Below are 108,523 nucleotides of genomic sequence, written 5' to 3'. Positions count from 1 at the left end.
CGCAGGACGCGGTCGGCGAGCAGGTCCTCGAACGGCCGGCCGGTCGCGCGGGCCAGTGCCAGGCCGAGCACGGCGACGCCGAAGTTCGAGTACCGCGCTCGGTCGTCGGGGCGGACGCGGGTGCGGCGCAGCGCCGCCGTCAGGCGCTCTGGTCCGAACGCCCGGTAGGGGTTGGTGCGCCAGGCGGGCAAGGCCGCGCGCAGCAGGCCCGGTGGCAGCCGGGGCAGGCCGGAGGTGTGCGTGGCCAGGCGCTCCAGCGTGACGCCGGGGCCCAGGCCGGTGTCCAGGAAGCGGTCCACCGGGTCGTCGTGCCGCACCTCGCCGCGCGCCACCAGCTCGGCCAGCAGCAGCGCGGTGAACGTCTTGGTCAGCGAGCCGATCTCGAACCGGGTGGCGGCGGTGACCGGGTGCGGGTCGTCCAGCGCGGTGACGCCCGCGACCAGCACGGTCTCCTCGTCGCCCACCCGAGCGGCGACGGCGACACCGGGTGCGGCGGACAGCAGTGCGGTGATCCGGTCCTCGTTCACCCTGCGAGCAGCCGGGACAGCGCGAGCGTGCCCGCCGCGGTCGCGACCACGGCGGTGTGCTGGTGGTCGAGGAACCGGGTGCGCGGGTCGTCGGACACGGGTTCGCCGTCACGGGGCACCAGGCCGTCCTCGTGCTGGGCGGCGGCGAACGGCGCCCACTCGGCGGCCTCGATGCGCGGCTCCGGCAGGCACGCGCCCACGAGGAGCAGTTCGCCCACCAGGTCCCACTGCCGCGCCTCGGTCCACACGTCGATCCACACCGGCAGCCACGCGTCGAGGTAGCGGGCCGTGCCGGCCGGCAGGCCCTCCGGACGCGCGCCCCAGTCGGTGAGGTGGAAGACGGTGTGCGTGGCGCAGTACCCGGTGTACCAGTCGATCACCCACGGCTCGGGCTCGCGGCCGAGCCAGGTCGCGGCGGTCAGGGCGTCCCAGTCGTCGTCGCGCGGGATGCCCACGACGCGGTGCGCGTTGGCCACGGCGAGCCGCCGGTTGGGCACCACCTCGTTCACCGCGTCGGCGGCCGAGCTGTGCGCGGCGACCCGTTCCAGGGCGGCGTGCCGGTACCCGGAGCGGGCGAACGACGCGTAGGTCTCCACCGGGTCGGTGAGCAGGGCGTGCCGGAGCTGGCGCTCGTAGAGCAGGTCGCCGCGGCGCATCTGCTCCCAGGAGAAGTCGAGCAGCTCTCGCGCGTGCCGCAGCTGCGCGGCACCGGCAACGCCCTCGCGCAGCACGAACGCGGACGCCAGGGCCACCTCGCACAGGGGCTTGTAGACGCTGTTGGGGTCGTCGAGGTCGGCGGTCGCCGTGTCGGTGAAAGCACCCAGCTCGTGGTGCGCGTGCAGCCAGGCCATCGCCCGGCTCGCCACGTCGTGCACCACCGCGGTCGGTGCCGAGGGCACCGGAGGCGTCGGGGCCGGGAGCGCCGGTCGCGAGGACACCGGCTCGGCGGCGAGGACGCGTTCAGCGATGGCCAGGTCCAGCAGCAGCCGGGCGTCGGCGCCCGCGTGCAGCCTCAGGTGCTCCACCAGCAGGGCCGCGTCCAGCGGAACCCGGTCGGCGAGCAGGGCCACCCAGCGAACCAGGCGTGCTGCGGTGGCGTAGTCCCGGCGCAGCACGGCCCGGGTGGTACCCCTGGCCAGTGCGAGCGGCGCACCCGCCACCGCCTCGAACACCGGGCCGTCCAAGCCCGGCAGAGCCAGCGGCGAGAGCTGGGCGACGGCCACCGACCAGCGCGCCCACTGCTCGGCCGGGCCCAGCAGGGCGTCGACCGGTGACGTGCCGAGGTGGGCCGAGGCCTCCCGGTTCTCCCACACCTCGACGGTCCCAGGCGGCGCGCACCGCCCGTCGGTGAGCCGCACCAGCAGCTCGGCGGTTGCCTGGTCCCGGTGGGCCAGCACGCACTGCTGGTGCGTCACCGGCTGCTGGACGGGCGGGAACGCCTCGAAAGCGTCGGACACGACAGCGGCGTCCCGGCCCTCCAGGGGGCGGCCCGCCAGCAGGTGCGGCGCGAAGGCGTCGGCGCCCACCAGGCGGACCGCCCACAGGCCGGCCACGCCGTCGGCGCAGGAGTCGAGGAAGTCGGCGAGCCTCGTCGGCACACCTTCCCCGAGTGCGCCGACGAGGTGTCCGGCCAGTGCGGCGACCGCGTCCGCACGAGACGTGCGGTCGATCGCGCCACCTGTGGTCACCGCTTCTCCGGCTCCGTCGGGTTGCCGGGGGAGACGATCAGCAGCAGACCGGCCAGGAGCGCGCCGCCGGCGGTGGGCACGTGCAGCGGCGGGTCGGCCACCGCGGCCTCGGGCTCCGCCACCGCCGTCATCAGTTCGGCCATGTCCTCCGGCGCAACAACCGGACGGGCCAGTGTTCGCATCATCACAACCTCCTCCTTCGCTTCGTTCTTCCGGAGTACCACCTCGAACGCGGGGACACGCGCTGTATCACCCGTTCCAGTGAAGGAATCCACAACGGACAGGTGGTGCTGTGTCGCAGATGGACCGTGTCTTTTCGGTGTGTCGTGTCGTTGGGCATGCAGACGGCACGGCGAAAGGAACGGCATGGTGCGGCTGGAGGACGGGACCGAGCTCAACGTGCTGCGGGCGGGCGATCCCGACGCGCGGACCACGATCGTGCTGGCGCACGGGTACGCGCTCGACCACCGCAGCTGGCACAAGGTCGTCGACCGGCTCAGCGGCGACTTCCAGGTGATCGCCTACGACCACCGCGGCCACGGCGAGTCCTCGAAGGCCGACAAGGAGACCGCGACGATCGAGCAGCTCGGCGACGACCTGGGTGAGCTGATCGAACGCGCGGTGCCCAGCGGTGACGTGGTGATCGCCGGGCACTCGATGGGCGGCATGGCGGCGCTGGCGATGGCCGAACGCAGGCCGCGGCTGTTCCGGCAGCGGGTGCTGGGCATCGTGTTCGTGTCGACGGCGGCGAGCGGGCTGTCGGAGACCTCGCTCGCGTGGCCCAAGTCGCTCGGCAAGCTGGTGCGGGAGCTGGAACGGGCGTTCGGGCCGATCGTGCGGGCGGTCAGGGAGAAGATCGAGCCCACCAAGACCGCGGGCCTGCGGTGGTGGCTCTTCGGTGACGAGCCGTCCGACGACGACGTCGAGCTGACCGCGGACATGGTGTGGGGGGAGTGGCCGGAGACGGTGGCGTTGTTCCGCCCGGCCGTGGACCGCTACGACCGCGAGGCGGGACTGACCGTGGCGCAGGAGAAGGCCGTCGTCGCGGTGGTGGGCGACGAGGACCGGCTGGTGTCCGAGTCGGACGTGGCCAGGTTCGGCGGCACGTCGGTGGTGCTGCCCGACGCGGGGCATATGCTCCCGTTGGAACGTCCCGCGGAGATCGCGAACCTGATCCGCGAGGTGGCCAAGGCCTGATGGTCGGCGGGGGCGCGGTGATGTGCCCCCCACCGACCATCTCGCGGCCGCAACCGGTCGTGGAGCAGGTGAGGAACGCGCGGCCTGCCAGGTGGCGCGTTCTCGACACGCTTTCCGGAATCGTCTACGACGCGGAGGTGCGGCGCCGTCCCGGTGGCCGGCCGAAGAGCCGCACGTGCTCGCCGACGAGCCATTCCTTGAGCGGTGCCCACTCGGGGTGGTGGTTCAGCACCAGCAGGCGGTGCATCCACCAGTTCGGGTCGTCGGCGCGGGGGAACGCGGCCAGCCACGCCGCTCTGTCCTGCGCGGACAGTCCCCACAGGTGTGCCAGCTGGCCCTGGGCGTCGGTGTCGAGCTGGGCGGTGACCTGGCCGTTCTCGGTGTGCCACTCGGCTCTCAGCTCGCGCAGGACGGCGAGAGCGCTCTCATCGTTCTCCGGGGCCGTGACGACCACGGTGTGCAGGCCCTGGGCCGCGGCTTCGGCGAGCAGGGCACGGGTGGACGGTTCGTCGTGCGGCAGTGCGCTGTGCGCGACCCCGACTTGTTGCGGCACGAGCTCCATGACCCAGAATCTGATCACATATTCTACGACTCCGGTCAATTTTATTGCTTCAGTGTTGACTGAAATGAACCGTCACGCGGTGCTCAGCTTCAACGAACGAACAGGGGATCTCAAACGCCGGGACGTGGGCACCTCAGCGTTGTGGGCCGCAGGCGGAGGGGGCGTTTGAGCGGCACTTCGTGTCGTGTGACGCGTTACGTGATGAGTCCGGGCAGGTCGCCCGGGACGCGCTTGCGGCGCAGCCACACCTTGCGGGAGCCGTCGCCGTAGAGCAGCGTGCGGGACAGCTCCCAGCCCGCGAACTCGGCGTGGATGGCCAGCTGCGTGGTCGCGGTGCGGCGGGAGATGCCGGGCGGCAGGCGCAGCGGCCGGTATTCCCAGTCCCCGTCGATCACCCCTTCGGTCATGGCGAGATCACCTGTATCCCTCCGTTGTCGCCGGACGTGACGGTGACGCGTCCGGTCTCCTGGTCGACGCTGACCGTGTTGGGTTGGCGCACGGTGGCGAAGCGGTGCTTCTCGGACGGCTCGCCGGCGGCGACGTCCAGGCCGACGACCTCGTTGCGGTCGGTGAGCGTGATCCACGCGATGTCGCGCTTGGCGTCGTAGGCGATGCCGTAGGGGGTGCCGGGCACGGGGTAGCGCTGGCGCATGATCAGCGGGTCGATCGAGAACGCGATGAACTCGCCGCCGCGGGTGTCGACGACGAGCAGGCGGCCGAAGCGGTCGGGCACGGCGTTGGTGGCACCGTCGCCGGCGCGCAGGCCGGGGCCGCGGGTGGGGGAGCCCTTGTCGTCGGTGGTCATCTCGAAGACGGCGCTGCGGAGCCGGTCGAGCTCGACCTTGCGGCCGTTGACCTCGAACTTCAGGGTGGTGTCGCCCTCGGTGAACGAGCCGCCGGGCGTGATGTCGCCGGGCAGGGCGGTGTTCTGGGCGGGGGAGAGGGCCGGTTTGGCGACCTCGAGCGTCTCGGCGACCTGCAGCGGGTCCTGCGACTTCTCGCTCTGTCCGCACGCCGTCAGCGTCGCGGTGGCCAAGATCAGAGCTGCGAGCCGGTGCAAGGTCGTTCCTCCGTGGATCTGCGTGGTCTTCCAGCATGCCCGCAGTGCTCGCGAAGGTCACGCGAGGGGTGGGGTGAATCTCGTTCAGGGCCTTCTGGTCTGTTATCTCAATAACTTCAGTGTTGACTAAATTCAACACCTTCACGACAGCGACTACCAGCAGAAACTCACGAACGCAGAACAGCCAGGAACTCAGGGCATCGGGCGCTCGGGGTAGGCGAGCTCGATGGCGCTGACGTCGTCGAGTGCGGCGCGGATCGCGGGCGGGAGGGTGAGCTGTTCGACGTCGAGGGACGCGAGGAGCTGGTTGGTGTCGCGGGCGCCGACGACGGGGGCGACGACGCCGGGCCGGTCGCGGACCCAGGCCAGTGCGACGCACAGGGCGGAGGTGCCGAGTCCTTCGGCGGCGGTGCTGACGGCCTGGACGATGCGGGCGGCGCGGTCGGTGCGGTGTTGTTCGACGTAGCCGGCGAAGTGGGCGGAGGCGCCGCGGGAGTCGGGTGGGGTGCCGTTGCGGTACTTGCCGGTGAGGACGCCGCGGCCGAGTGGTGCCCAGGGCAGGAGGCCGAGGCCGTGGTGGGCGGCGGCGGGGGCGACTTCGCGTTCGATGCCGCGTTCGAGCAGGGAGTATTCGTGCTGGGTGGAGATGAGGGGGAAGGTGGTGGGGGTGGTGGCTGCGGTGGCGAGTTGCCAGCCGCTGTAGTTGGAGGTGCCGGCGTAGCGGACTTTTCCTGCGGTGATGGCGGTGTCGAGTGCGGAGAGTGTTTCTTCGACGGGGACGGTGGGGTCCCAGGCGTGGAGTTGCCAGAGGTCGACGTGGTCGACGCCGATGCGGCGCAGGGAGCCGTCGAGTGCGGTGAGGAGGGCGCCGCGGCTGGCGCCGCCGCCGAAGGGGCCGTCGGTGCGGCGTGCGACGGCTTTGGTGGCGATGACGAGGTGGTCGCGGGGGACGACTTCGTCGATGAGGGTGCCGAGGATGCGTTCGGATTCGCCTTCGGTGTAGACGTCGGCGGTGTCGATGAGGGTGCCGCCGGCGTCGGCGAAGGCCATGAGCTGGGTGGCGGCCTCGTCTGCGTCGGTGTCGCGGCCCCACGTCATCGTGCCCAGTGCGAGGCGGGAGACGCGGAGGCCGCTGCGGCCGAGGTGTCGCTGTTCCACGTGCGGGATGCTAAGGGGTGATGATCGTGTCAGCCTGGCAATCGGTGTTACTGACCGGTAGGGTCTCGCTGCGTGAAGCTGGGACTGAACCTCGGGTACTGGGGCGCCGGTAATGACGCGGCGAACCTCGAGCTGGCGAAAGAGGCCGACCGGCTCGGTTTTTCGGTGGTGTGGGCGGCGGAGGCGTATGGCTCCGATGCGCCGACGGTGCTGGCGTGGGTGGCGGCGCAGACGGACCGCATCGACGTGGGCAGTGCGATCTTCCAGATTCCGGCGCGGACGCCTGCGATGGCGGCGATGACGGCGGCGACGCTGGACACGTTGTCGGGTGGCCGGTTCCGGATGGGGCTGGGGGTGTCGGGTCCGCAGGTGTCGGAGGGGTGGCACGGTGTGCGGTTCGACAAGCCGTTGGCGCGGACGCGTGAGTACGTGGAGATCGTGAAGCGTGCGTTGTCGCGGGAGAAGCTGCGGTTCGAGGGTGAGCATTACACGTTGCCGTTGCCGGATGGTCCTGGCAAGGCGTTGCAGTTGACGGTGCACCCGGTTCGGGAGCAGATCCCGGTGTACCTGGCGGCGGTGGGTCCGAAGAACCTGGAGTTGACGGGGGAGATCGCGGACGGGTGGTTGGCGATCTTCTTCTCGCCGGAGTTCTCTGCGGAGTCGCTGGCGTCGGTGCGGGCGGGCCGGGAGAGGGCCGGCAGGTCGATGGAGGGGTTCGACGTCGTTCCGACGGTGCCGTTGGTGGTGGGTGAGGACTGGAAGGCGTGTGCGGATCCGGTGCGGGCGTACACGGCGTTGTACGTGGGCGGCATGGGGTCGCGGAAGCAGAACTTCTACAACAACCTGATGGTGCGGATGGGTTTTCCGGCTGAGGCGGAGGAGATCCAGGAGAGGTACCTGTCGCGGGACTACGCGGGTGCGATGGGGGCGATCCCGTTGGAGTTCTTGGACGCGACGGCGTTGCTGGGGTCGAGGGAGCGCATAGCGGAGAAGATGCAGGCGCTTGCTGCCGCGGGGGTCACCACGCTGTCCGTTTCGCCGATGCTGCAAGATCTGGAGCAGGGGATCGCGGGTCTTCGGATCGCGGCCGAGGCTTTGGATCTGGCAGGAGTGGGTAGTTGAGCTGGTTGCAGGCTCTGGTCCTCGGACTGGTCCAAGGACTGACGGAATTCCTGCCGATTTCCAGCAGTGCGCACCTGCGCATCACGTCGACGTTGTTCTTCGGCAACGATGCGGGTGCGTCGTTCACCGCGGTGATCCAGTTGGGTACCGAGGTGGCGGTGCTGATCTACTTCGCGAAGGACATCGGGCGCTTCATCAGCGCCTGGTTCCGCGGTTTGGTCAACGCGGAGGCGCGCAAGGAGCGGGATTACCGGCTTGCTTGGTACGTGATCATCGGTTCGGTGCCGATCTCGGTGCTCGGGTACCTGTTGAAGGACGAGATCCGGACGTCGGCGCGGAACCTGTGGATCACGGCGACGATGCTGGTGGTGTTCGGTCTGCTGCTGGGTTTGGCTGATCATCTGGCGAAGCAGCAGCGGGATGAGCTGCGGATGAAGGACGCGATCGGGATGGGGTTGGCGCAGGCGCTGGCGTTGATCCCGGGGGTGTCGCGGTCGGGTGGGACGTTGACGGCGGGGTTGTTCCTGGGGCTGACGCGGGAGGCGGCGGCGCGGTACTCGTTCCTGCTGGCGATTCCGGCGGTGTTCGGTGCGGGGTTGTTCTCGATCCCGGACGTGCTGGAGCGCAGTGGTGAGGGTGTGCAGGCGTCGATCCCGCAGATGGTCGTCGCGACCGTCATCTCGTTCGTGGTCGGGTACGCGACGATCGCGTGGTTGTTGAAGTACGTGTCGAAGCATTCGTACTCGGCTTTTGTGTGGTATCGGCTGATGCTGGGCCTGGTGCTGATGGGGCTGCTGTCGATGGGGTTGATCCAGCCGATCTAAGGTGGGTGCCGTGGCCACGGTGATCCTGCTTCGACATGCTCGTTCGACCGCCAACGGTTCCGGTGTGCTCGCCGGGCGGATGTTGGGTGTGGGTTTGGACGAGCGGGGGCAGGCGCAGGCCGCGGCTCTCGTCGCCCGGTTGAGGGACGTCCCGGTGGCTGCGGTGGTGTCGTCGCCGTTGCAGCGGTGTGAGGAGACGTTGGCGCCGTTGCTGGCGGACCGGGAGCTGGAGGCGGTTGCGGAGCCGGACGTGTCCGAGGTGGATTACGGGGCGTGGACCGGCAAGGCGCTCAAGGACTTGTTGAGCGAGCCGTTGTGGACGGTGGTGCAGCAGCACCCGTCGGCGGCGGTGTTCCCGGAGGGTGAGGGGTTGGCGCACGTGCAGGCGCGTGCGGTGGCCGCGGTGCGGGCGCATGATGCGCGGATCGCCGAGGAGCACGGTCCGGGTGCGGTGTGGGTGTTGTGCTCGCACGGTGATGTGATCAAGTCGGTGTTGGCGGATGCGCTGGGTGTGCACTTGGACGGGTTCCAGCGGATTGTGGTGGATCCGTGTTCGGTGTCGGTGGTGCAGTACACGCAGACGCGGCCGTTCGTGTTGCGGGTGAACGACAACGGTGGGGATCTGGCGGGTGTGGTGCCGAAGGCGCCGCCGCAGGAGGAGCCGTCGTCGGACGCTACCGTGGGTGGCGCGACCGGAGCTTGAGGTAGCGCTGTTCCTGGGCGTTCAGCGTGAGTGTGGCGGCTTTGTCGTACTCTTCGCGGGCGTGGTGGTGGTCTCCGCGCAGGTCGAGCAGGTGTGCTTTGACGGCGTGGACGCGGTGGTGGTCGAGGTCCAGTGTGGACAGCTCGGCGAGGGCCCGGTCGGGGCCGTGGACCATGGCGAGGGCGACGATGCGGTTGAGGGCGACCATGGGGCCGGGTGCCAGTGCGGTGAGCAGGTCGTAGAGGCCGAGGATCTCGGGCCAGTCGGTGTCGTCGGCGGTGTTCGCGTCGGCGTGGACGGCGGCGATGGCGGCTTGCAGCTGGTAGGGGCCGATCTGGGTGGTGCGCAGGGCGTGCTGGATGAGCCGGGTGCCTTCGTCGATGGCGTCGGTGTCCCACAGGCCGCGGTTCTGTTCGGCCAGCGGGACGAGGTCGCCGTGTTCGGTGGTGCGGGCGGGTCTGCGGGCGTCGGTGAGCAGCATCAGCGCGAGCAGTCCGGTGAGTTCGCCGTCGTCGGGGCGGGTGTGGTGCAGCCGGCGGGTGAGGCGGAGGGCTTCGGCGGTGAGGTCGACGCGGACGAGGGTGTCGCCGGAGCTGGCGGTGGAGCCTTCGGTGAAGATCAGGTAGAGCACGTGCAGGACGGCGGTGAGGTCGGTGGGCGGCCGGAACGTGGCCCCGGCCTGTTTGATCTTCTGCTTGGCCCGGCTGATGCGCTGTGCCACGGTGGCTTCGGGTACGAGGAACGCCCTGGCGATCTCCGCTGTCGTGAGGCCGCCCACCGCGCGCAGTGTCAGGGCGATCTGCGAGGCCGTGGTGAGGCTTTCGTGGCAGCACATCGCGAGGATCGTGAGCGTGTCGTCGCGGGCCGGCGCCGGGTCCGCGGGCGGTGGGGTCAGGGCGGCGACCTTGTCCTCCCGTGCCCGGCGGGCGAGGTCTGCCCGGTACTGCTCGATCCACCGGCGGCTCGCCGCGGTGATGAGCCAGCCCTTCGGGTTGTCCGGCAGCCCGTCGGCCGGCCATTGCTGCGCGGCTTGCAGCAGGGCTTCCTGCACGGCGTCCTCGCACACGTCGAACTGGCCGTGGCGGCGTACGAGCACGCCGAGGACCTGCGGCGCGAGCTCACGCAGCAGGCCCTCGACCGGGGGTGTGGTCACAGGTCGTCCAGCGTGGACCTGTCCCACACCGGGCGGACCTCGATGCCGTCGTTGTGGGCGTCGGGCAACGTGGCGGCGTGGGCGATGACCTGGTCGATCGTGTCGGCTTCGACCAGGTAGAACCCGGCGAGGTACTCCTTGGCCTCGGCGAAGGGCCCGTCGGTGACGACGACCTCGCCGCCGCGGATGCTGACGCCCTTGCCGGTCTCGGGTCCGGGCAGGCCTTCGCTGACGACCAGCTCACCGGAGGCGCGCAGCGTGTCGGTGAGGTCGTAGTGGGCCTGGCCGAACTGCCTCTGCTGCTCGTCTGTCAGCTTCTCCCAGGCCGCCCGCGACTTCGGGTTGCTGTAGATCAGGATCAGGTACTTCACTTGCGGCCTCCGCTCGGCTGGCTGGCGAGAGATCTTCTCACCGCCATGTCGAATCCGCGGGGCGTGTCTCGACACCGGTGTGTCAGTCGAGAGGGAGGTGTGGGAGATGACCACGACGTCGGTGCGGGAGGAGACCGCGGTTCGCGCGGTGTTCACCGAGCACGAGCAGGGCATGAGGTTGCGGTCCCCGGAACGGATCGTCGCCCGGTACGCGCGGGACGCGGTGACGTGCACGCTGGCGCCGCCGTTGCGCAACACGGGTCTGGACGCGCGTGACCCGGAGGCGCTGGCGGGGTGGATGGCCGGGTTCAGCGGGCCGATCACGCTGGAGCACCGGGATCTGCGGGTCGCGGTGTCGGGTGATGTGGCGTTCGCGCACGGTCTGGCGCGGCTGGCGGCGGTCCCGGTCGGCTACCCGGAGGGGTTCTCGATGTGGATGCGCGTCACCGTGGGCCTGCGCCGGCGGGAGGGGCGGTGGCTGGTGGTCCACGAGCACCAGTCGGTGCCGTTCCACATGGACGGGTCGTTCCTCGCGGCGACCGATCTGGAGCCGCGGGAGACGCCCTAGTGGATGTAGGCCGGGGCCCGGACCGTGCAGGGGGAAGCGGTCCGGGCCCCGGTCTTCTTTCCGGCGGGTTCCTACTTGACGTTCACCGCGGCCCAGGCCCGGTTGACCGCCGCGTACTCCGGCGACGAGGCGCCGTACAGGTCGGCCGCGGCGGCGAGGGTGCCGGTGCGGGCGGCGGCGTACTTGGTGCTGGAGGTGAACTTGGTGGTCAGCGCCCGGTACCAGATCTTCTCGGCCTTGGCGCGGCTGATGCCGGTGACGGGCTGGTTGTCGGCGGTGGGGGAGTCGTAGGCGACACCGTTGATCGTCTTCGCGCCGCTGCCCTCGGACAGCAGGTAGAAGAAGTGGTTGGCGATGCCCGAGGAGTAGTGCACGTCGACGCTGCCCGCCGAGGACGACCAGTAGTCCAGGCTCCTGCCGTCCTTGGAGGGCTTGTCCATGTAGCGCAACGGCTTGCCGTCACCGCGGATGTTGATCTTCTCGCCGATCAGGTAGTCACCGGCGTCGGCGGCGTTGGCCGCGTGGAACTCCGTGGTGGACCCGAAGATGTCGCTGGTGGCCTCGTTGAGGCCGCCGGACTCACCGGAGTACACCAGGCCCGCGGTGGCCGAGGTGACGCCGTGCGACATCTCGTGCGCGGCCACGTCGATCGAGGTCAGCGGGTTGCGGTTCTGGGCGCCGTCGCCGTAGGTCATGCAGAAGCACGAGTCCGTCCAGAACGCGTTGCTGTAGTTGTTGCCGTAGTGGACCTTGCTCAGCGCGCCCACACCGTTGTTCTTGATGCCGCTGCGGCCGTGGACGTTCTTGTAGTAGTCCCACGTCTGGGCGGCGCCGTAGGCGGCGTCGACACCGGCGGTGGCCTTGTCGGTGTAGGTGCCGTTGCCCCACTTGTTGTCGGCGTCGGTGAACAGCGTGCCGGTGCCGGAGGTGTTGTTGAGGTTGTTCACGGACTGGTTGCCGCGCGCCGGGTCCTTGAGCTGGAACGTCGTCCCCGACTGGGTGGTGTTGAGCGCGACGGTGCCGCTGAAGGTCGACTGGCCGGTGCCCTCGACGTCGTGCACGCCGTCGTAGCTGAGCAGCGTCTGCCCGGTGCGGGCGTCGGTGAAGGTGTGCAGCTCACTCGGGGTCTGGTCGTCCTTGACCGAGTGGGTGACCTGCTCCCACGCCAGCACGGGGGCGTGGTCGAGGGCGAACACCACCAGCGTGGCGTCGGAACGTGCGGTGGTGACGGCGGTGGTGTCGAGGCCGGCGAGGGAGGCCTGCGACGCCTTGGTCACCCCGGTGACCTGTCCGGCTTTCTGGGCGACGACCAGGTCGCCGCCGATGACCTTCAGGCCGCCCAGGGTGCGGTCGTAGCGGATGTGGGCGGTGCCGTCGGCGTCGCGCACGACGTCGCGGGGCACGAGCCGTTCACCGCCGGACAGGCCGAGGGCGGAGGAGATCGTCCCCGCCTGCTCGGCTGCCGCGTGCAGTGCTTCGGACTTGGCGAGCAACGGGTTGACCGGCTGTGGTGCCGCGCCGGCTCCCGCGGTGCCGGCGGCGGCGAACGCCACCGCTGATACGAGGGCGGTGGTGATGCCCAGGCTGATGCGCTTCATGGGACTCCTGTTCACACGCAGGGGGAGCCCGTTCCGGCGTTACAGGGGTGCCGGACCGGGCACCGTGGAACAGCCCGACCTTCGTCTCGATGACCGGGCGTGGCGATCGTATTGCGCAGAGTGCAGGGAACCATCCACTCCCAGAATCCGAGATTGCTTCATGAATTGACCTGCGGTGCTGGTCACGAGATCGGGATTTGTCCGAATGCTGGACCAAAACCACAGCTCAACCAATGTGGAAACGCGACGGAAACACCCGGCGCCACTCCTGCCGACGGCGCAGCGCGCTGCGCCGGCCGGTGCAGCCCTACCGGCGGGGATCTTGTTTACAGTTAACGCGATTCACTGAGACCTGGGTCACGAATTCACAGGCCCAGACGGGTGACCGCGTTGTCCTCCAACGGGTTCGCCGTGCGGATGTAGCGGTGCACCGTGCGCGGGTTCGTCCACCGGCCCTGCCGCATGATCTCCCGGTCGCTCGCCCCGCCCAGCGCCGCCTGCGTCGCGAACCCCGCCCGCAGCGAATGCCCCCCGAACAGCTCCGGGTCCAGCCCCGCCCGCACCGCGTACCGCTTCACCAGCTCCGCCACCGCACGCCCCGACATCGCCTTCTCCCCGATGCCGCCGTGCCGGTTGACCACCGGGAACACCGGCCCCGTGCGCGTGGTGCCCCGGTAACCGTGACAGCGGTGCAGCCCCGAGTCCCGCAGCTCGCGGCCCTCCAGCACATCGGCCCAGTCCGCGAACGCGCACACCGGGCACGTCGGCCGCCTGCTGCCACGCGGCAGCACCACCGTCTGCTGGTGCTTGCCGGTCTGGTCGGTCTTCGTCGTCCCCAGCGCGATCAGCAGCAACGGCTCGTGCGTGCGCGGATCCACGTCCACCGCCACGTCCTCGAACTCGATCGCCGCCAGCTCACTGCGCCGCAACGCCCCCGCGAACCCCACCAGCAGCAGCACCGCGTCCCGCGCCCGCGCCGGACCCTGCGCCGGCCGCTCGGCCAGCAACGCCTCCAGCGTGTCCAGCAGCACCGGCCGCTTGCGCCGCGGCTGCGCCTTGCGCGAGCGGCGGATACCGCGCAACGTCAACCGCACCACGTCACTGCGCGTCGGACTGGGCAACCCGTTCGCCGCGTGCACAGCCGAGATCGCCGCCGACTTGCGCTCCAGCGTCGAGGCCCCGAACGCCGGCGACCCGTCCTCGCGCACCGCGTCCGCCGCCGCCGCCAGGTACACCGCCACGTCCAGCGGATCCGCGGGCAACGCCTGCCGGCCCTCCGCCGCGCACCACCCCGCCCACCCCACCCAGTCCGACCGGTACGCGCGCACCGTGTTCGGCGACTGGGCGTTGCGCAGATAGCTCGCCAGCGACGCCGCCTGCTCGTCGTCGAACCGCGCCCGCACCGCCGCCAGCGCCTCACCGTCCACCAGCACCGAGTGCGACACCCGCACCAGCGCGCTCTTCACCGGCTCCGGCAGGCTCACACCCGCGATGGTAGCCCTCTGATCAACTCCGCGACCTCCCGCGGCGACAGCTCCAGCGCCCCGATCCCCACCCCGACCTCGAAGCTGCACCGCCCCGGATCCGGGTTCGACCGCGTGTACAGCAACAGCTTCACCCCCGTCTCCTCCGCCAGGGCCTGCGCCGCGCGTTCGGCGTCGGCCGGGGACATCGGCAGGTGGACGTGGAACATCGGCGTCTGCGGCACCACCGGGTGGGTGCGGGCGAACCCGTCGTCGTTGATCGCCTTCGCCAGCGCCCGCGCGTGGTCGCGGAACTCCGCCATCCGCGGCAGCACCTCATCCAGCCCCAGCAACCCCAGCACCGCCAACGGCCACGCGTCCGCGATCGCCCCGCCCAGCCGCTGCCGCCACACCGCCGCGTGCGCGATCGTCACCTCGTCCCCGGCCAGCACCGCGCCCCGCGCGCCCTCCAGACCCTTGTAGAGCGACACGTACACCGTGTCGAACAGGTCCGCGACCTGCGCCAGCGACGCCTCGTAACCGGTCTGCGCCTCCCACAACCGCGCCCCGTCGCAGTGCGCCGCCGCCCCCTGCTCCCGCACCCACCGCGTCTGCTCCCGCAGGTCCTCCCACGCGGGCAGCACACCGCCCAGGTCCCGCTGCGGCAGCTCGAACACCACCGCCGCCAACGGCTCACCCACCGCCCGCAGCTGCGGCAACCCCATCAGCGCGTTGCGGTCACCGACCGGGTGGAACCGCAACCCGTGCACCGCGCTGTACCCCTGGTTCTCCCACACCTGCAGATGCGTCTGCGGATGCCCCGCGAACGCACGCCGGCCACTGGTCTCCGCGTGCACCCGCAACGCCGTCTGCTGCGCCATCGTCCCCGACGGGAAGAACAACGCCTTCGGCTTGCCCAGCAACCCCGCCACGCGCTCCTCCAGCCGCGCGACCGGCTCCTCCGGTGTGGTGTCCGGGGCGATCAGGCCGCTCTCGGACAGCCGCCGCAACACCTCGAACGGCGAACGGCGCGGACTGGCGTGCATCGACAACGACCGGCGGATCTCCACCACCCGAGCCTAGGTCTCGCCAGTGGCTTGCACAGCGCCCGCACGGCGGTGGTACGGCTGCGGAACGCGGCGCCCGGAAACGGCAGGTACTCGGAAGCAGGACGCACTCGGCAGCGGCAAGCGCACCGCGACGGCGGTCGGGGGATGGCGACGGACAAGGGGCGCGCCGCCGGACAGGCACACGGGACGGTCAGGCACACGGCGAGCGCCGAGTGTCCGGTGAACGCCAGGTGACCGGCCACGGTCGGGTGCCTGGAGGTTCCGGGCACCCGAAGCAGCCACGCGGTCGAGCGCCCGGCGGTCAGGCGGCCGGGCACACCCAGGTGGTGGTCAGGCGCGGCCGGCCAGCGCCGAGAACCGCTCGTCCAGCTCCGCCTCGTCCGCCACGAACCACAGCTGCCGGCCCTGGTTGGACTCGAAGACGAAGTCCCGCAACGCCGTGCTCTGCGCCACGTACCCGCTGATGTCCCCGACGACCGCCACCCCGAACCCGTACTGCTGGAACTTCTGCACCACCGCGCCCGCCACCCGTGTGCGCAACCGGAAGAAGTCCTCCGGCAGGCGCGCCACCGGCAGCGCGATCCACGCCACGTCCTGGCCCCACAACGTGCCGATCAGGTCCACAGCGGACTGCTCGTCACCGATCAGCGGGCCGTCCGGCGAGCACATCAGGACCGTCGCGCCGTGGCGCGTCCCCACAACATCCGACATGCGCAGCAAAGTAGCGGCCGCCCGCGGCCGCCGTCGCGCGCATTTCGCCTGCGGAGGTGAGCTGCGGAAATGGGCAGGCGCCGCACCGGTGCGGCTCTCTAGGGTCACGGCCATGCGTGATCTTGCGACGTTGCCCAAGGCCCACCTGCACGTGCACCTGGAAAGCACCGTCCGCCCCGGCACGCTCGCCGAGCTCGCCGACCGGCACGGGGTGCGGGTGCCCGCCCACACCGGGGTCTTCGACGGGTTCGGGCCGTTCGCCGCGCACAACGGCGCGGTACGGGACTGCCTGCGGGAGCCCGGCGACTTCCACCGGATCGCCTACGAGTTCTGCGCCGAGGAAGCAGCGCAGGGGACCCGCTACGCCGAGGTCACGTTCACCGCGGCAGGCCACGGGGAACGACTCGGTGATCCGGACATGCCGCTCGAGGCGGTGATCGCCGGGCTCGCCGCAGGACAGACCGCCCACGGCATCGAATGCCGTGTGATCGTGGACCACCCGAGAAGGCGGTCGGTACAGCGCTTCGAGGACTCGCTGCGGCTTGCGCGCAGGCACCCGCAGGTCGTCGCGATCGGGGTCGCCGGGGCCGAAGACCACCCGCTCACCCCGTTCACCCCCGTGTTCCGCGCCGCGCGGGAGGCCGGGATCGGGCTCGTGCACCACGCCGGGGAGACGTGCGGAGCACCGAGTGTCGCCGACGCGGTCACCGCCGGGCTGGCCGACCGGATCGGTCACGGCATCCGCGCACTTGACGACCCCGGGGTCGTCTCACTGCTGCGCGACCGCGCCGTCCCGCTCGAAGTGTGTCCCTCGTCCAACGTCGCGCTGGGACTGGTCGACTCGCTCTCCTCTCATCCGCTGCCACACCTGCTCGACGCCGGGCTGACCGTCACGCTCAACACCGACATCCCCGCCTCGACCGGCACCACCCTGACCGAGGAGTACTCACGGGTGCGCGCCGCCTTCGGCTTCACCGACACCCGCATGGCCTCCTTCGCCCTCACCGCCGTCGACGCCTCCTTCGCGCCGCCGCGGGTGAAAGCGCGGCTGCGTCACGACATCGCCGCCTGGCGCGACGGCTCGTAGCACACCAGGCCGTGCTTGGCCGCCAGCAACCCCACCAGCTCCACCACCCGCCGCCACTGCGGCCACACCACGTGCACGATCACCGCGTCCGTGCCCACCGTCAGCGCCTCGTCCCACCGGGCCGGCACCGCCGGGTCCGGTGCGGTCTGGCGCAGCTCCCGCACGAACGCCGCCACCGCCGGGTCGAACGCCCCCAGCAGCGAGGACCGCAGCTCCGCGTACCGGGCCGCCGCCTCCGCGAACGACGCCGGACCCGGCGCCCGCCACACCACCACGTCGAACGGGACGTCCATCACGCCACCTTCCCGAACACCACACCCGACAGCGCACCCAGCGCAGTCCCTCGCGAGATCCTCCGCGGACCGGGTGAGAACCACCGACCGCCGGCGCGTCCCGGCCCCCGCCGGCCGTCCGGCGACGGCCGTGAGCAGCCCGAACCCGGGCTCGGGAGCAGTGCCTGCCGCGCGGCACCCGGCCCGGCCGCGACCGGTTGCCCGTGCGATAACTGCCCCGAACCGGGCGCGACCGACAACGCCACGATCGGGTCCGCTCCCGGCTCCGCGGTCCGCGGTCCACCGAACGGCACCGGCCGCGGGCTCAGCGCGGGAGCCGACGGCGGGCGGGCGGCCTGGCCGGCGGCCAGGGCCCCGAACGGGTTCAGGTCCATGCCGAGCACGCTAGCGAGGGGGTCTGACAATTTTGCGTCACCGCAGGTCAGAAGCCCCGCAAAGCACCCGAAGCGGTGAGGGGGCCCAGGCCGGGGCGGTGCCGGTGAGCCAGCCCACCCGGTTATTGACGCGAGGGATTCGCACCCTCCTGACTATCCTTGAGCCCAAATGGACACCCCGCTCGCTGAACTGCACAAACGCCTGCCCGAGCTCATGCCGCGTGATCAACGCCGGCTCGCCAGGCGCCTCGACGGCGCACGCAAGGTCACAGACCCCCTGGCGCGCCGCAAGATCACCGAGGAGATCGCCGGCCTGATCGACGAGGCCGCCGTCAAGGTCGCGCTGCGCAGGGAGTCCGTCCCCCCGATCAGCTACCCCGACGAGCTGCCGGTCAGCCGGCACAAGGACGAGATCAAGGACCTCATCGCGGCCCACCAGGTCGTGATCGTCGCCGGTGAGACCGGGTCCGGCAAGACCACCCAGCTGCCCAAGATCTGCCTGGAGCTCGGCCGGGGCATCACCGGCCAGATCGGCCACACCCAGCCCCGCCGCATCGCCGCCCGCACCGTCGCCGAACGCGTCGCCGAGGAGCTGGGCACCACGCTCGGCGACACCATCGGCTACAAGGTCCGCTTCACCGACCAGTCCGGCGACGACACGCTGGTCAAGCTCATGACCGACGGCATCCTGCTCGCCGAGATCCAGACCGACCGGACGCTGAGCCGCTACGACACGATCATCATCGACGAGGCCCACGAACGCAGCCTCAACGTCGACTTCCTGCTCGGCTACCTCAAGCAGCTGCTGCCGCGCCGCCCTGACCTCAAGGTCGTCATCACCTCCGCCACCATCGACCCGCAGCGCTTCAGCGCTCACTTCGGCGACGCGCCGATCATCGAGGTCTCCGGCCGCACCTATCCCGTCGAGACCCGCTACCGGCCGCTGGAGGAGGACGACGACCAGACCCAGGGCATCATCAACGCCGTCCACGAGCTGCAGGCGGAAGGCCCCGGCGACGTCCTGGTGTTCCTGTCCGGTGAACGGGAGATCCGCGACACCGCCGACGCCCTCAAAGCAGAGGACCTGCGCAACACCGAGATCCTGCCGCTCTACGCGAGGCTGTCCGTCGGCGAGCAGCACCGGGTGTTCCAGCGTCACACCGGCCGCCGCGTCGTGCTCGCCACCAACGTCGCCGAGACCAGCCTCACCGTGCCGGGCATCAAGTACGTCATCGACCCCGGCACCGCCCGCATCTCCCGCTACAGCCACCGCCTCAAGGTCCAGCGCCTGCCCATCGAACCCGTCAGCCAGGCGTCGGCCAACCAGCGCAAGGGTCGCTGCGGCCGCGTCAGCGAGGGCATCTGCATCCGCCTGTACTCCGAGGAGGACTTCGAGGCCCGCCCCGAGTTCACCGACGCGGAGATCCTGCGCACCAACCTCGCCAGCGTCATCCTGCAGATGACCAACATCGGCCTGGGTGACGTCGCGAAGTTCCCCTTCATCGACCCGCCTGACAGCCGCAACATCAACGACGGCATCGGCCTGCTGCAGGAGCTCGGCGCCATCAGCACCGGGCAGAAGGGGGCGGGGGAGCAGAAGCTCACCCCCACCGGCCGCAAGCTCGCCGCCCTGCCCGTCGACCCCCGCCTGGGCCGCATGGTCCTGGAGGCCGACACCACCGGCTGCCTCAAAGAAGTCATGATCATCGCCGCCGCGCTGTCCATCCAGGACCCCCGCGAACGGCCCGCCGACGCCCAGGAAGCCGCCACCCAGCAGCACGCCCGGTTCGTCGACGCCGACTCCGACTTCGTCAGCTTCCTCAACCTGTGGCGCTACCTCAAGGAGCAGCAGAAGGAACTGTCGGGCAACCAGTTCCGCAAGCGCTGCAAGGCCGAGTTCCTCAACTACCTGCGCGTGCGCGAGTGGCAGGACATCTACCTGCAGCTGCGCCAGGTCGCCAAGCAGATCGGCATGACCCTCAACGACCAGCCCGGCGACCCGCGCAACATCCACATCGCGCTGCTGTCGGGGCTGCTCAGCCACATCGGCGTCAAGGACGTCCTCAAGAAGCAGGCACCCGGTGAGAAACGCCGTCCCCTGACCGAGTTCCTCGGCGCCCGCAACGCCAAGTTCGCGATCTTCCCCGGCAGCGCCCTCGCGAAGAAACCACCCCAGTGGGTGATGGCCGCCGAGCTCGTCGAGACCAGCCGGCTGTGGGGCCGCATCGTCGCCAAGATCGAACCCGAGTGGGCCGAACGCCTCGGCGAGCACGTCGTCAAACGCACCTACTCCGAACCGCACTGGGAAGCCAAACGCGGCTCCGTCGTCGCGTTGGAGAAGGTCACCCTCTACGGGGTGCCGATCGTCGCCGGCCGCAAGGTCAACTACGGGCGCATCGACCCCGGGCTGTCGCGGGAGCTGTTCATCCGCCACGCCCTCGTGCAGGGGGAATGGACCACCCACCACCGGTTCTTCCACACCAACCGCGCCCTGCTGGAGGAGGTCGGGGAGCTGGAGAACCGGGCCCGGCGCCGCGACATCGTCGTGGACGAGGAAACCCTCTACGAGTTCTACGAACACCGCGTCGGCGCCGACGTCGTCTCCGCACGGCACTTCGACACCTGGTGGAAGAAGCAGAAGGACAAGAACCTCCTCACCTTCACCAAGGACATGCTGGTCAACGACCGCGCCGACGTCCGCCCCGACGCCTACCCCGACCAGTGGCGCCAAGGCGAGCTCACCCTGCCGCTGAGCTACCACTTCGAACCCGGCGCCAAGAAGGACGGCGTCACCGTCCAGCTGCCGCTGCCGGCGCTCACGACCCTGGACGACGACGCGTTCTCCTGGCAGATCCCCGGCCTGCGCCACGACCTCGTCGTCGCCCTCATCCGGTCGCTGCCCAAGCAGCTGCGCCGCAACTTCGTGCCCGTCCCCGACGTCGCCACCGCCGTGCTCGCCCGCATCGACCCCGCCGACACCAGCCTGCTGGCCGGGGTCGAACGCGAGCTCAAAGCCCTCACCGGTGTCACCGTGCACCGCGAGGACTGGCAGCTCGACGCCGTCCCCGACCACCTCAAGCTCACCTTCCAGGTCGTCGACGAGCACAACCGCACCCTCGCCGAGGGCAAGGACATCGCCGCGCTGAAGACCCAGCTGCGCGCCGAGGTCCGCGAGTCGCTGTCGCAGGCCGCCGGGCACCTCGAACGCACCGGGCTCACGACCTGGGACTTCGACGCCCTGCCCCGCACCATCGAGCAACGCCAGTCCGGCATCACCGTCACCGCCTACCCGGCGCTGGTCGACCGCGGTGACAGCGTCGCCGTGAAGGTCCTCGACACCCCCGGCCGCCAGGCCCACGCCCACCGCCGCGGGGTGCGCAGGCTGTTGCTGCTGGGCGTCAACTCACCGGTCAAGCACCTGCAGCGCCACCTCGACAACGCCTCCAAGCTCGCGTTGACCCGCAACCCCCACGGCGGCGTCGCGAACCTGCTGTCGGACTGCATCACCGCCGCCGTCGACCGGCTCATGGGCGAGCCGGCCTGGGACGCCAAGGCCTACGCCGCGCAGCTGAAGAAGGTGCAGGCCGCGCTCACCGACACCACTTGGGTCACCGTGCAGGAGGTCCGCAAGGTCCTCGAAGCCGCCCACGAGGCCGAGCTCAAGCTCTCCGGCCTCAAGGGCGCCCCTGACTCGGTCAACGACATCCGCGGGCAGCTCAACTCGTTGGTGTACAAGGGTTTCGTGACCGACACCGGCTACGACCGGTTGCCGGACCTCGTGCGTTACCTCAAGGGCATCAGCCGGCGCGTCGAGAAGCTGCCCGAGAACCCGCGCCGTGACCTCGAATGGACCGAGAAGGTTCACCAGGTCCACGCCGAGTACCGGGAGCTGCGCGCCCAGAGCCCCGCCGACGAACCCGCACCCGAGCTCGACGAGATCCGCTGGATGATCGAGGAACTGCGGCTGTCGTACTTCGCGCAGACCATCGGCACCCGCTACACCGTCAGCGACAAGCGCATCTACAAGGCACTCGACGCCGTACCGCTGTGAGACTTTCGCGGAAGCCGGGGAAGCCCGCGGCTGAACTGCGGGTTCCGGGTCAGCCGCGACCGGACCGGTGTCGAAGCGTTGCCGGTGGACGCGGTAGGCCGTGTCACATCCGCACGCAGTCGGTCCCCCAGTGTTTCGCGTCGGGGCCCCACAGTTCTCCGCAGGTCCACGACCCCGCCGGCGCCTTCCAGGCGCCGGTGAGCTCGAACCAGCCGCCCGGTTTGAGGTTGGCGCGGTATCCGCTGCGCTTGTCGATCCCGGCGGGACCGTTGTACACGTGGGCGTCGACGTTGTAGAGCGTGTAGTTGCAGGCGTTGATCACGTGGACCCAGTACACGGTGCCGGAGTTGGGATGGGGGTCAGTGCGAACGCACCCGTCGACCGCCGCCGCGGTGTTCGTGAGGGTCGCGCTCAACGCTGCGGCCATGAGCACAGCCGTTCCGAAGATGGCTTTGACGGATCTCATCTCGACACCCCCGTGTCACCTTCACGCATCCATGGCTGTGGTGCGTTCACCCGCTCCTGCAACTGACCAATGTGCCAGCCTTGACGCAGCCGGGGTGCGATTTCGAGCCTTCGACCACCCGAAAGAGGTGCTCGGTCGACCGGCGGCGAGCACCGCCGCGAGCACTTGGCCTGCCATCGGGGGTCCGCCCCGGCGATCAGCCCGGACCCCGCCGCAGCGGCAGCCGACCAGGCGATCTCACCGGTCGGCGACGCCCAGCAGCCGTTCACCGGTGCGGTAGAGCTCCAGCAGCAACGGCCGCAGCGCCACACCGGCGTCGGTCAGCGCGTACTCGGTGCGGGCGGGGAAACCGGGGGAGCGGTCGCGGCGCACCAGCCCCTGCGCCACCAGACCGTCCAGCCGCTCGGTCAGCACCTTCGCGCTGAGCTGCGGCAACCCCGCGCGCAACCCGCTGAACGACCGCGGCCCGCCCATCAGGTCGCGCAGCACCAGCGTCGCCCACCGGCCGCTGACCGCCGCCAGCGCCACCTCCACCGGGCACGCCGCCGACGGCGCCACCGTCCGGCCCCGCTCGGTCGGCACCAGCTCCTCGTCCCAGGTCACCGTTTGGTGACCCACGCCGGCGTTCGCCACGCTGAGCCCATGAGCATCCACCCCGCCAGTGTCGCCCACGCGTTCGCCGCCGCGTTCAACTCCCGCGACGCCGGCGCCGTCGACGCGGTCTACGAACCCGGCGCCCTGTTCGTGCCCCGGCCCGGCCACGCCGTCACCGGCCTCGACCGGCGTGCCGCCAACCAGGAGTTCCTCGACACCGGCCTGCCGATCACCGTCACACCGCGCCACGTCTACGCCCACGACGGAATCGCGCTGCTCGTCGTGGACTGGGCCATCGGTGACGTCACCGGCACCGCCACCGACGTCGCCCGCCTCGGTGCCGACGGGCGGTGGCGGTACGTGATCGACAACCCGTTCGGCACTAGCCGCGTGGCGTGACCGACACGACCGCGTCCACCACCTCGCGGCCCGAGAGCAGCACCTCGTCGTTGTGGTCCGCGCCCGCCACCTCGACCAGCCGTGCCCGTGCCGCCGCGGCCACCGCCCGGCTCTGCGCCGGCGGCACCACCGAGTCCGCCGTCCCCAGCAGCACCACCGCCGGCACGTCCAGCCCGGCCACCCGCTCGGCCACCGGGTACTTGTCCTGCAACAACATCTTCACCGGCAGGAACGGGTAGTGGTGCGAGCCCACCTCGGCCAGCGACGCGAACGGTGAGCGCAGCACCAGCCCCGCCGGTGCCCGCCAGGTCGCGAGCTCCACCGCCACCGCCGCCCCCAGCGACTCGCCGAAGTAGACGACCGGCCCGTCGACCAGGTCCAGGGCGGCGCGGGCGTCCATCGCCAGGCCCTCCTCCGAGGGCGTGCCCGGGTTGCCGCCGTAGCCGCGGTAGTCGAACAGCAGCACCGACACCCCCGCGTCGACCAGCGCCCGCGCCAGCGGCACCCGGCCCAGCCGGTTGCCGCCGTTGCCCGGGAACACCACCACCGTCGCCGGGGCGTCACGGGTCTCGAAGTGCCAGCCGTCGAGCAGCAGGCTGTCCGCCGTCACCAGCCGCACGTCCCGCCCACCGGGCAGGACCTCCTCGGCGGACGGCAGCGGACCGGGGGACGGGAAGTAGACCAGCTTGCGCTGGAACGCGAAGACCACGGCGACGATGGTGACAACCACCGCCGCCGAGATCAACACCGCCCCGCGCACCCGCTCATCTCAGCAGCGCCGGTCGGTGTTCGCGACCTGCGCGAACACCGGGGTGGCGAACCCGCGCCACGACGATCACCCCGGTCAGTCGCCGGGCACGAACGGCACCAGCACCACGGTGATGTTGTCGTGCCCGCCCGCGTCCAGCGCCACCTTCACGAAGTCCTCCGGCCCGCACGGCAGCAGCGGTTGCAGGTCCTCCGGCAGCGGCCGGTAGTTGTGCAGGCCGTCCGAGCACAGCAGGAACGTCCCCGGCGTGCTCGGCCGCAACGTCACCACCTGCGGCACCACCGGGCCCGCGTCCGCGCCGATCCACCGCGACAGCACGTGCGCGCGCCGGTCGGTGCGGGCCTGCTCCTCGGTCAGCACCCCCTCGGCCACCAGCTGCGCCGCCCACGTGTCGTCCGCGGTCAGCTGCCGGGAGCCCTCCTGCGCAAGCCAGTAGGCCCGCGAGTCGCCCACCCAGCCGATCGTCACCGCCGAGGGCGTCACCACCGCCGAGACGAACGTGCACGAGGGCGCCACACCGCGGCCACCGGCCTCGACCGGGTCGGTCTCCACCAGCTGCTCCACCGCCAGGCACGCCGCCGCCACCGCGTCCACCATGGCCTGCTCGGCGTCCGCGGCCTCGATCAACGCGTTGAGCAGCACGTCCACCGCCGCGTCGGCCGCGGCCTGCGAGGCCTGCTCCGCGCGTTCGGACGACGCCACCCCGTCGCACACCACCGCGGCCACACCGGCGCCCGCGACCTGGCCGAACGCCATCGAGTCCTCGTTGCGGGCCCGCCGCTTGCCCCGGTCGCTCACCCCCGACACCGCGCCCAGCGCGTACTCCACCCGGTCCCGCGCCGACGGCTGGTGCCGGCCGCACTGGGTGCAGTAGTCCTCGTCGTCGATGTCGGGTGATCCGCACAGGATGCACGAGGCCTGCGCGGGACCGGTCGGTCCGCCGATCGGCGTGCGCCGCACCAGCAGGTTGCGCCCGCACGCCTCGCAGAACCGGTCCTCCGCGGCGATCGGTGCGAAGCAGTCCGGGCACTTCAGGGTGTCCATCAAACCAACGTCCTAGGCCTTACCGCGTTCGCGCGGTCCACCAATGCGATCCGTTCCTCCGGCGTGGCCGCGAACCGGGCCAGCGTGCGGTAGCGCCGCTCGAGACCCAGCCGAAGCTCGTGTTCGGAGAGTGCACAGTCCAGCACCCTGCCCTCGGCGGCGTGATTGCGGGTCACGTAGTCGAACGCCGCCTCCAGCAGCTCGGCCGCGAGCTGCGTGTGCGAGTGGCGGTCGATGTCCAAGGCCCGCAACCGTTCCCCGGCCGCGACGAGGTCTTCCGCGGCGCAGTCGCCGAGCTGCGCGCGCACCGCGAGGATCTGGGCGGCCAGGTGCTGGGAGGAGGTGTCGGGCACCGACAGCAGCACCTGCACCGCTCGCGCGCGGTCACCGCACGCGAGCAGCACCCGCGCCAGTCCGAACGCCGCCGACACGTGTGCGTGGTCGGTGCGCCACACCAGCTCGTACCAGCACGTCGCCGACTCCAGGTCTCCGGTCGCCTCCGCGCACACCCCCAGCGCCAGCTTCGGTGCCGCCTCACCCGGCAGTGCGGAGCACACGGCGTCGAAGAACCCCAGCGCCTCGTCGGCGCGGCCGTCGCGCAAGGCCGCCAGGCCCCGGTACCAGTCCGGCCGCCAGTCCTCGGGGTCCACGTCCGGTTCGTCGAACAGCGGCGGCACCGTCAGCGACTCCAGCTCCCGCAGCGCCGCCGCGGTGTCACCGGACTCGATCAGCACCCGCACGATCCGCAGCCGCACCTCGACGGTGTACTCCGGTGCCTTGCGCAGCCCCGCCGGGTCCGACGTCGCCGCCGTGGCCAGCCACGAGGCCGCCGCGTCCGAGGTGCTCACGCTCGGTGCCGGCAACGCCAGCGCCGCCTCGACCAGGTCCAGGCCGCCCTCCACGCCGAAGCGGCGGCGTTCGGGGGTGAACTGCTTGGACATGCCCGGCCGCGGCACGCCGTCCTCGATCGCCAGCACCTCGCGCAGCACACCGGTCAGCTGCTCGGCCATGTCCTCGGCACTGGCGAAGCGCAGCTCCGGGTTCGGGTGCGTCGCGCGCAGCAGCAGCCGGTGGAACGACGAGAACCGCGCCAGCAGTGGCTGCTCCTGCGGGGTGGGCAGCCGGTCCTTGCACGTGCCGCGGAAGTCGAACGGGAAGCACATCACCGCCAGCGCCCGCCCGACCGTGTAGATGTCGGAGAACACCGACGGGCCGATCGTGCCGATCTCCGGTGCCTGGTAGCCGATCGTGCCGTAGATGGGGGAGTGGTGGTCGTCGATGCGCCGCACCGCGCCCAGGTCGATCAGCTTGAGCTGCTCCTCGGTGTGGATCATGTTGTCCGGTTTGAAGTCGCAGTACAGCAGTCCCACCCCGTGCAGGTAGCCCAGTGCGGGCAGGATCTCCAGCACGTAGGCGATCGCCTGCGCCAGCGGCAGTGCCTCGTCCCCGCGGCCCTCCCGCCGCCGGCTGGTGATCATCTCCTTGATCGACTCGCCGCCGACGTACTCCATCACGATGTAGTCGACCAAACCGCCGGTCTCCCGGTCGGCGTGCCGGATGAAGTTGTGGATCTTCACGATGTTGGGGTGCTCGACCTCGGCGAGGAACCGCCGCTCCGCCAGCGCCGCCGCCATCGCGTCGGCGTCGCCGGAGTCCAGCAGGCCCTTGAGCACCACCCACCGGTCGCTCACCGCGTGGTCCAGCGCCAGGTACAACCAGCCCAGGCCGCCGTGCGCCAGGCACCCCAGCACCTCGTACTGGTCGTGCAGCACCTCACCGGGTGCGAGCTTGGGCGTGAACGAGTAGCGGTGCCCGCACTGCGGGCAGAACCCCTCCACCCGGCCGGGGCTGCCCTCCCGCGTGCGCCCGACCTTCTTGCCGCAGCGGGAGCAGAACCGCTTCGCCTCCGGCACCTCCGGGTCGGCCAGCACCGCGGTCGTGGGGTCGCGGTAGGGCACCCGCGGCACCTCCACCAGGCCCGCGCCCAGCCGGCCCCGGCTCATCGAGCGCACCGAGGTGCGCCGCGCCCGCCCCGACCCCGTCGCCGCCGGCTGCGACACCGACCACGGCGCCGTCCCCGGTGAGGTGGCGGGGGAGGTCGCGGGTCCCGTGCCGCGCTCCGCGGGTGCCGTCGCCGGTCCGGTGACGGGCAGGTCCAGGTCCTCGCTCATCACGGCCCTCCTCAGTCCCGATACCGCGCGACCGGCGGCTGCGGGGCCGGGCCCAGCGTGCTCAGCCACCGCCGGTAGGTCTGCGCCCACGTGCCGTCGGAGCGCATCCGCTCCAGCACGCCGTTGACGAACCGCACCAGGTCCTCCTGCCCCTTGGGCACCCCCACCCCGTACGGCTCCTCGGTGAACCGCGCCCCCACCACCTCGGTGTAGGGGTCCTGCGCGGCCAGGCCGGCCAGGATCGTGTCGTCGGTGGAGATCGCCTCCACCTGCCCCTGCTGCAGCATCACCAGGCAGTCCGTCCAGTTCGGCACCGACACCAGCGTGCGCGCCCTGCCCGCGACGTTGCCCAGCGAGGTCGAGCCCGTGGCCACGCACACCCGCTTGTCGCTCAGGGCGCCGACACCGGAGATGCCCGAGTTGCGCCGCACCAGCACCCGCTGGCCCGCCTGGTAGTACACGGCCGAGAAGTCCACGTCGCGCAGCCGCTCGCAGGTGATCGTCATCGTCCTGGCCACGACGTCGACCTCGCCGCGTTGCAGCACCCCGATCCGTTCCGCTGCCGTGACCACCTTGAACTGGACCTTCGCCGGGTCGCCGAAGATCGCCCGCGCGATCTGGCGCGCCACGTCGACGTCGAAGCCCTCGATCTCGCCGGTGAAGGAGTTGCGGAACCCCATCAGGTACGAGTTCTGGTCCACCCCGGCGATCAACCGGCCGCGCTGGAGGATGCGGTCCATCGCCGAGCCCTGCGGCATCTGCCCCGCGGGCGGCAGCGGTCCCGGGCGCAGGCTCGCCGTCGCGTCGCACTGCGGCGCCGGACCGGGGGAGGACGTCGGGGCGCCCGTCACCGTGCTCGCCCCCGCCGGCAGCGGTGCCGGCACCTCCTCGGGCACCACCTCGCTGGGGACGGGTCCGCCCGTGCAGGCCCCCGCCAGCAGCACCGCCGCGAGCACGAGCCGCCTCATCGGTACTCCTTGAGCCGCTGCCACAGTCCCGTCGTCGACCCGGCCGCGCTGATCAGCGACAGCACCAGCACCCCCACCACCGTGCCCGCCAGCGTCGAGCGCGCCACCGCGACCTCGTCGCTGAAGTCCTGCCGCGCCTGTCCGATCGCCTGCACCAGGGCGAGGTCCAGCGAGTCGAAGTAGGGCAGGCTGATCTGCTTGACCGCCTCGGTGTACTGCCCGGCGTCGTCGGCCTCCCGGATCCGCTGGTGCACCTGCTGCCACTGCTCGAACGCCCGTCCGGCCTGCTCCACCGGCTCACCGCCACCGGGGCGTGCCTGCTCCAGCAGCCCCTTGAGGCGCGCGGAGGTGTCCACGAAGCTCTTCTCGTAGGTCTGACCGGCGCCGCGCGCCACCAGCGTGAGCGTCTCGTCGCCGCGGGCGGTCAGCGTCGCGATCCGGGCCTGGGCGAGCACGTCGGCCTGCTGCGAGGCCGTGCGGCTGTCGCTGACGTCGCGCATGACCAGCAACGACACCGTCGTCACCCACAGCAGTGACACCACCGCCGCGCCGGTCGCGACGAGCAGCCCGATGTTGAGCACGCGGTTGGTCTTGCGGGTCAGGTACCGCTGGGTGAGCAGCAGCCCCACCACGAACAGCACCGCGACCCCCACCTCCGCCACCGGGAACCGCGCCTCGTCCTGCGCCCGCGTCACCCGCCCGGTCTCGGCGGCGTAGAGCTGCTGCGCCGCGGGCAGCAGCTGGGTGCGCATCAGGTTCGACGCCTGCCGCAGGTAGGCCGCGCCCACCGGGTAGCCCTGCCGGTTGTTGCTGCGCGCGGTCTCGATCAGCCCGGTGTAGACCGGCAGCTGCGCCGACAGCGTCGCCGTCAGCTCGGGGGAGGAGGCCGTCGCCACCGACAGCGCCGCCTGCGCCTGCGCGATGTCCTTCTCGTAGCGCTCCCGCAGCCGCACCGGCTCGAGCCCGCCCGACAGGAACGCGCTCGCCGCCGTCGCGTCCGCGTCCTGCAGCGACCGGTACACCTCCTGCGCGGCGTGCGCGAGCGGCTCCGACCGCGCCGACAGGTCGTCGAGGGCCTGCGACTGCCGGACCACGCCGTAGGTGGTCAGGGTGCCGCTGGCCAGGCTCGCCAGCGCCAGCACCAGGATGATCAGGCTCAACCGCCCCGGCGTCGACCGCGCCAGACCGGTGATCCGGCGCACGAGCGCCTGCCGGGGGTGCGCGTCGATCACCACGATCTGCCCTCCCTGCAGCGGTGCCTGCCCGGTGCGCGGTCGCTGATCCGGTGATCGTCACCACGCCGCGTGGCGTAACTGTAGGCATCCGGGCACCACCGCGTGCGAATTCGCGATCGGACGTGCGAGGTGTCACCAGGCCGTAACCGCGCGAATCAGCTCCGCCACCCGTACGGCGGTTGCGTCAGCGGCCACCGGTGTCTGCCTGGCGGGTGGTGACCAGCCGCTCCACGCCGTCGAGGATCATCTCCAGGCCGAAGTCGAACGAGTGCTCCGGGCTGAACGCGCTGTGGTGCTGCTCGCCCACCGCGCCGCCCACCCGTGCCGCCACCGGGTAGCGGGCCGGGTCGAACACCGTCATCAGCACCGGTGCCGCCGCGTCCCACCACTGCTGGTCGGTCAGACCGGTCTCCTTCTCCGTCAGCGCCGCCGCTGTCAGCCCGCGCGCCGAGTTGTGCACGTGGCCCAGCACCAGGTTCAGCACCGAGTCCATCTCCACGTCCGACAGGCCGATGCCTTCCAGGCCGCGCAGCTCGAAGTCGTACTTCGCCGCCACCTGCGGGCCCAGCACCGTCCGCGACGGCGCCACCTGCAGCAGCCACGGGTGCCGCCGGTGCAGGGCGAGGTTCTCCCGCGCCACGGACGCCAGGTGCGCGCGCCAGCCCGCGGCCGGAACGCGGCCGGTCTCCTGCTGCACGGTGTCGACCATGACGTCGATGAGCTCGCCCTTGCCGGGCACGTAGGTGTAGAGCGACATCGTGCCCACGCCCAGCGCCTCGGCGACCCGCCGCATCGACAGCGCCCGCAGGCCCTCGGTGTCGGCGAGGTCGATGCCGGCCCGCACGATCCGGTCCACGCTCAGGTCCGGTTTGCCCTTGCGGCTGGTCCGCTCCTGGGTGCGCCACAGCAACGCCAGCGTCCGTGCCGGGTCACCGCTGCCCGTGTGTTCGATCACGACGACGACACTACCGTACCGTATGCTGTACGGTACAGAGTATGTTCGCCCCTGCCGATCCGCCCCGCCTCGGTCAGCTCGACGGAAAACCCCTGCTCGACGCCCTGCCCGCGGTGCTGGCCGGTGAGGACTACTGGGCCGTGGCCGCCGCCACCGCGCTGCACCTCGTCGCCCGCGGCCGCATCGTGCCCGGGGTGACCGCCTCCGGGCACGACACGTGGCGGATCGGGCCGCTCGACCACGCCGACGAGCTGCACCTGCGCGCGCTGGCCGCGCACGGGTCCTATGACCAGCTGCGCGCGTTCATGGACGCGGTCGCCGACACGCTGCCGCGCGGGGGCGACGGGCCGTTCGCGGCGGCCGAGCCGTGCGCGGTGCCCGAGCTGAAGGCCTGGGCCGACGAGCAGATCACCCTGTCGCTGCGGCTGGACCTGGACTTCCGGGCGACGCTGCAGGTCCGCGCCGTCACCGACGCCCACCCCCGTGACGTCGCCGGCTCCGGGCGCGAGCTCGACGCCATCAAGGCGATCCGGCGGTCGAGCTGGACACCGCTGCACCGGCTGCTCGACCAGGCCTCCCCGCACCACCTCGACCTCACCGACGACGAGGTCGGCTCGCTGCTGGGCAGCGACATCGAGGTCCACTGGCCCAGAGAGCTCAACACCACCCTGGCCGCGCGGGCGGTCATCGGCCAGGCGAGCGGGCAGTTCACGGCCGGGGAGCTGCTCACGTTCGACTGGCAGCTCGCCCTGGGCGGCGACCCGCTCACCGCCGCCGAGATGGACCTCATCGCCGAGGCCAGCCGCCCCGTCGTGCGGCTGCGCGACCAGTGGGTGCTGCTCGACCCCGCACTCGCGAAGAAGGCCCGCGCACGGCTCGCGCCGATCCCCGCGGTCCAGGCCGTCACCGCCGCCCTCACCGGGGTCGCGGTCATCGACGGCGAGCACGTCGAGGTCGCCCCGCACGACCTCGCCCGCACCGTCACGCAGATCCCCGAGATCGCCCAGCCCGCGGCGTTGCGCGCCACCCTGCGCGACTACCAGCTGCACGGCCTGCGGTGGCTGGCGCACCTGACCTCCCTCGGCCTGGGTGCCTGCCTGGCCGACGACATGGGCCTGGGCAAGACCATCACGCTCATCGCCCTGCACCTGCACAAGGACCTCGACGCACCGACGCTCGTCGTCTGCCCCGCCTCACTGCTGGGCAACTGGGAACGCGAGCTGCACCGCTTCGCACCCGGCGTGCCGGTCACCCGCTACCACGGTCCACACCGGACACTGCCCGGCCGCGGCGTCGTCCTCACCACCTACGGCACCATGCGCCTGGACGCCGAGGTCCTGCACGAGCACACGTGGGGCATGGTCGTGGCCGACGAGGCCCAGCACGTCAAGAACCCGCACTCCGGCACCGCCACGGCGTTGCGCGCCATCCCGTCGGCGGCGCGGATCGCGCTGTCGGGCACACCGGTGGAGAACTCGCTGTCGGAGCTGTGGTCCATCCTGGACTGGACGGCACCGGGCCTGCTCGGCACGCACCGCGCGTTCCGCGCCCGCTGGCCGGAGCCCGACGACACGCTCGCCCGCGTCGTGCGGCCGTTCCTGCTGCGCCGCCGCAAGTCCGACCCCGGCGTCGCACCCGAGCTGCCCGCCAAGACCGAGACCGACCTGCCCGTCTCGCTCACCACCGAGCAGGCCGCCCTCTACGAGGCGCTGACCCGCGAGACCCTCGACCGGATCGCCACCGCCGACGGCATGGCCCGCCGCGGCCTGGTGCTCACACTGCTCACCGGCCTCAAGCAGATCTGCAACCACCCCTCGCAGTACCTGGGCCACGACACGCTGCGGGGCAGCTCCGGCAAGCTGGAGCTGCTCGACGAGCTGCTCGCCACGATCCTCGCCGAGGACGGCTCCGTGCTGGTCTTCACCCAGTACACCGCCATGGCCCGCCTGCTCGAACAGCACATCACCGCCCCCACCCTGTTCCTGCACGGCGGCACCCCGGTCGCCCGGCGCGAGCAGATGGTCGAGGACTTCCAGGCCGGTCGCGCCCCGGTGTTCCTGCTGTCGCTCAAAGCCGCCGGCACCGGGCTCAACCTCACCCGCGCCGACCACGTGATCCACTTCGACCGCTGGTGGAACCCCGCCGTCGAGGACCAGGCCACCGACCGCGCCCACCGCATCGGCCAGACCCGGCCCGTGCAGGTCCACAAGCTCGTCACCGAGGGCACCGTCGAGGAACGCATCGCCGCACTGCTGGCGCGGAAGCGCTCCCTGGCCGACGCCGTGCTCACCGCGGGGGAGTCCGCCTTCACCGAACTGACCGACGCCGAACTCGCCGAGCTCGTCGAACTGAGGAGCACCCGATGACCGCCCGCGGGTTCGCCGCGTTCCCGAAGACCAAGCGCCGCGTCGCCACCACCTGGTGGGGAAAGACGTGGGTGAAGGCACTGGAGGACACCGCTCTCGACACCGCCGTGATCCGCATGGGCCGCCGCTACGCCCACGCCGGCGTCGTCGGCCCCATCACCGTCAGCCCCGGCCGCCTGCACGCCCAGGTCCACGACGACGACACCGTCTACAGCACCACCGTGCACGTCCCGGAGCTCACCGAGCTCCACTGGGGACGGTTCCTCGACCGCGTCGCCGAGCAGTCCGGTCACATCGCCGCCCTGCTCGACAACGACATGCCCCGCACCCTGGTCGCCTCCGCCGCCGACGTCGGCGTGGACCTGCTGCCCGGCATCGGCGACCTCGACCCCGACTGCGACTGCCCCGGCTGGGAGCTGCCCTGCCGCCACGCCGCCGCACTGGCCTTCCAGGTCGGCTGGCTGCTCGACGCCGACCCGTTCGTCCTGCTGCTGCTCAAGGGCAAACCCGAACAGGAATTGCTCGACGCACTGCGTTCCCGCGTCGCCGGACCCGTCGGCACCAGAACACCTGTGGTGGTTTCCGACGTCGCCGCAGGTCAGCTGCCCGCACGACCGGGCGTCCCGGCCACCACACCTGTGGTGCTCGCGGTCGAGGCGCCACCGGGGTTCGCCGCCGAGGAGCTCGTGGCACTGATGGAGATCGCCGCCGGCCGCGCCCGCGCACTGCTGCGTTCGGGCACCCTCGAAGGGTGATCACCGAGAAGCAGAAGATGATGACCGGCCGGCTGTACCGCGACTCCGACCCCGAACTGGTCGCCGAACGACGCCGCGCGCAACAGCTCCTGGACACGTTCAACGCCACCCGCGACGACACCGTCATCCAGGAGCTGTTCGGGTCGATCGGCGCCGGCTCGTGGGTCGTGCCGCGGTTGCAGTGCGACTACGGCTACCAGATCCACCTGGGCGCCAACAGCTTCCTCAACTACGACGCGATCCTCATGGACTGCGCCACCATCACCATCGGCGACGACGTCTCCATCGGCCCGCGCGCCCAGCTGCTCACCGCACTGCACCCGGTCGAGGACCACGAGGCACGCCGGCAGCGGTACGAGACCGCGGCACCGATCGTCATCGGGAACAACGTGTGGCTCGGCGGCGGCGTCATCGTGTGCGCGGGGGTGACGATCGGGGACAACGCGGTGATCGGCGCCGGGAGCGTGGTGACGCGTGACGTCCCGCCGCGCGTGCTGGCCGTGGGCAACCCCTGCCGGGTGGTCCGTGAGCTCTGACCGGATCGATTCGGACTGGCCCCCCGCCGGGGGGACGCGAGCCCCCACCTCCATCATCGCAGCCGGCACCGACAACTTCCGCGGCCTCACCGGACCGCCGGTGCCACGCGACCTGCGCATCACGCTCAACTTCCACCCCGGCCACGGGGTCCTGGCCGCCCTCGCCCGCGACGGCGTCTACCGGTCCCAGTTCGAGACCGGCACCGGCAACGGCGGCCTCACCGCCCACCCGGGCGGAGCCCGCTGGCAGTGGGAGAGCCGCCTGTTCGGCGGCGCCTACGACCACGCCCCACCCGCCGCGCGCCCCAAGTACGGGGCGCTCAACCACCGCCGCAGCGAGTTCGGCGGCGCACCGCGGTTCGGCTCGGCGCACCTGCGGCTCACCGAGAACACCCTCGACCGCAGCACGTTCTGCTACCCCGACAGCGTCTTCGAACCCGTCGACTTCGGCACCGCGCGGCACATGCCGCTGATCGCCCTCACCGGCCACCGCGACCTGCTCGACGACTACGTCGAGGCCCACGTCCACGGCCCGGTCACCCTCGCCGACGTCGAGGCGGTCGTGCTCGACCCGTCCTTCCGCGGCACCGAGGTAGAGGACGCCGCGCACGCCCTGGACACCCGCGTCGAGTGGCACAGCGGGTTCCGGATGTCCACAACGGACCTCGACCCCGGCTTCCGCACGCCCGAGTCGGTGGAGCTGGGACTGCGCATCGCCGTCGACGGCGTCATCGACCCGTGGGTCCTCGCGCAGGCCGACGCCGACCCGCAGGTCAGGAAACACCTGTGGCACCACCTGGCGCATACAGCGCTGCGAGGTCCCGCACCACCGCCGTGACCCGCTCGCGCAGCTCCGCCGGCTCCAGCACCTCCACCTCCGCGCCCAGCCGCAGCAGCATCCCCGTCGCGTGCGGGACCGACTCGATCGGGATCGTCACCCGCGTCCACCCGCCGTCGGGCACCGCCGAGTCCTCCGCCGCCCGCGCCACCACCGGCAGCACGTGCACGGCGAACGACTCCCAGCCGCGCGGCGACAACCGCAGCACCGCCGACCCCGTGTGCTGGCGTGCCTGGAAGTCCTCCAGCGACGCCGCCCAGTGCGCCGCCAGGTCGAAACCCGCCGGGCGTTCGAACGTCCCCTCCAGCGCCCGCACGGCCTGGATCTGCGCCACCCGGTAGGTCGAGATGCGCGAGGACCCCAGCGCCACCAGGTACCAGCGGCCCGCCTTCAGCACCAGGCCGAGCGGGCGCAGCACCCGCGTCACCTCCTCCGGAGCCTGCCAGCGCCGGTAGGAGACCTCCAGCAGCCGCGCGTGCCACACCGCATCGGCGACCAGCTCCAGGAACGGCGACCGCTCCGGGTCGTAGTACCAGGCAGGGGCGTCGAGGTGGAACCGCGTGGCCATCCGTGCCGCCCGGTCGCGCATCGGCGAGGGCAACGCCGCCATCAGCTTCAGCTGCGCCGCCGACACCGCCGCCCCCAGACCCAGCTCCGCCGCCGGACCCGGCAACCCGGCCAGGAACAGCGACTCCGCCTCCTGCTCGGTCAGGCCCGTCAACCGGGTGCGGTAACCCTCCAGCAGCTGGTAGCCGCCCGCCGGGCCCGCGTCGCCGTAGAGCGGCACCCCGGCGGCGTGCAGCGACTCCACGTCGCGGTAGATCGTGCGGACCGACACCTCCAGCTCGTCGGCCAGCGCCTGCGCGGTCATCCGCCCCTTCGCCTGCAACAACAGCAGCAACGACACCAACCGGCTCGCACGCACGCGGGCACACTGCCACAAGATGTCAGTGATAGCTCATACGTTCGACGCATGGCGTTCTACGAGAAGAACCTGACGGTGCGCGAACCCCTGGTGGTCGCGGGCAGACACGTGAAGCGGTACGAGGTGGTCACCCCCGGACTGGAGATCACCGACGACATCCGCGCCGCCGCGTACGACTTCCTGCCGACGATCTACCCGGACTTCGCCGACCCCACCCCGCCCGCCACGGTCACCGTGCTGCACCGCAGCGCCGCGGGCATGTACCTCAACGCCTACAACTGGGTCTGGGACAACGTCCTGCACTGCCGCACCGCCGTCTCCGGCGACCAGCCGTTCCTCGGCTCCACCGACCCCGACCTCACCCGCTTCAGCGTCATCCCCAAGGACCTCATCGGCTGCGTCTGGGAGCTGCCGCCGCTCGAACACGAACGCAGGGCCTGGGTGCGGCACGTGCTCGACACCGACGAGCCGGACCTCACCGCCTACCTCGCCGACAGCCTGGCGCGGGGACCGGTCGGCCGATGAGCGACTGGACGGGGGCGCCGTCCCGGTAAACGGCTGGACGGGGTGGTTAGGTTCGCAGACATGACCACCCCCGAGAACGTCGTGCGCGCACTGGCCGAACCGTCGAGGCTGCGGGCGTTCGCCGCCGTCGTCCTCGGCGCGGGAACGCTGGCCGACGTCGCCGCCGCGTCCGGGCTCAAGGTCAAGGACGCGGGCGTCGCACTGCTCAAGCTGCGCGAGGCCGGGCTGGTCGAGGGAGAACCGGCCCGCCCGGCCGACCTCAAGCCGCTCGCCGCCACGCTCACCGAGGCGATGCCCGCCGACGGGCTCGCGCCGTTCGTGCGCGGCGACAAGCTGATCTCGCTCCCGGTGGCGGCCGAACGCCGCCGCAAGATCCTCGAACACGTCGCCGCACGCGCCTTCACCGCCCGCGAGTACTACGACGAGAAGCAGGTCAACGAACGGCTGCGGGCGTGGTGCGACGGGGGAGAGGTCGACCACGTCACCCTCCGCCGCTACCTCGTCGACCACGGCCTGCTCGAACGCGGCGGCGGCATGTACCAGGCCCAGCCCCTGCCGATCTGATGCCGCGGTCTAGCCCCGGCCGATGTAGGGCATGGCCGTGGCCATCACGGTCATGAACTGCACGTTGGCCTCCAGCGGCAACCGCGCCTGGTAGAGCACCGCGTCGGCCACGTGCCGCACGTCGAACGTCGGCTCCGGCCGGGTCTCGAGGTCGGCCTGCAGCACGCCCCGGCCCATCCGCTCGGTCATCGGGGTGGCCGCGTTGCCGATGTCGATCTGCCCGCAGGCGATGTTGTGCGCGCGGCCCTCCAGCGACAACGACTTGGTCAGCCCGGTCATCGCGTGCTTGGTCGCGTTGTAGGCCACCGCGTGCGGGCGCGGCACCGACGCCGAGATCGAGCCGTTGTTGATGATCCGCCCGCCGCCGTGGGTCTTCATCACCCGGAACGCCTCCCGTGCGCACAGGAACGCGCCCGTCAGGTTCACCCCGACGACCTCCTCCCACGCGCTGAGGCCGAAGTCCTCGACCGGCGTGGCCGGCACGGTGGTGCCGGCGTTGTTGAACAGCACGTCCACCCGGCCCCAGGAGTCCACCACCGCCTGGAAGAGAGCGCTCACCGAGTCCTCACGCGACACGTCGGCCGGTACCACCAGCGCGGTGTCCGGGAAGCCCTCGGCGGTCTCGCGCAACGCGTCCGCGCGCCGACCGGCCAGCGCCACCCGGAACCCCGCGGCCAGCAGGGTGCGCGCCGCCGCACGCCCCACACCCGAACCCGCTCCCGTCACGACCGCTACCGCCATGCCCGCTTCTCCCCTCGATCCAGCGATTGCCCGCGGTGTCGAGTGTGGAGTAATCACCACTGGTGGAACATGAAGAGGACACCTGCCTGCTGTGCGCGGGGTCGGGGACCATGTCGTGGCAACAGCCGGTGTTCGGTGACGAAGGCCTTGTCGTGCAGGAGATGTCACACCCGTGCCCGCGCGGCTGCTCGGGCTGGTGGCGGGTCCCGGCGGCCGAGCGCAGCGGCATCGTCGCAGGGAACGTCGCACGTGCCAACGAGATCCCGGCGGGACCGTCCACCCCGGCCTGATCACCGGGTCGTCACCGAGCGTGAACGATGGGGTTCACCCATTATTGCCAAGGGGTCCCTTTTTCGGCGGCTGCGGCCACTCGGAGTAGAAGCGGACACTGTCGTCCTGTGAAGGAGTGCAGCCGTTGCCATGGATCTGGGCTCAACGAGGACCGGACCGCCTGCCGCGCGTGCGGCGGGCTCGGCCAGGTCCCCGACCGGTAGTGAGCTCAGTCCTTCCTGGTCATCAGAGTAGGGCCGAGGATGCGGCGGGCGAGCCGCCGCGACAGCGACCTGCGTCGGCGCACGGGCGCCGGCGCGGGTGCCGCCTTCGGTTCCTCTGACGTGATCTTCGCGAACACCTCGGTCGCCGGCTCTGCACTGCCGGACTGTTGATCGATCGGCACGCGAGGATCTTGCCATCGCGCCCTCCTGCGCCCCGCACGAGGGCAGGCCTGCCGTGACCCCGGTCACGGCCACCACATCGGACGCCGGGGGCACCGGAGACGGTCAGGCCGAAGTCCCGGGCACACCGGTCAGACCGGTGCTGCCGCGCGGGCTGCGCCGGCCGGTGAGGTACTGCTCCAGCGCCTGCCGGCGGGCGCGGATGCGCCGCTCCTGGTCCAGCAGGTCGTCGCGGACCTGCTGGACCATGGTGAGCAGCTCGGAGCACGCGGTGCTCTCGTGGCCGCCGCCCACGCAGGGCACGACGTCGCGCAGCACCCTGGAGGACAGCCCGGCGGCGAGCAGGTCCTGGACGAACTCCACCACGCCGACCGCCTCGGGCCCGTAGTCGCGGTACCCGTTGGGCAGGCGCTCGCTGCGGATGAGTCCCTGCTCCTCGTAGTAGCGCAGAGCCCGCGTGCTCGCGCCGGTCGCCCGGCTGAGCTCTCCGATGCGCATCACGTCCCGCCTTCCCGGCCGTCGGCTTGACCTTCACGTTGACGTCAATGTTTAGGTTAGCCGCCATGACAACGGCATCCGAGATGAAGGGCCGCCACGCCCTGGTCACCGGCGGGTCGAGCGGCATCGGCGAGGCCATCGCGGACGCGCTCGCGGGCCACGGGGCGAACCTGGTGCTGGTGGCCCGCGATCCCGACCGGCTGGAGAAGACCGCCGCCGGACTGCGCGAGCGGCACAGTGTCGTCGTGCGGTGCGTGCCGCTCGACCTCGACGAGCCCGGCGCTCCCCACCGCCTGCTGGAGGTCGTGCGGGAGGCGGGTGTCGAGGTGGAGATGCTGGTCAACAACGCCGGCACCAGCTCACGTGCGCTGGTGGCCGACAGCGACCCCGCCGCCCTGCGCCGGCTGGTGGACCTCAACGCCGGTGCCCTGACCGAGCTGACCGCGCTCGTGGTCGCCGGGATGGTCCGGCGGGGCCGCGGATCGGTCGTCAACATCGCGAGCACCGGGGCCTACACCCCGGCGCCCGTGCTCGCCGCCTACGCGGCGTCGAAGGCCTACGTCCTGTCCTTCACGCAGGCGTTGTGGGCCGAGACGCGCTCCAGCGGCGTCCGCGTGGTCGCGGTGAGCCCGGGACCGACGCGGACGGCGATGAACGCCCGGCCCGGCCGCGGGAAGCGCGATCCCGCCCAGGTCGCCCGCACCGCGCTGGCCGCACTGGAGCGCCGCGGACCGGCCGTGGTCGACGGGCACCTCAACAAGCTCACCGCCTTCCTGCTCCGCAGGACACCTCTGCGCCTGGTCGCCGCACTCGCCCTGCGCGCGACCCAGCCGTAATCCGGTGGACAGCCCGGACAGGATGCCGGTGTGGAACGCCTGCGGACCGAACGGCTGACGCTGCGCCCGCTCACCGAGTCCGACGTGGACGACCTGCGGCGGCTGCACGCCGACCCCGATGTGATGCGGTTCCTCGACCCCGCGCCCGTCGGGCACTACCTGGCCGGCGGTTTCCACGCGGCGGTGGAGCGGCGCACCGGGCGGTGGCTGGGCTGGTTCGAGCTCGGGGACACCGGCGCCGGTGTGTTCGAGCTGGGCTACCGGCTGCGCCGCGACTGCTGGGGCCGCGGGTACGCCACCGAGGGGGCCGGGGCGCTGGTCGAGCACGCGTTCCGCGCACGCGGGGCGCAGCGGGTCGTCGCGACCACGATGGCGGTCAACGCCGGGTCGCGGCGGGTCATGCGGAAATGCGGGCTGCGGTACGTGCGCACGGTGTTCCCGCAGTGGGACGAGCCGCTGCCCGGCGCCGAGCACGGTGACGTCGAGTACGAGCTGACCCGCCAGGAATGGGAGTCGGCGTGATCGAGTTGGGGTGGGCGAGGGGTTCACAGCCGAAGGGGGTCACGCATGTGGGAGACGGACGACGTCGATCTGGACGCGTACTTGGAGCGCACGGGAGCGTCCGCGTCGAGCTCGCTCGCGGAGCTGCATGAGGCGCACGTGCGCGCCATTCCGTTCGAGAACATCGACGTGATGCTGGGTCTCGTGCCGTCGCTGGACATGGCCGACATCCAGGACAAGCTCGTCCACCGCCGCCGCGGCGGGTACTGCTTCGAGCACCAGCTGCTGTTCACGGCGGTGCTGGAACGCCTCGGGCACACGGTGCAGCGGCGGATGAGCCGGGTGAGGACCGGCCCGCGCACGCACATGATGTCCATCGTGGACGGTCAGCTCGCCGACGTCGGGTTCGGCGCGGGGATGCTGCACCCGATGCCGTTGCGCGACGGCGCGGTCGTGGACCAGGCGGGGTGGCCGCACCGGCTGCGGCGTGCGCAACGCCGCTGGGTGCTGGAGAAGCAGACCGCGGACGGCTGGGAGCTGCAGCACGCGTTCGAGGACGACGTCGAGCAGCTGCCGGTCGACTACCTGGCGGCCAACTACTACGTGGCCACGCACCCGAGGTCGCCGTTCAGCGGCCAGCTCGTCGTGATGCGCCTGGAACCCGGTCTGAGCCGGCGGCTGGTCGGCCGCACGCTCACCGTCGACCGCGCGGGCGCCGAACCGGAGCGGGTCGAGGTCGAGGACCTCGGTGCGGCACTGGAGTCGCTGGACATCGCGCTCACCGAGAGGGAGCTGAGTCACATCGGCTCAACTTCAGGAACACCCGTGCCCGCACATTCGTACTAATAGATGTAGGGGATCGCACATCGGAGGTGTTGCACATGACCACCGCGACTCCGTTCACCGCTGGAGCCACGACCGGCGTCAACGCACTGCCCACCCCGCCCAGCGGCTGGCCGATCGGGTCCTACGCCACCTACGAAGAGGCGCAGCGAGCCGTCGACCACCTGGCGGACAACGACTTCCCGGTCGCCGACGTCACCATCGTCGGTGTCGAGCCGATGATCGTCGAACGCGTCACCGCGCGCCTGACCTGGGGTCGCGTGCTCGGCGCCGGCGCCGCGTCCGGTGCCTGGTTCGGTCTGTTCGTCGGTCTGCTGCTCGGGTTGTTCTCGACCGGCGGCGCCATCGCCCCGATCGTCACCGGTCTGCTCGTCGGTACGGCCTTCGGCCTGGCCTCGTCGGCCATGCGCTACGCGGCCACACGCGGCAAGCGCGACTTCGCCTCGACCACGCAGCTGGTCGCGGGCCGCTACGACGTGCTGAGCCACCCGCGCAGCGCCGAACGCGGCAAGGACATGCTGACGAAGCTGGCGTGGCGCGGATGAGCGCCCCGCTGACCGCCGGGGAACTGCGCGCGGCGGTGGAAGAGATCAGCCTCAGGAGCGCCGAGCTGAGCTCGGCAGCGGCCCAGCTGGCCGCACGCGCCGACCGCGACCTCGGCCGCGACGTCGCCGAGGTCGTGAAGGACCTGCGCGCCGCGGCCCGCCAGCTCGGCGTGGCGCAGCTCCTGCTCGAACCGGCGGGCGCCGACCTCGCCGCCTAGAAGACCAGCTCCCACCACGCGGAAGGGGCGGCAGACCTCCGGGTCTGCCGCCCCTTCCCCTGTGTCCGGGCTCCTTCCCGCGTCGGCTGGACGAGAACGCGACTGCCTCGTCCGGCCGGGGGAGATCGCTGCCGCGACCTCGCGGACCCGGTGCGCCACACCCCTCGCAGTGCCGCGGGCTCCGCGAACCCGACGGCGGCCGCGGGGCGGTGGTGACGCGGTCTCGGTGTCGTACCGAAGTTGGCGTCGATGATCGCCTCGAACTCCGCGCTCACCCACGCCGGGTCGGCGTACACCAGGTCCGCGAACGCCCTCTCACCGGTCGTCAGCACCTTGTACCACTCCTCGATGAAGAGCTAGCAGGTACATATTTTTTGTAGCGCGCACTGTAGGTTTAGTCAACCACCCGATAGAGGAGTCCGGCGTGCCGCTCAGCGACCTCGACGACGAGGACTACCCGGCCTACAGCATGGGCAGGGCGGCCGAGCTGCTCGGCGTGCAGCAGGCGTTCCTGCGCAGCCTCGACGCGGCCGACGTCCTCGTGCCGCAGCGCTCCGACGGCGGTCACCGCCGCTACTCCCGCCGTCAGCTCGGCCTCGCCCAGCGCTTCCGGGCCCTGTTCGACGACGGTCACCCGCTGGCCTCCGCGATCGTGATCGTCCGGCTGCAGGACGACCTGACCGCCGCGAAAGCCCAGGTGGCGGACCTCCGGGCGCGGCTCGGCACGAACTGACCCCAGTTTCCGTATGACGTACGGTATTGTTTCCGTATGGCCTACGGAAATGAGGGGAACGCATGGCCGTCGAACGCAGCGGCGCAGGAGACGCCGCCAAGACCATCGCACTGCTCTGGCGCCGGCCGCCGGAGCCCAAACCGGTCGGCAGGAAGCCCAAGGTGAGCGTCGACCAGGTCGTCGCGGCCGCCATCGCCGTGGCCGACCGCGAAGGACTCGCGGCGATGTCGATGGCGCGCGTCGCACAGGAGCTCACCGTCGGCACGATGTCGCTCTACGGGCACGTGCCCGGCAAGGCCGAGCTCATCGACCTGATGGCCGACACGGTGCTGCAGGAACGCGACCTGAGCGCCGAGGGCACGTGGCGGGAACGCATCCAGCACTACGCCGACCGCACCCGCGCCGTCTACCAGGCGCACCCGTGGATGCGGGACGTGTCGATGGTGCGGCCACCGCTCGGACCGGGCCTGATGGACGGGCAGGAGTTCGTGCTGGCCGCGCTGGCCGACTCCGGGCTCGAACCGCGGCAGGTCATCGTCGCGCACACCGCCGTCGAGGGGTTCGTGCACGGCGCCGCGGCCGCCGAGGTCGACGACCAGCAGCTCGAACAGGTCACCGGCGAGTCCGGCGACTCCTGGTGGCACGCGCGGCAGCTGTTCTGGGACGACTACTTCGACGTGGAGCGCTACCCGACGATGACGACCCTGTGGAACGCCGGCGCCTACGACACCGGCGGCACGCTCGCCGAGCAGGTGCGCGGCTCGTTCGACTACGGCCTGACCAAGCTGCTCGACGGCATCGAGGGAGGCCTGCGATGACGGTCCTGGTGACCGGGGCGACCGGCAACGTCGGCCGGCTGGTGGTGCGGGGACTCGCGGACCGCACTCGCGTGCGGGCGATGACCCGCGACCCCGCGAAGGCGAGCTTCCCGGACGGCGTCGAGGTGGTGCGCGGCGACCTCGACGACCCCGGCGGCATCCCGTTCGACGGCGTCGACAAGCTCTACCTGTTCGCGCACCCGCCCACCGCGCAGCGCGTCGTCGACCTGGCCGTGCGGGCCGGTGTGCGCAGGATCGTCACGTTGTCCTCGGGCGCGGTGACCCACGGCTACGACCGGACCCACCACCTGCCGGTCGAGCAGGCGGTCGAGGCCTCCGGGGTGGCGTGGACGCACGTGCGGCCCGGCGAGTTCGCGGTCAACAAGGTCGACCTGTGGGCACCGTCGATCCGCGCCGACGGCACGATCGTGCACCCGAACCCCGACGAGTTCGGCCAGCCGATCCACGAGGCCGACGTCGCCGACGTGGCGGTCGCCGCGCTGCTGGAGGACGGCCACGACGGCAAGGCCTACACGCTCAGCGGCCCCGCGCCGCTCACGCAACGCGAGATGGCGCGGGCGATCGGCGAGGTGCTCGGGCGGGAGCTGCGCTTCGCCGACGTCACGGTCGAGCAGGCACTGGCCTACTACGTGAGCGTGGGCTGGCCGGAGGAGATCGCCCGCTACGTCCTGGGCCTCGGCGGCTACGAGGGCGGCGACGCGGACGACTTCTCCGACTACGAGTTCGCGGTGGAGCCGGACTTCGAGACCGTCACCGGCAGGCCCTACCGCACGTTCGCGGCATGGGCGCGCGACCACGCCGTCGATTTCGGCGGCTCCTCGATCGACGTTCCCGCGGGGGACGCGCGACGAGGAGGACCCGGTGCGGTTTCTGGTGATCGTCAGGACGGCGGCTGAGCTGCCGTTCGCCACGAGGTACTGCGATGCGCTGGCGCGGGCGGGGGTGCTGCTCGACGCGGCCGACCTGCGCGCCGGCGCCGTCGACGGGAACGGCCGCGTCACAACGGGTGCGCCGGTGCGCGGGTACTGGCTGATCGACGTGCGCGACCACGCCGAAGCGGTCGAACGCGTGCGGCGCATCCCGGTGGCCGGGTGCGTCGTGGAAATCCGGCCGGTGGCTGTGGTCTGATGCCCCCATGGGGGCTACGACCTCGGTGCACCGGACGATCGACGCGGTCTGGCGGATGGAGTCGGCGAAGGTCATCGCCGCGCTCGCCAGGTACGTGCGCGACGTCGGCCTGGCCGAAGAGATGGCACAGGACGCGCTGGTCGCGGCGTTGGAGCAGTGGCCGGTCGAGGGAGTGCCGAACAACCCCGGCGCGTGGCTGACGACCACGGCCAAGCGCCGGGCCGTCGACCAGATCCGCCGCCGCGAGAACTTCAACCGCAAGGTCGAGGAGATCGGCCGCGGCGTCCGGGAGTCCTCACCGGACGCCAGTGAGGGCGTCGAGGACGAGATCGGCGACGACCTGCTCAGCCTCATGTTCACCGCCTGCCACCCCGTGCTGGGCACCGAGGCGCGGGTCGCGCTGACGCTCAAGATGCTCGGCGGCCTCAAGACCGAGGAGATCGCGCGGGCGTTCCTGGTCAGCGACACCGCGGTGGCGCAGCGGATCGTGCGCGCGAAGAAGGCGCTGGCCGAGGCCGGGGTGCCGTTCGAGGTGCCGGAGGGACCGGAGCTCGCCGCCCGCCTGGCCAGCGTCCTCGAGGTCATCTACCTGATCTTCAACGAGGGCTACTCCGCCACGCGGGGCGACCACTGGATGCGGCCGGAGCTGTGCGCGGAGGCGCTGCGGCTGGGCCGGGTGCTCGCCGAGCTCGCGCCGAAGGAGGCCGAGGTCCACGGGCTGGTGGCGCTGATGGAGATCCAGGCCTCCCGTTCCCAGGCCCGCACCGCCCCCGACGGCACGCCGGTCCTGCTGCTGGAGCAGGACCGCGCCCGGTGGGACTGGCTGCTCGTCGGCCGCGGCCTCGCGGCGCTGGAACGGGCCGAGGCGCTCAACCAGCCGCCCGGCCCCTACTACGTGCAGGCGGCGCTCGCGGCCTGCCACGCCCGCGCCCGCAGGCCCGAGGACACCGACTGGCGGCGCATCGCCGCGCTCTACGAGGTGCTCGCACGGCTCTCGCCCTCGCCGGTGGTCGAGCTCAACCGGGCGGTGGCGCTGTCCATGGCCTACGGACCGGCCGCCGGGCTCGCGCTCGTCGACGAGATCGCGGGCGCGAAGGCGTTGCAGGGCTACCACCTGCTGCCCAGCGTGCGCGGCGACTTCCTGCTCAAGCTCGGCCGCACCGACGAGGCACGGGCGGAGTTCGAGAAGGCGGCGGGCCTGACCCGCAACGAACGCGAGCGCACCCTGCTGCTCGACCGCGCCGCCGCCTGCCTCACGTGAGCGCGAGCGTCACCCCCAGCGCGGTGAACGACACCGCGAAGAACCGGGCGCGGGTGCTCGCCGGCGGGGTGAAGGTGCAGCCGCTGTCGTGGCACTGCCAGACCGAGCACGCGCCGGGGCTGGTGCTGGGGTACGCGGCGACGACACCGGGCGACATCACGACGGCGGTGGCCGCGATCGGACGCGCACTGGCGAGGTGAGCCGTGGTGTGGCCGATCAGGCGCTGTCCGCCCGCTTGATCAGCGGCAGGTCGCGCGACAGCAGCCGGAACCCGACGCCGTAGTACAGCTCCCGTGCCGACGGGTGCTCGTCCGCGCCCAGGCACGCGACCGTCACGTGCACCGCCCCTGCCGCCCGCGCGAGCCGCATGCCGTGCAGCAACACCGCGCTGGCCAGGCCGCGCCTGCGGTGCTCCGGGTGGGTGCCGACCGGTTCGAACTCGGCGGTCCGGTTGACCTCGTCGAGCCACATGATCGCCGAGCACGCCATCGTCCCGTCCGGCGCCTCGACCAGGACGTGCAGGTCACCGCGGTAAGCGGCCGTCTGCCGGACACCCTCGTAGGACCGCGGCGAGTACGTCGAGCCGGCCCAGGCGTCGACGTGCGCCCGCACCACCGCCTCCGGTCCGGCCTCGTCGGCGGTGCGGAACCGGAAACCGGCCGGCAGCACGGGTTGCGCGATGTCGGTGAGGTCGCGTTCGTTGAGCTGGGTCCAGCCGCCGAGCGAGTCCCGGTCGACCTCGTAGCCGTGCGCCGTCCACCGCGCGAGGGCGGCCTCGTCGTCGGCGTTGGGCAGCACCGTGCGGTCGACACCCGGTGCGACGCCGTCGAACCAGTCGACCACCTCGTCCAGCAGCGCCGGGTGGCCGGGGTGCACCTGGTGGGCGAGGTAGGCGCCGGTGACGTCCCTGACCGAACCGTCACGGCGGACCACCCGGCGCGGCAGCTGCGCCCACCCCCAGGCCACCAGGTCGTCGCCCGCGAACCAGAGCCGGCGCACCCAGGCGTGGCCCTCGGTGGCGTGGTCCTTGCCCCAGTTCCACGCGAGCTCACCGTAGGAGGCGTCGCTGTTGACCAGCTCCGGGCGGACCGCGGTGACCCGCTGGGCCAGGCCCTGCATCAGGCGCACGTCCTCGGCGGTGAGGGGTTCGGTCGTCACAGCGGGCACTGTGGCAGGGGCCGGCGGCGGCGTCGAACCGTTTTCAGGTCAGCGCCCTGGCGTAGGCGGTGGGGGAGACGCCGACGGTCTGGGTGAAGTCGCGGACCAGGTGCGCCTGGTCGCTGTAGCCGAGGTCGGCGGCGAGCCCGGCCCACTCGACGTCGGTCTCCGCCCGTTCCAGAGCCTCGTGGATGCGGTAGCGCAGGATCACCCACTTCGGGCTGACCCCCACGTAGTCGGCGAACAGCCGCTGCAACGTCCGCACCGCCACGCCCTCGGCACGGGCGAAGTCAGCGACCCGGCGGATCTCCCGGTCCTCGCGGATGCGCTGCACCAGCTCCACCGCGAGCGCCGCCTGCGGGTCGGCGACCGGTCCGAGGCCCAGCAGGAACGCGTCCAGCGCCGCCACCCGATCATCCTCGCCCTCCACGGCCAGCACGAGCGCCGCGGGCACGTCGGTCAGCCGCACGTGCCGCCCGGTCCACCGCGACACCGGCTCCGCGCGGAACGGCCGGAACCCGCCCGGCCGGAACTGGACCCCGGCGACCCGCACCCGCCCGCGCAGCTCCCGGCTGAACAACCCCAGCCCGACCCCGGCGATCTCCGGGTGCTCGTGGCCGTGCTCGAACACGACGTTCACCGACGGGTGCGGCACGACGTGCGAGGTGTAGGGCGTGTCCAGCTCGCCGTCGATGAGCCAGTAGTGCTCCAGGTACGGCCGCAGCTCGGGCGCGGGCAGGCGGCGGCGGAACCGGACACGGGCGAAAAGCTCCCGTGCGTCGACGATCCCCCGTGTGTCCCGGCGCGGCCCCTGCACGCCGGGAATCCTATGTGGCGCGTTTCTTCAAGAACGTCCCCACGCCGCGTCCTACCGTCCTCACCATGAAGCTCAGCGTTCTGCTCGACCGGGCCCGCGACGACGCGTTGCCCGTCATCGCGACCATCAGCGACGACGACCTGACCAAGCCGACCCCGTGCGCCGACTACGACGTGCGCGCGTTGCTCGACCACCTGCTGCACGTCGTCGTCGAGTTCCAGAAGCTCGCCGTCAAGCAGGACGCCGACTTCAGCACCACACCGCACTACCCGGACTGGCGCGCGCAGTACCCGGCCGAGACCGCCCGGCTCGTCGAGGCCTGGGGACAGCCCGGCGCGGACGAGGGCATCGCCGGCAACATGAACCTGCCCGCCTCCGTGGTCGGCGGGCTCGCGCTGCTCGACCTCACCATCCACGCCTCCGACCTCGCACAGGCCACCGGTCAGCGGTTCGAACCCGACCCCGAGGTGCTCACCGCCGTCGAGGGCCTCGTCGAGCAGATGGGCCCCACCGCCCTGGAGTGGAACGTCTTCCAGGCCCCCACCGAACCACCCGCCGACGCCACCGCGTTCGAACGGCTGCTGGCCAAGACCGGACGCGACGCGCGCTGGAGTGCTTGACTGACGGCATGTTGACCATCGGGATGCTCGGCGGCATGAGCTGGGAGAGCAGCGCGGAGTACTACCGGCTCGCCAACACCGTCGTGCGCGAACGGCTGGGCGGCCTGCACTCGGCCAAGGTCGTGCTGCACTCCGTCGACTTCGCCGAGATCGAACGCATGCAGGTCGAGGCCAGGTGGGACGACGCGGCGAAGGCACTGGCCGACGCCGCGCGGCTCGTGCAGGCCGGCGGCGCGGACTTCCTGCTCATCTGCACCAACACCATGCACAAGGTGTTCGACGAGGTCCAGGCCGCCGTCGACATCCCGGTGGTCCACCTCGGCGACACCACCGCCACCGCCATCACGCAAGCCGGGCTCACCACCGTCGGGCTGCTCGGCACCGGGTTCACCATGGACCAGCCGTTCTACCGCGAACGCCTGGAGCAGCACGGCCTCACGGTGCTGCTGCCCAGCCCGCAGGACCGCGCGACCGTGCACCGGATCATCTACGACGAGCTGTGCCTGGGTGTGGTGAAGGACGAGTCGCGGCGCGCCTACCAGGACGTGATCGGCCGGTTCGAGGGCGCGCAGGGCGTGATCCTCGGCTGCACCGAGATCGAGCTGCTGATCAGCCAGCACGATGTGCCGCTGCCGGTGTTCCCCACGACCCGGCTGCACGTCGAAGCCGCCGTCGCACGCGCGCTGGCCTGAGCCGTTGCTCATCTGGTGAAGCCGCACCGGCCGTGAAACCCGGTTGCGGACGGGACCGGCCTCGCGCAGGTTGACCACATGCAGTCACGTGTCGCGCTGGTCACCGGCGCTGGATCGGGAATCGGCGCCGGTATCGCGCAGGAGCTGGCCGAGCTGGGTCACCGGGTCGCCGTGGTGGACCGCGACGTCGAGGGCGCCCGCGCGGTCGCCGGCCGGATCGCCGAGGCGGGTGGGCAGGCGGTCGCGGTGGAGTGCGACGTCAGCGACCCGGCCTCGGTGGACGCGGCGGTGGCCGAGGTCGTCGCGGCGTTCGGGCCGGTGGAGATCCTGGTCAACAACGCCGGGTTCGCGCGGGACAACCACCCGCTGGACATGCCCCTGGAGGACTGGGACGCGGTGCAGGGCACGGTGCTGCGCGGCGCGTTCCTGATGCTCAAGGCCACCGCGCCGGCGATGCGGGACGCCGGGTGGGGGCGGATCGTCACCATCTCCAGCATCTCCGCGATCGTGCAGGGCGAGCGGATCAACTACGTCGCCGCGAAGGCCGGTGTCGAGGGGCTCACCCGCGGTGCCGCGCTCGACCTCGCACCGCACGGCATCACCGTCAACGCCGTCGGTCCCGGCACCGTGCGGACCGGCATGACGGAGGTCAGCGCCGCGCGGGCCGGGCGCACCGTGGACGAACACCTCGAAGTGGTGCGCAGGTCGATCCCGGTCGGGCGGATCGGCACACCGCACGACATCGCGCGTGCGGTGCTGTTCTTCGCCGCCGAGGACGCCGACTTCGTGACCGGCCAGGTCCTCTACGTCAGCGGCTACCCGCACGGCTGATCCCGGTGGGGTCGGGCCTGAGCGGTCCGACCCCGTCCCGGTCACTGCTTGTAGGGCGCCAGGGTGTCCTGGTCGACGTCGGGGGCGCCCATGATCGGGTGCACCTCGATCGGCTGGTTCAGGACCTTCCCGCCGGGGCCGGGGCACGCCGAGGCCTTCTGGCAGATCTCCAGCAGCCGCTCGCGGCTGTCCACGTCGACCACCCAGTAGCCGGCGATGACCTCCTTGGACTCGGCGAACGGCCCGTCGACCACGTTCGGCACGCCGTCCTCGCCGCCGCGCACCACGAACGCCCGCGCGGGCCCGCTGAGCCCCTCGGACTGCAGCAGCTCACCGGTGGCGCGCAGCTCGGCGTCCAGGTCGCGCATGTACCCGATCATCCGGTGCATGTCCTCGTCGGTCCACGCGGCGAGCCCCTCCCAGTCCTCCTGGGCGCCGCCGTAGCTGACCAGCATGTACTTCACTTCCACTCCCCACCGGTCGCGCGGGCCCTGATCTCCTGCACGGCCCAGCTGTTGCCGTCCGGGTCGTCGAAGAACACGAACGACCCGCCGTCCTTCTCGTTCATCCGCACGATCTCGCTGACCTCGACCCCGCGCTCGACGAGCTGCGCGCGAGCCTTCTCCAGGTCGGAGACCACGAGCTGGACGCCCTTGAGCGTGCCGGGCTCGCCCTTCACGATCCCCTTGCCGATCACCACCGAGCAGCCGGAGCCGGGTGGCGTGAGCTGCATGATGCGCGTGTTCTCGTCGAACGTCGTGTCGTGGTCGACGACGAACCCGAGCTGTTCTGCGTAGAAGTGCTTCGCCCGGTCCAGGTCCGACACCGGTACGACGACGACCTCGAGGGTCCAGTCCATCTCTGCGCTTCCTCTCCGCGGCTGGCGTTGTCACCGGTCCGTCGAAGGGCTCAGGACCTTTTCGACACGGGGTCGCGACCCGCATACCGGAGCTGCGCGATCGCGGTCCTCACTCCTCGACTGCGCCGCCGATCTCGCGCAGGTGCTCGCGGAACGTGAGCCCGCTCGCGAGGTACTCGTCGAACCGCAGCTGGCTGCGCAGGGACTCACCCTGCCGCACGCGCTGCGCCTGCGCCCGTTCGACGTCGCGGATGCCCCGCGCCTTGGCGATCACGGTCTCGACCTGGTCGGCGGGCACGAACAGCACGCCGTCGTCGTCGCCGAACACGACATCGCCGCTGGTAACGGTCCACTGGTCGACCTGGGCGGTCGACAGCGCCTCCGGTGCCCGGTCGCGCAGGCTCAGCGGCCCCGTCGGGTTCGCGCCGAGGCTGAACACCGGCAGCCCGATCGCGCGGATGTCCGAGGTGTCGCGGTGCAGGCCCCAGACCACCAGGCCGCGCAGCTGCGCGGCCTGGGCCTCCAGCACGACCATGTCGCCGATGCACGCCTCGTCGGTGCGGCCGTCGTTGTCGACGACGAGCACGTCACCGGGTGCGCTGCGCTCGACGGCTTCGAGGAAGACGTCCACGCTGCCGGCGTGGCGGGCGGGCAGGACGCGGCCGGCGACCCTGCTGCCGGGGACGACCGGGGCGAGGGTGGCGGTGCGGACCGGGACGCCGGTGCGGATGCAGGCGTCGGCCAGGTGCGCGGTGGTCAGGTCCAGCGCGGCGAGGTCCAGTTCGGGGAGATCCATGCGGGACAGTGAATCACCTGCGAGCGCTGCGGCACGCCGGAAAGATCGAGGCCTTTCCGGCGTGCCGCGCCCGTTCCGTCAGTGCACGGGGTCGGCGGTGCGTTCGACCTCGGTGGCCGCGGGCCTGAGCACACCGGCCGCGAACGCCGTGACCACGCAGAACAGCACCGGCAGCACGAACGCGACGTTGAGCGGCATCAGGTGCGTGAGCCAGCCGATCACCGCGGGCCCGGCGAGCACGCCGATGTAGCCCAGGCCCGCCACCCGCGACATGTTCACCGCCGCGGAGCTCGGGTCGCTGTGCCCGGCCGCGCTGAACAGCTGCGGCACCGTGCCGGACAACCCGGCGCCGGCCACCGCCCAGCCCGCGATCGCCAGGCCGGTCCACGGTGCGAACGCCGCCAGCAGCAACCCGGCCGCCGCGATCACCGCACCCCAGCGCAGCACCGCCATCGGCCCGATCTTCGCGGTGACCCGGTCCGCCAGCAGCCGCCCGACGGTCATGGTGGTCGCGAAGGCGCCGTAGGCGAGCGCGGCGATCTGCGGTTCGGCGCCCAGGACGTCCTGCAGGTGCAGCACGCTCCAGTCGTTGGCGACGCCCTCGCTGAGCATCACCATGAACGCGAGCCCCGCCATGACCCAGATCCGCAGCGGCACCTTCTTCTTCGTCCTGGGCTGGTCCTCGTCGCCTTCGTGCGGGATGGTCGTCGCGCCGTGCGACAACGCCGGTGCCGTGACGAGGCTGACCACCACGCCGACGACGGCGACCACCGCGAGCGTCGTGGCCGGCGAGAGCTCCCAGCTCAGCGTGCGCGCGCCGACCAGGGAGGCGGCGACACCGCCCAGCGACCAGGTCGCGTGGAAGGCCGACATCACCGGGCGCGCGTACTCGCGTTCGACGACGACCGCGTGCCCGTTCATAGCCATGTCCAGCACGCCGTTGCCGAACCCGAACGCCAGCAACGCCGCGGCGAGCGCCAGCTCACCGGTGGAGAGTCCCGGCAGCACGACGGCCGCGCTGCACAGCACGCCCGCGAGCGGGGTGACGGTGCGCGCGCCGAACCGGTCGGTCAGCCAGCCGCCGGCCCGCATGCCGATGAACGCGCCGAGCCCGAGGACCAGCAGCAACCGGCCGAGCTCCGCGTGGTCGATGCCGACCCGGCGCTCGACCGTGGGGATGTGCACGATCCACATGCCGAGCAGGAAGCCGTTGAGTGCGAAGTACGTGAAGGTGGCCACCCGCGCGGCCCTGAGAGCGTTCACATGCTTCACGCTAACGAACAATCCGCGTGTTTGAAAGTTTGAACTTCGAACACAGCTGGTGTTCAATCGCGAGTGTGTCCCGACTGAGGCAGATCACCGAGGCCGTGCGCGACGCCGGCTCCCTCGGTGTGGCGGAGCTCGCGTCGCTGACCGGCGCGTCCGAGATGACGATCCGCCGCGACCTGGAGGTGCTCGCCGCGCAAGGCGTGCTGGAGCGCTACCGCGGTGGTGCGCGCAGCCTGCTGCTGCGCGGGTCTGAACCACCGTACGCACTGCGTTCGGAGGAGGCGCTGGACGCCAAGCGCCGCATCGCCAGGGTCGTCGCGGGCCTGCTCTCCGACGGCGAGTCGGTCGTGCTCGACAGCGGCACCACGTGCGTGGAGGTCGCCCACGTGCTGCATGCGCGCCGTCTGACCGTGATGCCGCTGTCGCTGCACGCGGTGAACGCGCTGGTGGGCGGCCCGTCGCTGACGTTGCTGATCCCCGGCGGCACACCGCGCGCGGGGGAGCTGGCGCTGACCGGACCGCTGACCCTGCAGTCGCTGCAGTCGCTGCGCTTCGACACGGCGGTCATCGGCTGCTGCGGCCTCTCCGCCGAGCAGGGCCTGACCGCGTTCGACCTGGACGACGCCGCGGTCAAGCGCGCGGCGATCTCGTCGGCCCGGCGCGTGATCGCCGCGGCCGACGCCTCGAAGCTGACGCGCACCGCGCTGGCGTTCGTGGCACCGGTGTCCGCCCTGGACGCCGTGGTGACCGATGCGGACGGCGACGACGGGTTGACGGCAGCGGGCGTGGCGGTGGTGACGGCGTGATCGTGCTGTTCGACATGTTCGGGGTGATCGCCCGCGACCAGTCCCGGGCGGTGATGGACACCATGAGCACCGACCCGGCGTTCTGGCAGGCCTACTGGGCGCACCGCCCCGCCTACGACCGCGGCGACGTGACCGCCGCCGAGTACTGGCGGCGCGTCGGGTACCCGCCGATGGTCGAGCAGGACGTGGCGAGCTGGACCGAGGTCGACGACGAGATGGTCGCCCTGCTCGGCGCACTGCACGCCGCGGGCAGGCGCATCGCGTTGCTGTCGAACATCCCCGAGGACCACGCCCGCGACTTCGAACGCCGCTACCCGTGGCTCGACCTGTTCGAGCTGCGGGCGTTCTCCTGCCGCATCGGACACGCGAAACCGTCGATCGAGGCGTTCGAGTGGTGCCGGGAACGCCTCGGCGACGACGAGATCCTGTTCGTGGACGACCAGCTGGAGAACGTCGAGGCGGCGCGGCGGGCCGGGATGCGCGGGCACCACTTCACGGGCATCGACGGGCTGCGGGCGGTTCTCCACGCGTGATCGCACGGAGACCTGAGCGCACCGCACCCGTCGGACCGTTTTGTCAGGGCAGAGACGTGCCGTAGCACTGGAACACCGCCTCGGTCCAGGTGCGCTGCGCCTTCGCCAACGCCTCCGCCGGGGCACGGCCGGCCGCCAGCTCCCGGTGGTAGCGCAGCATCAACGCCTTGCTGGTGTCGTCGGGCACCGACACCGCCGAGGCGATGAGGGTCCTGGTGCCCAGCGCCAGCAGTGCCGCGGCGAGGCCGAGCAGCTCATCACCCGGACGGATGCCCGAGTTGCCCGCCTCGCACGCGGACAGGATCACCTGCCGCGGCGGCCGGTGCAGTCCTTCGAGGTCGTAGACGGTGAGCGGACCGTCGGCGAGGGTGAGCGTCGAGAACAGCGGGTTGTCCGCGCGGAACCGGCCGTGCGCGGCGATGTGCGCGAGCTCGGCGCCGTCGAGGGCGTGCAGCAGGTTCGCCGTGGTCGCCCTCCTGCCGGTGAACCGCTCGGCGTGCGGGTAGCGGCGCTTCAGGGCTTCGACCTCGGCCACGGCGTGGCGCAGGCCCGGTCCGGCGGCCAGCACCGTGCGCCCGGTGACGTGGTCGGACTCCGCGGCCCTGAGCCACAGCGCCGCGGACGGCGCGACGGTCACCGCCCGGCCCCGGCAGCTGGGCAGCGCGGGCCACGGAAGTGCGTGCAACGCACCGGTCGGCACGATGACCAGCGGTTTCCTCGTCGCGGGCAGGAGCCGGTCGAGGCGGTCGGCGGCCTGGCCGAGGCGTTCCTCGATGGCCTTGCGGGTGCGGTCGGAGCCGATGCGGTGCGCGAGGTGGTTGATGCCGAACCGCAGCGCCTGCACCTCCCGTGCGGCGGCCTCGGCCGGGCCCGCGTCGAGCAACCGGACCCTGCCGCGATCGAGGACGACCGCGTGCAGCCGCCCGTCGGACTCGACGTACTCGACCAGCACGTGATCGCCCAGCGCCGTGCTGAGCCGGGTGCGCGACGGCGGTGGGTCGGCGGCACGGATGCCGGTCGCGTGCCGGGCCCGTGCCCCGATCGCCTGCTCCAGCTCGGCCTGCCGGCGCAGGTCTCCGGCGGCCATGACCTGCCGCAGCTCCGCGAGGTCGTCGGCCAGCCGGTCGTCGTCGGGCGGCCGCACCGGGCGCACGCGCAACGCCCCCGCCCGCCACCGCTCCGCCCACCCGAACACCGCGGCGGGACGGCCGCCGGCCAGGGCCAGCCGCGTGCCGGTGGCGACCAGCTCGCCCGCCAGCCCGGACGCGTGCGCCCGCAGCTCCATCGCGCCCAGACCGTTGCGGAACGCCGCCAGCACGTCGACCCCGGACCGCAGCGCCGCCTCGGCACCCTTCACGTCACCGTCGGCGAGCCGCAGCAGGGCCGTCGCGTGCCAGGCCCGTGCGCGCAGCTCCGCCGGACCGGTGCGGGCGGCCGCGGCGACGGCGGTCAGCTCCGCGCGCGCCACCGCCCGGTGCCGCGGTGCCTGCAGGGCCAGCCGCGCCACGATCAGCCGCGCGTCGAGCGCCGCGACCACCCAGCCCTCACCGGCCAGCGCCTCGACGACCCGGCGCGCGGACCGCAGCGACGCCGACCCCCGCTCCCACCGCGCCCGCAACGCCAGGTACCCGGCGAACGCCGCCCACGCGGGCCGCCCCTGCCGCCGCGCCGACCGCCCGGCCGACACCGCCGAGGCCAGTGCCGCAACCGGGTCCCCCGCCACCAGCTCCACCCGCGCCAGCACCAGCCGTGCCTGCACCACGTCCACGAAGTTGCGCTGCCGGGTGAACGCCGCCACCGCCGCCGCGGCCGCCGACCGGGCCTCCGCGACCAGCCGCACCGACAGCAACGCCTCGGCCCGCTCGATCGGCAGCAGCCCGGGGTCCCGCCCGGCCGCCGCGTACCGGGCCGCCGCCTCGTCGAACGCGGCCAGCGCCGCCGGCACGTCGCCGCGTGCCTCGAACGCCACCCCGCGGTTGTGGAACACCATCGCGGTCCGCCCGGTGTGACCGGCGGCGACGTACAGCGACTCGGCGAGGTCGAGGTCCTCCGCCGCACCCCGCCAGTCCCGCCGGTGCGCGCGCAGCAGGCCCCGGTTGTTGCGGATCGTCGCCTCCAGCAGCGGGTCACCTGGGTTGGCGGCCAGCGCCGCGGCGAACCCGTCGGCGGCCTCGGCGAACCGGCCGATCTCGGTGAGCACCAGCGCCCGCTGCATCAGCAGCCGCGCCGCGGTCACCCCGTCGACCTGCTCGGGCACGTCGGCCAGCGCCCGCAACGCCTCCGCCGTGCGCCCGGTCAGCGTCAGCACGTACCCCAGCGACCCCCGCGCCTGCGCGGCCCGCACCACCAGCCCCGCCGCCGTCGCGACCGACACGGCCGCGCGCAGGTGCCGTTCGGCCTCGTCGAGCCGCCCCACCGCCGAGGCCGCCATGCCCAGGGCGTGCAGCGCCACCGACTCGGTCTCCGCGTCCGTCCTGCCGCGTACGGACTCGGCCAGGCGGCGGGCACGCGCCGGTGAGGTGTAGGCGAGGTCCTTCGCCTGCTCCGCACGGACGAGCGTCATAGGCGGTGTGTATCAGCTATCCGTTGCCGCGGCATCAAGCTTCGGACATGCTCATCCGGACGCAGGAGGGGAGTGGACACCATGGGCGGCAGAGACCCGCACGCCTACGGCCTCGCCCAGGCGGTCAGCACCATCACCAGGGTGCCGCTGCCGGCGGCGGACGCCGCACTGAAGATCGGCGTGGTCGACACCGGCTACGCACCGCACCCGTGGCTCGACGGTCACGTCGAGGTCGACGACGACCACGTCGAGGCGGCGGGCTCCGGGCACGGCACGTTCGTCGCCGGGGTGGTCCTCGACCACGCGAAGACCGCCACGGTCGTCCTGCGCCGCGCCCTGGTCGAGGGACCCGACGACGACACCCAGGTCGTGGCCGCGCTGGAGAACCTGAACCGGCCCGACATCAAGCTGATCAACCTGTCGTTCGGCGGCAGCCTCTCCGAACAGGGCACCCCCGAGGGTCTGCGGGCCGCGCTCGACGCACTGGCCGGTGACGTCGTGGTCGTCGCAGCGGTGCCCAACAACGCCTCACCGCTGCGCAACTACCCGGCCGCCGACGCGGGCGTCCTCTCGGTCGGCGCGACCACGGCGAGCGGGGAGATCGCCGAGTTCAGCGCCTGCGGCCGGTGGATCACGGTCTTCACCCGCGGTGAGGACGTGCACGGCCCGTTCGAGAAGGGGTTCGCGACGTGGTCGGGCACCTCGTTCGCGGCCGCCGCGGTGACCGGGCGGATCGGGGCGCTGATGGAGAGCGGCCTGACCGCCACGGCCGCGCGGGACGTGCTGCTCGGCCGGTGCGAGACCCGGCACGCGTGGGGCGTCAACGGCCCGTTCGACGTGCGGGTCCTGCTCTAGAAGCGCGCCCACTGGGTCACCACGACGGTGCCGTCCGTGGCGGTCACCCGCACCCTGACCAGCCCGGACGGCACGTCCGTGACCGTGAACCAGCCGTCGACGACCGGGGTGGAACGCCGTGACCGCGGTGTCTCCACCACCACCTCGCCCACCGCGCCGGTGACGAGCCCGCGCACGGTGTCGCCGCTGATCTCCAGGTTCAGCGTCACCCGCTCGGACTCGAACGCCAGCAGCAACGGCCCGTCGTCACCGCGCACCAGCGCCGCCTCGTTCTCCACGAGCACCGCCAGCTCCTCGTCGAGCGCCCGCAGCGCCAGTGCCGCGCTCGCGTCGCGCAGCACCCCGGCCGGCACCGGGTCGAAACGGTCCGCCGCCGCCCGCAGCTCGGCCAGGAAGTCGTCGTCCTCGCTCATGACCGCTCCTCCAGCACCGGCTCGCCGCTGACGAGCGCCCTGAGCCGGTTCAGGCACCGCTGCCGGATCGGCCCGATGCTGCCCACCGGCATGTCCAACGCGGCCGCGACCTCGGCGTACGCGGGCGGCGGTGACGCCATGAGCACGCGCAACAGCCGCCGGCACCGGTCCGGCAGCCCCTCGAACACCCGCCACAGCGCCGCGTCCCGTTCACCGACGAGCAGCGCGTGGTCCACCGGCGGCGCGGGGTCGGCGGAGTCGTCGATCTCGGCCGGCTCCGGCAACCGCCCCGACCGCCGGATCAGCTGCAGGCACTCGTGCCGCGCCGTGGTGGCGAGCCACCCCGCCAGCCGCTCAGGCTCCGCGATGCGGTCGAGGTGCTCCACCAGCTTGATCCAGGTGCACTGCACGGCGTCGGCGGCGTCGGCGTCGCTGAGCCGGTGGGCGCGGGCGACCGACCACAGCAGCCCGCTGAACTGCCTGACCAGGGCGTCCCACGCCGTCTGGTCACCACGCGCGGCCGCGGCCAGCGCCGCCGGTATGTCCATGCCCACATGATGCCGCCCGCACCCGCCCAGATTCGCCTTCCGCGCACCGGGTTCGCCGTGCGGGCGGTGCGGGTCCCCCGGTCGGTGGAACGTTTTCCCGTTGATTAGCCGCCGATGCCCGAACGTGAAAAATCCCGGACCGATACAACGGTGGTGCCGGCGTTCGTCGGGGGCGTCGGCAGCCATCGACCGGGGGGCCGGTGGTGCGGGCTGGGGGCGGGCGGGGCGTGGCTGGGAGTCACGTCCCGCCCGGCCCGCCGCGCGAACGTGCTGTGCGCTTTCCTGCCGGAACGGGACCTGTTCGCCCGTTGCGCACCCACAACCGCTCCCGCGGGTGCATCCTGTGTCCTACAGCACAACCCTGAGGACTGATGACGATGACGAGTGCGACCGCGTCCTCCCGCCACGGCTGGGAGTCGGACCTGGAGCGCTACCGCGACCGGGCGGTCAGCGTGCTCGAGGCGCACCTGCCCGCGACCTCCGGCTGCACCGAGTGCGGCGACCCGTGGCCGTGCGCCCGCGCGTGCACCGCCGAGCTCGTGCTGGAGCTGTAGACGGCGGTCCCTAGGAGCTGACGCGCGCGAAGAACGCCGCCACGTTCCCCAGCAGCCGGTCGACCTTGTCCTCCAGCGCCAGTGACTCGTGGATCCGCCCGCCGAACCCGGCGTCCTTGCGTCCCCGCAGGTACAGCGAGCAGTCCAGGTCCGCACACAGGTAGACGCCGACCGAGTTGCCCAGCTGTCCCGCCTTGCCGGCCTTGCGCGCGGTCATCAGCGACACGCCGTCACCGGAGTGCGTGGTCAGGCACCACGAGCACATCGACTTGCGCGGCAGCCCGGACTGGGCGGCCCGCCGCAGCGCCACGCCCGCGAACCGGTCGCCGAGCTCGGTGACGACGTAGGAGCGGTCGGGTGCCGCCGGGTCGCGCCAGCCGAGGAAGTCCAGGTCGTCCCACGGGCGGTCGGCGAGATCGCGGGGCACGTGCATGCGCTTGGCCTCGCCCTTGGTGGAATTGACGAAGGACGCGCGGATGTCGTGTTCGGTCAGCGGCTTCATGACCTCGACGGTAGGTTTACCTAGAGGTACTAGGCAAATGATTAAGAGCCCTAGGAAGGGTGGTGCATGGCACGCGCGGGGATCACCGCCGACCGCCTCACGCAGGCGGCGGCGGAGCTGGCCGACCAGGTCGGCTTCGACAACGTGACGGTGTCCGCGCTCGCCCGCCACTTCGGCGTGAAGGACGCCTCGCTGTACTCGCACATCCGCAACGCCCACGACCTGCGCACCCGCGTCGCCGTCCAGTCGCTGGCCGAACTCGCCGACCGCGTCGCCGCCGAACTGGCCGGCCGCTCCGGCAAGCAGGCGCTGCGCGCGTTCGCCGACGCCTACCGCGGCTACGCCAAACAGCACCCCGGCCGGTACGCGGCCACGCGGATCGCGCTGGACCCGGACACGGCGGCCACCGGCGCGGCCGAGCGGCACACCGAGCTGACACGGGCGTTGCTGCGCGGCTACGACCTGTGGGAACCCGACCAGACCGACGCCGTGCGGCTGCTGCACAGCACGTTGCACGGGTACGTGTCGCTGGAGCAGGCGGGCGCCTTCCACAGCCACCCGCGCGGGGTCGAGGCGTCGTGGACCCGCGCCGTGGACGCGCTCGACTCGCTGCTGCGCGCCTGGCCCGCCTGAACCCGGCCGGCACCGGCGGGTAGAACGAAGGTCATGACCACTGGGCAGGCCTTCCCGCTGCACCCGACCCCGATCCACGTGCCCGACGAGGTCCTCGACGACCTGCGCGCCCGCCTCGCGCGGACCCGCGCGCCGCTGGACGAGGGCAACGACGACTGGTCCTACGGCGTCCCGGCCGGCTACCTCGGCGAGCTGGTCGCGTACTGGCGCGACGGCTACGACTGGCGCACGGCCGAAGCCGCCATCAACGCCCACGAACACTACGAGGTGACCGTCGCCGATGTCCCGGTGCACTTCCTGCGCGCACCCGGACGCGGCCCGGCGCCGATCCCGCTGATCCTCACCCACGGCTGGCCGTGGACGTTCTGGCACTGGTCGAAGGTCATCGGCCCGCTCGCCGACCCGGCCGCGCACGGCGGTGACCCGGCCGACGCGTTCGAGGTCATCGTGCCCTCGCTGCCCGGGTTCGGGTTCCCCGGTCCGCTCACCGGGTTCCCGGACGTCAACTTCTGGAAGGTCGCCGACCTGTGGCACGCGCTGATGACCGACGTCCTCGGACATGACCGGTACGCCGCCGGCGGGTGCGACATCGGCGGGATCGTCTCCAGCCAGCTCGGCCACAAGTACGCCGGCTCGCTGCACGGCATCCACATCGGCTCCGGCCTGCCGCTCGACTTCTTCACCGGCCCGCGCGCCTGGGACTTCGCCCGCAACCGCCCGCTGACCGACGACCAGCCCGCCGACGTCCGCGACCGCATCATCGAGATGGACCGCCGCTGGGCGACGCACCTGGCCGTGCACATGCTCGACGGCGCGACGCTGGCGCACGGGCTGAGCGACTCGCCGGCCGGGCTGCTCGCGTGGCTGCTGCAGCGGTGGACCGCGTGGAGCGACAACGGCGGCGATGTCGAGTCCGTGTTCATCAGGGACGACCTGCTGACGCACGCGACGATCTACTGGGCCACGAACTCCATCGCCACCTCGATGCGCTACTACGCCAACGCCAACCGGTACCCGTGGCAGCCCTCGCACTCCCGCACCCCGGTCGTGGAGGCCCCGGTCGGGCTCACGTTCGTCACCTACGAGAACCCGCCGGGCATCCACACCGCCGAGGAGCGGGTCGCGGCGTTCCTCGGCGGTCCGCAGGCGGCGTGGTTCAACCACGTGAACGTCAACGCCCACGAGCGTGGCGGGCACTTCATCCCGTGGGAGAACCCGCAGGCGTGGGTGAGCGATCTGCGGGCCACGTTCCGGGATCGCCGCCCTTAGGGAAGTTTGTAGGCGGTTCACAGTTTTCGCAGGGCGTTTCGAGGCTGCCGGGGGACCGGTTTCGTTGGCAGTCTCCCCGGATACTGAGCGCCGATAATGTTCACTTATCGGCGGTCAGGTTCTAGACGCTTATTTGGTTTGCATTGCGTCGCATAACGTAACTACACACGTAATTCTGCTACGATATTGCCCGTGGAAACGAGCTGTAACTTCCCGGGCTGCGAACGCCCCGTTTTCCGAGGTAGCGGCCCCGGTAGGCCCTCGGAGTACTGCGACCTGCCCGAGCACACGCGCTGGCGGGCATGGCGGGAACGGCAACGGCTCCAAGAGGCGGCCGAGAAAGGGGCGGAGCAAAACCTGGAGGTCGTCACCGTGACGAATCTGCCTAGGGTCTCCGGTACCGCCAAGATCAGGGCTGAAGAGCTCCTCGACCGCTTCCGGGTGCTGTCCGAGCAGATGACGCAGACGCTGGGGCGGGCGGTCGGTGAGCTCAACGCGATGGCGGACCCGAGCGTCGCTGAGAGCCAGATCCAGGCGGCGGAGGCCGAGGCGGCTCGCCGGGTCGCGGAGGCGCAGGCCGACCTCGCGGCCGCGGAACGGCGCCGGCACGACGCTGAGCAGGCACGCAAGGCGGCCGAGGTGGTCACCGAGCAGGCGGTGCGGTCCGCGGAGGAAGCCGGCGAGGCCGCGGACCGGGCGTTCACCGAGCGGGACGAGGCGCGTGAGCAGGCGCAGGCCGCGAAGGAGCGGGCCGAGGCGGAGGTCGCCGAGGTCAGGGTGCAGGCGGCGGCCGTGGTCGAGGAGATCAGGGCCGAGGCCGAGGAGAAGGTGAGGCTCGCGGGTGAGGCCGTGGAGCAGGCGAGGACAGACGCGGTGAAGCACGCCGAGCAGGCACGGCGGCAGGCGGCGAAGGAGATCGAACAAGCCCGCGCCGAAGCCCAGGCCCGGGTGGAGCAGGCTCAGGCGGCGGCCGAGCAGGCGCAGGCAGCCGCTGACCAGGCCCGGTCGGAGGCCGCGGCGCAGGTCGAGCAGATCCGGTCGGAAGCTGTGGCGCAGGTCGAGCAGGCACGCCAGGCCGCCGCGGACACCGTGGGCAAGGCGGCGATGGCACGCGATCAGGCCGTGGTGCGCGCGGAACGTGCCGAGCAGACGGCGGCCGACGCGCGCGCCGAGGTGCAACGGATGCGGGACGAGGTCGACGAACGGCTCGCGCAGGTCCGGCGGGAGAGCGGCGAGCAGGTGGCGGCGGTGCGGCAGGCGTTGGCGGCGGTGGAGGACGCACGGGCGCAAACGCTGGCGCGTGCGGAACGAGCCGAGCGCCAGCTGGACGAGGTGATGGCCGAACTGCGAAGCCTGCGCGCGCCGAGCTGAGAACGGAGTACTCGTCGCCCAGCTCGGCGCCGTGCCGGAACCACTCGTGGGCGCCCGGCAGGTCACTGCGTTGCCGCAGCACCGCGCCCATCCCGCCCCACGCGGGCACCGGTGCCGGCGGCCTCGCGGTGGTGCGCCTCGGTGTGCACGGTCCCCTCGCGTCCCAGTGTTCTGGCCGCATGGTGACCGTCGCGAGTGATGGCATTGATCTGGCCCGTATCCTGACCGCGATGGACGAGCTCAAGGCGGACTGCGCCGCCTGTTTCGGGTTGTGCTGCGTGGCGCTGCCGTTCGCGAGGTCGGCGGACTTCGCGGCCACCAAGGACGCGGGCACGCCGTGCCGCAACCTGCTGGCCGATCACCGTTGCGGAATCCACGCGAAGCTGCGCACGTCCGGCTACGCCGGCTGCACCGTGTACGACTGCTTCGGTGCGGGTCAGCGGGTGTCGCAGACGGTGTTCGGAGGTGTCGACTGGCGCACCGCCGAGCGGCAGAAGATGTTCGACGTCTTCCCCGTCGTGCGGCAGCTGCACGAACTGCTCTGGTACCTCGCCGAAGCCCAGCGGCGCGACCCGCACGACGACCTCACCGCGGCGTACGCGGAGGTCGAGGGCTGCGCCTCGGCTGATCCGGACACCGTTCTCGCGCTGGACGTCGCCGAGATCCGCGCGAAGGTCGACGTCCTGCTGCTGCGCACGAGCGAACGGCTGCGGTCGAGTGCGAAGTCCTACCGCGGCGCGGACCTGATCGGGGCCCGGCTGCGCAACAAGAAGCTGGTCGACGCGGACCTGCGTGGCGCCTACCTGATCGGCGCGGACCTCACGGGTGCCGACCTGCGCGGTGCCGACCTGATCGGGGCGGACCTGCGGGGCGCGGACGTGTCGGGTGCGGACCTGAGCACGAGCCTGTTCCTGACGCAGATGCAGGTCAACGCCGCGCGCGGCAACGCCGGGACGAAGCTTCCCGCGGTGCTCACCCGGCCTGCTCACTGGGCGGAGCCGCGGAGACGGCGGTAGTCGCCACCGCACGACGCAACAGGAACCGAGGTGAGCGTGTCGCAGCGCAGGGCCCAGCTGCTCGACGCGGCGGTCAGGGTGATCGCGCAGGACGGGGTGCGCGGGCTGCGGGTGGACAAGCTCGCCGCCGAGGCCGGGGTGTCGACGGCGTTGATCTACTACCACTTCAAGGACCGGGCCGGCATCCTGCGCGCGGCGCTGGAGCACGTGAACCACCGCGCCGCCGAGTACACCGGCACGACCGCGCGGGACCCGCGTGAGGCGTTGCGGGAGCTGCTGCTGGCCGAGCTGCAGGACGTCGATGAGGTGCGGGAGAACAGCGTCGCGTGGGGTGAGCTGCGGGCCAGCGCGGTGTTCTGCGAGGAGCTGCGCGAGCCGCTGGAGCGCACGACCGGCGCGTGGAACGCCGACGTGGCCGAGCTGGTCCGCGCGGCCGGTGGCGAGGACGCGGATGCGGCGGCGGAGCGGCTCACCGCGCTGGTGGAGGGGCTCTGTGAACGGTGGCACAGCGGCTCGGTCAGCGTGGCGCGGGCGCGGGAGCTGGTGTCGGGGGCGATCGACCGGGAGCTCGGGGTGGAATAACACGAACGCGGCGACAGGCGCGGGGGTGGTGCGCGACCATCACAGGCGTGACCCTCCGCCACGCCTGGGTGTTGCCGGTGCTGCCCACCGCCGTCGTCGTCGCGCTCGCGGTGGTGCTCGTGCCCGTCGCGCGGTCCGCTCCGGCCGGTGACGTGTGGCTGCTGGGGGTGCTGATCGCCGCCGTCGTGCTGGCGGCGGTCGTGGCGGTGGGTGCGGGGCGGTTGTCCGGGGAGCCGGTGGACCGGCCGTGGCCGCTGGCCCTGGGCACGGGCGCGGTCACCGTCCTGACGCCGTTCGCGGTGACCGGTGTGCTCGGCGAACCGGCGCCGGCGCTCCTGGTCCTGCCGTGGTTGGTGTTCGGTCTGGGCGCCGGGTACTGGCAGCTGTCGCTGTGCGAGGGAGCGCGCTCACGATGGCTGCACGCGGGCATCGCCTTCGGCTACACGCTGGTGTTCACGGCGGTGTCGCTGGTGCTCGCGGTGCTGTCGGCGGGCCTGGTCGACTAACACGGGGCTGCTGTCGAAAGCGGTCTGAGACCGCTGTGCGGCAGGGTAATGTCCAGCCATGCGCGCCGTCGAGATCAGACCTGGGGTCAACATCCGGTGGGTCGAGGTTCCCGGCGCCTCACCCGCTCGCGTCTACCTGCACGGTCTCGGCGCGTCCTCCGCGCCCTACTACGCGGAGGCCGTCGCGCACCCGCTGCTGGCCGGCCGCCGCAGCCTGATGCTCGACCTGCTGGGCTTCGGCATCAGCGACCGCCCTGCCGGGTTCGCCTACTCGCTGGAGGGCCACGCCGACGCGCTCGCCGTGGCGCTGGCGAAGATCGGCCTGCGGCGCAGTGAGATCGTCGGGCACAGCATGGGTGGCGCGGTGGCGGTCGTGCTGGCCGCGCGGCACCCGGAGATGGTGCGTTCCCTCGTGCTCGTCGACCCCAACCTCGACCCGCTCGAGCCGTACCTCGGCGCGCTGGGCAGCCGCGGCATCGCCGCCTACGACGAGGCCGAGTTCCTCTCGCACGGCTACGAGCAGGTGCTCGCCGACGCCGGTCCCGAGTGGGCGGCGACGATGCGGCTGGCCGGGCGCGAGGCGCTGTACCGCAGCGCGGCCGGACTGGTGCGCGGCACGCACCCGACGATGCGCAGGCTGTTGCTGGAGCTGGAGATCCCCTGCGTCCTGCTGCACCCGGCCGACAGCCCACCGGCCGGTGCGCGGGAGCTGACGCAGGCCGGGGTGCAGCTGGTCGCGGTGCCCGGCACCGGGCACAACATCATGATCGACAACGTGGACGGCTTCGCGCGCGCCGTGGCGCAGCAGCGGCTGCTCGTCTGAGCAGGTTGCCAGCTGCTGGTAGTCAGCGGCGATTTGATCATGTGTTGGTGGTACTTGCAGACGCCTGGGCAGCAACGGCCGGGTGCTCAGTCGGGCAGGCCCAGCGCGTCCCACGCGGCGGCGACGGTGGCGGCGCGCAGCTCGTCCACCGGGGCGTCGGGGAACTGCATGGTGCAGTCCTGCATGCCGCCGAACGCGAGCACGGCGCGGGCCTCCTGTTCCAGCGTCGGGTGGTCGCCGAAGATGAGCCTGCTCAGGCGGGCGCGCCACGACAGCACGACGTCGATGAGGCCGAGCTCGGCGAGCGTGGTCATCTCGGTGAGCAGGAACAGCATGTCGGCGCGGTAGCGGTGGTGGAAGTCGAAGAACCCTTCCAGCAGCTCGCGCGGTGCGACGTCGGCGCGGCGTTCCATCTGTTCCAGGAAGCTCTGGCCGTCGTTGAGCAGCGGTTCGACGATGCTGCGGATCAGCTCCTCGCGTGAGGAGAAGTGGTAGTACAGCGCCGGTTTGGTGATGCCGAGGCGGTCGGCGATCTCCTGCAGGCTGGTCTGCTGCACGCCCTTGGCCGCGAAGAGCTCGCGGGCGGTCGTGAGGATGCGCTGCTTGGTGTCGGACGGTCGGGCCACGGGCGCAGCATAACTTGCTTAACGGTAGGTAAGCGGCGGTGCTAGCCTCACACCAGATCACTTACCGACCGTTAAGTAAGGGGGTGTGACGTGCGAGTTCTGGTTTCGGGGGCGAGCATCGCGGGTCCGGTGCTGGCGTACTGGCTCACGCGGTACGGGCACGAGGTGACGGTGGTGGAACGGTCACCGGTGCTGCGCAAGACCGGCGGGCACGCGGTCGACCTGTTCGCCCCGGCGATGGAGATCTCCGAGCGCATGGGCGTGCTGGAGCGCATCGAGTCGATGAAGACCGGCACCGAGCGGCTGACGTTCCTGCGCGAGGGCACGCGCCGGCCGATCAGCGGGGACGCGACGAAGCTGTTCGCGGCGGCGTCGGACCGGCACGTCGAGGTCATGCGCGACGACCTCAGCGAGGTCTACTACGACGCCACGCGCGCCGACGTCGAGTACGTCTTCGGCGACTCGATCACCTCGATCACCGAGGGGGACGTGACGTTCGAGGCCGGGGCACCGCGGCGGTTCGACCTGGTGATCGGCGCGGACGGGCTGCACTCGAACGTGCGGCGGCTGGTGTTCGGCGAGGTGGCGAAGCGGTTCACCGGCGCGTACCTGGCGGTGTTGTCGGTGCCGCGGGAGCTGGGCGTGCCGGGGGCGATGACCGGGCACATCGGGCCGGGGCGCAGTGCGGCGCTGTACGGGGCGCGGCACCTGGGCGACGCGCGGGCGGTGTTCCTGTTCCGCCGCGAGCGCGAGCTCGACTACCACCACCGCGACGTGGCGCGGCAGAAGCAGCTGCTGCGGGAGGCGTTCACGGGCCTGCACCCGGAGGTCGACTCGTGGCTGGGGCACCTGGACGGCGAGGGGGCGTTCTACTTCGACTCGATCACCCAGCTGCGCGAGGACACGTGGTCACGCGGGCGGGTGGGGCTGGTCGGTGACGCCGCCCACTGCCCCGGGCCCGCGGTCGGCGGGAGCACGAGCCTGGCGGTGCTGGGCGCGTACGTGCTGGCCGGGGAGCTCGCCGACGGCGACCACGTGGCGGGGTTCGCCCGCTACGAGCGGGAGATGCGCGGCGTGGTGCACGCGAGCCGGGAGTTCGCGCTCGGCATGGCCAGGACGCTGATCCCGCGGTCGCGGCTGGGGGTCACGGGGCTGGTGCGCGGCATGCAGGTGGCGACGTCGCTGCCGGTGTGGCTGGTGCGGCCGCTGGCCAAGCTCAACTCGAAGGGCGTGCGGCTGCACGACTCGATGGTCGTGCGCGACTACGGCTCTCAGGGCGCCGGTGTGCTGCCGGCGCACTGAGGGACCGCTTCGGTCAGCCGGTCAGAACTGCAGGCTCCACTTGTCGAGGAACCCGGTGTCCTGGGCGGCGTTGTCGTTCACCCGCAGCTGCCAGGTGCCGTTGGCGACCTCGCTGGAGGCGTTGACGGTGTAGGTGGTGTTGATGTTGTCCGTGCCGCCGCCGGAGCGGTTGTGCAGCACGTAGGCGGTGCCGTCCGGTGCGACCAGCTCGACGCGCAGGTCGCCCTGGTAGGTGTGCTTGATGTCGACGGCGACCTTGAGGGTCGACGGGGCGTTGCCCGCCACCTCCGACACCGCGATCGGGGAGTTGACCGTGGCGTTGTCCTTGATCTGGAAGTCCGTGGCGTTCTCGAAGTACTTGCCGGTCGGCGGGGGCGTGGTACCGCAGTACTGCGCCTCCTTGCCGATCGCCTCGTACGGGCAGTCCGCGCGTTCGAGCAGCTGCAGCACGGCCTCCTTGTTGCGGGAGGTCTGGGCCGGGATGACCTCGTCGGGCGGGTAGAAACCGCCGCCGCCGGCGCTGCCGGGGTACATCTCGAAGGTGTAGGCGAAGATGCCCTGCGTGCCCCACAGCCAGTCCGGGATGGACCCGTCGGTGATGTAGAGGTCGCTGGACTGCTCGGGCGTGTAGCCGTTGCTCTGCGCCATCGACTGGCCGATGGTGGCGAAGGTGTCGCGCTGGTCCTGGGTCAGGCCCGGTGCGATGTCGTCGTAGGTCCAGCCCCACGGCCACAGGATGAGCTCGCTGTAGGTGTGGAAGTCGATGGACGCGGTGATCTGCTGCTTGCCGCCGACGTTGCGGCCGCGCACGAAGTCGGCCACGACCTTGACCTCGGGCGCGGACTCCGCGCTCGGCCCGCGGTAGGTCTCACTGCCGGTGCTGCCCGACGACCCGCCGCAGCAGCCCCACTTGTAGGCCCAGTTGCGGTTGAGGTCGGTGCCGACGTTGCTGGAGCCGGCGTTGGGCTGGCGGTTCTTGCGCCACGACCGGTAGGTGCCGGTCGCGATGTCGTACTCGCCGCCGTCGGGGTTGACGTCCGGGATGATCCAGATCTCGCGGCTGTCGACGAGACCCTTGATCCGCGCGTCGGTGGCGTACTGGGTGGTGAACTGGGTGACCAGGTACAGCGCCATCTCGACGGTGAGGTGCTCACGGGCGTGCTGGTGGTGCGTGAACAGCACCTCCGGCTCGTTCTCGTCGGTGGTGACGTTGTCGCTGATCTTGAGAGCGATGATGTCGCGGTTCTCGTAGGACTTGCCGATGACCTGCTTGCTGATCAGGTTCGGGTAGGCGGCGACGGCGTTGTTGATCGCCGTCGTCATCTCGGCGTAGTTGTGGTAGTTCGAGTCCGCCGCGGGGAAGTCGAACGGCCCGATGGCGGAGCTCGCTTCCAGCCGCTTGGGCAGCTCGGTGACCTCGAACCCCTGCGCGCGCAGGTTCCTGACCTCACGACCGGTCGCGGTGACCACGACGATGCCGTGTTCCTCGACCGAGTCGATCGCCGCACCGGACTTGGCGACCTTGGTGCGCTGCTCAGCGGTGCGCACCCCGCTGACCTGGTAGTTCGTCGTCGTTTCGGCCTGGTCGGGGGCCGCGCCGGTGGGCACGCCGCCCATCGCGAAGCACACCGAGGCGGCGACGGTGACCCCGATCAGGGGTCTGAGATGGCTTTTTCGCATGCAGGGCAACCCTTTCGAACCACGGCAGGGACATGGCTCCGCAATGTGTAGTGCGTGTGAAGCCCCGCTGTCATCCCGCCATCCGTATGGCGCCACCTGGTGGAACGGGGCTGACCGTCAACCGAGGTGCTCGCCGCGACGGGGTGCGCCGCGCGCCGCGGGCAGCGCACCCCGTCCGAGGTCAGGCGGTGCGCGCGGCGGCCTCCCTGGCGGCCTGCTCGACGCGGGCGACGTGCGCGGGCCAGTCCTGGCCGTCGGGCAGGTTCGGCACGGCCGCGCGCAGGCCGGCGGTGCCGTCGAGGGTCTCGCGGACGATGTCGGCGTGGCCGCAGTGGCGGTTGGTCTCGGCGATCACGTGCACGAGCAGCAGGTGCAGGGTGACGTGCCTGCGGTCCTGCGGCCACCACGGCACGACACCGGGTGCGTCCAGGGGCAGCTCCTCGATGGAGCTGTCGGCGAACGCGGTGGCGCGGGCGTGCAGGGACAGGACGAACTCGCGGGACTCCTCGGCGGTGGCGAACATGTCCGCGTTCGGGTCGCCGTTGTCGATCCAGGGCAGGGTCTCGCCGAAGGGGCGGCCCATGCAGGCGCCGAAGTACTCCTGCTCCACGCCGGCGAGGTGCTTGACCAGGCCGAGCAGGTTGGTGCCGGTGGGGGTGAGCGGGCGGCGCACGTCGTACTCGGACAGGCCGTCGAGCTTCCACAGCAGGGCCTCGCGGGCTGCTTTGAGGTAGTGGTGCAGGTCTGCCTTGGGGTCACGGGACATGGGCGTCACCCTGCCATGATCGACAGGCGGTCCCCCGCGGGTCCGCCTGATGCGTGGTGAGGCGTTGCCGCAGGTCGCCGGGCTCGCTCCGGGGAACCTCCACGCGGACTGTGTTCACGGCTGACACACTGGGAACAATTGCGGAAAGTTTCATTCCGCGTTCGCGGGGAGGGGTGGAACTGGTGCTGGAGACGTCGGCCCGGCTGCTGAAGCTGCTGTCACTGCTGCAGTCCCCGCGCGACTGGACGGGTCCGGAGCTGGCGCGGCGGTTGCAGGTGACGACCAGGACGGTGCGCAACGACGTGGACCGGCTGCGCACCCTGGGCTACCCGGTGCACGCGACACCCGGGGTGACCGGCGGGTACCGGCTGGGCGCGGGAGCGAGCCTGCCGCCGTTGCTGCTCGACGACGACGAGGCGGTGGCGGTCGCGCTGAGCCTGAGCACGCAGGACTCCGAGACCGCGGACCGGGCGCTCAAGAAGCTGGAGCAGGTGCTGCCCTCCCGGTTGCGCCACCGGGTCTCGGCGGTGCGGGAGCACAGCACCGGCACGAGCGCGGAGCCGGACCCGGACGCGATGGTGACGATCGTCGACGCCTGCCGGGCACGGGAGCGGTTGCGGTTCGACTACGTGGCGTTCGACGGCACCGAGGACCGCCACGAGGTCGAGCCACACCGGCTGGTGCACGCGCGGGGCCGCTGGTACCTGGTGGCCTGGGACGTGGCGCGGCAGGACTGGCGCACGTTCCGCGCCGACCGGGTGCGGCCGCGGGTGCCGGCCGGGCCGCGGTTCACGCCGCGGGAGCTGCCGGACCTGGAGACCCACCTGGCCCAGGGCCTGGCCACGGCGGCGTGGCGGTGGCGCACGACGGTGCTGGTGCACGCGCCGGCGGCGGAGATCGCGGCGAGGGTGCCGGCGGCGCTGGTGGAGGCGGTGGACGAGCGCACGTGCCGGGTGACGGCCGGGTCGGACACCCCGCAGGTGCTGGCGGTGCACCTGGGAATGCTGGACGCGGAGTTCGAGGTGGACGGTCCGCCGGAGCTGGTTCAGCACCTGGGAAAGACGGCTGACAGGTTCCGCAACGCCGTCGATACTGCCGGGCATGGGTAAGAGCTACGAGCGCATCGAGCCGCGGCTGCGGGAGTTCATCGAGGACCAGAAGGTGTTCTTCGTGGCGACGGCGCCGCTGGCCGGGGACGGTCACGTGAACCTCTCGCCCAAGGGCCGCGCGGGCACGCTGCGCGTCCTCGACGACCGGACGGTGGCGTACCTGGACTTCGGCGGCAGCCACGCCGAGACGATCGCGCACGTGCGGGAGAACGGCCGGATCACGCTGATGTGGTGCGCGTTCGACGGGCCGCCCAACATCGTGCGCGTGCACGGCCGCGGCGAGGTCGTCTTCCGCGACGACGCGCGTTTCACCGAGCTGGTCACCGGCTTCGGCGACGCGGACGGGCCGGGGCTGCGTGCGGTCGTCGTGGTGCACGCGGAGCTGGTCAGCGACACCTGCGGGTTCGCCGTGCCGTTCATGGACTACCGCTGCGAGCGCACGCTGCACGCGGACTACTTCGGCCGCAAGTCCGACGAGGAGTTCCGCGAGTACACCGGCAAGAAACCGACGAACGTCGCGAGCATCGACGGCCTGCCCGCGGTGCCGCTGCCCCTGCCGCCGCGTTAGGACATCAGGAACCGGTCGAGCACGCGGGCACCGAACTCCAGGCCCTCGACGGGAACGCGTTCGTCGACACCGTGCGCCATGGCGCGGTAGTCGTACCCCTGCGCGGGCAGCAGCAGCGGCGCGAAGCCGTAGCAGTGGATGCCCAGCTTGCTGAACGCCTTGGCGTCGGTGCCGCCGCCCAGGCAGTACGGGACGACGACGGCGGAGGGGTCCTCGTCGCGCAGCGCCTCGGCCATGGCGGTGAACCAGGGTGTGTCGACCGGCGCCTCGACCGGTGCCTGGCTGTTGATCAGCTCCCTGGTCACGCCGGGGGCGAGCAGGGAGTCGATGGTGGCGAGGACCTCCTCGACGGTGCCGGGCAGGGTGCGCACGTCGAGCTCGGCGGTGGCGGTGCCGGGGATGACGTTGACCTTGTAGCCGGCGTCGAGCACGGTCGGGGTGGTCGAGCAGCGCACGGTGTTCTCGACGAGCTTGGCGGCCGGGCCCAGGCGGGCGACGGTGGCGTCGACGTCGTCGAGGTCGACCTCGACCCCCAGTGCCTTGCCCGCGCCGACCAGGAACGCCTCCGCGGTCGGGGTGAGCACGACGGGGTGGCGGTGGGCTGCGATGCGGGCGAGGGTGGTGACCAGGGCGGTGACGGCGTTGTCGGGGTTGCGCCGCGACCCGTGCCCGGCGCGGCCGGTGGCGGTGAGCCGCATGTGGGAGGTGCCGCGCTCGGCGGTGCCGACCGGGTACAGCCGCACGCCGTCGACGTCGTAGGAGAACGCCCCGGACTCGCTGATCGCGGCCTGCACCCCGGCGAAGTGGCCGGCGTGGTGCTCGACGAGCCAGTGCGCACCATAGGCGCCCAGGTCCTCCTCGTCGGCGACGAACGCGAGCACGACGTCGCGGCGGGGTCGGCGGCCCTCGGTGTGCCAGCGGTGCACCACGGCCAGCGTCATGGCGACCATGTCCTTCATGTCGACCGCGCCGCGGCCGTGGACGAACCCGTCGCGGATCTCGCCGCTGAACGGGTCGAAGCTCCACTCGGCGGGGTCGGCGGGCACCACGTCGAGGTGGGCCTGCACCAGGACGGCGGGCAGGGCGGGGTCGGTGCCGGGGATGCGGGCGAGCACGTTGGTGCGCCGCGGCGCGGGTTCGAGCAGCGTCGGCACCACGCCGCTGTCGTGCAGCACGGCCGCGACGTGCTCGGCGGCCTCGCGTTCGCCCCGGGACTCGCCGCCGCCGCGGTTGGTGGTGTCGAAGCGGATGAGCTGCGCACACAGCTGTGCCACGTCCAACGTCATGGGGCCACCGTAACCACAGGTGCCTCGTGAGAAGGTCACGGCACCCACGATCCGGGACGATCGCACGCACCGGGTGTGCGGCGGGGGTTCAGCCGTAGATGCCCTCGATCGCCCCGGCGGCCACGTGCGTGACGACCTTGAACGCCTTCATCGCCTCGGTCATCGACACCGCGTCGAACCCGACCCGCCGCACCCCGACGAGCTCGACGGTCGGCACGACCGCGGCGGCGTCGGCCAGGTGGGTGGCGTCGAACTCCACCTCGACGCGATGCGCCGCCACGGCACCGCGGTCACGCCCGGCGCGTGCCATCGACAGCGTCGCCGCCTCGGTGATGCGGGAGTGGGCCACCGCGGGCGGCAGGCACACCGCGGCGTAGCGCGACACGCACTCCTTCACGGCCACGAGCTGCGCTCCGGGCGCGTAGGCGCGGGCGTCGGCGCAGGTGCGGTCGTCGCCGGTGACCATGAGCACCGGCACCCCGTGCTCGGCGGCCAGTGCGGCGTTGAGCAGGCCCTCGGAGGCCAGGACGCCGTCGAGCCACACACCGGTGACGGAGTTCTCCAGGTAGGTGTGGGCCAGCACCCCGGTGTCGCCCGCGGCGGCGTGGTAGCCCAGGAACACCACCCCGTCCACGCCCGAGTCGACGCCCTGCATCATCGACAGCGGCTTGTGGCGGCCGGTGAGCAGCCGCGCGGCCGGGTGCAGCTCCTCCAGCAGCAGGTTGCGCTGCGAGGAGTGGGCCTCGTTGACGAGCACGTCGGTCGCGCCGCCGGCGACAAGGCCCTCGACGCAGGCGTTGACGTCGCCGGTGAACAGCCGCCGGAACCGCTGCCACGGCTCGGTGCCGGGAACGACGTCACCGGTCCAGGTGACGCCGGTGGCGCCTTCCATGTCTGCCGAGATCATGATCCGCACATCTGGGTAACGTAGCGGCGGGCGGCTGGGGAGAGGGGTATTTCGTGCGGGTGAAGTTGTGCGCGTTGGTCGCTGCCGCGACCGTCCTGGGGGCCACGACACCGGCGGCGGTGGCGCAGCAGCCGACGATCCTGAAGGTCGCGATCGTGCAGCAGATCGACTCGCTGAACCCGTTCCTGGCGGTGTTCCAGTCGAGCACCGAGGTCAACCGGCTGATGTACGACTACCTCACCGCCTACGCCGCCGAGGACCAGCGCGTGACCGAGGGGATCGCCAGCCGGTGGGAGACCTCGGCGGACAAGCTCACCTGGACCTTCACGGTGCCCGAGGGCAAGAGGTGGAGCGACGGGCAGCCGATCACCGCCCACGACGTCGCGTTCACCTACACCCTGATGCTGACCGACGAGGCCGCGCGCACCGCCAACGGCAGCTTCGTCGCGAACTTCGAGTCCGTCACCGCCACCGACGACCGCACCGTGGTCATCAGGACCAAGGCACCGCAGGTGACGATGCTGGCGCTGGACATCCCGATCGTGCCCCGGCACGTGTGGGAGGAGGTGACCGGCGTCAAGGACTACGCCAACGACCGGATGCCCGTCGTCGGGTCGGGGCCGTTCGTGCTGACCGAGCACGTGGCCGGGCAGTTCATCAAGCTCAAGGCCAACAAGGACCACTGGCGGGGCGCACCGAAGTACGACGAGCTGCACTTCGTGTACTTCCAGAACTCCGACGCCGCGGTGCAGGCACTGGGCAAGGGCGAGGTCGACCTGGTCAACCGGATGGCACCGGCCCAGTTCGACTCGCTGGCCGGCCGGCAGGGCGTGACGCGCAACAAGGCGCAGGGCCGCCGGTTCACCGAGCTGCTGATCAACCCCGGCGCCGCCACCCGCTCGGGTGAACCGATCGGCGACGGCAACCCGGCGCTGCGCGACGTGCGGGTGCGGCGGGCCATCGCGCAGGCCGTCGACATGGACGCGCTGGTCTCCCGGGTGAACCTCGGCTACGCCGAGCGCGGTGCGGGCCTGGTGCCACCGGTGTTCGCCAAGTGGCACTGGCAACCGAGCGAGCAGGAACGCCGCAGGTACGACCCGGCCGCGGCCAACGCCGCCCTCGACGCCGCCGGTGTCGCGCGCAAAGCCGACGGGACCCGGTTGGCGCTGCGGCTGATGGGCCGGGCCGGACGCGCCTACGACGAACAGGCCTCGGAGTACCTGAAGCGGTCGCTGGGCGAGGTCGGGATCGCACTGGACGTGCGGCTGGTGTCGGACAACCAGCTCAACGAGGCCACCACGGCCGGCACCTACGACCTGGCGTTCTCCGGCTGGGCCACCAACGTCGACCCCGACTTCGTGCTGAGCCTGCACACCTGCGGGCAGCGCCCCGGCGCGGACGGCAAGGGCGGCACCACCGACGCCTACTTCTGCGACGAGACCTACGACCGGCTCTACGCCCGCCAGCTCTCGGAGTTCGACGAGTCCAAGCGGATCGAGCTGGTCAAGCAGATGCAGGCCCGCTTCTACGACCAGGTGCCCGCGGTCGTGCTCGCCTACGACAACGCCCTGGAGGCCTACCGGTCCGACCACGTCGCCCGCTTCACCACGCAACCGGCGCAGGGCGGCGTGATCATGGCGCAGAACGGCGTGTGGGGCTACTACGGCGCCGAACCCGCCGACCGGGCGGCGACGACGGCGACGGTGAGCCGCACGGCACTGGTCATCGGCGGCGTGGTGCTGCTGGGGCTGGTCGTGGTGGTGGTCGCCGTGGTGGCGCGGCGGCGGGCGACGGTGGGGGAGCGCGAATAGCGTGCGGCTGCTCGGTCGGCTCGGCGGTGCTGCGCTGAGCCTGGTGATGGTGGCGGTGCTGGGGTTCTTCCTGTTCCGCGTGGTGCCCGGCGACCCGGTGGTGTCGATGACGCGCGGACGGCCGACGACCGCGGCGATGCAGGCCGAGCTGCGCGCGCAGTTCGGCCTGGACCGGCCGCTGCTGGAACAGTTCTGGACCTACTTCACCGGGTTGCTGCGCGGTGAGCTGGGCACGTCGTTCACGTTCCGCCGGCCGGTGGCCGACGTGATCGCCGAACGCCTGGGCCCGACGCTGCTGCTGGTCGGCACCGGCACGCTCATCGCGGTGCTGCTGGGCCTGTGGCTGGGCATCCGGGCGGCGTGGAAGCGCGACACGGCGTTCGACCGGGTGACGACCGGGGTGTCGCTGACGCTGTGGGCCGTGCCGACGTTCTGGCTCGGCATGCTGCTCATGATGGCCACCGGCGACCTGTTCCCCTCCCGCGGCATGCGCGACACCGACACCGCACCCGACTTCCTGTCCCAGGCACTGGACGTCGGGCACCACCTGGTGCTGCCGTCGCTCACGCTGGTCGCGGTCGTGGCGGCGGAGTACATGCTGGTGATGCGCTCGTCGCTGCTGGAGGAGATGCACGCGCCCTACCTGACCACGGCGCGGGCCAAGGGGCTGCGCGACGACCTGGTGCGCCGCCGCCACGCGGTGCCCAACGCGGTGCTGCCGGCGATCACGCTGGTGTTCCTGCGGTTCGGACTGGTGGTCGGCGGGGCGATCACGACGGAGACGGTGTTCTCCTGGCCGGGGCTGGGGCTGTTGTTCTACGACGCGCTGACCGGACCGGACTACTTCCTGCTGCAGGGGCTGCTGGTGGTGACGGCGGGCGGGGTCGTGGTGATGAACCTGCTGGCCGACCTGCTGCACGGCGTGCTGGACCCACGGGTGAAGGTCGTATGAGGGTGATGCTGTCCCACCGCTCGGGTGTCGCGGGCGCGGTGGTGCTGCTGGTCGCGGCGGTGGTGGCGGTGCTCGCGCCGTGGCTGGTGCCGGCGGAGGCGCTGGACGTGACGCGGGTCAGCGCACGGGCCTGGCAGCCACCGGACGCGGCCGCGTGGCTGGGCACCGACCACACCGGCCGCAGCGTGGCCGCCCTGGTCGTCTCCGGTGCGGGCACGTCGTTGTTCGTCGGGCTGACCGCGGCGGTGCTGTCGGTGGGCATCGGCACGCTGGTGGGCATCACCAGCGGGCACTTCGGCGGGCTGGTGTCGGGGGCATTGCTGCGGGTCACGGACTTCTTCCTGGTGCTGCCGGCACTGGTGCTCGCGATCGCGCTGTCCACGGTGCTGCCGCGCGGGCTGGGCACGATCGTGCTGGCCATCGGGCTGACGAGCTGGCCCTCGACGGCGCGGATGGTGCGGGCGCAGACCCTGACGATCGAGGCGCGGCCGTTCGTGGAACGCGCCCGCGCCCTGGGCGGCGGGCACCTGCACGTGATCGGCCGGCACGTGCTGCCCTCGGTGGTACCGCTGGTGCTGGTGAACACGACGCTGGCGGTGGCGTCCTCGATCGTGGCGGAGTCGACGCTGGCGTTCCTCGGGCTGGGCGACCCGACCCGGATCTCGTGGGGCGCGATGCTGCACCAGGCGCAGCTGCACGGCGCGGTGCCGCAGCGGGCGTGGTGGTTCCTGTTGCCGCCGGGAGTGGCGATCGTCGTGGTGGTGCTGGCGTTCACGCTGGTCGGCCGCGCCCTGGAAGCCGTTGTGACACCGAAGAGGTGACCTGGTGCTGGAGCTGAAGAACCTCACCGTCCACTACGGACCCAAGCGGGTCGTCGACGACGTGAGCCTCACCCTGGCCGCCGGGCGGACGCTGGGCCTGGCGGGGGAGTCGGGGTCGGGCAAGTCGACGCTGGCGATGTCGGTGCTGCGGCTGCTGCCCAAGACCGCGCGGGTCGAGGGCGAGGTGCTGCTCGACGGCGAGGACGTCGCGGCGATGTCGTGGGGCCGGCTGCGAGCGGTGCGGTGGGCATCGGCGTCGGTGGTGTTCCAGGGGGCGATGCACTCGCTGAACCCGGTGCGCCGCGTCGGCGAGCAGATCGCCGAACCGATGCGCCTGCACCACACGCCCGGCAACGTCCGGGAGCTGCTGGAACAGGTCGAGCTGCCGGCCGGCAAAGCCCGCGCCTACCCGCACGAGCTCTCCGGCGGGCAGAAGCAGCGGGTGATGATCGCGATGGCGCTGGCGTGCTCACCGCGGCTGGTGATCGCCGACGAACCGACCACCGCACTCGACGTCGTGGTGCAGGCCCAGGTGCTGGCACTGGTCACACGGCTGGTCACCGAGCAGGACCTGAGCCTGCTGATGATCAGCCACGACCTGTCGGTGCTCGCGCAGACCTGCGAGGACCTGGCGGTCATGCACCGCGGCGCGCTCGTGGAACGCGGCGGCACCCGCACGGTGATCGCGAACCCGCGCCACCCGCACACCGCGGCGCTCGCGGCGGCGTTCCCGGTCATCGGCGACCCCGCCCACCGCTGGACCGAGCCCGCGGAAGACCCCCCGCGGCCACTGCTGCAGGTGCGCGACCTGCGCGTGGACTACGGCCGGACCCGCGCGGTCGACGGCGTCGACCTGGAGGTCGGCCACGGGGAGATCGTGGCGCTGGTGGGGCAGTCCGGCTCCGGCAAGACGACTCTGGCCCGCGCCATCATGGGCCTGCGGGCACCGTCCTGCGGCACGGTGGTCTTCGACGGCGCCGAGGTGCCCCGCTCGGGCCGGGCGCTCAAGGCGTTCCGCCGCCAGGTGCAGCTCGTGCTCCAAGACCCCGCCAGCGCCCTGAACCCCCGCCACACCGTCTACGCCGCCGTCGCGGAGGGACTGCGCGTGCACGGCCTGGCCGACGACGAACACGCACAGGTCACAACCGCCGTCGAACGAGCCGAGCTGCGGCCCGCGACGGTGTACCTCGACGCCGTGCCGCACGAGCTGTCCGGCGGCCAGCAGCAACGGGTGGTGATCGCCGGCGCCCTGGTGCTGCAACCCCGCCTGCTGGTGGCCGACGAACCGGTCGCCTCCCTGGACGCCTCGGTGCGCGGCGAGATCGTGGCGCTGTTGCTGCGGCTGCGCCGCGAGCTGGGCCTCGCTTCCCTGATCATCACCCACGACCTCGGGCTGGCGTGGCAGATCGCCGACCGGGTCGCGGTGATGCACCAGGGCAAGATCGTCGAACAGGGCCCGGTCGAGCAGGTGCTGCTCAACCCCGAACACGACTACACCCGCACCCTGGTCCGCGCGGTACCGCGCATCTGAGGTGCTGCACCGCCCCCGCCGAGATCGGCAGGGGCGGTGTGGACCGCTGCGACCGCACCCACCGGCGGCCGCGGGTACAAGCCGCCGATCAGCTGTTCGTGCCCCACGATCCGCCCAACCTCCAGCGCGAGCAGCGCCCGCTGCCGCATCGCGGCGGCCTCCCGCCCGCCGACCTGCCCGGACCCGGCACCCCACCACCACGACCGGTGCTCCTTCCCGGCACCGCACACCCACCGGGCCGGAACCGGCATTGGTCCGAACAGGCCGACTACCGGTGCAAAGCGGTGATGGTGTGTATCCGAACGCCCGCGTGCGATCTCCTTCCGATCGGTCGGGGACCAGAACCCAACGAGCGGAGACCACGCGCATGAGACCCACCCTCACGGTCGGCACCGCACTGGTGACCACCGTGGCCTTGGCCCTGCCCGCGCACGCGGCCACCGGCAACCTGCCCGGCGGCACCAGCATCGGCGTCACCATCACCAGCCCCGCACCCGGCACCCTGGTAGTACCGGGCCCCGTCACCGTCACCGGCAAGGCCACCATCGGCACCGGCGTCGCGATCGTCGACACCGCGCTGACCTACGTCCTGGACGTGTCCGGCTCCACCGCCTCACCCGTGGCCGCCGGCTGCGGCGGAGACCACAACGGCGACGGCCAGCCCAACACCGTCCTGGACTGCGAGGTCGCCGCAGCCAAGGCCCTGCACGCCAAGGCCGCCGTCCCCAACACCGTCGTGGGCAGCGTCGGCGCCGCCGTGTTCGGCACCGACGGCACGCCGGTCGACGTCAGCCCCGCCGCCGGCGAGCAGAAGACCGCCGCCCCCGCCGCCGACACCAACGGCAACGGCACCCCCGACGTCATCGAGGCGGTGACCACCGCCCGCTACGGCGGCGTCGGCCTGTTCACCGACCACAGCTTCCCCAGCGGCACCAACTACACCGCCGCGCTGACCGCCGGACTCGCCTCCGCCACCGCCGCACCGCAGCAGCGCAAGCTCATGGTGTTCCTGTCCGACGGCGCCGGTGCCGGCTCCGTCGACGCCCAGCTGCAGCAAGCCGTCGCCGCCGGCATCACGATCTACACCTTCGCCGTGTCCAACGGCGTCGCCTGCGACCTCGCCGGCTCGCAGAGCTCGTTGCGCAAGATCGCCGAGACCACCGGCGGCACCTGCACCGAGGTCCCCGACGTCTCCCAGCTGCCCGACCTCGTCCCCGGCGTGATCGCCTCCAAGCTCACCCAGCTCACGCTCACCGTCGACGGCGGCGCCGACCTGCCCGTCACCGCCATCACCCCGGCCCTGCCCCAGGACGGCCCCGCCACCGTCGACTACACCGTCGACACCCCGGCGCTGACCGCGGGCACCCACCAGCTGTGCGTCACCGCCCGCGGCACCGACGGCGGGGGACCGGGCAGCGTCACCGAATGCACCACCGTGCGCGTCAACGCCCCACCCGTCGTGCTGCCCGGCGGCCCCTACGCCGGCCAGGAAGGCACCGACGTCACCCTCGCCGGCACCGTCACCGACCCCGACGGCCCCTCGCTGACCACCTCCTGGACCGCCACCCCGCAGTCCGGTGTCGACGCGGGCGCCACCTGCACCTTCGCCGACCCCACCGCCCAGACCACCACGGTCAGGTGCACCGATGACGGCGTGTGGACCCTGCGGCTGACCGCCGACGACGGCCTCAACCCGGCCGTCTCCACGACCACGACGCTCACCCTGACCAACGTCGCCCCGAACACCACCCTCACCGCCGACAAGACCCTCGCCACCCGCGGCACCACCGTGAACTTCACCGCACCGTTCACCGACATCGCCGCCAACGACACCCACACCTGCACCTTCGACTACGTCGACGGCGGCGCGCCGGAGAACGGCACCGTCAACCACAGCGCCAAGACCTGCACCGGCTCACACGCCTTCACCACCCTGGGCGTGCACAACGTCCTGGTGACCGTCACCGACGACGACGGCGGCTCCGCCACCGCGGTGCTCACCGTCGTCATCTACCTGCGCGGCGAAGCATGGGCCCTCTCGGCCAGCGGCCTGATCACCGTCGCCAAGACCCCGCACGCCACGTGCCCGCCCAACGAGGACAAGACCATCGCCACGGTCAACGTCCTGGGCCTGGCGTCGGTCAACGCCCTGCACGCCGACTGCACCCTCGACCCCACCACCGGCCGCACCCGGGCCAACGCACGCGTCGAAGGCGCCACGCTGCTCGGCGGCGCCATCCAGCTCAACGCCGTCGAAGCCTCCTGCACCAGCGACTCGAGCGGCATCACCGGCACCTCCAAGGTCGGCAGCCTCAACGGCCAGCCGATCGGCTCCGCACCCGCCACCATCGGCATCCCCGGCGTCGCCACCGTCCACCTCAACGAAACGACCACCGGCCCCGGCGGTCAGCTGACCCAGACCGCCGTGCGCGTGCAGACGCTGCTCGGCCAGCAGATCGTCATCAGCGCGTGCCGCCTGGGCTGATCAGGCCAGCGCCCGCAGGATGATCCGCTCCACCACGCGCGTCTTGGCGTCGGCGTAGTCCTGGACCCGGTCCCAGGTCCGCCCCGCCAAGACGCGCTTGGTCCGCTCGTACTCCTCCCGGTCCGCCGGGTGGGAACGCAGCCGGTCGCGGAACACCAGCATCCGGTCGACCTCCTCACAGGCGGGGGAGAACACGTGCAGGTTCACGTCCGGCCCGTGGTCGCGCAACAACCGGTGCTCGTACCAGCCGTGCTCCCGCAACCGCAGGTAATAGCCCGCCGCCACCAACGCCGGCACATAGGCGTCCTCGTCGTTCGAGTCCGCCACCACCAGCAGAACATCGATCAACGGCTTGGCCGCCAGCCCCGGCACCGACGTCGACCCCACGTGCTCCAGCCGCAGCACCGCCGCCCCCAGCGCACCCCGGATCCGCCGCGCCTCCCGCTCGTACCAGCCCGGCCAGTCCGGGTTGTAGTCCTCCAGCACGACCTGCCCCGACCCCACCGGCGACTCCGTCACGAACTCCACGTCGTCCGACGGCAACCGCCACGCCACGTACGCGCGTTCCAGGATCTCCAGCACGACCTCGTTCTTCGCCGCCGCGTATTCGCGCACCCGCTCCCACTGCCGCCCGGCGAGCTCCCGCTTCACCCGCGCGTACAGCGCACGGTCCTCGTCGTTCACGCGCAACCAGTCGCGGAACACCCGATGCCGCCGCACCTGCGCACACCCCCGCGCGAACACGTGCAAGTTCACGTTCGTGTCCGGCCCCTTGAGGATGCGGTGGTGGTGCCAGTCGTCCTCCCGCACCACCACCCGATACCCCACGGCCTCCAACGCCGGCACGTACGACGCCTCATCCGCCGCGTCCGCCACCACCAGCATCAGGTCGACCACCGGCTTCGCGCACAACCCCGGCACCGACGTCGACCCCACGTGCTCCAGCTCCGCACCCGGCACCGCCCCCAGCACCCGCGCACGCTCCCGCTCGAACAACCCCGGCCACGCGCAGTCGTACTCCACGAGCTCGACGTCCACGACACACCCCCTCGTAGGCAGTCGGCCAGAATATCAACCCCCGAACAGGTCACCCACCGCATCAACCCGCGCCAGCACCTCATCCGCCGTGAACACCAGGTCCTCCACCACCCGGCACTCCTCGACCTCGTCCCACGTCACCGGCGCCGACACCGTCGGCCGCTCCCGCGCCCGCAACGAGTACGGCGCCACCGTCGTCTTCGCCGGGTTGTTCTGCGACCAGTCGATCAGCACCTTCCCGGTGCGCTGCGCCTTCGCCATCGTCGACACGACCAGCTCCGGGAACTCCCTCGCCAACCGCCGCGCCACCCCCTTCGCGTACTCCGACGTGTCCTTCGCCGGCGCGTACGCGTACACCTGCATCCCCTTGTTGCCCGACGTCTTCGCCCACGAGTCCACACCGTCGTCGTCCAGCACCGTCCGCACCAGCTCCGCCACCCGGCAGCACTCCACCACCGTCGCCGGCGCCCCCGGATCCAGGTCGAACACCAGCAGGTCCGGATCCCGCTTCCCACCCCGCGGACCCACCGTCCACTGCGGCACGTGCAACTCCAACGCCGCCAGGTTCGCCAGCCACACCACCGTCGCCAACTCGTCGACCAGCACGTAGTTGACCGTCTCGTTGCCCTTCGTGCTGCCCGGCGACTCCAACCGCACCGTCCGCACCCACTCAGGACGGTGCTGCGGCGCGTTCTTCTCGAAGAACCACTTCCCGTCCACCCCGTTCGGGAACCGCTTCAACGTCACCGGCCGGTCCTTCAGGTGGGGGAGCAGCACCGGCGCGACCCGCGTGTAGTAGTCGATCACCTCACCCTTGGCGAACCCGAACCCCGGGTACAACACCTTGTCCAGGTTCGTCAGCTTCAGCACCCGGCCCTCGACCCGCACCGACACCTCACCGCTCACCCCGCGTCACCTCCCCGGGCGTCTTGTCCGGCCGCAACCCCCGCCACGCCGGGAACCGCATCCGCCCGTCCGGTGTCCACTGCCGGAACACCACCTCCGCCACCAGCTCCGGCTCCACCCACTTCGCGCCCCTGGACCTCTCCCTCGGCATCTCCGTCACGAACGGAGACGACCTGCGCGCCAACGCCTTCAACCGCGGCGTCAGCACCGCCAGCTCCGCGTCGCTGAACCCCGTGCCCACCGACCCCGCGAACGCCAGCCCGCCGTCCTGCGGAATACCCAGCAACAACGCACCGATCACCCCCGCACGCTTGCCCTCACCCATCCGCCAGCCCCCGATCACCACCTCCTGCGCCATCAGATCGGTGATCTTGCGCCACACCGGCGACCGCAACCCCGGCTGGTACACCGAGTCCAGCCGCTTCGCCACCACACCCTCCAGACCCTGCTCCCGGCTCGCCGCCAGCACCGCCGCCCCATCGGCGTCGTACGACGGGGGAGTGAGCCAGTTGGGCCCCCTCAGCTCCAGCTCCCGCAGCAACTCACGGCGCTGCCGAAAAGGCAACGACATCAACGACCGGCCATCCAGGTGCAACAGGTCGAACACCAACAACGTCACCGGGTACTGCCGCGCCGCCCGCCGCGCCGCATCCGACTTGCTCACGTGCATCCGGTTCTGCAACGCGCTGAAACTCGGCCGCCCGTCCCGCAACGCCACGATCTCCCCGTCCAGCAACGCCTCCGTCGACCCCAGCTGCGCACCCACCGCCTGCAGCTCCGGATACGCCACCGTGATGTCGTTGCCCAACCGCGACCACGCCTGCACCCGGCCACCCTCGACCCGCAGGATCGCCCGGACACCGTCCCACTTGAACTCGTACGCCCACTCGTCATCATCATCAGCAGGCAACGGACCCGGAACCGCCAGCATCGGCTTCACCTGCTCGGGCAACACCTGCCAGTCCGGCCGCGCATTCGCGTACCGCCGCTTCACCATCCAGTTCTTCCCGTCCCCACCTGACCGGAAGAACACGAACTGACCCTCGACCCGACCCCCGCGCAGGACCACGTCCACCTCGCGGTCCGACCACTTCACCGTCTCGTACCGGCCCCGGTCCCAGATGACCATCGACCCGCCGCCGTACTCACCCCTCGGGATCTCACCCGAGAACTCCGCGTACTCCAGCGGGTGGTCCTCCGTGCGCACCGCCAGCCGCACCACATCCGTCGTCGGCGGCAACCCCTTCGGCACCGCCCACGACACCAGCACCCCACCCCGCTCCAACCGCACATCCCAATGCAGGCTCGACGCGTGGTGCTCCTGAACCACAAACGTGTCCCCGTCACCACGGGGGAGAACCGCAGCACCCGGCACGGGCTCCGGCGTCCTGGCCGGATCCCGCTTGCGCCGGTACTCGTCGAGCCCGGCCATCTACGCCGACGAAGCCTTCTTCTTCGGAGCGGCCTTCTTCGCCGACGCACCCTTGCGCCCGGCCTTCGCCTTCTCCACACTCCGCTCCAAAGCCGTCATCAGGTCGATCACATCGCCCTTGTCCTCCGACTCCGGCTGCTCGGGCAACTCCGCACCCTCCGCCTTCGCCGCGATGACCTTCTCCAGAGCATCCCGGTAGTCATCGGTGAACGAGCCCGGATCGAAGTCACCCGCCATCGACTCCACCAACGACGTCGCCATCCTCAACTCCTGCGGACGCACCTCCACGTCCTGCTCCAAGAAGTCGAACTCCGCCCTGCGGATCTCATCCGGCCACAACATCGTGTGCAACACCAGCACGTCATCACGCGCCCGGATCGTCGCCAGCGTCTCCTTCTGCCGGATCGTGATCTTCACGACCGCCAGCTGACCCGTCTTCACCAACGCATCCCGCAACAACACGTACGGCCGCGCCGCCGCCTTGTCCGGCTCCAGGTAGTACGTCTTCTGGAAGTAGATCGGATCGATCTCCTCCGCCGGCACGAACTCCAGCACCTCGATCGACTTGTCGGTCCTCACCGGCAACTTCTCGAAGTCCTCGTTCTCCATGACCACCATCCGGCCGTCGTCCAGCTCATAGCCCTTGGTGATCTCGCCGTACTCCACCTCGTTGCCGCACACCGAACACACACGCTTGTACTTGATGCGCCCGCCGTCCTCACGGTGCACCTGGTTAAAACGGAAGTCGTGCTCCTCGACAGCCGTGTAGAGGCGCACGGCGATCGTCACCAACCCGAAGGAGATGGCCCCACGCCACACGGATCTCATTCCCACTGAGTACCCCTGAAATGCGGTTTTCGCACCACCACGTCACCCACACGGCCCACCCCACCGGCACCAGGGCAACCCCGACCCACCGAGGCTCCCGCACACCGGTCGAACCCCACTACATGTCCCGCAACGCCCGATACGTCCTATTGCTCGCCACCGCCGCACGCCGCTCCCGCGCCGTCGCCTCGATGTAGTTCTGACTCGTCGCCAAACTCGCATGCCCCAGCAACGCCATGATCTCGCTCGCCGACGCCCCGTCCTCCGCCAACCGCGTCGCGAACGTGTGCCGCAACGCGTGCAGGTTCGCCCCCGTCGGCACCCGGTCGTGCAACCCCGCCCACCGGAAACACGACTTCACCAGGTACTCCAACCCACCCCGCCCGATCGGCTCACCATGCCGATCCCGCAACAACGCACTGTCCCGGTCGAACCGCCCCTGCGGAAACCGCCGCCGGCAACTCGCCAGGTACGCCTCCACGATCCGCTCCATCGGCGGCTCGATCGGCACCGACCGGTCCCGGTTCCCCTTGCCCTTCACGTGCAACCGCCGATCACCCTCCCGCCCCACGACGCTCGCCAGCGTCAACGTCCGCATCTCCGCACTGCGCAACCCCGCCACCAACCCCAGCGCGATCACCAGCACGTCCCGCTCCGGCCACGGGTCACGCCCCTTGCGCGCCCCCTCCGCGGCCGCCGTCAGCAACTGCTCGGGCGTGTCCTCACCCCGCAACGGCTTGGGCACCAGGGGAGGGGTCTTCGGCCGCGCCACCGCACCCATCGGGTTGCCCGCGATCAGGTCCTCGGCCACGCAGAACGTGAGGAACTGGTTCCACGTCGACCAGGCCCGCAGCACGGAGCTCTTGGCGTGCGTGTCCGCGAACAACCCGAAAGCGTGACGCAGGTTGGCGCCCGTGAGGTCCTGCACGACGAGGTCCTCGACGGGGGAGGAGAGGGTCTCGGCCAGGAGTGCGGTCACGCCGGCGAGATCCCGCTGGTAGGCCGCGGTGGTGTGCGGCGAGTCCTTGCGGGTCCGGCGGGCGAGGAAGAAGGCGTCCTGCGCGGCGAGCACGTGCATATGGATCTTGTACCGCACAGCACCGACAATTCCGCGTTCTGTGCTGGATAATGGCGATTATGCATCAAATGTCCGTTTCGCCGGACTCCGGCGGCGGGCGGTGGCACGGTCGGTGGCGCCGGAGTTCCTCGGGGAGCCCGCGTCACGATTCACCGGTTCGCGCGTCTCTTCCACAACCAGTCGATGCCGACCGCGCTCCGGCATCGCCGAGGTTCGAGGTTCAGGCGTCTGCAGGGGTGTCCGCCGACCTGCCCGTGGGCGACACCCGCAGACGCACCTGAGGACGGTCCGGCGCGACGGCCTGGGATTCGGGTCCTTCTGGACGATCTCCGCAGGTCGCCGTTTCGCCGATAATCTACATTATGTCAAGTAACGCGGATCCGGTGCTGCTGGAGCCCTCCTCCGGGGTTCGCGCGCCTGCCTTGCGCCGCGTTGCGTTCGCCGGGCGCTGACGCTCGGTTCGCGTGTCGGTTCGTCGTTCTGCGTCGGGACGCGCGTCGCTGTTGCCGCTTGGTGAAGGTGGCGCTTCGGTGACCGCGCTGCGGCCGCTCGCCGACGCTCGCCTGCTTTCGTCACCGTGGCGTTAGCTCCCCTGGTCAGATGATCTTGTCAGGGGTGCTTGCCACACTCGGTGCATGCGATTTGCGATGTACGTGCCGTGTTTCGGTCCGGAGCTGGGTGACCCGGCTGAGCTCGTGTCGCTGGCGGTGGCCGCCGAGGAGGCGGGGTGGGACGGGTTCTTCCTGTGGGACCACGTGGTGGTGCCGGACGAGCCGGTGGTGGCGGACGTGTGGGTGGTGCTGGGTGCGGTGGCGGCGCGGACGTCGTCGATCCGGTTGGGGCCGGTGGTGACGTCGTTGGGGCGGCGGCGGCCGTGGAAGGTGGCGCTGGAGGCGTCGACGGTGCAGCGGTTGTCGGGTGGGCGGTTGGTGCTGGGGGTGGGTGCGGGGACGCCGCAGGACTTCTCCCCCTTCGGTGAGGTGGTGTCGCGGGCGGAGGCGATGTCGGAGGGCGTGGGGTTGGTGCGGGCGTTGTTGTCGGGTGAGGTGGTGGATCACCGGGGTGCGTTGTTCCGTGCGGAGGGTGTGCGGTTCGCGCCGGTGGAGGTGCCGATCTGGGTGGGTGGGGTGTGGCCTCGGGAGGTGCCGTTCCGTGCGGCGGCGTTGGCGGACGGGGTGGTGCCGGCGGTGTTCGGTGGGTCGGGGTTGGCGGTGGTCTCCCCCGCTGATGCGGCGCGGATCAAGGCGGAGTTCGTGGCGTCGGGTGGGCCGGTCGGGGGTGATCTGGTGATCTGGGGTCCGGGGTTGTCGGATGTGGGTGCGTATGAGGAGGCGGGGGTGACGTGGGTGCTGACTGATGGTGGTGCGCGGGATGTGGCGGGGTTGCGGGAGTTCGTGGTGGCCGGTCCCCCGCGGTAGGTGTGCGGTCAGGAGGCGTGGAGGCCTTCGAGGAGGGTGTCGAGGTAGCGGTGGGCCGTGGTGACGCGGTCGTGGGTGGGGTGGCCGTGGAGGTGGACGGCGTAGGCGATGCCGCACATGAGGGGGACGATGTCGCCGTCGTGGACGGTGGTGCGGACGTGGCCGGCGTCGCGGGCGCGGGCGAAGAGGGCTTTGCCGAGTGCTTGGAGTTGGTGTTTGAGCTCGGTGGTGTGTGGGAGGGCGTCGGTGGTGGAGGCGACGACTTTGACCATGGCGGGGTCGGTGACCTGGGCTTCGACGGTGCGTTCGAGGAAGGTGCGCAGGGCGTGCCAGGGGTTGTCGGCGGTGAGGGCGTGGTGGCCGTGTGCGGTGAGGGTTTCGAGGCAGGGGGTGGCGATGGTTTCGAGGAGGGCTTCGGTGGTGGCGAAGTGGCGGTAGACGGTGCCGACGCCGAGGCCTGCGCGGCGGGCGACGTCGTTGAGCTGCAGTGGGGTGCCTTGGTCGACGAGTTCGCGTGCGACGGCCACGATGCGGTCGAAGTTGCGGGCGGCGTCCTTGCGCAGCGGCGTCATGTGTCCAGGGTAATTGGATAGCCCATCCGTATTGGGTCAGCTGGGCTCGAGTGGCGCGTGCTGTTCACTGAGGCGGCGGATGGCGGCGATCACGTGGGGTTGCAGTGCGGTGCGGTGGGGGGTGGTGGGTGTCCCGTTCGGCCCAATGAGGAGTTGTGTTCGGCCGGTGAGTGCGGGGTCGGTGGCGGCGGTGATGGAGGGTTGTGCGGCGCGGGTGGCGGGTCGGGCGGTGGAGCGGGCGAAGGTGCGTTTGACCAGTGGCCAGAGCAGGCGCAGTGGTGGGGAGACGATGTTCGGGTCGTTCATGGTGCCGTTGGTCATGTCGGTGGCTGCTCCGCCGGGGTCGGCGGCGATCACGGTGATGCCGTTGGTGCGGGTGCTGAGGTCGAGGGTGTAGGCGAGGTTGGCGAGTTTGGCGCGGCCGTACCAGTGGAAGGCGTAGTAGCCGCCGGGTGGTTCGGTGTGGTCGAAGTTCTTCTTGGCGGCGATGACGGCTGCTGAGGTGACGTTGACGATGCGGCCGGTGATGACGGGCAGGAGCAGTTCGGTGAGCAGGTAGGGCGAGAGGTGGTTGACGAGGAAGGTGGCTTCGAGGCCGTCGATGTGCTGGTGTCGGGGGAACATGGCGCCGACGTTGTTGATGAGGACGTCGAGTGGTCCTTCGTCGGTGAGTTTGCGGGCGAGTGCGCGTACTTGGTGCAGTGAGGCGAGGTCGGTGCGGAGGAATCGGGCTTCTCCCCCGATTTGTGCGGTTGCTTGGTGTCCTCGTTGTGGGTCGCGTCCGATGACGGTGACGGCGAATCCGCGTCGTGCGAGTTCTTTTGCGGTTTCGAGTCCGATGCCGGCGGTTGCGGCGGTGATGACTGCTTTGGGTGGCATGGCGTCTCCTGTGTGGATAGATGATCCGTTTCGGGACGCTAGCACATCCGGATGAGCTATCCGTTTGTTGCGTGCGTGAGAATCCCCGCTCGTGGACCTCGCTGTGATCGCCCAGGCCGCGGGCATGTTCGCCGTCACCAACGTCGACGACCTGGTGCTCCTGGCCCTGTTCTTCGCCCGCGCCCGCTCCGCCTGGCAGATCGTGGCCGGTCAGTACCTGGGTTTCGCGGGCATCCTCGTGGTGGCGGTGCTGGGTGCGCTCGGCGCTTCCCTGCTGCCCGAGCAGTTCCGCCCCTGGCTCGGCCTGATCCCCCTGGCGCTGGGCTTGAAGGCGGCCTGGTCGCTGTGGCGCGGGGACGACGACGGCGATCCCGGCGCGGCTCCGGGCGTCCTGGCCGTCGCGGGTGTGACGCTGGCCAACGGTGGCGACAACATCGGCATCTACGTCCCGGTCTTCACGGTGACCGACGCGCTGTGGCTCTACGTCGTGGTGTTCCTGGCGCTCGTGGGCGTGTGGTGCCTGGCGGGCTGGTTCCTGGCCTCCCGGCAGGTGGTCGCCCGCGCGCTGGCCAGGTGGGGTCACATCGCGTTGCCGGTGGTGCTGGTCGGGATCGGTCTGCTGGTGTTGTTCTCCGGCTGAGTCACCGGAACAGGGTGTCGAGCACGTGGCCGAGGATCGCGGCGGGGTCGGCGGCCGGGGCGACGGTCTGGCGCAGGGCGAGGCCGATGCCCAGTGCGCCGAGCAGGACGACGGCCTGCTCCAGGGGCAGGGCGGGGTGCATTCCGAGGCGGCGGGAGTGTTCGCGCAGCAGTGCGGTGACGGCGTCGTCGTGGCGTTGCTGGACGGCGGCGACCTGGGTCGCGGTGCCGGGGTTCTGGGCGGTCGCGGCGAGCACCTCCGCGGCGGCCGCGCTCCACCGCGCGGCCTGGTCGCCGGTCGTGGTGGCGGGTGTGAGTGCGGCGATCAGCTCGTCGCGGGTGGTGGCCGCGCTCAGGGCGGTGCGCAGGGTGTGCAGGTGGGTGTCGGCGTCGGTGTCGACGAGGGCGAGCCAGAGGCCTTCCTTGCCGCCGAAGTGCTTGTAGACGGCGCCGCGGGTGTAGCCGGCGTCGGCGGCGATCTCCTCGACGGTGGCGGCGAGGAAACCGCGGCGCAGGAAGACCTGGCGGCCGGCGGTGAGCAGGTGGTCGTGGGTGAGCCGCTGCTGCTCGGCTCGGGTGAGGCGGGTCATCGCCGTCCATTCGGTAACACGGTGTTTCTGGATACGCGACGTTACTGTACCGTCGGGTGAGTGGAGCTCCTGGCGTCCGTGGCCGCGTTGCTGAGCCTGCCCCTCTTCCTGGCGGGTTTCGCCTGGTACGCCCATCGGGCCCGGCGCAGCGGCAGCGGGCATTCGCTCATGGCGCCGTTCGAGGAGATCTGGGACCCGGTTGCACACCGGACGAACGTCGAGGTCCAGGCCGAGGCCCAGCGGCAGGACGAGGCGCCCGCGCCCGGTGACCCGGTCAGGTTGCGCCGCAGGCGGTAGGCCGGGTGCTCACAGGGGCCACAGCGGCCGTGCGCGGGTGGGGTCCGCGACCGCGTCGGACAGGGCGGCGGCCAGTCCCGCCAGGTCCTGTTCGCTGAGGTCCCTCTCCCCCACCCGGCGCAGCACCTCCGCGCGCGAGCACACCACCACCGCTCCCGGGCAGGCACCGAGCTCGGCCGCGGCGACGATCTCGGTGGCCCCGTCGTGCAGGACCAGGACCGGGTCGGGGGTGTCGGTGTAGAGCAGGTGCTCGATGTCCCTACCCGTGATGGCCATGGTCAGTCTTGTACGGCGCGGGCGTAGCGGGCCGCAAGGGTGCGAACGTGTGCAACCAGGTCGGGCGGTGAGGTGACCTCGAAGTCGAAGCCGAGCATGCTGATCCAGACGGCGAGGGTCTCGACGGAGTCCGAGCCGGTCACCAGGACGCAGGTGTGCTCGTCGACGGCCTCGACGCTGCCGATGGCGGGGCTGATCCGGGTGAGGACCTCGGTCGCGGGGGCGTGGACGAGGACGCGGGCCTCGTAGCGCCAGGCCGCGGAGGTCACCCGGGAGGCGACGTAGGTGGTGGCGTCGAGCTCGCGCGGGGTGAAGCGGGGCCCGTGCGGTGGTACGGGGCGGCTGATGCGGTCGACGCGGAAGCTGCGCCAGTCCTGCTTGTCGGCGTCCCAGGCGACGAGGTACCAGCGGCGGCCCCAGTTGACGAGGCGGTGGGGTTCGGCGCGGCGGCGGGTGGGGGTGCCGTCGTGGGAGGTGTAGTCGAAGCGGAGGGTGTCGCTGTCGCGGCAGGCGGCGGCGAGGGTGGTGAGCAGCTCGGGGTCCAGCGCCGGTGCGGGGCTGTCGCGGGGGACGGACTCGACGCCTTCGAGCGCGGAGACGCGGTGGCGCAGCCGGGAGGGCAGGACCTGTTCGAGCTTGAGCAGGGCGCGCAGCGACACCTCCTCCAGGCCCGTGACCGGCGTGGTGCGCAGGGCCACGGCGACGGCGACGGCCTCGTTGTCGTCGAGCAGCAGCGGGGGCAGCTCGGCGCCGGCGCCGAGGCGGTAGCCGCCGAAGCTGCCGGTGGTGGCGTTGACCGGGTAGCCGAGCTCGCGCAGCCGGTCGACGTCGCGGCGGACGGTGCGGGGGCTGATCCGCAGCTCGTCGGCGAGCTCCGAGCCCTGCCAGTCGCGGCGGGACTGCAGCAGGGCGAGCAGGCGCAGCAAGCGTGCGGAGGTTTCCAACATGACCCGGAACTTTAGGACAGGAGCTGGCCACAATGCCGCGGAGGATGGGTGACACGACGGAGATCAGGGAGTTCCGGGTCGCGGTCGGCGCGGCAGAACTCGACGAGCTGGCGCTGCGCCTGGCGCGCACGCGGTGGACCGACCAGGTGCCCGGTGCGGGGGCGCGCTACGGCGACGAGGTCGAGACCGTGCGGGAGCTGGCGCGGTACTGGGCCGAGGAGTTCGACTGGCGGGCGGTCGAGGCGCGGCTCAACTCCTTCCCGCAGTTCGTCACCGAGATCGACGGCACAGGCGTGCACTTCCTGCACGTGCGCAGCACGAATCCGGACGCGTTGCCGCTGCTGATGATCCACGGCTGGCCGGGCACGGTCCTGGAGTTCGTGGACGTCATCGAGCACCTGCGCGACGACTTCCACCTGGTGATCCCCTCGACCCCCGGTGTCGGGTTCTCCGGTCCCACGACCGCGACCGGCTGGCACTCCGGGCGGGTCGCACGGGCCTACGCGGAGCTGATGAGCCGGCTGGGCCACACCCGCTACGGGGTGCACGGCAACGACGCCGGGGCGATCATCGGCCCGGAGCTGGGCCGGGTGGACGGCGAGCACGTGGCCGGGGTGCACGTCACGCAGGTCTTCTCGTTCCCCTCGGGCGACCCGGCCGAGGTGGAGGGGCTGACGCAGGACGAGCACCGGCGCCCGGGGGTGCTGCAGAACTTCTACGACACCATGTCGGGGTACGCGAAGCTGCAGCAGTCGCGGCCGCAGAACGTGGCGTTCGCCCTGGCCGACTCCCCCACAGGTCAGCTCGCCTGGATCCTGCAGCTGATGGGTGAGCCGGCGGTGAGCAGGGACTTCCTGCTGGCGAACGTGTCGATCCACTGGTTCACCCGCACCGCCGGGTCCTCGGCGCGGCTGTACTACGAGGACGCCCACCGCGAGGACACCCCGGGCGAGCCGACGACGTTCCCGCTGGGCGTGGCCGTCTTCCCCGACGACTTCCAGTCGATCCGCCGCTTCGCCGAACGCGACCACCACAACCTGGTGCACTGGTCGGAGTTCGACCGCGGCGGGCACTGCTCCGGGCACGAGGCACCCGATCTGCTGGCCGAGGACCTGAAGGTGTTCTTCGCGAAGTTGCAGGGCACCCCGCCTCGGTGACGCAGTGGATCGAAGCGGGACTGTGGGGTCTGGCAGGTGGCGGCGCGCTCGTCGCGGGCGCGGTCGTCGCCTGGTTCGTGCGCGTGCCGCGCGACGTGGTCGCGGTGGTGATGGCCTTCGGCGCGGGCGTGCTCATCGCGGCGGCGTCGTTCGAGCTGGTGGACGAGGCCGAGCAGACCGGTGGCCTGCTGGCCACCTCGGCCGGGTTCGCCGGGGGCGCGCTGGCCTACGTGCTGGCGAACGTGGTGCTGGCCCGCCACGGGGCACGGCACCGCAAACGGGCCGCGAACCAGCCCTCGGAGTCCGACCAGGCCGGCAGCGGCACGGCGATCGCGGTCGGCGCCCTGCTCGACGGGGTGCCGGAGTCGGTGGTGCTCGGTGTGTCGCTGCTCGACGGCGGGGGCATCGGGGTCGCGATGCTGGTCGCCGTGGTGATCTCCAACATCCCGGAGGGCCTGTCCAGCGTCGCGGGCATGAAGCAGGCGGGGCGCGGAGCGGGCTACGTCTTCGGCGTGTGGGGTGTGATCGCCGTGGCCAGCGGCATCTCGGCGGCGCTGGGCAACGTGCTGCTCGACGGCGCCTCCCCGCAGGTGATCGCCGTCATCACCGCCACGGCCGCCGGTGCGATCCTGGCGATGATCGCCGACACCATGATCCCCGAGGCCTTCGAACGGGCCCGCCTCTACACCGGGCTGTGCACCACGGCGGGGTTCCTCACGGCGTTCGTGGTGGAACGTTTGGGCTGACGCGGGGTGCCCGGCGGGTGGGCGTTAAGGTCGCTCGCGCCGCCAGCAGGTGGCGCGAGGTGCGGCTGACGAGGAGAGTCGTGGCGATCGGTGAGCTCTACGACGTGGTGCTGGACTGCCCCGAACCGGACGAGCTCGCGGAGTTCTACCGCGAGCTGATCGGCGGGAAGGTCACCGACTCCGACGGGTGGTGGACCACCCTGGAGGCTCCCAGTGGGATGCGGGTGTCGTTCCAGCGCGTCGACGACTACGAGCCGCCGCAGTGGCCCGGCCAGGAGCACCCGCAACAGGTGCACCTCGACGTCATGGTGAGCAACCTCAACGAGTCCGAACCGCTCGTGCTCGAACTCGGGGCGACCAAGCTCAAGGGCTCGCGGTCCAAGACGGGGTTCCGCGTCTACGCCGACCCCGCCGGTCACCCCTTCTGCCTGGTGACCAACTAGGCGGTCCACACGGTCGCGCTGCGGGTCTCGGTGCTCTCCAGCGTCAACGGCACCGGCACCTCGTAGCGCGCCCGCTGCGTGAACCGCTCGCGCGGCAGGTGCGCCCGGTCCGGGTCGCCCAGCAGCACCACCGCGCCCCGTGCCGCCGCCCGGTGCAGGAACGGCAGCACCAGCGCGGTGATCCGCGCGTCGTAGAACACGTCCCCGGCGAGCACCACGCCCGCGCCCGCGGCGTCCCCGGCGAGCTGGTCGGCGGCCAGGGTCGTGACGCGCACCCCGTTGGCCTCGGCGTTGAGCCGCACCGCCGCCAGCGACAACGGGTCGATGTCGTTCGCGACGACCTCCCGCGCTCCCGCCAGCGCGGCGGCGATCGCCACCAGCCCCGAACCGGACGCGAGGTCGAACACCGTGCGGCCCGCGACCAGCTCGGGGTGGTCGAGCACGTGCCGGGCCAGCGCCTGCCCACCGGCCCACGGGAACGCCCAGAACGGCGGCTGGTCGTTTTGCGTGCGCTCCCACAGCTCCATGGCCTCGCACGCGCTGTGCAGCACGATCTCGGGCACGAGCGGCACCGGCGTCGGAGTCGTGTTCGCGAGCACGAACTCCGCCAGGGTCGGAGCGGGCATGACCCAGCAGTCTAGGTGCGCCCGCCCGTCACATCCCGCCGGTCACCCGCAGAACCGCCCCGGTGGTGTAGGAGGCTTCCGCCGACAGCAGCCAGGCAATGGCGTTCGCGATCTCCTCGGCCTCCCCCGCGCGTCCCAGCGGCACCCGCGGCGCCACCCGGTCGGCCCGGTCCGGCACACCGGAGAGCCGGTGGATGTCGGTGCGGACGGTGCCCGGCTGCACGCAGTTCACCCTGATCCCGCGCGGCGCCAGCTCCTTGGCCAGGCCGATCGTCAGCGCGTCGACCGCGGCCTTCGTGGCGGCGTAGTGCACGTACTCGCCGGGGCTGCCCAGCGTCGCGGCACCGGAGGACACGTTCACGATCGCGCCCGCGCTCATCCGCCGGGCCGCCTCGCGGGCCACGAAGAACGCGCCGACGACGTTGACGTCCACGACGCGGCGCAGGTCCTCGGTGCGCAGCTCGGCCAGCGTCCCCACCGGGGAGGTGATGCCCGCGTTGTTCACCACGCCCGTGACCTCGCCGGCGGCGTCGAACAGCCGCGCCACGTCGTGCTCGTCCGCGGTGTCGGCCCGCACGGCCACCACACCCAGCTCCTGCTCCAGGGCACGGGCCTCGTCGGCGGCCTGCCGGTAGCTGATCACGACCCGGTGCCCGTCGCGCACCAGTCTGCGCGCGGTCGCGGCACCGATCCCCCGGCTTCCCCCGGTGATCACCGTTGTCATGCCGGTCACCCTAGGACCCGCACGCCCGCGGTCAGAGCTGCCCGGCGCGGGTCACCACGACGAACGCGACGTTGACCGGGGCGGTCGCGGTCTCGTGGCGGCGGCCGTGCACGCAGGCGGCGCCGTCGCACAACCCAGTGGTGTGTTCACCCGGTCGATGCCGGGTACCCGCCGACGATGAAGGTAAGGGTGTCCTTAGCCATCACCCGATCGGCCGTATAGAGTGCGCAGATGAGGTGCTCCGTACTCGCCGACCTCGCGGGTGAGCCGCTGGCCGGCACGGCCGCGACCGCCACCGCGTGGCTGTGCCTGGAGCAGCCCGGCCCGTGGGGCCGCGACGCGCTGCTCGACAGCCACCTCGACCGCGAGCTGGGTGCCGAGCTGCACCGCCGTGCGAGCGGCACGGGGGTGCGCATCCTGCTGATCCGCCGCCCCGGCCGCCACGCCGACACCGGTGTGCCCGCCCGCCGCCGCGTCTACCTCGCCGCCACCACCCCCGGTGCGTCGTGGCTGGAACAGGCCGACGTCGGCGCGCCCGAGGAGCTGCTGGAGCTGGACTTCGCCGCGCTGGGCGCCGGGCGTTCCACGGCGTTCGGCACACCGGTGCACGACCCGTTGTTGCTGGTGTGCACCAACAGCAAACGCGACGTGTGCTGCGCGCTGTACGGGCGGCCGATCGCCACCGCCCTGAACCTGTGGGAGTGCACCCACACCGGCGGCCACCGCTTCGCCCCCACCGGTGTGCTGCTGCCCACCGGCCACCTCTACGGCCGCCTGGACCACGACCTGGCCGAACGGCTCACCACCAAGGGCGTCTCCGCCGAACGCTGCCGGGGCCGGTCCTGCTTCACCCCGCGCGGGCAGGTCGCCGAGGTCGCCGTGCGCGAGCGGATCGGCGAGACCGGCGACGTGCTCACCGTCGTGGCCGAGAACGCCGGCTCCGCGACCGTGCGCCACGCCGATGGCCGAGAATGGCGGGTGACCCTGACCGAGCGGCCGGTGCCCCCGCGCCCGTCGAGCTGCGGCCGCTCACCCGACACCGCGACCGCACTGGTCGCGACCGCCGTCGACGAACTGGTGAGCGCGTGCCGCCCAGGCTGATCCACCTCAACGGTCCCACCGGCGTGGGCAAGTCCACCCTCGCCGCCCGCTACGCCGCCGACCACCCGCTCACGCTCAACCTCGACGCCGACCGGATCGTGGGCCTGGTCGGCGGCTGGCAGGACGACTTCTTCGCCACCGTCGACCTGGTCCGCCCGCTCGCGCTCACCATGGCCGCCCACCACCTGCGCACCGGGCACGACGTCGTGATGCCGCAGCTGATCACCCGCCGCGACCAGCGCGACGTCCTCGCCGACGCGGTGAGCTCCGCCGGCGCGCGGTACGTGGAGGTGGTGCTGCTCGCCCCGCGGACCACGGCGATCACCCGGTTCGAGCAGCGCGACGAACCCATCGACGCCGTGGTGAGGGCACTGGGCGGGCAGGCGCTGATCCACCAGGTGTTCGACGACCTGCAGCAGTACCTGACACCGGGGACGACGGTCATCGACAACGGCGGGCTGGACGTGGAACAGACCTACGCCGCGCTGCTCGCGGCCCTGGGCTAGCTGCCCGCTTCGCGGTGCTGCGCCGGGGGCGCGACCGGGCCGGGCACGGTCGCGGAGAACACGCCGATGCCCAGCGCGTACGGGTCGTCCAGGCCCACGGTCTCCAGCGTGTCCACCGGCAACGCCAGCAACGAGATCGCCACCCCCAGGAAGTACGCGTCGAGCAGGCCCGTGTCGCGCACCGTCGAGGGCAGCCCCGCGGCCTGCTGCAGAGCGGCGGCGGCCTCGGCGTTGGCCAGCACCATGCCCGACAACGCCGCACGCACCCCCGGCCGGCGCACCGCCTCCAGGTACAGCTCCACCATCGCGAGCATCTGCGTCGGGTCCTCGGCGACCGCGCGCCGCAGCAGCGCCGGGTAGAGCTCGGCGACGTCGGCGGGGCTGATGTCGGCCGGGGTGGTCTCGCGCAGGCGGTCCACGGCGGCGCGGTGCAGGGCGGTCATGCGCGCGGCGGAGGCCTCGAGGATGGCCTCGCGGGTCGGGAAGTAGTTCTTGGTGGTGCCGATGGGGACGCCGGCCTCGCGGTCGATCGCGCGGTGGGTCAGTCCCCGGCCGCCCTCCACCGCGAGGATCTGGATCGCGGTGTCGCACAGGAGATCACGACGGCTCACGCCCCGAGGGTACTTGGTCACCGCTGGTCCGCGGCACCGGGCGGAACGCGCTGGTCCCGGCGGTCGCGGTGAGCACCCCGCGGTCGATCACCAGGAACAGGCCGCACACGCACCGCACGTAGGCGACCGGGCCGTGGCGGGACAGGGCGGAGTCGCAGGGCCAGTGGCACGCGGGGCAGGTGGCGATCATGCCCCCAACTCTGGTGTCATGGTCTAGTGCATTTCAACCCTTACGGCGGGGCGGCCGCCGAGCTCGCCGCGACCCTGGTCAACGCCGACCCCGCCACACCCCTGCTCGACGTGCTGAAAGCCTCGGACTACAAGCCGCTGGGCTCGCTGGACGCACGCCAGGAACGTGACGTGCGGAACTGGGTCGAGCGGCTGCGGCAGGTCTTCCGCGAACCGGGCGTCGACCTGCTCAACGACCTGCTCGCCCGGTCCTCGACCACGCACTACATCTCCACCCACGACGGCCGCGCGCCGCACCTGCACTACGCACGCGAGGACGCGCCGACCGACGTGCGGCTCAAGGCCTACACCGCGGCGGGGATGGCGGCGCTGTTCTGCGAGGACGCCGGGCGCATCGGCTGGTGCGACCGCGACGGCTGCGACACCGTCTACGTCGACACCAGCCGCAACGGCCGCCGCCGGTTCTGCTCCACCAGGTGCGCCAACCGCGTCAACGTCGCCAACCACCGCAGCCGCCGGCCCGCCTGACTCCCCCGGCCGGCTCAGCCGGTGACGAGGACCGCGGACTCTCATGCCGGTACTGCGGTCCGGGTGATCACGTTAGGGTCGGGCCATGACCGAGGAGCTGGTGTTCGCCGGTGTCGCCGGGCAGGCCGCGGCGATCAGGGCGGGCGAGGTGACCTCGCGTGAGCTGGTGCGGCGGCACCTGGAGCGCATCGAACGGCTCGACCCGGTGCTGCGGGCGTTCCGGGTCGTGTTCGCCGAGCAGGCGCTGGCCGAAGCCGACGCCGCCGACCGCTGCGATGCCGACCTGCCGCTGCGCGGTGTGCCGATCGCGGTCAAGGAGGACCTCGCGGTCGCCGGTCTGCCCACCACCGGGGGCACCAACGCCGCACGCACCCCGCAGCCGGCCGACTCCGCGGTCGTGGCCCGGCTGCGCGCCGCCGGCGCGGTGGTCATCGGCCGCACCCGGATGCCGGAGCTGGGGCTGTGGCCCCACACCGAGAGCGGCTGGGCCGGGCCCACGCGCAACCCGTGGTCGCTCACGCACTCCCCCGGCGGGTCCAGCGGCGGATCGGCGGCCGCGGTCGCGGCGGGACTGGCCGCGGCGGCGATCGGCACCGACGGCGCCGGGTCCATCCGCATCCCGGCGGCGGTGACCGGCCTGTTCGGGCTCAAGCCCCAGCGCGGCCGCGTCTCCCTCGCCCCGCAGCCCCAGGCGTGGGGCGGGCTCGTGGTGGCCGGGCCGATCACCCGCACGGTCGAGGACTGGGCGCTGGTCGCCGATCAGATCCACGGCCCCGTGCCCGGTGACGCGCACGTCGCCCACCCGCCGCGCACCACGTTCACCGACGCCGCCCGCACCGACCCCGGCCGGTTGCGCATCGGGGTGTCGCTGCGGCCGTGGGGACCGGGCATCGGCATCGACGACGAGGTCCGCGACGCCGTGCAGGACACCGCCGCCCTGCTGACCGACCTGGGCCACGACGTCGTGCGGCTCGACCCGCCGATGAAGGACCTGTCGGCCTCCACCCGCTTCGCGCTGCGCTACCTGCACAACGCCCACCTCGCCCGCACCGAGGTGGAGCTGCCGGACCTGCTCGAACCGCGCACCCGCGCCGCCGCCGACCTCGGCCGGCGCCTGCCGCGGGCGCTCGTGCGTTGGTCACGCAGCCAGGACGCGGCGCTCACGGCGCACGCGAACCGCGTCTTCGGCCGGGTCGACGTGCTGCTGACCCCGGCGCTGACCCGGCCGCCGATCCGCGTGGGCGAGTGGAACCGCACCACTGTCGTCGCGGCTCTGCTGGCCGCCGCCCGCTACACGACGTTCCTGCCGTTGTGGAACATCGTGGGCAACCCGGCCGCGTGCGTCCCCGCCGGCCGCAGCGCCGCGGGACTGCCGCTCGCGGTGCAGCTCGTGGGCCGCCAGCACGACGAGTGCACCCTGCTCTCGCTCTCCGCCCAGCTCGAACGCGTCCGGCCGTGGGCGGACCGGACCCCTTCCGGCCTCGACCACGCAGCACGAGTGCGGACTGTCCGGAGGTGAACTGGTCAGAGGCCGCGGCGCGACAGCTCGTCGAGCAGCTCCCGGTCGGCGACGTGCCGTGACTTGATGTGCTCCAGGTAGTCGGCGAACGCGTCCGGCTGCAGACCGCGCAGCTGCCGCAACCACCCCACGACCACCTCCTGCTCCTGCACCCCGCGCCGCGCCAGCTCGACCTCGACGATGCGCCGGTACACCTCGATCGCCAACCGGCCACCGTCACGCACCAGGTGCTCCACCAGCTCCGCGCGCAACGGCGGCCACTCGTCGGTGTGCACCACCAGCGCACGGGCCTTGAGGTAGATCTCCAGGTTGGGCCGCACCAGGAACGCCTCCCGGCACACCGCGACCGCCCGGTGCGGTGCCGCCCGGCGCAGGTGCTCCTCCACCGCCAGGTCGATCAACCGCAACGCCGCACCCCGCCCACCGGTCGCGCGCAACCCCCGGTCGATCCACTCCAGCGCTTCATCGGCGCGGCCCGCGTCGCGCAGCACCGTGGCGACCTGCAGGTAGTGCCACCCCGAGGACAGGTCCTTGGACAGCACCAGCAGCTGCAGGTCCACGTCGTCGGTGTACTCGGCCAGCTCCTCCATCACCCGCAGCAACGCCCACCGGGCCCGGTCGTAGCGGCCGGTCTCCCCGAACCCCACCACCGGCAACGGCTCGAACAACGCGACCGCCCGCTCGCGGTAGTGCGCCAGCCCCTCGTCGTCCAGCGCCTCCGCGTACGGCGCCAGCGCGACCTCAGGCGCCTCGGGGTGCTCCAGCTGCAGATCGAGCAGCCAGTCGGCGAGCCGCACCGGGTCAGGCGTGCTCACCGCGCACGCGCGGGCGTGGATGTCGAGCACCCGGTGGGTCAGCTCCGCCAGCTCCACCCGGTGTCTTCGGCTGCCCGCGACCCCGTCGGCGAGCTGCGTGACGATCTGCTCGACCAGCGCCACCAGCTCCGGCCCCGGATCGGTGAGCAGCAAGGACTGCAGCTCCACCGACACGGCGGTGAGCTCCTGCCAGCACGCCGGCCAGTCGGCGTCGTCCTCACCACCGGCCTCGGCGAGCGCGGAAGCCACGGCGGCGGGCAGCGAGTTCATCACAACATCAAACACTCGTCACTCGACCGAGTGCTACCGATGTCGCCCTAACGGAACCCTGCTGTTCACCGCTCGTGGTCGCCCGCCTACAGCTCGGCGAGCTTGCGGGTCAGCACCGCCCGCTCACGCTCGTTGCCGCACAGGACCAACGCGCGCTCAAGCTCGGCCCGGGCCTCGTCCACCCGCCCCAGCCGCCGCAGCAACTCCCCCCGCACCCCCGGCAACTGGTGGGAGTCGCGAAACGCCTCCGACCCGGCCAGCCCGTCCACGATCGGCAGCGCCGCCTCCGGCCCCCGCGCCATCGACACCGCCACCGCGCGGTTGAGGTCCACCACCGGTGAGGGCGCGAGCCGGCCCAGCGCCTCGTACAGGACGACGATGCGGTTCCAGTCGGTCTGCTCGACCGAGGGCGCCAAGGCGTGGCACTCGGCGATCGCGGCCTGCAGCCCGTAGTAGCCGTAGCCGCGGCCCGCGTCGGCGGCCTTCGCCAGGGCGGCGCGGCCGCGGGTGATGGCCGAGCGGTCCCAGCGGCGGCGGTCCTGGTCCTCCAGCAGCACCGTCTCCCCGTCGGGGCCGCGGCGGGCCGGGAAGCGGGCGGCCGTGAGCTCCAGCAACGCCAGCAGGCTGTGCACCTCGGGTTCCCCCGGCATCAGCCGCGCCAGGATGCGGGCCATGCGCTGCGCCTCACCGGCCAGGTCCAGGCGCATCACCTCGTCACCGGAGCTGGCCGACGAACCCTCGGTGAAGATCAGGTAGATCACGCTGAGCACCTGCGCGAGGCGCTTCGGGCGGTCGGCGGCGGGCGGCACCTCGAACGGCACGTTCGCCGCGCCCAGCGTCTTCTTCGCCCGCGTGATGCGCGCCTGCACCGTCGCGGTCGGCACCAGGAACGCCCGCGCGATCTCGTCGCTGCTCAGACCGCCGATCACGCGCAACGTCATCGCGACGGCGGCCTTCCGCGACAGCACCGGGTGGCACGAGGTGAACACCAGCGCCAAGGTGTCGTCATCGATCTGGTCGGGGTCCCACAGCACGTCGCCGGGGGCCGGGCCGGGTTCGGTGGCACCGGTCAGCGCGCCGCCCTCGGGCAGGTGGTGGGCGAGGGCGGCGTACTTCTCGTCACGGGTGCTGCGCCGGCGGAACGCGTCGATCGCCCGGCGCCGCCCGACGGTGAGCAACCACCCCGCCGGATTGGCCGGCACGCCCTCGCGCGGCCACGTCACCAGCGCCTCGGCCAGCGCCTCCTGCGCGAGGTCCTCGGCCAGGGCGAAGTCACCGGTGTAGCGGGTGAGCGCACCGACGATCCGTGCGGAGTCGATGCGCCACACCGCGGCGACGGCCTTGCGGCCGGTGGGGTCGCTCATGGCGCCCAAAATAGATCAGACGCGTGTGCTCAGAGCTGGCCGGTGGACTCGCGCCAGGCCCGCTCCTTCTTGATCCACTCGTTGTCCTGGGGGAACTCGTGGATCTCGGACACGCGGCGGATCTCGGTCTTGAACCCGGCGGCGGTCATCGGGGTGCGCTTGGCCCACTCGACGGCCTCCTCGATGGAGTCCACCCGGATCAGGTAGAAGCCGTTGAACAGCTCCTTGGTCTCCCCGTAGGGGCCGTCGGTGACCACCGGCGGCTCGGAGGAGAAGTCGACGACCACACCCTCCTCCGCGGGTGCGAGGCCCTCGGCGGCGATCAGCACACCGGCCTCGATGAGCTCCTCGTTGAAGCGGCCGACGGTCTCGATCATCTGGTCGAAGTCGATCTCGCCCAGGTTGCTCCACGCCTCGTCGGACTCGACGCGCCAGATGAGCATGAACTTCATGACGATCTCCCCAGGGGGTTCGGGTGGGTCCGGTGTGGACCCTTTCACGCCCAGGTCGAACGGGCCGGTACCGGGATCGACACCGGCCCGCAGATTTTCCAAGTTTTCTTGTTTCCGCAGCTCACGACGGCGAACGGCCCGCCCCCGGTGGCAGGGGCGGGCCGTTCCTCGTCGTGTCTTGTGCTCAGGCCTGCTCGTCGGGCTGGTGCAGGGAACGCGGCTGCTCGGCCTCCAGCTCCGGGAACGCCGCCGCGCCGCCCACGGACCGCGGCGGTGCGCTCAGCGGACTGGGCACCTCCTTGCGGGCCACCGCCTCCGCGGCGGCGACGGCCTCGGCGACCTTCGGGTCGGGCTTGGTGTCGAACCAGTCGGCGACCGACGGGTCGTCCTGCTCCGGCTTCGGCCGCTCACCGGTGTCGGCGGGCGGCTCGTAGCGGAACACACCGTCCTCACCGGGTGCGCCGAGCATGCGGGCGAACCCCTCGAGGGCCTTGCCGTAGTCCGACGGGATCATCCACACCTTGTTCGCGTCGCCCTGCGCCATCTGCGGCAACGTCTGCAGGTACTGGTACGCCAGCACCTCCGGGGTGGGGCGGCCGTCCTTGATGGCGGCGAAGACCTTCTCGATCGCCTTCGCCTGGCCCTGCGCCTGCAGGTAGCGGGCGGCGCGTTCACCCTGCGCGCGCAGGATCGCGGACTGCCGCTCGGCCTCCGCGGTGAGGATCGCGGCCTGCTTGGCGCCCTCGGCGGCGAGGATCTGCGACTGCTTCTGGCCCTCGGCGGTCTTGATGGACGACTCGCGCTGGCCTTCGGCGTTGAGGATCATGGCGCGCTTCTCGCGGTCGGCGCGCATCTGCTTCTCCATCGAGTCCTGGATCGACGGCGGCGGGTCGATGGACTTCAGCTCCACCCGCGCCACCCGCAGGCCCCAGCGGCCGGTGGCCTCGTCGAGCACCCCGCGCAGCTGACCGTTGATGTGGTCGCGGGAGGTCAGCGTCTCCTCCAGGCTCATGCCACCGACGAGGTTGCGCAGCGTCGTGATCGTGAGCTGCTCGACACCGACGATGTAGTTGGAGATCTCGTAGACGGCGCTGCGCGGCTCGGTGACCTGGAAGTACACGACCGTGTCGATCGACACCGTCAGGTTGTCCTGGGTGATCACCGGCTGTGGCGGGAACGACACGACCTGCTCGCGCAGGTCGATGCGGGCCCGCACCTTGTCGATGAACGGCACGATGATGTTCAGGCCGGGCGCGGCGGTGTTGCGGTAGCGGCCCAGACGTTCGATGACGGCGGCCTGCGCCTGCGGGATGACCAGCACCGATTTCACGGCGACGATCAACACGAACAGGGCGATGACGGCCGCGACCACGCCGGTGATCGGGTCCAACTCGGTTCACATCCTTCTGGGCTCCGACGGCCGGTCGCGTGATCGCAGCGCGGCGGTCAGACCGCGGCGATCACCACGGCCGTCGCTCCCGAGATCTCGACTACGGTGACGGCCTCGCCTGCCGCGATCACGGACCCGTCGAGGGTGCGCGCGCTCCAGGTGTCGCCGCCGATCTTGACCTGCCCGCCGTGCTCGTCCACCTCGGACACCGCGACGGCCTTGCTGCCCAGCAGCGCCTCGTGGTGCATCCGCACGCTGGAACCCAGCTGCAGCCGCCTCTTGAGCAGCGGCCGGGCACCGGCGATCAGACCCACCGAGGACGCGGCGAAGACGAGGACGCTCACCAGGTCACCAGCACCCAGCGCGGTCACCCCCGCCGCGGCCAGCGCGGCGGCGCCGAGCATCACCAGCACGAAGTCACCGGAGAGAACCTCGGCGACGACGAGCAGGATCCCGACGATCAGCCAGATCAGCGCGGCCATGCGCCCATACATACACCACGGGCCGCCCGACCGGCTGAACTTCAGCGCGCTGCGCCCCCGACCGTGACAAAACCGATCATCCTGCGGCGTCGACACCTGCGGCCGCCGTTCGTGTGAGGGAGGGGCCGGCGCCGCTGACCCGGTTCGCACTCACCGGCAGCACCACCACCGGCACGGATGTGCTCGTCGCCCGCTACAGGCGGGTCAGTCCCGGGGAACGGTGACGAAGTCGATGAGCCGCTCCACGGCGCCGAGCAGGTCGGACTCGACGTCGCGGTAGCTGCTGACCGCGCCGAGCACCCGCTGCCAGCCCTCCCAGGTCTCACCCCACCCCAACTGCGCGCACACCCCTTCCTTCCACGGGATGTGCCTGGGCACCACCGGCCACGCCTCGATCTTCACGGCGGCGGGTTTCACGGCCTGCCAGATGTCGACGTAGGGGTGGCCGGTGACCAGCACGTTGTCGTCGCGGACCTGATCGATGATGCGCTGCTCCTTCGACCCGGCGACGAGGTGGTCCACCAGCACGCCCAGGCGGCGGTGCGCCGCGGTGCCGAACTCGGCGATGCGGGCGGGCAGGTCGTCGACGCCGTCGAGGGGTTCCACGACGATGCCCTCGACGCGCAGGTCGTGGCCCCAGACGCGTTCGACGAGCTCGGCGTCGTGCTTGCCCTCGACCCAGATGCGGCTGGCCTTGGCCGTCCGCGCCCGCAGCCCCTCGACCTTCACCGAACCGGAGGCGCTGATGCGCGCCTTCTGCGGCGCGGCCACGGGCCGCACGAGCGTGACGGGCTGCCCGTCGACGAGGAACCCGGCGGGCGTGAGCGGGAACAGCCGGTGGCGGCCGTGGCGGTCCTCCAGCACGACGTTGCCGTGCTCGAACTTCACGACCGCGCCGCAGAAGCCGCTGGCGGGGTCCTCGACGACGAGACCGGGTTCGGCCGCGACCTCGCGGACCTTCTTGCGCTTCGGGGTGGACAGGACATCGCGGCCGTAGTCGTGAGAACGCACCCGCAGACCCTAGCCGTAGAACGGTTTGAAGGCGGTGAGCCACTCGTGCACGCGGTCGAGGTCCACGTCGGCGCCGTGCAGGTCGTACCCGCCGTGCACGAAGTCCAGCCAGTCCACCGCCGGGTCACCCACGCACGCCCGTGGGTCGATCGCCACCGGCCCGCGCGCGCTCTGCAGGACGTTGCCGGGGTGCATGTCGCCGTGCAGCAGCACCACCGGGGTGTTGTCGGTGGCGAGCCGGCGGGCCTTGGCGTGCTCGGTGGCGTAGTAGGTGCCGGTGCGGCGCGGCAGCAACGTCTCGAACAGGAAGTCCACGCGGGCGCGCAGCGGCGGGAACCCCTTCGGGTCGGCCTGGTGCAGCACCGGCACCACACGCGCCGGGTCGGTGGCCTCGGTGCCGGGGTGCAGCAGCTCCAGCAGCAGGGCGCCGCGGGCGAGGTCGGTGTCGAGCAGGTCCACCGCCGCGGGTGTGTCGGCCCACGCGGTGAGCGCCTTGGCCTCGTGGGCGGCGATGTCGTGCTCGGGGGTCAGCTTGAGCACCGCGTTCGTGCACCGGAACGTGACACCGGTGCCGCCGGGCATCGGCTCGACGACGGTGAGGCCCCAGCGGGCGGAGAGGGTGGCGACCAGGTCGGGCAGGGCGTCGAGCCAGGTGGTGGCGGAGTCTCCGAAACGGCGGACCAGGCGGGCTCTGGCGGGGTCGTCGATCACCCGCTTCACGCTAGCGACTCGGGCCAGGACGCCGGGTCTGTTTCGCCCCGGAGGCCGGATTCACCCCGGTTTCCGGTCGTTTTCCGGTCGCTACCGGGGGCAGATCGGTGCGGGGAGGTGAGGTTGTGCGGGTCAGTAGGTGACGGTGATCGTGCGGTTCGGGCCGTCCACCCGCACCCGGCCGCCGACCGGGACCACCAGCTGCGGGTCGGTGTGGCCGAGGTCGACGTCGAACACGATCGGCGTGCCCGGCGCGTACTGCGCGAACGCCCGCAGCACGGCCTCGCGCTGATCTGCGGTGTAAGCGGCCCGGTCGGTGCCGGGCTTGGCGAACGACCAGGCGCGGGCGCGGCCGACGAGGACGGCGGCGAACCGGGCCAGCAGGCCGCGTTCGCCCATCGCACGCAGCACGTAGAACACCTCGGTGGCGGGCGGCATCTCCTCGGAGGTCTCGAAGAACAGGACCTTGCCCTCGTAGTGCTCGGGCGGCTTGATCTCGCGGTCGGCCATCAGCAGCCACGACAGGACCTCCAGGCAGCCACCCCACGCCTGGCCCTCCACGACGCGGTCGCCGTGGTGCCACCGCCAGCCGGCAGCGGGACGCAGCTCGGGTTCGGCGTCGAACGTGGCGGGGTCGTCCCAGGGTTTGTTCACGTCGCCGTAGGCGGTGGACTGCGGCAGTGCGTACTCGCCGGTGGTGAACAGGGCGGCGTGCAGCGAGTCACGGGTGGCCGGGTGCAGGGCACCGGGACGGCCGAGCTCGGTCATGACGGTGGCGCCGTGGTAGCCGACGATGCCGCGGTTGGCGAGCCAGACCAGCAGGTTCGTGTTGTCGCTGAACCCGACGAACGGCTTGGGGTTGGCGGTGACCAGCTCGGCGTCCAGGTGCGGCAGGACTTCGATCTGGCTGTCGCCGCCGATGCTCGCGATCACGGCCTTGACGTCCGGGTCGGCGAACGCGGCGTGCAGGTCCGCGGCGCGTTCACGCGGACTCGCGCCCATCTTGCGGGTGGCCGGGTACTCCACGGGTTCCAGGCCCAGCTCGCGCAACCGCCGCAGGCCGAGCTCGTAGGGCAGCGGGAACAGTCCGGGCAGGCCCGCGGAGGGGGAGACGACCGCGACGCGGTCACCGGGCACGGGCTTGGGCGGGGTGATCACAACCCCGGACGCTGACCGTGCGTCAGAACGCGGGCCACGGAATTGCCGGCCAGTCGCCCGACGGTTCGGGGAACACGCCGTCGGCGAGCAGCTTGTCGGTGCGTTCGGAGACCGCGCGGACCTCGGCGCGGGTGAGGTGGTCGTGCAGCTGTTCGCCCAGATCGCCCTCGAGCGCGGACCTGAGGCGGCGCATGGCCTCCAGCACCGGCTCGGGCAGCGGTTCGCGGGCCCAGCCCCACAGCACGGTGCGCAGCTTGGGTTCGACGTGCAGGCAGATGCCGTGGTCGACGCCGAACACCCCGCCGTCCACGGCGTGCAGGACGTGGCCGCCCTTGCGGTCGGCGTTGTTCACCACCACGTCGAACGCGGACATCAGCTGGACGCGGGGGTGGTCGGCGTGCACGAGCACGGCCGGGTCGCCGAAGCGGTCGTGGGCGTGGAAGACGGGGATCC

General features: G+C 71.7%; 124 protein-coding genes (2 of these 124 running past the window's edge). 58 read left to right on the top strand and 66 right to left on the bottom strand.

Going from position 1 to position 108,523, the window contains the following annotated elements; translation table 11 throughout:
- The 3 genes in view from AB0A63_RS22990 to AB0A63_RS22980 are tightly spaced (each overlapping or abutting the next) and all read right to left on the bottom strand, a layout consistent with a single transcriptional unit that may run on beyond the window.
- Positions 1-527: the 5' portion of a serine hydrolase domain-containing protein gene (locus AB0A63_RS22990; RefSeq protein ID WP_360394766.1), read on the bottom strand. It extends 505 nt beyond the left edge of the window; only the first 527 of its 1,032 coding nucleotides appear in the window; its start codon is at positions 525-527; the stop codon falls past the left edge of the window.
- Positions 524-2,215: a hypothetical protein gene (locus tag AB0A63_RS22985; protein WP_360394764.1), complete on the bottom strand. Its 1,692-nt coding sequence runs from the start codon at positions 2,213-2,215 to the stop codon at positions 524-526. Before AB0A63_RS22985 ends, AB0A63_RS22990 begins: the two co-directional genes overlap by 4 nt.
- A complete protein-coding gene (locus AB0A63_RS22980; protein ID WP_360394762.1) occupies positions 2,212-2,400 on the bottom strand; it encodes a hypothetical protein in 189 nt (62 codons plus the stop codon). Before AB0A63_RS22980 ends, AB0A63_RS22985 begins: the two co-directional genes overlap by 4 nt.
- A 181-nt stretch (positions 2,401-2,581) precedes the next feature.
- Between AB0A63_RS22980 and AB0A63_RS22975 the strand changes: the two genes are divergently transcribed.
- The gene (locus AB0A63_RS22975; protein WP_360394760.1) at positions 2,582-3,412 is read left to right on the top strand and encodes an alpha/beta hydrolase; all 831 of its coding nucleotides are present in this window, start codon (positions 2,582-2,584) and stop codon (positions 3,410-3,412) included.
- A gap of 124 nt (positions 3,413-3,536) precedes the next feature.
- Here the strand turns inward: AB0A63_RS22975 and AB0A63_RS22970 are convergent, their stop codons facing one another.
- The 4 genes from AB0A63_RS22970 to AB0A63_RS22955 all read right to left on the bottom strand — a co-directional run bounded on the left by AB0A63_RS22970 (position 3,537) and on the right by AB0A63_RS22955 (position 6,192).
- Positions 3,537-3,992, bottom strand: coding sequence for a hypothetical protein (locus tag AB0A63_RS22970; protein WP_360394757.1), 456 nt, complete (start codon positions 3,990-3,992; stop codon positions 3,537-3,539).
- 176 nt (positions 3,993-4,168) lie between these two features.
- Complete coding sequence (locus AB0A63_RS22965) at positions 4,169-4,381, bottom strand: DUF5703 family protein (RefSeq protein ID WP_360394754.1); 213 nt, start codon at positions 4,379-4,381, stop codon at positions 4,169-4,171.
- Positions 4,378-5,034 carry a hypothetical protein gene (locus AB0A63_RS22960; RefSeq protein ID WP_360394752.1) on the bottom strand — a complete coding sequence of 219 codons (657 nt, stop codon included), beginning with the start codon at positions 5,032-5,034 and terminating at the stop codon, positions 4,378-4,380. The genes AB0A63_RS22965 and AB0A63_RS22960 overlap by 4 nt, the downstream gene beginning before the upstream one ends.
- A 192-nt stretch (positions 5,035-5,226) precedes the next feature.
- A complete protein-coding gene (locus AB0A63_RS22955; protein WP_360394749.1) occupies positions 5,227-6,192 on the bottom strand; it encodes an aldo/keto reductase in 966 nt (321 codons plus the stop codon).
- A 72-nt stretch (positions 6,193-6,264) separates the two neighbouring features.
- Between AB0A63_RS22955 and AB0A63_RS22950 the strand changes: the two genes are divergently transcribed.
- Genes AB0A63_RS22950 through AB0A63_RS22940 form a run of 3 tightly spaced genes read left to right on the top strand, consistent with a single transcriptional unit; the run spans position 6,265 to position 8,841 of the window.
- Positions 6,265-7,314 carry an LLM class F420-dependent oxidoreductase gene (locus AB0A63_RS22950; protein WP_360394746.1) on the top strand — a complete coding sequence of 350 codons (1,050 nt, stop codon included), beginning with the start codon at positions 6,265-6,267 and terminating at the stop codon, positions 7,312-7,314.
- Positions 7,311-8,138, top strand: a complete 828-nt coding sequence (locus tag AB0A63_RS22945) for an undecaprenyl-diphosphate phosphatase (protein ID WP_360394744.1) — start codon at positions 7,311-7,313, stop codon at positions 8,136-8,138. The genes AB0A63_RS22950 and AB0A63_RS22945 overlap by 4 nt, the downstream gene beginning before the upstream one ends.
- A 10-nt stretch (positions 8,139-8,148) precedes the next feature.
- A complete protein-coding gene (locus tag AB0A63_RS22940) occupies positions 8,149-8,841 on the top strand; it encodes a histidine phosphatase family protein (RefSeq protein WP_360394741.1) in 693 nt (230 codons plus the stop codon).
- On the opposite strand, the gene AB0A63_RS22935 is transcribed toward AB0A63_RS22940, so the two are convergent.
- Complete coding sequence (locus tag AB0A63_RS22935) at positions 8,813-9,994, bottom strand: DUF6596 domain-containing protein (protein ID WP_360394738.1); 1,182 nt, start codon at positions 9,992-9,994, stop codon at positions 8,813-8,815. The genes AB0A63_RS22940 and AB0A63_RS22935 overlap by 29 nt on opposite strands.
- A complete protein-coding gene (locus AB0A63_RS22930; RefSeq protein WP_360394736.1) occupies positions 9,991-10,365 on the bottom strand; it encodes a YciI family protein in 375 nt (124 codons plus the stop codon). The genes AB0A63_RS22935 and AB0A63_RS22930 overlap by 4 nt, the downstream gene beginning before the upstream one ends.
- A gap of 106 nt (positions 10,366-10,471) precedes the next feature.
- Here AB0A63_RS22930 and AB0A63_RS22925 point away from each other — a divergent pair, with 106 nt between their 5' ends.
- Positions 10,472-10,933, top strand: a complete 462-nt coding sequence (locus AB0A63_RS22925) for a nuclear transport factor 2 family protein (RefSeq protein WP_360394733.1) — start codon at positions 10,472-10,474, stop codon at positions 10,931-10,933.
- Positions 10,934-11,004: 71 nt separating this feature from the next.
- Here AB0A63_RS22925 and AB0A63_RS22920 read toward each other — a convergent pair whose 3' ends face one another.
- From AB0A63_RS22920 to AB0A63_RS22905, 4 genes are all read right to left on the bottom strand, one after another.
- Positions 11,005-12,531 (bottom strand): M4 family metallopeptidase, encoded by a 1,527-nt coding sequence (locus AB0A63_RS22920; RefSeq protein WP_360394731.1) that lies wholly within the window; start codon positions 12,529-12,531, stop codon positions 11,005-11,007.
- Positions 12,532-12,896: 365 nt separating this feature from the next.
- Positions 12,897-14,015, bottom strand: a complete 1,119-nt coding sequence (locus tag AB0A63_RS22915) for a site-specific integrase (RefSeq protein WP_360394729.1) — start codon at positions 14,013-14,015, stop codon at positions 12,897-12,899.
- A complete protein-coding gene (locus AB0A63_RS22910; RefSeq protein ID WP_360394726.1) occupies positions 14,012-15,064 on the bottom strand; it encodes a beta-eliminating lyase-related protein in 1,053 nt (350 codons plus the stop codon). The genes AB0A63_RS22915 and AB0A63_RS22910 overlap by 4 nt, the downstream gene beginning before the upstream one ends.
- A gap of 330 nt (positions 15,065-15,394) precedes the next feature.
- Positions 15,395-15,775 (bottom strand): DUF4180 domain-containing protein, encoded by a 381-nt coding sequence (locus tag AB0A63_RS22905; protein ID WP_360394724.1) that lies wholly within the window; start codon positions 15,773-15,775, stop codon positions 15,395-15,397.
- A 112-nt stretch (positions 15,776-15,887) separates the two neighbouring features.
- Here AB0A63_RS22905 and add point away from each other — a divergent pair, with 112 nt between their 5' ends.
- Positions 15,888-16,862: an adenosine deaminase gene (add, locus tag AB0A63_RS22900; RefSeq protein WP_360394721.1), complete on the top strand. Its 975-nt coding sequence runs from the start codon at positions 15,888-15,890 to the stop codon at positions 16,860-16,862.
- Here the strand turns inward: add and AB0A63_RS22895 are convergent.
- Complete coding sequence (locus tag AB0A63_RS22895; protein ID WP_360394718.1) at positions 16,829-17,155, bottom strand: hypothetical protein; 327 nt, start codon at positions 17,153-17,155, stop codon at positions 16,829-16,831. The genes add and AB0A63_RS22895 overlap by 34 nt on opposite strands.
- Positions 17,155-17,529, bottom strand: coding sequence for a hypothetical protein (locus AB0A63_RS22890; RefSeq protein WP_360394716.1), 375 nt, complete (start codon positions 17,527-17,529; stop codon positions 17,155-17,157). Before AB0A63_RS22890 ends, AB0A63_RS22895 begins: the two co-directional genes overlap by 1 nt.
- A gap of 169 nt (positions 17,530-17,698) precedes the next feature.
- Here AB0A63_RS22890 and hrpA point away from each other — a divergent pair, with 169 nt between their 5' ends.
- On the top strand, positions 17,699-21,580 hold the full coding sequence (hrpA, locus tag AB0A63_RS22885) for an ATP-dependent RNA helicase HrpA (RefSeq protein WP_360394713.1): 3,882 nt from the start codon (positions 17,699-17,701) through the stop codon (positions 21,578-21,580).
- 103 nt (positions 21,581-21,683) lie between these two features.
- Here the strand turns inward: hrpA and AB0A63_RS22880 are convergent, their stop codons facing one another.
- Positions 21,684-22,046 (bottom strand): hypothetical protein, encoded by a 363-nt coding sequence (locus AB0A63_RS22880; RefSeq protein ID WP_360394711.1) that lies wholly within the window; start codon positions 22,044-22,046, stop codon positions 21,684-21,686.
- 237 nt (positions 22,047-22,283) lie between these two features.
- Positions 22,284-22,649, bottom strand: coding sequence for a helix-turn-helix domain-containing protein (locus AB0A63_RS22875; RefSeq protein WP_360394709.1), 366 nt, complete (start codon positions 22,647-22,649; stop codon positions 22,284-22,286).
- 39 nt (positions 22,650-22,688) lie between these two features.
- Here AB0A63_RS22875 and AB0A63_RS22870 point away from each other — a divergent pair, with 39 nt between their 5' ends.
- A complete protein-coding gene (locus AB0A63_RS22870) occupies positions 22,689-23,039 on the top strand; it encodes a nuclear transport factor 2 family protein (RefSeq protein WP_360394706.1) in 351 nt (116 codons plus the stop codon).
- Here the strand turns inward: AB0A63_RS22870 and AB0A63_RS22865 are convergent.
- From AB0A63_RS22865 to AB0A63_RS22840, 6 genes are all read right to left on the bottom strand, one after another.
- Positions 23,023-23,799: an alpha/beta fold hydrolase gene (locus AB0A63_RS22865; RefSeq protein WP_360394704.1), complete on the bottom strand. Its 777-nt coding sequence runs from the start codon at positions 23,797-23,799 to the stop codon at positions 23,023-23,025. The two genes, AB0A63_RS22870 and AB0A63_RS22865, sit on opposite strands and share 17 nt — an antisense overlap.
- 84 nt (positions 23,800-23,883) lie before the next feature.
- Positions 23,884-24,852 carry a protein phosphatase 2C domain-containing protein gene (locus AB0A63_RS22860; RefSeq protein WP_360394701.1) on the bottom strand — a complete coding sequence of 323 codons (969 nt, stop codon included), beginning with the start codon at positions 24,850-24,852 and terminating at the stop codon, positions 23,884-23,886.
- Positions 24,852-27,023 carry a tetratricopeptide repeat protein gene (locus tag AB0A63_RS22855; protein ID WP_360394699.1) on the bottom strand — a complete coding sequence of 724 codons (2,172 nt, stop codon included), beginning with the start codon at positions 27,021-27,023 and terminating at the stop codon, positions 24,852-24,854. The genes AB0A63_RS22860 and AB0A63_RS22855 overlap by 1 nt, the downstream gene beginning before the upstream one ends.
- An 11-nt stretch (positions 27,024-27,034) precedes the next feature.
- On the bottom strand, positions 27,035-27,991 hold the full coding sequence (locus AB0A63_RS22850; protein WP_360394696.1) for a transporter substrate-binding domain-containing protein: 957 nt from the start codon (positions 27,989-27,991) through the stop codon (positions 27,035-27,037).
- Positions 27,988-29,226 (bottom strand): hypothetical protein, encoded by a 1,239-nt coding sequence (locus tag AB0A63_RS22845; RefSeq protein WP_360394694.1) that lies wholly within the window; start codon positions 29,224-29,226, stop codon positions 27,988-27,990. Before AB0A63_RS22845 ends, AB0A63_RS22850 begins: the two co-directional genes overlap by 4 nt.
- A gap of 184 nt (positions 29,227-29,410) precedes the next feature.
- On the bottom strand, positions 29,411-30,181 hold the full coding sequence (locus tag AB0A63_RS22840) for a TetR/AcrR family transcriptional regulator (RefSeq protein ID WP_360394691.1): 771 nt from the start codon (positions 30,179-30,181) through the stop codon (positions 29,411-29,413).
- Positions 30,182-30,222: 41 nt separating this feature from the next.
- Here AB0A63_RS22840 and AB0A63_RS22835 point away from each other — a divergent pair, with 41 nt between their 5' ends.
- The 4 genes from AB0A63_RS22835 (at position 30,223) to AB0A63_RS22820 (ending at position 34,676) form a co-directional block, all read left to right on the top strand.
- Positions 30,223-32,547, top strand: a complete 2,325-nt coding sequence (locus tag AB0A63_RS22835) for a DEAD/DEAH box helicase (RefSeq protein WP_360394688.1) — start codon at positions 30,223-30,225, stop codon at positions 32,545-32,547.
- Complete coding sequence (locus AB0A63_RS22830; protein WP_360394685.1) at positions 32,544-33,302, top strand: SWIM zinc finger family protein; 759 nt, start codon at positions 32,544-32,546, stop codon at positions 33,300-33,302. The genes AB0A63_RS22835 and AB0A63_RS22830 overlap by 4 nt, the downstream gene beginning before the upstream one ends.
- The gene (locus AB0A63_RS22825; RefSeq protein WP_360394683.1) at positions 33,299-33,838 is read left to right on the top strand and encodes a sugar O-acetyltransferase; all 540 of its coding nucleotides are present in this window, start codon (positions 33,299-33,301) and stop codon (positions 33,836-33,838) included. The genes AB0A63_RS22830 and AB0A63_RS22825 overlap by 4 nt, the downstream gene beginning before the upstream one ends.
- Before the next feature lie 100 nt (positions 33,839-33,938).
- Positions 33,939-34,676 carry a DUF3626 domain-containing protein gene (locus AB0A63_RS22820; protein ID WP_360394681.1) on the top strand — a complete coding sequence of 246 codons (738 nt, stop codon included), beginning with the start codon at positions 33,939-33,941 and terminating at the stop codon, positions 34,674-34,676.
- Here AB0A63_RS22820 and AB0A63_RS22815 read toward each other — a convergent pair.
- A complete protein-coding gene (locus tag AB0A63_RS22815) occupies positions 34,612-35,601 on the bottom strand; it encodes a YafY family protein (RefSeq protein ID WP_360394678.1) in 990 nt (329 codons plus the stop codon). The genes AB0A63_RS22820 and AB0A63_RS22815 overlap by 65 nt on opposite strands.
- A 48-nt stretch (positions 35,602-35,649) precedes the next feature.
- On the opposite strand from AB0A63_RS22815, the gene AB0A63_RS22810 reads away from it, so the two are divergent.
- Together AB0A63_RS22810 and AB0A63_RS22805 are read left to right on the top strand one after the other, a co-directional pair.
- A complete protein-coding gene (locus AB0A63_RS22810) occupies positions 35,650-36,126 on the top strand; it encodes a hypothetical protein (protein WP_360394676.1) in 477 nt (158 codons plus the stop codon).
- 60 nt (positions 36,127-36,186) lie between these two features.
- Positions 36,187-36,690 (top strand): DUF2087 domain-containing protein, encoded by a 504-nt coding sequence (locus tag AB0A63_RS22805; RefSeq protein ID WP_360394673.1) that lies wholly within the window; start codon positions 36,187-36,189, stop codon positions 36,688-36,690.
- A 9-nt stretch (positions 36,691-36,699) separates the two neighbouring features.
- Here AB0A63_RS22805 and AB0A63_RS22800 read toward each other — a convergent pair whose 3' ends face one another.
- Positions 36,700-37,431, bottom strand: coding sequence for an SDR family oxidoreductase (locus AB0A63_RS22800; protein WP_360394670.1), 732 nt, complete (start codon positions 37,429-37,431; stop codon positions 36,700-36,702).
- Positions 37,432-37,493: 62 nt separating this feature from the next.
- Between AB0A63_RS22800 and AB0A63_RS22795 the strand changes: the two genes are divergently transcribed.
- Entirely contained in the window at positions 37,494-37,721 is a 228-nt protein-coding gene (locus AB0A63_RS22795; protein ID WP_360394667.1) for a hypothetical protein, read from the top strand.
- Between the two features lie 209 nt (positions 37,722-37,930).
- Here AB0A63_RS22795 and AB0A63_RS22790 read toward each other — a convergent pair whose 3' ends face one another.
- Positions 37,931-38,107: a hypothetical protein gene (locus AB0A63_RS22790; RefSeq protein WP_360394664.1), complete on the bottom strand. Its 177-nt coding sequence runs from the start codon at positions 38,105-38,107 to the stop codon at positions 37,931-37,933.
- Positions 38,108-38,210: 103 nt separating this feature from the next.
- Positions 38,211-38,603, bottom strand: a complete 393-nt coding sequence (locus tag AB0A63_RS22785; protein WP_360394861.1) for a MerR family transcriptional regulator — start codon at positions 38,601-38,603, stop codon at positions 38,211-38,213.
- Positions 38,604-38,668: 65 nt separating this feature from the next.
- Here AB0A63_RS22785 and AB0A63_RS22780 point away from each other — a divergent pair, with 65 nt between their 5' ends.
- The 11 genes from AB0A63_RS22780 (at position 38,669) to AB0A63_RS22730 (ending at position 45,707) form a co-directional block, all read left to right on the top strand.
- On the top strand, positions 38,669-39,439 hold the full coding sequence (locus AB0A63_RS22780) for an SDR family oxidoreductase (protein ID WP_360394661.1): 771 nt from the start codon (positions 38,669-38,671) through the stop codon (positions 39,437-39,439).
- Positions 39,440-39,469: 30 nt separating this feature from the next.
- Positions 39,470-39,961, top strand: a complete 492-nt coding sequence (locus tag AB0A63_RS22775; RefSeq protein ID WP_360394658.1) for a GNAT family N-acetyltransferase — start codon at positions 39,470-39,472, stop codon at positions 39,959-39,961.
- 45 nt (positions 39,962-40,006) lie between these two features.
- On the top strand, positions 40,007-40,786 hold the full coding sequence (locus tag AB0A63_RS22770) for an arylamine N-acetyltransferase (RefSeq protein WP_360394655.1): 780 nt from the start codon (positions 40,007-40,009) through the stop codon (positions 40,784-40,786).
- Between the two features lie 35 nt (positions 40,787-40,821).
- Positions 40,822-41,328 (top strand): general stress protein, encoded by a 507-nt coding sequence (locus tag AB0A63_RS22765; RefSeq protein ID WP_360394652.1) that lies wholly within the window; start codon positions 40,822-40,824, stop codon positions 41,326-41,328.
- Entirely contained in the window at positions 41,325-41,546 is a 222-nt protein-coding gene (locus AB0A63_RS22760) for a hypothetical protein (protein WP_360394649.1), read from the top strand. The genes AB0A63_RS22765 and AB0A63_RS22760 overlap by 4 nt, the downstream gene beginning before the upstream one ends.
- Positions 41,547-41,970: 424 nt before the next feature.
- The gene (locus tag AB0A63_RS22755) at positions 41,971-42,279 is read left to right on the top strand and encodes a MerR family transcriptional regulator (RefSeq protein WP_360394646.1); all 309 of its coding nucleotides are present in this window, start codon (positions 41,971-41,973) and stop codon (positions 42,277-42,279) included.
- A 62-nt stretch (positions 42,280-42,341) separates the two neighbouring features.
- Complete coding sequence (locus tag AB0A63_RS22750; protein ID WP_360394643.1) at positions 42,342-43,097, top strand: TetR/AcrR family transcriptional regulator C-terminal domain-containing protein; 756 nt, start codon at positions 42,342-42,344, stop codon at positions 43,095-43,097.
- Entirely contained in the window at positions 43,094-44,014 is a 921-nt protein-coding gene (locus tag AB0A63_RS22745) for an NAD(P)H-binding protein (protein WP_360394640.1), read from the top strand. Before AB0A63_RS22750 ends, AB0A63_RS22745 begins: the two co-directional genes overlap by 4 nt.
- A complete protein-coding gene (locus AB0A63_RS22740; RefSeq protein WP_360394637.1) occupies positions 43,980-44,246 on the top strand; it encodes a hypothetical protein in 267 nt (88 codons plus the stop codon). Before AB0A63_RS22745 ends, AB0A63_RS22740 begins: the two co-directional genes overlap by 35 nt.
- Positions 44,247-44,253: 7 nt before the next feature.
- Positions 44,254-45,507: an RNA polymerase sigma factor gene (locus AB0A63_RS22735; RefSeq protein ID WP_360394634.1), complete on the top strand. Its 1,254-nt coding sequence runs from the start codon at positions 44,254-44,256 to the stop codon at positions 45,505-45,507.
- Positions 45,504-45,707 (top strand): hypothetical protein, encoded by a 204-nt coding sequence (locus tag AB0A63_RS22730; RefSeq protein ID WP_360394631.1) that lies wholly within the window; start codon positions 45,504-45,506, stop codon positions 45,705-45,707. Before AB0A63_RS22735 ends, AB0A63_RS22730 begins: the two co-directional genes overlap by 4 nt.
- Before the next feature lie 16 nt (positions 45,708-45,723).
- Here AB0A63_RS22730 and AB0A63_RS22725 read toward each other — a convergent pair whose 3' ends face one another.
- Together AB0A63_RS22725 and AB0A63_RS22720 are read right to left on the bottom strand one after the other, a co-directional pair.
- Positions 45,724-46,665 (bottom strand): GNAT family N-acetyltransferase, encoded by a 942-nt coding sequence (locus AB0A63_RS22725; protein ID WP_360394628.1) that lies wholly within the window; start codon positions 46,663-46,665, stop codon positions 45,724-45,726.
- A 43-nt stretch (positions 46,666-46,708) separates the two neighbouring features.
- Positions 46,709-47,482 carry a helix-turn-helix domain-containing protein gene (locus AB0A63_RS22720; protein ID WP_360394625.1) on the bottom strand — a complete coding sequence of 258 codons (774 nt, stop codon included), beginning with the start codon at positions 47,480-47,482 and terminating at the stop codon, positions 46,709-46,711.
- A 65-nt stretch (positions 47,483-47,547) separates the two neighbouring features.
- On the opposite strand from AB0A63_RS22720, the gene AB0A63_RS22715 reads away from it, so the two are divergent.
- The 3 genes from AB0A63_RS22715 (at position 47,548) to AB0A63_RS22705 (ending at position 49,625) form a co-directional block, all read left to right on the top strand.
- Positions 47,548-48,102, top strand: a complete 555-nt coding sequence (locus tag AB0A63_RS22715; protein WP_360394622.1) for a TIGR03086 family metal-binding protein — start codon at positions 47,548-47,550, stop codon at positions 48,100-48,102.
- Positions 48,103-48,110: 8 nt separating this feature from the next.
- Positions 48,111-48,794, top strand: a complete 684-nt coding sequence (locus AB0A63_RS22710; protein WP_360394619.1) for an aspartate/glutamate racemase family protein — start codon at positions 48,111-48,113, stop codon at positions 48,792-48,794.
- A 78-nt stretch (positions 48,795-48,872) separates the two neighbouring features.
- The gene (locus AB0A63_RS22705) at positions 48,873-49,625 is read left to right on the top strand and encodes an SDR family oxidoreductase (RefSeq protein WP_360394616.1); all 753 of its coding nucleotides are present in this window, start codon (positions 48,873-48,875) and stop codon (positions 49,623-49,625) included.
- Positions 49,626-49,666: 41 nt separating this feature from the next.
- On the opposite strand, the gene AB0A63_RS22700 is transcribed toward AB0A63_RS22705, so the two are convergent.
- From AB0A63_RS22700 to AB0A63_RS22685, 4 genes are all read right to left on the bottom strand, one after another.
- On the bottom strand, positions 49,667-50,080 hold the full coding sequence (locus AB0A63_RS22700; RefSeq protein ID WP_360394859.1) for a YciI family protein: 414 nt from the start codon (positions 50,078-50,080) through the stop codon (positions 49,667-49,669).
- Between the two features lie 5 nt (positions 50,081-50,085).
- Positions 50,086-50,484 carry a VOC family protein gene (locus tag AB0A63_RS22695; protein WP_360394613.1) on the bottom strand — a complete coding sequence of 133 codons (399 nt, stop codon included), beginning with the start codon at positions 50,482-50,484 and terminating at the stop codon, positions 50,086-50,088.
- A gap of 109 nt (positions 50,485-50,593) precedes the next feature.
- Positions 50,594-51,280, bottom strand: a complete 687-nt coding sequence (locus AB0A63_RS22690) for an RraA family protein (protein WP_360394610.1) — start codon at positions 51,278-51,280, stop codon at positions 50,594-50,596.
- Positions 51,281-51,358: 78 nt separating this feature from the next.
- The gene (locus tag AB0A63_RS22685) at positions 51,359-52,543 is read right to left on the bottom strand and encodes an MFS transporter (protein ID WP_360394607.1); all 1,185 of its coding nucleotides are present in this window, start codon (positions 52,541-52,543) and stop codon (positions 51,359-51,361) included.
- A 74-nt stretch (positions 52,544-52,617) separates the two neighbouring features.
- Between AB0A63_RS22685 and AB0A63_RS22680 the strand changes: the two genes are divergently transcribed.
- Both AB0A63_RS22680 and AB0A63_RS22675 read left to right on the top strand, forming a co-directional pair.
- Positions 52,618-53,355, top strand: a complete 738-nt coding sequence (locus AB0A63_RS22680; protein ID WP_360394604.1) for a DeoR/GlpR family DNA-binding transcription regulator — start codon at positions 52,618-52,620, stop codon at positions 53,353-53,355.
- Complete coding sequence (locus AB0A63_RS22675; RefSeq protein WP_360394601.1) at positions 53,352-53,888, top strand: HAD-IA family hydrolase; 537 nt, start codon at positions 53,352-53,354, stop codon at positions 53,886-53,888. Before AB0A63_RS22680 ends, AB0A63_RS22675 begins: the two co-directional genes overlap by 4 nt.
- 43 nt (positions 53,889-53,931) lie before the next feature.
- Here AB0A63_RS22675 and AB0A63_RS22670 read toward each other — a convergent pair whose 3' ends face one another.
- Positions 53,932-56,451, bottom strand: a complete 2,520-nt coding sequence (locus tag AB0A63_RS22670; protein WP_360394598.1) for a CHAT domain-containing protein — start codon at positions 56,449-56,451, stop codon at positions 53,932-53,934.
- Between the two features lie 81 nt (positions 56,452-56,532).
- On the opposite strand from AB0A63_RS22670, the gene AB0A63_RS22665 reads away from it, so the two are divergent.
- Positions 56,533-57,306, top strand: coding sequence for a S8/S53 family peptidase (locus tag AB0A63_RS22665; RefSeq protein WP_360394595.1), 774 nt, complete (start codon positions 56,533-56,535; stop codon positions 57,304-57,306).
- Here the strand turns inward: AB0A63_RS22665 and AB0A63_RS22660 are convergent.
- Complete coding sequence (locus AB0A63_RS22660) at positions 57,303-57,719, bottom strand: hypothetical protein (protein WP_360394592.1); 417 nt, start codon at positions 57,717-57,719, stop codon at positions 57,303-57,305. The genes AB0A63_RS22665 and AB0A63_RS22660 overlap by 4 nt on opposite strands.
- The gene (locus tag AB0A63_RS22655) at positions 57,716-58,267 is read right to left on the bottom strand and encodes a sigma-70 family RNA polymerase sigma factor (protein WP_360394589.1); all 552 of its coding nucleotides are present in this window, start codon (positions 58,265-58,267) and stop codon (positions 57,716-57,718) included. The genes AB0A63_RS22660 and AB0A63_RS22655 overlap by 4 nt, the downstream gene beginning before the upstream one ends.
- Positions 58,268-58,638: 371 nt before the next feature.
- Here AB0A63_RS22655 and AB0A63_RS22650 point away from each other — a divergent pair, with 371 nt between their 5' ends.
- Positions 58,639-58,821, top strand: coding sequence for a hypothetical protein (locus AB0A63_RS22650; protein ID WP_360394586.1), 183 nt, complete (start codon positions 58,639-58,641; stop codon positions 58,819-58,821).
- 10 nt (positions 58,822-58,831) lie between these two features.
- On the opposite strand, the gene AB0A63_RS22645 is transcribed toward AB0A63_RS22650, so the two are convergent.
- On the bottom strand, positions 58,832-59,323 hold the full coding sequence (locus AB0A63_RS22645; RefSeq protein ID WP_360394583.1) for an FBP domain-containing protein: 492 nt from the start codon (positions 59,321-59,323) through the stop codon (positions 58,832-58,834).
- 66 nt (positions 59,324-59,389) lie between these two features.
- Between AB0A63_RS22645 and AB0A63_RS22640 the strand changes: the two genes are divergently transcribed.
- The 7 genes from AB0A63_RS22640 (at position 59,390) to AB0A63_RS22610 (ending at position 65,523) form a co-directional block, all read left to right on the top strand.
- Entirely contained in the window at positions 59,390-59,956 is a 567-nt protein-coding gene (locus tag AB0A63_RS22640) for a WHG domain-containing protein (protein ID WP_360394580.1), read from the top strand.
- A 33-nt stretch (positions 59,957-59,989) separates the two neighbouring features.
- Complete coding sequence (locus AB0A63_RS22635) at positions 59,990-61,225, top strand: epoxide hydrolase family protein (RefSeq protein ID WP_360394577.1); 1,236 nt, start codon at positions 59,990-59,992, stop codon at positions 61,223-61,225.
- A 372-nt stretch (positions 61,226-61,597) separates the two neighbouring features.
- The gene (locus tag AB0A63_RS22630; RefSeq protein WP_360394574.1) at positions 61,598-62,596 is read left to right on the top strand and encodes a hypothetical protein; all 999 of its coding nucleotides are present in this window, start codon (positions 61,598-61,600) and stop codon (positions 62,594-62,596) included.
- A gap of 230 nt (positions 62,597-62,826) precedes the next feature.
- Complete coding sequence (locus AB0A63_RS22625) at positions 62,827-63,612, top strand: pentapeptide repeat-containing protein (RefSeq protein ID WP_360394571.1); 786 nt, start codon at positions 62,827-62,829, stop codon at positions 63,610-63,612.
- Between the two features lie 30 nt (positions 63,613-63,642).
- Positions 63,643-64,194: a helix-turn-helix domain-containing protein gene (locus tag AB0A63_RS22620; protein ID WP_360394568.1), complete on the top strand. Its 552-nt coding sequence runs from the start codon at positions 63,643-63,645 to the stop codon at positions 64,192-64,194.
- A 47-nt stretch (positions 64,195-64,241) separates the two neighbouring features.
- Positions 64,242-64,700 (top strand): hypothetical protein, encoded by a 459-nt coding sequence (locus AB0A63_RS22615; protein WP_360394565.1) that lies wholly within the window; start codon positions 64,242-64,244, stop codon positions 64,698-64,700.
- Between the two features lie 58 nt (positions 64,701-64,758).
- Complete coding sequence (locus AB0A63_RS22610; protein ID WP_360394562.1) at positions 64,759-65,523, top strand: alpha/beta hydrolase; 765 nt, start codon at positions 64,759-64,761, stop codon at positions 65,521-65,523.
- Positions 65,524-65,609: 86 nt separating this feature from the next.
- Here the strand turns inward: AB0A63_RS22610 and AB0A63_RS22605 are convergent, their stop codons facing one another.
- The gene (locus tag AB0A63_RS22605; RefSeq protein WP_360394559.1) at positions 65,610-66,149 is read right to left on the bottom strand and encodes a helix-turn-helix domain-containing protein; all 540 of its coding nucleotides are present in this window, start codon (positions 66,147-66,149) and stop codon (positions 65,610-65,612) included.
- 90 nt (positions 66,150-66,239) lie between these two features.
- On the opposite strand from AB0A63_RS22605, the gene AB0A63_RS22600 reads away from it, so the two are divergent.
- On the top strand, positions 66,240-67,451 hold the full coding sequence (locus AB0A63_RS22600; RefSeq protein ID WP_360394556.1) for an FAD-dependent monooxygenase: 1,212 nt from the start codon (positions 66,240-66,242) through the stop codon (positions 67,449-67,451).
- A gap of 21 nt (positions 67,452-67,472) precedes the next feature.
- Here AB0A63_RS22600 and AB0A63_RS22595 read toward each other — a convergent pair whose 3' ends face one another.
- Both AB0A63_RS22595 and AB0A63_RS22590 read right to left on the bottom strand, forming a co-directional pair.
- Positions 67,473-69,131, bottom strand: a complete 1,659-nt coding sequence (locus tag AB0A63_RS22595) for a M14 family metallopeptidase (RefSeq protein ID WP_360394554.1) — start codon at positions 69,129-69,131, stop codon at positions 67,473-67,475.
- A 181-nt stretch (positions 69,132-69,312) separates the two neighbouring features.
- Positions 69,313-69,897, bottom strand: coding sequence for a DinB family protein (locus tag AB0A63_RS22590; protein WP_360394551.1), 585 nt, complete (start codon positions 69,895-69,897; stop codon positions 69,313-69,315).
- A 182-nt stretch (positions 69,898-70,079) separates the two neighbouring features.
- Between AB0A63_RS22590 and AB0A63_RS22585 the strand changes: the two genes are divergently transcribed.
- Entirely contained in the window at positions 70,080-71,006 is a 927-nt protein-coding gene (locus AB0A63_RS22585; protein WP_360394856.1) for a WYL domain-containing protein, read from the top strand.
- Entirely contained in the window at positions 70,999-71,574 is a 576-nt protein-coding gene (locus AB0A63_RS22580) for a pyridoxamine 5'-phosphate oxidase family protein (RefSeq protein ID WP_360394549.1), read from the top strand. Before AB0A63_RS22585 ends, AB0A63_RS22580 begins: the two co-directional genes overlap by 8 nt.
- On the opposite strand, the gene AB0A63_RS22575 is transcribed toward AB0A63_RS22580, so the two are convergent.
- On the bottom strand, positions 71,571-72,860 hold the full coding sequence (locus tag AB0A63_RS22575; protein ID WP_360394546.1) for a M20/M25/M40 family metallo-hydrolase: 1,290 nt from the start codon (positions 72,858-72,860) through the stop codon (positions 71,571-71,573). The two genes, AB0A63_RS22580 and AB0A63_RS22575, sit on opposite strands and share 4 nt — an antisense overlap.
- 88 nt (positions 72,861-72,948) lie before the next feature.
- Complete coding sequence (locus tag AB0A63_RS22570) at positions 72,949-73,776, bottom strand: M55 family metallopeptidase (RefSeq protein ID WP_360394543.1); 828 nt, start codon at positions 73,774-73,776, stop codon at positions 72,949-72,951.
- A 44-nt stretch (positions 73,777-73,820) separates the two neighbouring features.
- Here AB0A63_RS22570 and AB0A63_RS22565 point away from each other — a divergent pair, with 44 nt between their 5' ends.
- The 4 genes from AB0A63_RS22565 to AB0A63_RS22550 are packed head-to-tail and all read left to right on the top strand — an operon-like array spanning position 73,821 to position 78,882.
- Positions 73,821-75,578, top strand: coding sequence for an ABC transporter substrate-binding protein (locus tag AB0A63_RS22565; protein ID WP_360394540.1), 1,758 nt, complete (start codon positions 73,821-73,823; stop codon positions 75,576-75,578).
- 1 nt (position 75,579) lies between these two features.
- The gene (locus tag AB0A63_RS22560) at positions 75,580-76,530 is read left to right on the top strand and encodes an ABC transporter permease (RefSeq protein ID WP_360394538.1); all 951 of its coding nucleotides are present in this window, start codon (positions 75,580-75,582) and stop codon (positions 76,528-76,530) included.
- On the top strand, positions 76,527-77,351 hold the full coding sequence (locus AB0A63_RS22555) for an ABC transporter permease (RefSeq protein ID WP_360394535.1): 825 nt from the start codon (positions 76,527-76,529) through the stop codon (positions 77,349-77,351). The genes AB0A63_RS22560 and AB0A63_RS22555 overlap by 4 nt, the downstream gene beginning before the upstream one ends.
- Before the next feature lie 4 nt (positions 77,352-77,355).
- A complete protein-coding gene (locus tag AB0A63_RS22550; RefSeq protein WP_360394532.1) occupies positions 77,356-78,882 on the top strand; it encodes an ABC transporter ATP-binding protein in 1,527 nt (508 codons plus the stop codon).
- Here the strand turns inward: AB0A63_RS22550 and AB0A63_RS22545 are convergent.
- Complete coding sequence (locus AB0A63_RS22545) at positions 78,843-79,133, bottom strand: hypothetical protein (protein WP_360394530.1); 291 nt, start codon at positions 79,131-79,133, stop codon at positions 78,843-78,845. The two genes, AB0A63_RS22550 and AB0A63_RS22545, sit on opposite strands and share 40 nt — an antisense overlap.
- 116 nt (positions 79,134-79,249) lie before the next feature.
- On the opposite strand from AB0A63_RS22545, the gene AB0A63_RS22540 reads away from it, so the two are divergent.
- Positions 79,250-81,367: a choice-of-anchor P family protein gene (locus AB0A63_RS22540; protein ID WP_360394527.1), complete on the top strand. Its 2,118-nt coding sequence runs from the start codon at positions 79,250-79,252 to the stop codon at positions 81,365-81,367.
- Here the strand turns inward: AB0A63_RS22540 and AB0A63_RS22535 are convergent, their stop codons facing one another.
- From AB0A63_RS22535 to AB0A63_RS22515, 5 genes are all read right to left on the bottom strand, one after another.
- Positions 81,368-82,405 carry a GrpB family protein gene (locus tag AB0A63_RS22535; RefSeq protein ID WP_360394524.1) on the bottom strand — a complete coding sequence of 346 codons (1,038 nt, stop codon included), beginning with the start codon at positions 82,403-82,405 and terminating at the stop codon, positions 81,368-81,370.
- Positions 82,406-82,438: 33 nt separating this feature from the next.
- Entirely contained in the window at positions 82,439-83,311 is an 873-nt protein-coding gene (ligD, locus tag AB0A63_RS22530; protein WP_360394522.1) for a non-homologous end-joining DNA ligase, read from the bottom strand.
- On the bottom strand, positions 83,301-84,743 hold the full coding sequence (gene ligD, locus AB0A63_RS22525) for a non-homologous end-joining DNA ligase (protein WP_360394519.1): 1,443 nt from the start codon (positions 84,741-84,743) through the stop codon (positions 83,301-83,303). The genes ligD (AB0A63_RS22530) and ligD (AB0A63_RS22525) overlap by 11 nt, the downstream gene beginning before the upstream one ends.
- Positions 84,744-85,571: a Ku protein gene (locus AB0A63_RS22520; protein ID WP_360394517.1), complete on the bottom strand. Its 828-nt coding sequence runs from the start codon at positions 85,569-85,571 to the stop codon at positions 84,744-84,746.
- Between the two features lie 118 nt (positions 85,572-85,689).
- Positions 85,690-86,667 (bottom strand): tyrosine-type recombinase/integrase, encoded by a 978-nt coding sequence (locus AB0A63_RS22515; RefSeq protein WP_360394514.1) that lies wholly within the window; start codon positions 86,665-86,667, stop codon positions 85,690-85,692.
- Positions 86,668-87,284: 617 nt separating this feature from the next.
- Here AB0A63_RS22515 and AB0A63_RS22510 point away from each other — a divergent pair.
- Positions 87,285-88,067, top strand: coding sequence for an LLM class flavin-dependent oxidoreductase (locus tag AB0A63_RS22510; protein ID WP_360394512.1), 783 nt, complete (start codon positions 87,285-87,287; stop codon positions 88,065-88,067).
- An 8-nt stretch (positions 88,068-88,075) separates the two neighbouring features.
- Here the strand turns inward: AB0A63_RS22510 and AB0A63_RS22505 are convergent, their stop codons facing one another.
- Positions 88,076-88,639, bottom strand: a complete 564-nt coding sequence (locus AB0A63_RS22505; protein WP_360394510.1) for a TetR/AcrR family transcriptional regulator — start codon at positions 88,637-88,639, stop codon at positions 88,076-88,078.
- A gap of 36 nt (positions 88,640-88,675) precedes the next feature.
- The gene (locus AB0A63_RS22500) at positions 88,676-89,518 is read right to left on the bottom strand and encodes an SDR family NAD(P)-dependent oxidoreductase (RefSeq protein ID WP_360394507.1); all 843 of its coding nucleotides are present in this window, start codon (positions 89,516-89,518) and stop codon (positions 88,676-88,678) included.
- A 91-nt stretch (positions 89,519-89,609) separates the two neighbouring features.
- Here AB0A63_RS22500 and AB0A63_RS22495 point away from each other — a divergent pair, with 91 nt between their 5' ends.
- The gene (locus AB0A63_RS22495) at positions 89,610-90,158 is read left to right on the top strand and encodes a cadmium resistance transporter (protein ID WP_360394504.1); all 549 of its coding nucleotides are present in this window, start codon (positions 89,610-89,612) and stop codon (positions 90,156-90,158) included.
- A 1-nt stretch (position 90,159) separates the two neighbouring features.
- On the opposite strand, the gene AB0A63_RS22490 is transcribed toward AB0A63_RS22495, so the two are convergent.
- Complete coding sequence (locus AB0A63_RS22490) at positions 90,160-90,747, bottom strand: TetR/AcrR family transcriptional regulator (RefSeq protein WP_360394501.1); 588 nt, start codon at positions 90,745-90,747, stop codon at positions 90,160-90,162.
- A gap of 60 nt (positions 90,748-90,807) precedes the next feature.
- Here AB0A63_RS22490 and AB0A63_RS22485 point away from each other — a divergent pair, with 60 nt between their 5' ends.
- Positions 90,808-91,044: a hypothetical protein gene (locus tag AB0A63_RS22485; RefSeq protein WP_360394499.1), complete on the top strand. Its 237-nt coding sequence runs from the start codon at positions 90,808-90,810 to the stop codon at positions 91,042-91,044.
- A 9-nt stretch (positions 91,045-91,053) separates the two neighbouring features.
- Here AB0A63_RS22485 and AB0A63_RS22480 read toward each other — a convergent pair whose 3' ends face one another.
- Together AB0A63_RS22480 and AB0A63_RS22475 are read right to left on the bottom strand one after the other, a co-directional pair.
- A complete protein-coding gene (locus AB0A63_RS22480) occupies positions 91,054-91,320 on the bottom strand; it encodes a hypothetical protein (RefSeq protein WP_360394496.1) in 267 nt (88 codons plus the stop codon).
- A 2-nt stretch (positions 91,321-91,322) separates the two neighbouring features.
- Entirely contained in the window at positions 91,323-92,267 is a 945-nt protein-coding gene (locus AB0A63_RS22475; protein WP_360394493.1) for a YafY family protein, read from the bottom strand.
- Between the two features lie 44 nt (positions 92,268-92,311).
- On the opposite strand from AB0A63_RS22475, the gene AB0A63_RS22470 reads away from it, so the two are divergent.
- The 3 genes from AB0A63_RS22470 (at position 92,312) to AB0A63_RS22460 (ending at position 94,613) form a co-directional block, all read left to right on the top strand.
- Entirely contained in the window at positions 92,312-93,424 is a 1,113-nt protein-coding gene (locus tag AB0A63_RS22470) for an epoxide hydrolase (protein ID WP_360394490.1), read from the top strand.
- Positions 93,421-94,170 (top strand): ZIP family zinc transporter, encoded by a 750-nt coding sequence (locus tag AB0A63_RS22465; RefSeq protein WP_360394487.1) that lies wholly within the window; start codon positions 93,421-93,423, stop codon positions 94,168-94,170. Before AB0A63_RS22470 ends, AB0A63_RS22465 begins: the two co-directional genes overlap by 4 nt.
- A gap of 80 nt (positions 94,171-94,250) precedes the next feature.
- Complete coding sequence (locus tag AB0A63_RS22460) at positions 94,251-94,613, top strand: VOC family protein (protein ID WP_360394854.1); 363 nt, start codon at positions 94,251-94,253, stop codon at positions 94,611-94,613.
- On the opposite strand, the gene AB0A63_RS22455 is transcribed toward AB0A63_RS22460, so the two are convergent.
- The gene (locus AB0A63_RS22455; protein WP_360394484.1) at positions 94,610-95,239 is read right to left on the bottom strand and encodes a 50S ribosomal protein L11 methyltransferase; all 630 of its coding nucleotides are present in this window, start codon (positions 95,237-95,239) and stop codon (positions 94,610-94,612) included. The genes AB0A63_RS22460 and AB0A63_RS22455 overlap by 4 nt on opposite strands.
- Positions 95,240-95,267: 28 nt before the next feature.
- Positions 95,268-95,972 carry an SDR family oxidoreductase gene (locus AB0A63_RS22450; RefSeq protein WP_360394481.1) on the bottom strand — a complete coding sequence of 235 codons (705 nt, stop codon included), beginning with the start codon at positions 95,970-95,972 and terminating at the stop codon, positions 95,268-95,270.
- A 222-nt stretch (positions 95,973-96,194) separates the two neighbouring features.
- Between AB0A63_RS22450 and AB0A63_RS22445 the strand changes: the two genes are divergently transcribed.
- Positions 96,195-97,064: a sucrase ferredoxin gene (locus AB0A63_RS22445; protein ID WP_360394478.1), complete on the top strand. Its 870-nt coding sequence runs from the start codon at positions 96,195-96,197 to the stop codon at positions 97,062-97,064.
- Positions 97,049-97,570, top strand: a complete 522-nt coding sequence (locus AB0A63_RS22440) for an AAA family ATPase (protein ID WP_360394475.1) — start codon at positions 97,049-97,051, stop codon at positions 97,568-97,570. Before AB0A63_RS22445 ends, AB0A63_RS22440 begins: the two co-directional genes overlap by 16 nt.
- Here AB0A63_RS22440 and AB0A63_RS22435 read toward each other — a convergent pair.
- Positions 97,567-98,181 (bottom strand): TetR/AcrR family transcriptional regulator, encoded by a 615-nt coding sequence (locus tag AB0A63_RS22435; RefSeq protein ID WP_360394472.1) that lies wholly within the window; start codon positions 98,179-98,181, stop codon positions 97,567-97,569. The two genes, AB0A63_RS22440 and AB0A63_RS22435, sit on opposite strands and share 4 nt — an antisense overlap.
- On the bottom strand, positions 98,168-98,371 hold the full coding sequence (locus tag AB0A63_RS22430; protein WP_360394470.1) for a hypothetical protein: 204 nt from the start codon (positions 98,369-98,371) through the stop codon (positions 98,168-98,170). Before AB0A63_RS22430 ends, AB0A63_RS22435 begins: the two co-directional genes overlap by 14 nt.
- Positions 98,372-98,397: 26 nt before the next feature.
- Here AB0A63_RS22430 and AB0A63_RS22425 point away from each other — a divergent pair, with 26 nt between their 5' ends.
- Entirely contained in the window at positions 98,398-98,898 is a 501-nt protein-coding gene (locus AB0A63_RS22425; RefSeq protein WP_360394468.1) for a CGNR zinc finger domain-containing protein, read from the top strand.
- An 85-nt stretch (positions 98,899-98,983) separates the two neighbouring features.
- On the top strand, positions 98,984-100,417 hold the full coding sequence (locus AB0A63_RS22420; RefSeq protein WP_360394465.1) for an amidase: 1,434 nt from the start codon (positions 98,984-98,986) through the stop codon (positions 100,415-100,417).
- A gap of 5 nt (positions 100,418-100,422) precedes the next feature.
- On the opposite strand, the gene AB0A63_RS22415 is transcribed toward AB0A63_RS22420, so the two are convergent.
- The 9 genes from AB0A63_RS22415 to AB0A63_RS22375 all read right to left on the bottom strand — a co-directional run.
- Positions 100,423-101,502, bottom strand: coding sequence for a hypothetical protein (locus AB0A63_RS22415; protein WP_360394462.1), 1,080 nt, complete (start codon positions 101,500-101,502; stop codon positions 100,423-100,425).
- Positions 101,503-101,588: 86 nt separating this feature from the next.
- Positions 101,589-102,866 carry a DUF6596 domain-containing protein gene (locus AB0A63_RS22410; protein WP_360394459.1) on the bottom strand — a complete coding sequence of 426 codons (1,278 nt, stop codon included), beginning with the start codon at positions 102,864-102,866 and terminating at the stop codon, positions 101,589-101,591.
- A 29-nt stretch (positions 102,867-102,895) separates the two neighbouring features.
- Complete coding sequence (locus tag AB0A63_RS22405; RefSeq protein WP_360394457.1) at positions 102,896-103,318, bottom strand: YciI family protein; 423 nt, start codon at positions 103,316-103,318, stop codon at positions 102,896-102,898.
- 184 nt (positions 103,319-103,502) lie between these two features.
- Positions 103,503-104,708, bottom strand: a complete 1,206-nt coding sequence (locus AB0A63_RS22400; protein ID WP_360394454.1) for an SPFH domain-containing protein — start codon at positions 104,706-104,708, stop codon at positions 103,503-103,505.
- A 56-nt stretch (positions 104,709-104,764) separates the two neighbouring features.
- Positions 104,765-105,190 (bottom strand): NfeD family protein, encoded by a 426-nt coding sequence (locus tag AB0A63_RS22395; RefSeq protein WP_360394452.1) that lies wholly within the window; start codon positions 105,188-105,190, stop codon positions 104,765-104,767.
- 204 nt (positions 105,191-105,394) lie between these two features.
- Positions 105,395-106,201 (bottom strand): DUF3097 domain-containing protein, encoded by an 807-nt coding sequence (locus AB0A63_RS22390; protein WP_360394450.1) that lies wholly within the window; start codon positions 106,199-106,201, stop codon positions 105,395-105,397.
- A gap of 9 nt (positions 106,202-106,210) precedes the next feature.
- Positions 106,211-106,912 carry an aminoglycoside phosphotransferase family protein gene (locus AB0A63_RS22385; RefSeq protein WP_360394447.1) on the bottom strand — a complete coding sequence of 234 codons (702 nt, stop codon included), beginning with the start codon at positions 106,910-106,912 and terminating at the stop codon, positions 106,211-106,213.
- A 132-nt stretch (positions 106,913-107,044) separates the two neighbouring features.
- Entirely contained in the window at positions 107,045-108,070 is a 1,026-nt protein-coding gene (locus AB0A63_RS22380; protein WP_360394445.1) for a S66 peptidase family protein, read from the bottom strand.
- Positions 108,071-108,092: 22 nt separating this feature from the next.
- Positions 108,093-108,523: the 3' portion of an SCO1664 family protein gene (locus tag AB0A63_RS22375; RefSeq protein WP_360394443.1), read on the bottom strand. Its footprint extends 358 nt past the window's final position; the window shows 431 of its 789 coding nt (coding positions 359-789); its start codon lies beyond the right edge, outside the window; its stop codon occupies positions 108,093-108,095.

Source organism: Lentzea sp. NPDC042327 (assembly GCF_040647275.1).
Lineage (GTDB): Bacteria > Actinomycetota > Actinomycetes > Mycobacteriales > Pseudonocardiaceae > Lentzea.
The sequence above is the reverse complement of the archived record's forward strand: the minus strand, read 5'-3'. Positions and strand labels throughout refer to the sequence as shown.

What these genes read in the sequence shown, in the direction of transcription:
- AB0A63_RS22490 (WP_360394501.1), bottom strand. Translation starts at nt 90,747, where the DNA reads ATGACCCGCCTCACCCGAGCCGAGCAGCAGCGGCTCACCCACGACCAC.
- AB0A63_RS22445 (WP_360394478.1), top strand. Translation starts at nt 96,195, where the DNA reads ATGAGGTGCTCCGTACTCGCCGACCTCGCGGGTGAGCCGCTGGCCGGC.
- AB0A63_RS22520 (WP_360394517.1), bottom strand. Translation starts at nt 85,571, where the DNA reads ATGAGATCCGTGTGGCGTGGGGCCATCTCCTTCGGGTTGGTGACGATC.
- AB0A63_RS22430 (WP_360394470.1), bottom strand. Translation starts at nt 98,371, where the DNA reads ATGATCGCCACCTGCCCCGCGTGCCACTGGCCCTGCGACTCCGCCCTG.
- AB0A63_RS22500 (WP_360394507.1), bottom strand. Translation starts at nt 89,518, where the DNA reads ATGCCACCCAAAGCAGTCATCACCGCCGCAACCGCCGGCATCGGACTC.
- AB0A63_RS22650 (WP_360394586.1), top strand. Translation starts at nt 58,639, where the DNA reads ATGACGATGACGAGTGCGACCGCGTCCTCCCGCCACGGCTGGGAGTCG.
- AB0A63_RS22635 (WP_360394577.1), top strand. Translation starts at nt 59,990, where the DNA reads ATGACCACTGGGCAGGCCTTCCCGCTGCACCCGACCCCGATCCACGTG.
- AB0A63_RS22925 (WP_360394733.1), top strand. Translation starts at nt 10,472, where the DNA reads ATGACCACGACGTCGGTGCGGGAGGAGACCGCGGTTCGCGCGGTGTTC.
- AB0A63_RS22590 (WP_360394551.1), bottom strand. Translation starts at nt 69,897, where the DNA reads ATGTCCCGTGACCCCAAGGCAGACCTGCACCACTACCTCAAAGCAGCC.
- AB0A63_RS22395 (WP_360394452.1), bottom strand. Translation starts at nt 105,190, where the DNA reads ATGGCCGCGCTGATCTGGCTGATCGTCGGGATCCTGCTCGTCGTCGCC.
- AB0A63_RS22475 (WP_360394493.1), bottom strand. Translation starts at nt 92,267, where the DNA reads ATGTTGGAAACCTCCGCACGCTTGCTGCGCCTGCTCGCCCTGCTGCAG.
- AB0A63_RS22545 (WP_360394530.1), bottom strand. Translation starts at nt 79,133, where the DNA reads ATGCCGGTTCCGGCCCGGTGGGTGTGCGGTGCCGGGAAGGAGCACCGG.
- AB0A63_RS22700 (WP_360394859.1), bottom strand. Translation starts at nt 50,080, where the DNA reads ATGCTGGTCAGCTACGGCGGCGCCCAGGAGGACTGGGAGGGGCTCGCC.
- AB0A63_RS22860 (WP_360394701.1), bottom strand. Translation starts at nt 24,852, where the DNA reads ATGGACACCCTGAAGTGCCCGGACTGCTTCGCACCGATCGCCGCGGAG.
- AB0A63_RS22480 (WP_360394496.1), bottom strand. Translation starts at nt 91,320, where the DNA reads ATGGCCATCACGGGTAGGGACATCGAGCACCTGCTCTACACCGACACC.
- AB0A63_RS22780 (WP_360394661.1), top strand. Translation starts at nt 38,669, where the DNA reads ATGACAACGGCATCCGAGATGAAGGGCCGCCACGCCCTGGTCACCGGC.
- AB0A63_RS22455 (WP_360394484.1), bottom strand. Translation starts at nt 95,239, where the DNA reads ATGCCCGCTCCGACCCTGGCGGAGTTCGTGCTCGCGAACACGACTCCG.
- AB0A63_RS22665 (WP_360394595.1), top strand. Translation starts at nt 56,533, where the DNA reads ATGGGCGGCAGAGACCCGCACGCCTACGGCCTCGCCCAGGCGGTCAGC.
- AB0A63_RS22980 (WP_360394762.1), bottom strand. Translation starts at nt 2,400, where the DNA reads ATGATGCGAACACTGGCCCGTCCGGTTGTTGCGCCGGAGGACATGGCC.
- AB0A63_RS22645 (WP_360394583.1), bottom strand. Translation starts at nt 59,323, where the DNA reads ATGAAGCCGCTGACCGAACACGACATCCGCGCGTCCTTCGTCAATTCC.
- AB0A63_RS22670 (WP_360394598.1), bottom strand. Translation starts at nt 56,451, where the DNA reads ATGACGCTCGTCCGTGCGGAGCAGGCGAAGGACCTCGCCTACACCTCA.
- AB0A63_RS22830 (WP_360394685.1), top strand. Translation starts at nt 32,544, where the DNA reads ATGACCGCCCGCGGGTTCGCCGCGTTCCCGAAGACCAAGCGCCGCGTC.
- add (WP_360394721.1), top strand. Translation starts at nt 15,888, where the DNA reads ATGCGTGATCTTGCGACGTTGCCCAAGGCCCACCTGCACGTGCACCTG.
- AB0A63_RS22405 (WP_360394457.1), bottom strand. Translation starts at nt 103,318, where the DNA reads ATGAAGTTCATGCTCATCTGGCGCGTCGAGTCCGACGAGGCGTGGAGC.
- AB0A63_RS22735 (WP_360394634.1), top strand. Translation starts at nt 44,254, where the DNA reads ATGGGGGCTACGACCTCGGTGCACCGGACGATCGACGCGGTCTGGCGG.
- AB0A63_RS22965 (WP_360394754.1), bottom strand. Translation starts at nt 4,381, where the DNA reads ATGACCGAAGGGGTGATCGACGGGGACTGGGAATACCGGCCGCTGCGC.
- hrpA (WP_360394713.1), top strand. Translation starts at nt 17,699, where the DNA reads ATGGACACCCCGCTCGCTGAACTGCACAAACGCCTGCCCGAGCTCATG.
- AB0A63_RS22850 (WP_360394696.1), bottom strand. Translation starts at nt 27,991, where the DNA reads ATGAGGCGGCTCGTGCTCGCGGCGGTGCTGCTGGCGGGGGCCTGCACG.
- AB0A63_RS22870 (WP_360394706.1), top strand. Translation starts at nt 22,689, where the DNA reads ATGAGCATCCACCCCGCCAGTGTCGCCCACGCGTTCGCCGCCGCGTTC.
- AB0A63_RS22655 (WP_360394589.1), bottom strand. Translation starts at nt 58,267, where the DNA reads ATGGACATACCGGCGGCGCTGGCCGCGGCCGCGCGTGGTGACCAGACG.
- AB0A63_RS22710 (WP_360394619.1), top strand. Translation starts at nt 48,111, where the DNA reads ATGTTGACCATCGGGATGCTCGGCGGCATGAGCTGGGAGAGCAGCGCG.
- AB0A63_RS22695 (WP_360394613.1), bottom strand. Translation starts at nt 50,484, where the DNA reads ATGGACTGGACCCTCGAGGTCGTCGTCGTACCGGTGTCGGACCTGGAC.
- AB0A63_RS22505 (WP_360394510.1), bottom strand. Translation starts at nt 88,639, where the DNA reads ATGACGCCGCTGCGCAAGGACGCCGCCCGCAACTTCGACCGCATCGTG.
- AB0A63_RS22595 (WP_360394554.1), bottom strand. Translation starts at nt 69,131, where the DNA reads ATGCGAAAAAGCCATCTCAGACCCCTGATCGGGGTCACCGTCGCCGCC.
- AB0A63_RS22610 (WP_360394562.1), top strand. Translation starts at nt 64,759, where the DNA reads ATGCGCGCCGTCGAGATCAGACCTGGGGTCAACATCCGGTGGGTCGAG.
- AB0A63_RS22810 (WP_360394676.1), top strand. Translation starts at nt 35,650, where the DNA reads ATGGCGTTCTACGAGAAGAACCTGACGGTGCGCGAACCCCTGGTGGTC.
- AB0A63_RS22640 (WP_360394580.1), top strand. Translation starts at nt 59,390, where the DNA reads ATGGCACGCGCGGGGATCACCGCCGACCGCCTCACGCAGGCGGCGGCG.
- AB0A63_RS22580 (WP_360394549.1), top strand. Translation starts at nt 70,999, where the DNA reads ATGGGTAAGAGCTACGAGCGCATCGAGCCGCGGCTGCGGGAGTTCATC.
- AB0A63_RS22855 (WP_360394699.1), bottom strand. Translation starts at nt 27,023, where the DNA reads ATGAGCGAGGACCTGGACCTGCCCGTCACCGGACCGGCGACGGCACCC.
- AB0A63_RS22420 (WP_360394465.1), top strand. Translation starts at nt 98,984, where the DNA reads ATGACCGAGGAGCTGGTGTTCGCCGGTGTCGCCGGGCAGGCCGCGGCG.
- AB0A63_RS22625 (WP_360394571.1), top strand. Translation starts at nt 62,827, where the DNA reads ATGGACGAGCTCAAGGCGGACTGCGCCGCCTGTTTCGGGTTGTGCTGC.
- AB0A63_RS22800 (WP_360394670.1), bottom strand. Translation starts at nt 37,431, where the DNA reads ATGGCGGTAGCGGTCGTGACGGGAGCGGGTTCGGGTGTGGGGCGTGCG.
- AB0A63_RS22705 (WP_360394616.1), top strand. Translation starts at nt 48,873, where the DNA reads ATGCAGTCACGTGTCGCGCTGGTCACCGGCGCTGGATCGGGAATCGGC.
- AB0A63_RS22510 (WP_360394512.1), top strand. Translation starts at nt 87,285, where the DNA reads ATGCGATTTGCGATGTACGTGCCGTGTTTCGGTCCGGAGCTGGGTGAC.
- ligD (WP_360394519.1), bottom strand. Translation starts at nt 84,743, where the DNA reads ATGGCCGGGCTCGACGAGTACCGGCGCAAGCGGGATCCGGCCAGGACG.
- AB0A63_RS22895 (WP_360394718.1), bottom strand. Translation starts at nt 17,155, where the DNA reads ATGGACGTCCCGTTCGACGTGGTGGTGTGGCGGGCGCCGGGTCCGGCG.
- AB0A63_RS22470 (WP_360394490.1), top strand. Translation starts at nt 92,312, where the DNA reads ATGGGTGACACGACGGAGATCAGGGAGTTCCGGGTCGCGGTCGGCGCG.
- AB0A63_RS22540 (WP_360394527.1), top strand. Translation starts at nt 79,250, where the DNA reads ATGAGACCCACCCTCACGGTCGGCACCGCACTGGTGACCACCGTGGCC.
- AB0A63_RS22890 (WP_360394716.1), bottom strand. Translation starts at nt 17,529, where the DNA reads ATGGACCTGAACCCGTTCGGGGCCCTGGCCGCCGGCCAGGCCGCCCGC.
- AB0A63_RS22555 (WP_360394535.1), top strand. Translation starts at nt 76,527, where the DNA reads ATGAGGGTGATGCTGTCCCACCGCTCGGGTGTCGCGGGCGCGGTGGTG.
- AB0A63_RS22745 (WP_360394640.1), top strand. Translation starts at nt 43,094, where the DNA reads ATGACGGTCCTGGTGACCGGGGCGACCGGCAACGTCGGCCGGCTGGTG.
- AB0A63_RS22750 (WP_360394643.1), top strand. Translation starts at nt 42,342, where the DNA reads ATGGCCGTCGAACGCAGCGGCGCAGGAGACGCCGCCAAGACCATCGCA.
- AB0A63_RS22690 (WP_360394610.1), bottom strand. Translation starts at nt 51,280, where the DNA reads ATGGATCTCCCCGAACTGGACCTCGCCGCGCTGGACCTGACCACCGCG.
- AB0A63_RS22410 (WP_360394459.1), bottom strand. Translation starts at nt 102,866, where the DNA reads ATGAGCGACCCCACCGGCCGCAAGGCCGTCGCCGCGGTGTGGCGCATC.
- AB0A63_RS22835 (WP_360394688.1), top strand. Translation starts at nt 30,223, where the DNA reads ATGTTCGCCCCTGCCGATCCGCCCCGCCTCGGTCAGCTCGACGGAAAA.
- AB0A63_RS22770 (WP_360394655.1), top strand. Translation starts at nt 40,007, where the DNA reads ATGTGGGAGACGGACGACGTCGATCTGGACGCGTACTTGGAGCGCACG.
- AB0A63_RS22765 (WP_360394652.1), top strand. Translation starts at nt 40,822, where the DNA reads ATGACCACCGCGACTCCGTTCACCGCTGGAGCCACGACCGGCGTCAAC.
- AB0A63_RS22575 (WP_360394546.1), bottom strand. Translation starts at nt 72,860, where the DNA reads ATGACGTTGGACGTGGCACAGCTGTGTGCGCAGCTCATCCGCTTCGAC.
- AB0A63_RS22660 (WP_360394592.1), bottom strand. Translation starts at nt 57,719, where the DNA reads ATGAGCGAGGACGACGACTTCCTGGCCGAGCTGCGGGCGGCGGCGGAC.
- AB0A63_RS22905 (WP_360394724.1), bottom strand. Translation starts at nt 15,775, where the DNA reads ATGTCGGATGTTGTGGGGACGCGCCACGGCGCGACGGTCCTGATGTGC.
- AB0A63_RS22975 (WP_360394760.1), top strand. Translation starts at nt 2,582, where the DNA reads ATGGTGCGGCTGGAGGACGGGACCGAGCTCAACGTGCTGCGGGCGGGC.
- AB0A63_RS22785 (WP_360394861.1), bottom strand. Translation starts at nt 38,603, where the DNA reads ATGCGCATCGGAGAGCTCAGCCGGGCGACCGGCGCGAGCACGCGGGCT.
- AB0A63_RS22805 (WP_360394673.1), top strand. Translation starts at nt 36,187, where the DNA reads ATGACCACCCCCGAGAACGTCGTGCGCGCACTGGCCGAACCGTCGAGG.
- AB0A63_RS22715 (WP_360394622.1), top strand. Translation starts at nt 47,548, where the DNA reads ATGAAGCTCAGCGTTCTGCTCGACCGGGCCCGCGACGACGCGTTGCCC.
- AB0A63_RS22415 (WP_360394462.1), bottom strand. Translation starts at nt 101,502, where the DNA reads ATGAACTCGCTGCCCGCCGCCGTGGCTTCCGCGCTCGCCGAGGCCGGT.
- AB0A63_RS22760 (WP_360394649.1), top strand. Translation starts at nt 41,325, where the DNA reads ATGAGCGCCCCGCTGACCGCCGGGGAACTGCGCGCGGCGGTGGAAGAG.
- AB0A63_RS22920 (WP_360394731.1), bottom strand. Translation starts at nt 12,531, where the DNA reads ATGAAGCGCATCAGCCTGGGCATCACCACCGCCCTCGTATCAGCGGTG.
- AB0A63_RS22880 (WP_360394711.1), bottom strand. Translation starts at nt 22,046, where the DNA reads ATGAGATCCGTCAAAGCCATCTTCGGAACGGCTGTGCTCATGGCCGCA.